Genomic DNA, 115343 nt, shown 5'->3' on the forward strand with positions numbered 1-115343 from the left:
CGGACAGCCCATGGCTGAACAAGCAGTACACTGTCTGGGGCCAGGTCATCGAAGGCATGGAAGCCATCGACAAGGTCAAGCGCGGTGAGCCTGTGAAGGATCCTGATTCCATCGTATCCATCCGGCTTGCTTCCGCAGCCTGAGCATAGGATAAGGACGTCGGGCCCGTCTCGCAGGCAACTGCGGGGCGGGTTTTGATATTTTCGAGAGCCCCAGAAATGCGTGTAGACCTGTTCGATTTCGACCTTCCTGAAGAAAATATTGCGCTTCGCCCGGCCAGTCCGCGCGACAGTGCACGCTTTCTCGTGGTCGATCCGAATGCAGACCTGATGGCCGATCACCGTGTTTTTGAACTGCCCTCATTCCTGAAGTCGGGCGATGCGCTTGTCTTCAATGATACGCGCGTGATTCCCGCGCAGCTGGAAGGCGTTCGGCTTCGCGAAGGGGCGCCTGAAACAGCGGTGTCTGCGACTTTGCATATGCGTGCCGACGCCAGCCGGTGGAAGGCTTTTGCGCGGCCCGGCAAGCGAATAAAGCAGGGTGACCGCATCCGCTTCGGATATGAGCGCGATAACGCCTGCGGCCTTGCATATCTGGAAGCGACCGTCGAGGAAAAAGGCGAGGAGGGCGAGATCACGCTTCTGTTCGACGTGAGCGGCCCGGTTCTGGATGAGGCCATCGCATCTGTCGGGCACATTCCGCTACCGCCTTATATCGCCGCCAAGCGCCCCGAAGACGAACAGGACCAGACCGACTATCAGACCATCTATGCCCGCGAAAAAGGTGCCGTGGCTGCGCCGACCGCAGGCCTGCATTTCACGCCCGATCTTTTCGCGGCACTGGACAAGGCCGGTATCGAGCGACACTTCGTGACCTTGCATGTCGGTGCTGGCACGTTCCTTCCCGTCAAGGCCGATGACACGGAGGAGCACAAGATGCACCTCGAAATCGGCTATGTTTCGGAGGAGACAGCGGCCCGACTGAATGCCGTCAAAGCCCGGGGCGGACGCATTGTCTGCGTGGGCACGACATCGCTGCGCCTGATTGAAAGTGCAGCTGGCGATGACGGGCAGATCATGCCCTGGTCCGGTCCAACCGGTATTTTCATCACGCCCGGCTACCGCTTCAAGGCGGTGGATGTGCTGATGACGAATTTTCACCTGCCGAAATCCACGCTGTTCATGCTGGTTTCGGCGTTCTGCGGACTGGAAACAATGCGCGCGGCCTATGCTCACGCCATCGCAACAGGCTACCGCTTCTATTCCTATGGCGACTCCAGCCTCCTTTTCCGGAAAAACTGATGCACGAGAACTTCACCTTTACCTTGAAAGCAACCAGTGGCGGCGCGCGCCTTGGCGAAGTCGCAATGCCGCGCGGCGTTATCCGCACACCGGCCTTCATGCCGGTCGGTACGGTCGGAACCGTCAAGGCCATGTATCTGGATCAGGTGCGGGAGCTGGGCGCTGATATTATTCTCGGCAATACCTATCACCTGATGCTGCGGCCCGGCCCGGAGCGCGTTCAACGCCTCGGCGGACTGCATGAATTGATCCGCTGGCCACACCCAATCCTCACCGACAGCGGCGGCTTTCAGGTCATGTCGCTTTCTGGACTGCGCAAGCTGGACGAAAAAGGTGTGACCTTCAAAAGCCACGTGGATGGCTCGCTGCACCACATGTCGCCGGAACGTTCGATCGAGATCCAGGGAATGCTCGATTCGGATATCCAGATGCAGCTGGATGAGTGCATAGCGCTGCCGGCCGAGCGCACGGAAATCGAGCGCGCCATGGAAATGTCGCTGCGTTGGGCAGAGCGTTGCCGTGTGGCCTTTGGCGAGCAGCCCGGCAAGGCCATGTTCGGCATCGTGCAGGGCGGCGACCAGCCGGATCTTCGCATACGTTCGGCAGAAGGCCTGAAGCAGATGGACCTCAAGGGTTATGCCGTGGGTGGTCTGGCTGTGGGAGAGCCGCAGGAGGTGATGCTCGGCATGCTCGACATCACTCTGCCGGTGCTGCCGACGGAAAAACCACGCTATCTCATGGGCGTGGGAACGCCTGACGACATTCTGAAGTCTGTCGCGCGCGGCATCGATATGTTCGACTGCGTCATGCCCACCCGCTCTGGACGCCACGGCCTTGCCTTTACCCGCCGCGGACGCGTGAACATCCGCAACGCCCGGCACGCCGAAGACATGCGGCCACTGGACGAGCAGTCCAATTGCCCGGCATCGCGCGATTATTCACGCGCCTATCTGCATCATCTTGCCCGTTCAAACGAGGCGCTGGGTGGTATGCTGCTTTCCTGGCATAATCTGGCTTATTATCAGGAATTGATGCAGGGTATCCGCAAATCCATCGAGGAAGGTCGGTTTGCGGATTTCTACGCCGAAACCATTGAGATGTGGGCAAAGGGCGATATCGATCCCATCTGACACCCCGGGGACTGAATGGATTTGCTGAACGCGCCTTATGTGCTTTTTCGTGATGACACGACCGGTTCGGTGACGTTGTTTGCCGAGCCGGAAGACATTATCGTCGCGAAGGAGCCCGAGCAGTTTTTCCCGGCCCTTGCCCGAATGGAAAAAGCGCGTTCGGAGGGGAAATATCTTGCCGGATATATGTCCTACGAGGCTGGGTATCTGTTCGAGAAAAAGCTCACGCCGCGCGTTGGTCCTGTGCGTGATGTGCCCTTGCTGAATTTCGGCGTGTTTGCAGCGCCCGCTCAGGAGACTGGACGAGCAACGCCTTCTGTTGCACCGAAAGGGGCAGGAAATTTCCTGAGCGACTTCAAGCCCGGCTGGACGCTGGAGGAATACCGAACGCGCTTTGCGAGGCTACATCAGCATCTGCGGCAGGGCGATTGCTACCAGGCCAATCTGACGATGCCCATCGAGGCGCGTTGGACCGGCGATATCCTTACAGCGTTCTGGTCGATGATTGAGCGGCAACCTGTGAAATATGGTGCGCTCGTCAATCTTGGCGGACCTGCAATCCTTTCCCGCTCGCCGGAACTGTTCTTCGCGCTTAGCGATGGCTGGATCGAAACACACCCTATGAAGGGTACGATCCGGCGAGGGGCGTCTCCGGCCCAGGATGCCGATCTCGTCGCGGGAATGTTGAGTGACGAAAAGACGCTCGCTGAAAACCGGATGATTGTCGACCTGTTGCGCAACGATGTTTCCCGCATCGCAGAAGTCGGCACGCTTGATGTGCCGAAGCTATTCGAAATCGAAACCTACCCGACCGTCCACCAGATGGTCAGCCACGTGCGTGCACGGCTGCTGCCGGATTTGACAATCGCGGATATTTTCTCTGCACTGTTCCCCTGCGGATCGGTGACCGGCGCACCGAAAATGCGAGCGATGGAAATTCTTCACGATCTCGAAACCGGACCACGCAACGTCTATTGCGGTGCCATCGGTATGATTTCACCTGATGGTGACATGCGCTTTTCCGTGGCTATCCGCACGATCACGCTATTTGAAGGCGGCAAGGCAACATTCAACGTTGGCGGAGGTATTGTCTTCGACTCGACGGCTGACGCGGAATATGACGAGTGCCTGTTAAAGGCGAAGTTCGCGACAGGCGATGTGCGTCTGGGGTAAAGAAAACGACATCTGTATCGGAAGGCGAGGCTGCCGCGTCATTTAATGGCGGCTCAAGGTACAGCAATCAGCTTTGATTGAGTGGATAAACAAGTTCCGCCACACCTGCCTGCGCCCTCAACATGCGGTCAGGAACCGCTGTCCCCCGGCGGATAACGCCGAGGGAAGTTTGATTGATCGATCAATCAATAAACGACGACGCCGCGGATGCTCTCACCGGAATGCATCATCTCAAAGCCCTTGTTGATGTCTTCAAGCGGCATCGTGTGGGTGATCATCGGGTCGATCTCGATCTTGCCGTCCATGTACCAGTCAACGATCTTGGGGACATCGGTCCGTCCACGCGCGCCGCCGAATGCCGTGCCCATCCAGGTGCGTCCGGTAACGAGCTGGAACGGGCGGGTCGATATTTCCTGCCCGGCACCTGCTACACCGATGACGACAGACTTGCCCCAACCGCGATGCGAGGATTCAAGCGCCTGACGCATGACCTTCGTATTGCCCGTGCAATCGAATGTGTAGTCCGCCCCACCAATCTGGTCAGCGCCGCGCTTCGTCAGATTAACGAGGTAGGGCACGATATCGTCGCCCGCATCCTTCGGGTTGACGAAGTGGGTCATGCCGAATTTTTCGCCCCATGCCTTCTTGTCGTTGTTGAGATCGACACCGATAATCATGTCGGCGCCCGCAAGACGAAGACCCTGAATGACGTTGAGGCCGATTCCACCCAGACCAAAGACAATGGCAGTGGAACCGATCTCGACCTTGGCGGTGTTGATGACCGCACCAATGCCGGTGGTTACGCCGCAACCGATGTAGCAAACCTTATCGAAAGGTGCATCCGGGTTGATCTTGGCGACAGCAATCTCAGGCAAAACGGTGTAATTCGCGAAGGTCGAGCAGCCCATGTAGTGATGGATCTTGTCCTTGCCGATGGAGAAGCGGCTGGTGCCATCTGGCATCACGCCCTGTCCCTGCGTGGAGCGGATGGCGGTGCACAGATTGGTCTTGCGCGACAGGCAGGACGGGCACTCACGGCACTCCGGCGTGTAGAGCGGAATGACATGGTCACCCTTTTTCACAGAGGTGACGCCGGGACCGACATCAACCACGATGCCTGCGCCTTCGTGGCCGAGAATGGCGGGGAACAGGCCTTCCGGGTCCGCACCCGAGAGGGTGAAATCATCCGTGTGGCAAAGACCGGTCGCCTTGATTTCGATCAGCACTTCGCCCGCACGCGGACCTTCGAGCTGGACTGTCATGATTTCCAGAGGCTTGCCTGCCTGCACAGCGACTGCGGCGCGAACGTCCATTTTTCGTCTCCATCTCTATATCAGTAATGTCGAAAGACTTTTGCCCCACCTCGGCGGCAGGGACAAGGGCAGTTCCCCGTAATCGTCAAACTTCCGGCACCTCGGTGATCCTTCGTGCGGCCCTGCGCTCCCGCCAGATAATGAAGAGGCCGGATGCCACGATAATCACGATACCGATCCACTTGGATGCTGTGGGGAAATCTGAAAACAGCATGTAGCCCAATATGGTGGCCGATATGATCTCGAAATACTGGAAAGGCGCCAGAAGGGAAACGGGCGCAAGACGAAACGCCTTGACGACGAGAAGGTGCATATAGCCGGAGATAGAGCCGAGCAGGATAAGAAGGACAAGCCCATGCCCCCAGCCGGGCAACGCCATCTCGAAGTTCTCATCACCTGCGGCGTGGCCGATCAAGAGTGTCACGCCCATGAACACGGCACCCGCGATGCCGGCCATGGTCTGCATGACCAGCGGACTGTCGCCATCGCCAAGCGCACGGTTGAGGAACAGGTAAAGCGTAAATAGGAATGCACAGGCAACCGGCAGAAGCGATGTCCAGCCAAACACCTTAAAGCTGGGTTGAATGACAATCATTGCGCCGACAAAGCCCACGGCAATCGCCGTCCAGCGCATCCAGCCGACTTTCTCGCCCAGAAAGAATGCCGACATCATGGTGAGCAGGAAAGGCTCAACGAAATAGATCGCAAAAACATCCGCGAGCGGCATGTATTTGACCGCAGCAAAGAAGGCGAGACTTGCCGCCGCATGCAGGACGCCACGCAGCAGGTTGAGCCATGGACGCTTGGCTGAAAGCAAAGCCCGTGGAGACATGATCATCAGCAAGGGCAGGGTGCACACAAGCTGAAAGAAAAACCGGTAGAAGGTGACCTGACCCGGTGACATCCCTTCCGACACCGCCATGTATTTCGCGATCGCGTCCATGACCGGCAGTACGATCATGCATCCGGCCATGATCAACATGCCCTTCAATGCACTTGCATTCGTGATTGTAGAGCTCAAACGATCACCTTTTGTTCTTGATGGCCAATCAATCAGATTCGTTGACCACTGGCAACATGAGGCTAGGCTGCTCTCGCCGATAACGAGGTCGTAACCGAGCGCTGGCGTCAGCGGCAGCTAAACCGATGCCGGGAGGACTATAGGCGTTGGCGTTTTACAAGGAGCGGCAAATCCGCTCCTCGCGGTCGACAGGTGAACGATCTTACCTTGACGTCATTTGTCTCTTGTGACGGCCATTTCACCGAAGATGCGCGCCATTTCCTTTTGGACATCGGCATCGGACGGTGCTGTTGCGACCGCCGGTGCGACAGGCTCGGGCACGATTTGCTGGCGCGCGGGCTCAAGGCTCACGGATGGTGCGCTGGCCGTATTGTTCTTCTCGATTTCCGCCTGAAGGAAACTCTCGAAATCGCTCGTCAGCTGGTCGCCAAACACGGCACCATTTTCATCGGGCGCGAGAGGCTCCGGCTTGGCAGCACTCGCTGTGGCGGTGACGGGCGTTTCTGTCCGAAACGTCGGCAGAACCCGCTCTCTTGCTGCGGCAAGAAAGTCCGCAGCGCTGCTCTCGTCAATCACCGGCTCCTTGATTGCAACAGGTTCAGGTGCCGCCGACGGGCTTGGAGGGGCCACTGCCGCAGGTTCACTCTGTTCTACGGAGACTGTCTGGACTGGTCTGGCCGTTTCTGCCTGAAGCGACGCGGCTGTGACCGCTGGCACGACTGGAGAAATATCAAGCGTGCTGGCTTCCTTGGAGAAAGACCTAGCGGGCGGCACAAGGGAGGCGGATGCCTGGGGTGCTCCCGGAGCAGGACGCACGGAGGCTTGCGCGGGAGCAGGAGGAGCGACGGGTTCCGTCCGAGGTCTTTGTGGTGGCGCAACGGGTGCGGCTTGCCTTGGCGCCATGGCCGGTGCAGGTACAGGAGGTGAAGATGCTGGAGCGGGAGCAGGAGCGGGAGCTGGTGATGGAGCCGAAGCTGGGGCCGGAGCTGCTACGGGTCTTGGCTCTGGCTGGGGCGCAGGGGCGGATGCGGTCATGGTGGGCGCTGGTCGCACCTCCTGATCACGATCCGGGGAAAGAGCCTTCACGCGGCCCGATGCAAGTGCCCGCTCGGACGACAGGGATTGCAGCATCGCTTCTTGGGGATCGCGCACATCTCTCAAAATGGGAATGGCGCCGATGCCACTTTCGATGACCACATCCGTCGGGCCACCAATCATGACGAGGTGTTCGACATTGTCACGACGCACGAGAACAAGCCTCCGCCGCGCATCGACAGCGGTCGCATCGAGAACCTGCAAGCGGGGCTGACGATTTTTTCCACCGCGAATGAAGGGCGAAGAGCCGCCACGTCTGCGAACGAGCCACAGAACAATCGCTAGAGCCAGAAGTGCCACGCCGACACCTACGACAGCAACAACCAGGTTGTTGCCGTAAGTGCCGATAAAATCGTCCATCATTTATCCAGTCCCTTTGGTATTTCCCGGGCAAATGATTGCCGCATCAGAATTTTTGAAAGAGTTTGCGGCGAAAAGACGATTTTTTTGCGCCAAGCACAAGTTTTATCGACACCAGGCCACCAATTTGACCCCAGCTTTCACATTCCCGCCCGTATCCACGTGGCAAAGGTGCCACGCAAGGCCTCATATCGTGCGAAATGCAGTGCATTCGCTGTGTATTGGCAAAGGTTTATGAGGGGCGGAGCTTTTTGATATTTCACCGAATTGCTACAAGAGATAGACAAAAGCGATTCCGTCCGGAGCATTTGTCTTCGGGTTTAGAAGAATTGCCAAAACTGCAAGGGTTAGAGCCTCGATGACCAAGGTCAGCCAAGCCAGCGAAAATGATTTCCCCTTGGTGGACAGGCGCGCCCGATCCGGCACGCTCTTGCGCATACTTTTGCTAGCCCTCGTTCTCGTTGCCGCAGCCGTCGGATTCGTCTTCTTCAAGAATTCGCTCGAAAATGAAGTCGTCCTTGGCATACTCGGCGTTCTCGCAATGCTGGGGATTTTCTTTCTCGTCTCGTCCGCCATCGGCTTCATCGAGGTCATGCCGCAATCGCAGTCCGATGGCATGGCCCGCCGCTTCCTGTCGTCCCATCCGGACGGTACGCTGATTACGGATCCAAAGGGACGCCTGGTCTACGCAAACGCAACCTATTGCCAGATGACCGGCGCCAAGAAGGCAACGGATATACAGAGCCTCGAAACGCTTCTGTCGCGTGACCGGGAGTCGACGGAAGCTCTCTACCGGCTCATCAACGGATTGCGCGAAGGCAAGGACGGCTACGAAGAATTTCGTCTCTTGAAGCCTTTGAGTGCCAATACGTCTCAATCCGGACCGCACTGGTACCGCCTGAAGGCTCGCCTTCTCAAGGACGCCAATAATAACGATCTTCACGTCTTCCAGATTGCCGACATAACGACCGAGCGCGAAGATCAGGAGCGGTTTTTCCGCGAATTGCAGAACGCAATCGACTATCTCGATCACGCCCCTGCGGGCTTCTTCTCGGCAGGCAAGCGAGGCGAGGTTGTCTACCTGAACGCTACGCTTTCGGAATGGCTGGGAATCGATCTCGCACAGTTCTCACCCGGTTCGCTTACCGTGTCGGATCTCGTTGCAGGTGAGGGCATGGCTCTCATCGAATCGGTACAGCCCCATGCGGGGACTAATCGAACGGAAATGCTCGATCTCGACATGCGCCGGGTCAATGGCCAGAGCATGCCTGCAAGGCTCGTGCATCAGGTAACGGCAACACGCGATGGCGCGCCGGGGGAAAGCCGCACAATCGTTCTCATGCGCTCAAAGGGTAAGGCGAACGCCGAATCCGCATCTGCCATGCGCTTCACCCGCTTCTTCAACAATACGCCGATGGCGATTGCGTCGCTGGACGGCGAACGTCGTATTTTGCGGACCAATGCGCCGTTCCTCAAGCTGTTTTCAGGCGTCGTCGGCAGGGACGATATCGACGGCGGCGTGGTACTTGATGCCGTGCTTCTGGATAGCGACAAGCCGAAGCTTCTTGAGGCCATCGATGCTGCCAAGGACCGGCAGGGCGACATTGCCCCCTTCGACAGCCGCCACCCGACGGACGAGACGCGACACTTCCGTTTCTATGTCCATGCCGTCATCGATCAGGATGACGAGGCACCGGAGGAAGTCGCAATTGTCTACGCAATCGAGGTGACCGAGCAGAAGGCGCTCGAGACCCAGATGGCGCAGACGCAGAAGATGAATGCCGTGGGAACGCTCGCAGGCGGTATTGCGCACGACTTCAACAACGTGCTTACGGCCATCCTTCTATCTTCCGATCACCTTCTGCTGCAGGCACGTCCGGCGGATGCCAGCTTTGCCGATCTGATGGAAATCAAGCGCAACGCCAACCGCGCGGCGGTGCTCGTGCGCCAGCTTCTGGCCTTCTCGCGCAAGCAGACGATGCGGCCGGCCGTGTTGAACCTGACGGACGTCATCGGCGATCTGCGAATGCTGGTCGATCGCCTTATCTCCGGAACGAATGTGAAACTCGAGGTCGATTATGGCCGCGATCTATGGCCGGTCAAAACAGATCTTTCGCAGTTCGAACAGGTTCTCATCAATCTGTGCGTCAATGCGCGTGATGCGATGCCGCAGGGCGGCAAGATCAAGATTATCACGCGCAACATGCCCGCCGATGAGGTTGTTGCGCTCGGCCGTTCCGATCTTCCTTCCGAAGATCTGGTCATGATTGAGGTTGCCGATACGGGCACAGGTATTCCGCCCGAAATCATGGACAAGATTTTCGAGCCCTTCTTCACGACAAAGGAAGTCGGCAAGGGAACCGGTCTTGGCCTTTCGATGGTCTACGGCATCGTCAAGCAGTCGGGCGGCTATATCTACCCGGACTCTGAAGTTGGCCGGGGGACGGCTTTTCGCATATTCCTGCCGCGCCACATCATCGAAGTCGCACCGCCGCTGGAAGGCGAGGCCGCGCAGGCTGCCTCCGATGCTGCCGCTGCAAAAGAAGTGGCGAAAGAAGAACCGCTAGACCTGACCGGAAAATCCGCCGTCGTTCTTCTCGTCGAAGATGAGGAAGCCGTTCGTCGCGGTGGAAAGCGTATGCTGGAGACCCGTGGATACACCGTCCACGAGGCTGGTTCCGGTACGGAGGCGCTGGAGGTGCTGGAGGAACTCGAAGGTAAGGTCGACATCGTCGTATCCGATGTCGTCATGCCTGAGATGGATGGACCTTCTCTGCTGCGGGAGCTTCGCAAGACCTATCCAGACATGAAGTTCATTTTCGTGTCCGGCTATGCGGAAGATGCCTTTGCCAAAAATCTTCCCGCCGATGCCAAGTTCGGCTTCTTGCCGAAGCCTTTTTCACTGAAGCAGCTTGCCGTCGCCGTGCGGGAAATGCTGGATGATGAAAATTGATAGGCTCTTCTTGAACGACTGAATTTCACTGTTCAGAATGTTCTGGTAACCTCCCGGGCGTATCATCGGCGGAATGGTGAATTCTCCTTTTCGGTAGAGGCGCAAAATTTCCAGGGACCTGATCAGCAGGATTAGAGTTGCGAAAACGCTGGATGAAGTCGGCGTGGTCCTATCCGACATTCAGGCGTCCTTTGGCTTTCGCTGCTATTATGTCCTCGACATGTCGCGTCTTGAGGAGGCAGAGCCGGTGTCGGCGCTGTTCCCATTCAATATAGACGCATCGCTCATCTTCATGCTGGAAGAGGGTCTTTCCGGCTTTGCCACGCGGCTCTTGATGCAGAAGCCAGGAACTCTTGGCCCGCTGCGCTGGGATATGGAAGAACTGGAGGAGCAATGTGTATTGGCAACCGCGGTTGTGGCCGCGTTCCGCGCGCATTCGCACATCAGAGGCGTCAGCTTTCCGGCTTTGGGCATTTCCGGTGCGCCGCGCCTTATCGGTTTTGCGGGTGACAGGCCGCATCTGGATGTGGACGAGGTCGAGCGACTCAATGTCTTCATGGTTCATGCGCATGAGCAGCTTGCTCTCATTGGGCACGCCCGCACCGAGGCGCTGCAGCCCCTGACGGATCTGGAGCGGCAGATTCTCCTGATGGCCGCCGAGGGTGAAAGTCTGGAGGCTATTGGCGCAAAGGTCGCGCTTTCCAGCAGAACGATCAAATACATCATGGACTCGATCTGCAGAAAAATGGAGGTCGCCAATATCGAACATGCTGTTGCGGTATCGCTGCGGAGACGACTGGACCTCTAGGCTTACCGCCAATGCCGGGGGAAGGTTTTCTCCCACACTTTTGGTGCTCGCGAACGGATTAGTGATTGCAGTGCGTTGCAGGGGGCTTAAAATCACTGACGAACGACCTAAATAAAGGTGAGCGAAATTCCTGCTCGCAACCCTGAAAGACCGGTGCGAGTGCGATCTGGAGAATGATGAAAGATGATCGCTAAGTCGATCTACATGCAGGGCGAGGGTGAAGGGGAAGACGGCGGTGCGAACCGCGGAACGTCTGTTATTACCCGCACCAAACCAAAGACAAAAAAGCCCAATCTCTACCGTGTTCTTTTGCTGAACGACGACTATACTCCCATGGAATTCGTCATTCACATTCTGGAGCGTTTTTTCCAGAAGGACAGGGAAGGGGCAACCCGCATCATGTTGCATGTACACCAGCACGGTGTCGGCGAATGCGGGGTGTTTACATATGAGGTCGCAGAGACAAAAGTAAGTCAGGTCATGGATTTCGCCCGACAGCACCAGCATCCGCTGCAATGCGTCATGGAAAAGAAATGAGGATCGCAACGTGCCAACTTTTTCCCCCAGTCTAGAGAAGGCGCTGCATCAGGCATTGACCTTTGCAAATGAGCGTCACCACGAATATGCGACGCTTGAGCATCTGTTGCTGGCCCTGATCGAAGATGCAGATGCGGCCGCAGTCATGGGCGCGTGCAACGTCGATCTCGACGCCTTGCGCAAGACTGTTGTCGATTACGTCGACAACGAACTGTCAAACCTTGTCACAGGCTACGACGAGGATTCTAAACCAACCTCGGGTTTCCAGCGCGTCATCCAGAGAGCGGTCATTCATGTTCAGTCTTCCGGTCGTGAAGAAGTAACGGGCGCCAACGTCCTCGTTGCCATCTTCGCCGAACGGGAGAGCCATGCCGCCTATTTCCTGCAGGAGCAGGAGATGACACGGTACGACGCCGTCAACTATATCTCCCACGGCATTGGCAAGCGTCCCGGTACATCCCAGACACGCACACCGCGTGGCGCAGATGAGCCGGAGAATGAGGCCAAGCCCGCTCGTAATGGCTCGGAAGAAGACAGTTCCGCGCCCAAGAAGCAGCAGGAGGCGCTGAAGGCCTATTGCGTCAATCTGAATGAGAAGGCCAAGGGCGGCAAGATCGATCCATTGATCGGTCGTCATGCCGAGGTCAACCGTACCATTCAGGTTCTTTGCCGTCGCTCCAAGAACAACCCGCTTTACGTGGGTGATCCGGGTGTTGGCAAAACCGCTATCGCTGAAGGTCTCGCAAAGCGGATCGTTGAGGGCAAGGTTCCGGAAGCGTTGAAGAACGACACGATCTTCTCGCTTGATATGGGCACGCTTCTGGCTGGTACGCGCTATCGCGGCGATTTCGAAGAGCGCCTCAAGCAGGTCGTCAAGGAGCTGGAAGATTTTCCGGGCGCTGTTCTGTTCATCGATGAAATTCATACGGTGATCGGCGCTGGTGCGACGTCCGGCGGCGCCATGGATGCTTCGAACCTCTTGAAGCCTGCCTTGTCGTCAGGCGCGATCCGTTGCATCGGCTCGACCACCTACAAGGAATATCGCCAGTTCTTCGAAAAGGACCGGGCACTCGTCCGCCGTTTCCAGAAGATCGACGTCAACGAGCCTTCGATCGAAGACGCAATCGAAATCATGAAGGGCCTCAAGCCCTATTATGAAAACTACCACCACCTGCGTTACTCGAACGAAGCGATCAAAGCGGCGGTTGAGCTTTCTGCGCGTTATATCTCTGACCGCAAGCTGCCGGACAAGGCTATCGACGTCATCGATGAGACCGGTGCAGCCCAGATGTTGCTGCCCGCTTCGAAGCGCCGCAAGCTGATCACGGAAAAAGAAATCGAAGTGACGATTGCGACGATGGCACGTATTCCTGCCAAGACGGTTTCCAAGGATGACGAGATGGTTCTCGCCAATCTTGAAAAGGAACTGCGCTCGGTCGTTTATGGTCAGGACATTGCCATCGAGGCCCTGTCTACCGCGATCAAGCTGGCACGTGCCGGCCTTCGTGAGCCGAACAAGCCGATTGGTTCCTATGTCTTTTCCGGCCCCACGGGCGTCGGCAAGACAGAGGTTGCCAAGCAGCTTGCTGCCTCGCTCGGCGTGGAAATGCTGCGTTTCGACATGTCGGAATACATGGAACGCCACACCGTCTCGCGTCTGCTCGGTGCACCTCCCGGCTATGTCGGCTTCGACCAAGGCGGTCTTCTGACCGATGGCGTCGATCAGCATCCGCATTGCGTGGTGCTGCTGGACGAGATCGAGAAGGCGCATCCTGACATCTACAACATTCTGTTGCAGGTCATGGATCACGGCTCGCTGACGGACCACAATGGCAAGAAGATCGACTTCCGCAACGTCATTCTCATCATGACGACCAATGCGGGCGCGTCGGAAATGGCAAAATCGGCAATCGGTTTCGGCTCTTCCAAGCGCACCGGCGAAGACGAAGAGGCACTCAACCGCCTGTTCACACCGGAATTCCGCAACCGTCTGGATGCGATCATTCCATTCTCGCCGCTTCCAACCGCCGTCATTCACAAGGTGGTCCAGAAGTTCGTCATGCAGCTTGAAACCCAGCTGTCCGAGCGCAATGTCACCTTCGATCTGCACGAGGACGCAATCGCGTGGCTCGCAGAGAAGGGCTACGACGAGAAAATGGGAGCGCGTCCGCTTGGTCGCGTCATTCAGGAGCACATCAAGAAGCCGCTGGCCAATGAGATCCTGTTTGGCAAACTCAAGAAGGGCGGCGTCGTCAGCGTCACCATAGGCAAGAAGGACGATGGCACCGAAAGTCTCAAGCTTGACGTTATGCCGGAAACGGCGCCCGTAAAGCCCAAGCCGGAGGCTGAACTCAAGGCCGCCAAGTCGCCCGGCAAGTCCAAGGGAAAGACGAAGACGGCAAAGGTTGAAGAGGCCGAAGTCGTTGTGGTGGAAGCCACGAAGACCGAAGAGGATGCCAAGCCCCGTCGCAAGACAAACACGGTGCCAAAGGTGCCTAAAAAGAAGTAAGTCTTCTGCCGCGCAGTCAGTATGTGCCGGGCCAAGTGCCCGGCACATTGTTATGTCGATACCGGATTGAGATATGCCCCCAGAACACGCAGTGGAGCCCCATTACCTTTGGTTCGTCAGGGGCATGAGGGGCATCTTTTCTTTGCCTGCACTCATTCTCATGACGTCATTCATCGGTTTCAGTGCGTTTGCGCTGGAATCGGGTATCACTCGCAGCGAAGCCGTGTTCATGACGCTCTCCATCTGGGCCTTGCCCGCCAAGATGATTTTGATTGGCGCGATGACGAGCGGTGCGGGGCTCGCGACCTGTTTTCTGGTGGTCACCCTGTCATCAATCCGGATGATGCCCATGGTCGCTTCTATTGTGCCGGAAATGCGCACGGCGAAGACCCCCACATGGCTTCTTCTGTTCCTGTCACACTTCGTGGCCATTACCGCATGGGTGTTCGCCACCCAGAACTTGAGCAAAGTGCCACGCGAGGCACGCGTCGCCTGGTTTGCGGGCTTTGGAATGACCCTGACTGCGGTCAGCGCGACGATTGTTGCAGTCTGTTACGGCGTCGTGGCCGCTTTTCCACCCATCATCGCTGGCATTCTGTTTTTTCTGACGCCCGTCTATTTCGTTTCGTCAATATGGGCCTCGGCCAAGCAGAGCGTAGTCAAGATCGCTTTCGTGGTCGGCATTATCGCAGGCCCGCTTTTCGCAGTCATAGAACCGGAATTCGACATCCTCTATGCGGGCCTTGGCGGAGGCACCTTGGCCTATCTCTTCGATCGTTTCTGGCTTCGCCGTGAGAAGGCGTCTGCAGGCGAGGGCGAGGCATGATGGCCGACAACTGGTGGGCACCCTATCTCTTCATCGCCATGGCCGGCTGGATCGCGACCGATATCTGGCGCTGGCTCGGCGTACTCGCCGGCAACCGTTTGAAGGAAGGGTCGGAAACTCTCAACTGGGTCAGGGCAGTTGCCACGGCTCTGGTCATGGCTGTCACAGCCAAGCTGATCGTCTTTCCCACCGGTACACTGGCGGATACACCGATGTGGTTGCGGATAGGCGCCGCGCTGATTGGCTTCGTTGTATTTCTTGCAAGTGGACAGAAAGTCTTCATAGGCGTAGCTGCGCCCTTGCTAATACTCGCAATGGGCATGGGATACTTAATGTATTATTGAGTATTTCCTGAGACCGTAGAGATGCTTTTTGAGCGTCACCCGGTCCGAATCGATAACGTCGATGATATTATTGCCGATAGAGAAACTGATATTTACGATAATAACCGCACTACTCGTTTTCGATGTTTTCTGGATTTATCAAAAGTCAATTTACCTTGATGTAGGCGGATATTTTTTCAGCGCCGTGATGGGGTTGATACCGTTGGCCCTCGGGCAGTTCTATCGGCTGAGGGGGAGGGAAGCTGGTCTTGGAGATGTACTGACCGCATCAGGTCTCTACATCCTCTTCACCATCGCGGCCTCTGTCTTCAACTACATGTTTCTACCAATCAGCTTCGAACCAATCGACGAAATGCTCATGCGTGCCGATAACGCCTTGGGCTACAGCTGGCCAGACATTGTGACGTGGATTTCTCAATACCCGCTGGTGGGTACGGCTCTGCATTACGTCTATCTAACGTCACTGCCGCAACTGCTTGTCACGATCATCGTTCTGGGATTTACAGGCAAACGGCGAGCACTGCATTGGTTTCTTCTCACGGGAAGCATTGGCGCCTTGCTGAGCATCTGCTTCTGGATTTTCTTTCCAACCTTCGGCGCAAAAGCGTACCACGATTTAACGCCCGAAGTCATCGCCGCCATTCCTCTGGCCGTGGATCCGGCCTACGGGCAAGAGCTTATGCGCCTGGGGCGGGAGGGTGTCGCCTATCTTTCACCGAGGAATATTCTTGGGCTAATCGGCTTCCCGTCATTTCATATCTTCATGGCGCTGATGTCAGTCTTCTTCGTTCCAAGGAACACGTTCTTCATCGCTGTTTTCGGCACACTGAATGCGCTGATGTTACCGGCAGTCTTGATACAGGGTGGCCACCACCTCGTGGATATTTTCGGGGGCACGATCTGCTTTGCAATCACGCTCCCGATATCGCGGTATGTTGTTGAGAGGCTGGACGACAAGAAAATGCCCGCCAATCTGAAATCGAACGGCGCAGAGCTCGCCGCCGATTGAGCCTTGGGGCGGGCCGCCCTTGAGAGCACCTTAGAGTGCGGCTTTGATCTTTTCCGCCTGTGACTTCAAAAGGTCAGTATCCGCCATTGCACCGCTGTGCGGCTTCAGCGGTTCACCATCCTTGCGTGGAACGATGTGGAAGTGAAGGTGAAATACGGTCTGGCCTGCGGCTGCCTCGTTGAACTGCGCGATGTAGACACCATCCGCATCAAAAGCTTCCTTGGCGGCGACAGCCAGTTTTTGAACGACAGCAATCGTTTTGGCCAACACAGCAGGATCAGCATCCAGCAGATTGCGCGAACCGGCCTTAGGAACGACCAGCAGATGGCCCGGCGCCTGCGGCATGACATCCATGAATGCCAGAGTGTCGTCGTCCTCGTACACCTTCACCGATGGGATCTCGCCGCGCAGGATTTTAGCGAAGATGTTGTTTGTGTCGTAGGTCATGAAATGCCTCCTCGTCTGAAAACTCGCTTAATCGTCCGCCTCAGGGCGCTCGCCCTTTCGAAACGGGCTGTGCTCATCAAGATAATCGCCGATCTGCTCTACTTCATCGCGTTCCCGCTCCAAGTAGTCGGCGATGGCGCGGCGCAAGCCCGGATGTGTGATGAAATGCGCCGAATGGGTCGTCACAGGTGTGTATCCACGGGCAAGCTTGTGCTCCCCCTGTGCGCCAGCTTCAACGCGCTTCAGGCCCTTTGAAAGAGCGAAATCGATGGCCTGATGATAGCAGACCTCGAAATGAAGAAAGGGGTGATCCTCGATGCAGCCCCAGTGCCTGCCGTAGATGGCCTCTCCACCGATAAAGTTGATGGCCCCGGCAATATACCGCCCCTCGCGCCGCGCCATGACGAGGAGAATATCCTCGGCCATGCGCTCGCCAATCAAGGAATAAAAGGCGCGGGTGAGATAAGGACGGCCCCATTTGCGGCTGCCTGTATCCATATAGAATCGGTAGAACTGGTCCCAGATATCCTCGGTCAGATCGCGACCGGTCAGCCAGTCGATCTCGATCCCGTTTTCCAGCGCCGCGCGGCGTTCTTTTTTCAGGCCCTTGCGCTTGCGCGACGAGAGCGCATCCAGAAAATCCGCGTGATCCCGATATCCGTTATTTATGAAATGGAACTGCTGGTCGGCACGGGCGAGAAATCCCTCATCCGCCAACGCCTCCATATCGTCGTCGGTGGCAAAGGTAACATGCGACGAGGATACGCCGATCTTTTCCGTAACCTGCCTAAGCCCGGAGGCCAGAACCTGACGGAAAGCTGCATCATCGATGCCATTGGTCAACAGCCGCGGACCGGTTGCGGGCGTAAAGGGCACGGCACATTGCAGCTTTGGATAATAATTGCCGCCTGCACGCTCAAGCGCATCGGCCCAGCCGTGGTCAAAGACGTATTCGCCCTGGCTATGGCTTTTGAGATAGGCCGGAATGGCACCGGTCAGCCGTCCATCACCATTTTCGAGAAGCAGGTGATGACCACGCCAGCCGGTCTTGGATGTAGCAGATCCAGACTCTTCAAGTGATGAGAGAAAAGCATGAGAAATGAACGGATTATAGATTTCTTTTCGCGTGTTTTTTGAAGTTCCGGAAAGCATGTTCCAGCTTTCCGGATCAATGTCCTTGAAGGACTTTTCTACGCGAATGGAATATTCATCGCTCATGCGCCGGCTGGTACGCTTTCTCTTGGGTCGAAACCTTCGAACGTCATCTGGTCTGCATATTTATAGGTGGTCGCACGGCCGATTTCATCCCTTACCGTCCATGTAATGACAGGAATACCGAGTTTTCTTTGTGCCTCGATAAAGCTGTTCGGCAAATGTGCCCAGGCATAGGAGATGAAATCGAGGCCGATCTGCATGGCCTCGTCGTGCTTGAAAAAGTCCTCGGGCTGTGCGCCTTCCGCCGTCAATCCGATGGGCCAGGGCGAACCTGCCGCCTTCAGGTCTCGCAAAAGGTGATGATCGAAACTCATCAGGGCAACGTCGCCTTCATAACCCTCAAGCGTTTCCAGCACGGCCTCTGCAAAACCGTCATCGACACCTTCGCCATCCCGACCCTTCAGCTCAAGCACAAGCGGCACCTTGCCGCCGCAAAGGGTAAGCAGCTGCTTGAGCGTCGGAATACGATCCTTCGTCTGGCCGACCGACAAAAGGCCCAGCTCGCCCGCCGTCTTTTCCCGCACATCCCCCTTGATGCCTGTCAGCCGGGACATCTCGTGGTCGTGGAACACGACAGGCACGCTATCCGCAGCCAGCTGCAGGTCGCATTCAATGGCAAAGCCCGCTTCGATAGCGCGGGAGAAAGCCGTCAGGGTGTTTTCCCAAACGGCCTTGTTCTGATCGTGATAACCGCGATGGGCGACGGGGTTCGCGGTCAGCCAGGACAGCTTCAGTGTCATAGCTCGATTTCCACGATGGCATCGATTTCAACGGCGGCATTAAAGGGCAGGGATGCCATGCCAACCGCTGCACGCGCGTGCTTGCCTGCATCGCCGAGCACATTGGCGATCAGGTTCGATGCGCCATTGATGACGAGATGCTGCTCTGTGAACTCAGGTACGGAGGCGACGAAGCCGTTCAGCTTCAGCACACGGCGCACCTTTGAGAGGTCACCGCCGAGGGCGGCTTTGACCTGAGCGAGGATGTTGACGGCACAGAGTTCAGCAGCGCGCTGTGCCGTTGCCACATCCACATCGCGCCCGACATGGCCTGTCACCGCAATCTTGCCGGATTCCATCGGCAATTGACCCGAAATGTAGAGCAGATTGCCGCTGATGGTGAAGGGAACATAGTTTGCAGCGGGTGCTGCAGCAGCGGGCAGGGTGTAGCCCAGGTCTTTCAGGCGAGCTTCGATGGCATCCGACATTTTCGTCTCCGCTTTTGTTGTAAATCTTTCAAAAATCCGGCAGACAGATCATGATGTCCAAAAGCCGGGCTGTTGCTTGTACAATATGAGCGGTGAGTCCAACAGGAGATATTGAATGTTTGTCAGGAACCTTGCTGCTGCTTTTGCTTCCGGCGTCGTTTTCGTCTTGCCGGGTGCCGCAAGTGCCGTGCCTGCCTCAGTTCCCAATCTCATTTCCCACAGGGCTGTCTACGATCTGGAATTGAAGGATGCCTCCGACCGTTCCGGCATCGAGGGAATGACGGGCCGCATGGTCTACGAGTTCACCGGTTCCTCCTGCAAGGGCTACAAAACCGACTTTCGGTTCGTAACCCAGATCACCACCGGCGACACCGTAAGGCTGACCGACCAGCAGACGACGACCTTCGAAGATGTCGACTCCAAGAAGTTTACGTTCGAAACCAAGTCTTTCACCGACGACAAGCTGGACAAGGAAGTCACCGGTTCTGCGGAAGACGCAAACGGTGCCATGACGATCGATCTGAAAAAGCCGGACCCAAGGAAAATCGATCTCGCCGCAGGCGAGTTTCCCACCGAGCATATGTATCAGGTCATTGAGAACGCAAAGCTTGGAAAGCGCATCTTCGAATCCCGCGTTTTCGATGGCTCCGATGATGGCGACGAAAGCCTGATCACCTCAACGCTTGTCGGCAAGCAGCAGGCGCCCGCCGATGGCGACGTGGATGCAGGCAAGGCGGGTGACTTCGCCAAGACACCGTTCTGGCCTGTGACGATTGCCTATTACAATGACAAGAGCGGTACCGATTCGCTGCCAATCTACCGCATGTCGTTCAAGCTTTACGAAAACGGAATCACGCGCGATCTGACCATGGATTATGGCGACTTCGTCCTGACCGGCAAACTCGCCAAACTCGATATTCTTCAGCCGGAAAGCTGTGAAAACAAGCCGATGCGCTAAAAGGGACCTCGCGGCATTTCGTAATTTTTCGCATAATTGCTTGCTTTTCCTTGGCGCAGGCTGTATGCGGCTCACCATTCCACACGCGAAGCTTGGGATGTTCCGGGAGAAATCCGGATCGTTCCGCCCGGTGGTGCCGCCTTAAAACGGTGCTGTTTGCTTCGCGGGGGTTCAACCGGAAAAGGATAACTAGGCATGGCATTGCCCGATTTCTCTATGCGTCAGCTTCTGGAAGCTGGCGTTCACTTTGGTCACCAGACACACCGCTGGAACCCAAAGATGAAGCCGTACATCTTCGGCGACCGCAGCAACATCCACATCATCGACCTGGCACAGACAGTGCCTTTGCTGTCGCGCGCCCTTCAGGTCGTGTCTGACACGGTTGCCCGTGGCGGTCGCGTTCTGTTCGTCGGCACGAAGCGTCAGGCTTCTGAAATCATCGCAGACAGCGCGAAGCGCTCCGCTCAGTATTACGTCAACTCGCGTTGGCTCGGCGGCATGATGACCAACTGGAAGACGATTTCGAACTCGATCCAGCGCCTGCGCAAGGTCGACGAAATCCTCAACTCCGACGCTTCCGGCTACTCCAAGAAGGAGCGCCTGAACCTTGAGCGCGAACGCGAAAAGCTTGAAAAGGCTCTCGGCGGTATCCGCGATATGGGCGGCGTTCCGGACCTGATGTTCATCATCGACACCAACAAGGAAAAGATTGCGATTGAAGAAGCCAAGCGTCTTGGCATTCCAGTCGTTGCAATCATCGACAGCAACTGCGACCCGGACCAGATCGACTACCCGATCCCAGGTAACGACGACGCATCGCGCGCAATCTCGCTCTATTGCGATCTGATTGCTCGTGCAGCCATCGACGGTATCGCTCGTCAGCAGGGCGCTTCGGGCCGCGACATCGGCGCTTCCGAAGAAGCTCCGATCGAGCCTGCACTGCAGGACGAGGCTGGCGCCTGATCGTTGGCCACCGGGCGGCATTGAAGATGCCGCCTTCTCTATCAGGATCTGACAAGGCCGTTCTGGACTCAAACAAGTTCGACGGCCTTGTTTGTTTAAATCGCGCCAGCCGCATGGCATGGGCGCGATTTTGAAACTTCGTGGTGGCTGTTTCATCAGCCTGTCACAGTTCCGGGTACATTCGTTCCCAAATTCCGATTTCGGTCGGGCAGCAATCGCGCCGTGACCGACGAACCGACAAGAGGCACACAATGAGCGAAATCACAGCCGCAATGGTAAAGGAACTGCGCGAGAAGTCCGGCGCAGGCATGATGGATTGCAAAAAGGCGCTGGCTGAAACCGGCGGCGACATGGAAGCTGCAATCGACTGGCTGCGCGCCAAGGGTATCGCAAAGGCTGACAAGAAGTCCGGCCGTACGGCTGCCGAAGGTCTCGTTGGTATCGCTTCTGCCGGCCACAAGGCTGTTGTTGTTGAAATCAACTCCGAAACCGACTTCGTCGCTCGTAACGATGCCTTCCAGGATATCGTTCGCGGCGTTGCTTCCGTTGCCCTGACCACGGATGGCTCGGTTGACGCTGTTGCAGCGGCAACCTATCCGGCAACCGGCAAGACCGTTGCAGACACCATCAAGGACGCAATCGCGACCATCGGTGAAAACATGACGCTGCGTCGCTCTGCTCTGCTCGAAGTCGAGCACGGCGTTGTTGCGACCTACGTTCACAACGCTGCTGGCGACGGCATCGGCAAGCTCGGCGTTCTCGTTGCGCTGAAGTCCGAAGGCGACAAGGCTGTTCTGACATCCATCGGCCGTCAGGTTGCCATGCACATTGCTGCGACCAACCCACTTGCTATCCGCGCTGAAGAAGTTGACGCTGCCGTTGCAGAACGCGAGCGCAACGTATTCATCGAGCAGGCCCGCGAATCCGGCAAGCCAGAAGCCATCATCGAAAAGATGGTTGATGGCCGTATGCGCAAGTTCTTTGAAGAAGTTGCTCTTCTGTCGCAGGCTTTCGTCATCAACCCTGACATCACGGTTGGCGACGCTGTCAAGGAAGCCGAAAAGGAAGCTGGCGCCAAGATCGAAGTCGTCGGCATGGCTCGCCTGCTGCTCGGCGAAGGCATCGAAAAGGAAGAAAGCGACTTCGCTGCCGAAGTTGCTGCGGTCGCCAAGGGCTGATCTCTTCATCCCGTTTGGGAAAACTACGGGGCATCGCGTGACAACGCGGTGCCCTTCGTGTATCCGCGTTCCGGTATATCTCGCAATGCGTGCCAATCCTGCGGATTTGGCAGGCTTGCGATTTCTCTCTAGTTTTCGCGTGTCGTCATTGCGAACGGCCACGTGCCTTTGCGTGACATGCTTTAAGGAGTCATGATGTCTTCCAAGCCGCTTTATAAACGTGTTTTGCTCAAGGCGTCGGGCGAAGCCCTCATGGGCGATCAGGGTTTCGGGATCGACGTCGCCGTCGCTGACCGCATCGCCTCCGACATTGCCGAAGCACGGGCAATGGGCGTCGAGGTTGGCGTCGTTGTCGGTGGCGGCAACATTTTCCGTGGCGTTGCGGTAGCCTCAAAGGGCGGTGACCGCGTTACCGGCGACCACATGGGCATGCTGGCGACCGTCATCAATGCTCTGGCGCTGGCGACATCGCTGCGCAAGCTGGACATCGACACCGTCGTCCTCTCGGCCATTGCCATGCCGGAAATCTGTGAGAGCTTCTCGCAGCGCGCAACCCTGTCGCATCTGGCGCAGGGGCGGGTGGTGATTTTTGCTGGCGGCACAGGAAATCCATTCTTTACAACCGACTCTGCGGCGGCACTGCGCGCGGCCGAAATGGGCGCTGAAGCAATCTTCAAGGGCACCCAGGTGGACGGCATCTATTCCGCCGATCCCAAGAAAGATCCTCACGCCACCCGCTTTGATGAGCTGACGCATTCCGAAGTTCTGGGCAAGGGCCTTGCCGTGATGGACGTGGCCGCTGTTGCCCTGGCACGTGAGAACCACATTCCGATCATCGTTTTCTCGATCCACGAAAAGGGCGGCTTTGCGGCAATATTGACCGGTGGCGGTCGCAAGACCATCGTGCACGACAAGTAATTGACGGGGCGTTCATCCCGCGCTGTGACAGTGGCCGTAACGGCCAAATTGATGGAGTATGAAAATGAGTGGTATTGACCTCAACGATATCAAGCGCCGCATGGATGGTGCTATCAATGCGTTCAAGAGCGACATCGCCTCGCTGCGCACGGGCCGCGCGTCCGCCAACATTCTGGACCCGGTTACAGTCGACGCCTATGGTTCGCGCGTGCCGCTTTCGCAGGTCGCCAACATTACCGTGCCTGAAGCGCGTATGCTGGGCGTGAACATCTGGGACAAATCGATGGTAGGCGCGGTCGATCGTGCGATCCGCGAGTCCAACCTCGGCCTGAACCCCATCGTCGATGGCCAGAACCTTCGCATCCCTCTGCCTGAGCTTAACGAAGAGCGCCGCAAGTCGCTGGTGAAGGTCGCTCACGATTATGCGGAGAAGGCTAAGGTTGCCATCCGTCACGTTCGCCGCGATGGTATGGACGGCCTGAAAAAAGCCGAAAAGGATGGCGACATCGGCCAGGATGAGAGCCGAGCACAGTCCGACAAGGTTCAGAAAATGACGGACGACACGATTTCAGATATTGATCGCTTGCTTGCAGAGAAGGAAAAGGAAATCATGCAGGTATAACTGGCGGTCGCTCTGCTGTAAGGTTTTCATCATTGTCACGCGCTGCTTAAAACTGGATCGAGATGTCCGACATTACACGTTCCTCATTACCCGAGCATGTTGCCATCATCATGGATGGCAACGGGCGTTGGGCCAAGCAGCGCGGTCTTCCCCGCATCATGGGCCACAGACGTGGCGTCGAAGCCGTGCGCACGACCGTCAGGGCTGCGGGTGAGTGCGGCCTGAAATATCTTACCCTCTTTGCTTTTTCCTCCGAGAACTGGCGCAGGCCGGAATCAGAGGTGAGTGATCTGCTGGGCCTTCTCAAGGCCTTCATCCGTCGCGATCTGGCGGATCTGCACAAGGAAAACGTGCGGGTACGTATCATCGGTGACCGGGAAGGTCTGAAAGAGGACATCAGGAACCTGCTGCTCGAAGCCGAGCAGATGACACGCGACAACACCGCGCTTACCCTGATCATCGCTTTCAATTACGGATCTCGTGATGAAATTGCGCGCGCAGCCGCTTCTTTGGCCAGGGATGTGGCCGAGGGGAAGCTGGACGCTAGCGCGATCACGCCGGACGCGATCACAGTCAGACTGGATACGAACGGTATTCCAGATCCTGACCTGATCATCCGTACAAGCGGTGAAGAACGCCTCTCGAATTTCCTTCTTTGGCAAGCCGCCTATTCCGAGTTTATTTTTATCCCCGACTACTGGCCTGACTTTTCGCGCGATACATTTTTTGCAGCGATTGATCAGTACATGGCTCGCGATCGCAGATTTGGCGGTCTTTCCGGCCAAGTCGCTCTGGCAGGCGTCTGATGAGCCGCGAATTAAAGCTGCGGATCATTTCCGCCATTGTGCTTGCGGCAGTTATACTGGCGGCTACCTGGTATGGTGGCATGATGTTCCGCGTCGTTGCAGGCCTGCTTGCGCTGCTCATCTATTACGAATGGAGCACCATCACCAAGCTGGCGGACAGCAACCCGACAGGTTACGCGTGGGGTTGGTTTGCCGTCGCTGTCATGAGTGGAAACACCATCTTCGGGGAATCTTCGCTTGATCTGCCGCTTCTGTCCGGTTTTGCAATCACCGCAGCACTTTTCCCGGTCCTTCGTGGAAAGAACTGGTGGCTCGTCGGCGGCATCATCTATGCAGGGCTGAGTGGCATTTCTCTTGCGGCAATCCGCAGCGAAGAATTGACCGGCTTTGTTGCCACGGTGTTTATCTTCGCGATTGTCTGGGCAACGGACATTCTCGCCTATTTTGTCGGTCGTGCTGTCGGCGGTCCCAAGCTTGCTCCATCCATTTCGCCAGGTAAAACCTGGTCGGGTGCTGCCGGAGGCACGTTTTTCGGCGTGATTGCGGGTTCAACGGTGGCTGTGATCTATCATGGGCGCATCAGCATCGTCATCATCGTCCTCGCTCTCGTGCTGTCCGTTTTCAGCCAGATCGGCGACCTTTTTGAGTCCTTCATCAAACGGCGTTTCAAGGTGAAGGATTCGAGCAATCTCATCCCGGGCCATGGCGGCGTTATGGACCGGGTTGACGGTCTTGTTTTTGCCTGCTTTACCGTATTCCTCATTGCTGTCGTTCACGCGGCGATAACGGGTGATGTGCCAGGGTCTGGCGGCGGTATCGTGCCGGGGTTCTGACACAAGCGAAAGGCTGGGAAATTATGGATATGGTAACGGCAACGGTTGGGTTCTTGACCGGTTACATCGTGCCGTTCGTTCTCGTACTTTCTCTGCTCGTTTTCGTCCACGAGATGGGCCATTATCTTGTAGGTCGCTGGTGCGGCATTCGATCTACAGCTTTTTCGATCGGCTTTGGTCCGGAACTCATCGGCTTTACCGACAAGCACGGCACTCGCTGGAAGATTTCCGCGATCCCGCTCGGTGGCTACGTCAAGTTCTTCGGGGATGAGGATGTATCCAGCAAGCCTGATAGCGATGGCCTTGCTGGCCTGTCGCTGGAGGAGCGGGCCCAGACGCTTGCCGGTGCAAAGCTGTGGAAAAGAGCAGCGACCGTCGCAGCCGGCCCGATTGCCAATTTTCTCCTTGCGATCCTGATCTTTGCGGCCTTGTTCGGCACCTATGGCCGCATGATCTCAGACCCGATCGTTGCTGAGGTGCGTGAAAACAGTGCGGCGCAGACAGCTGGTATCGTGCCGGGCGACCGTCTCGTTTCCATCGATGGCGAAGCCGTCAAGACATTCGACGATGTTCGACGTTACGTGGCAGTTCGCCCAGGAACGCCGATTACAGTCACGGTGGAGCGGAACGGGCAGGAGCTCTCCTTGCCGATGGTGCCGACCCGCACCGAGACGACGGACCAGTTCGGTAACAAGATGGAGCTGGGGATCATCGGTATTGTCACCGACCAGACACGCGGCAACTTCCGCCATGTGACCTATTCTCCTACCGAGGCGCTGGTTGAGGGCGTCCGCGAGACCGGCCATGTCGTGACAGGGACGTTTGCCTATATCGGCAATCTCGTCACTGGACGCATGAATGCGGACCAGCTAGGCGGGCCGGTGAGGGTAGCACAGGCGTCAGGACAGATGGCTAGCCTCGGATTTGGTGCGGTTATACAACTTGCGGCCTTGCTTTCTGTCTCGATTGGCCTTCTCAATCTCATGCCGGTCCCGATTCTGGACGGGGGACATCTTGTGTTCTACGCTATTGAAGCGGTGAGGGGCAGGCCGTTGGGCGCAGGGGCACAGGAAGTTGCTTTCCGGATCGGATTGGCGATGATTTTCAGTTTGATGGTTTTTGCGACGTGGAATGATATCAGCAGCTTGATCGGCTAAAGAGGGGTTTTAAGCTGTTTTTTTAAGAGGGCGTTTACCTTGTTTTGAAGCCAAAGTGGCGATTGAGCCACGGTGCTTCGCGAAGTAAACAGAAATTAACGGTCGGGCTTGCTTGTAGAGGAAAAGCAGGTAAAACGACGCAGATGGCCGGAGTCGGGTTTTGCCCGCTGAGGGACAACGGGAAAAGGTAAGATTAGAAAATGAAGGCTGGTTCAAGATTTTTGAACGCGGTGTCGGCGGTTGCGCTGTCTGCTGGTGTTTCTTCGGTTGCGGCTCTGGGAGTGGTTGCTTCTTCCAGCGTGGCATATGCGGCGGTGATCAGCAGGATCGATGTTCGTGGCGCTGAGCGCTCCGGCGCGGATGCTGTACGTTCCAATATCACCATTGCTCCAGGTCGTAACTTTTCCAACGCTGATATCGATGAATCGGTAAAGCGCCTTTATGCGACCGGTTACTTTTCCAATGTCAGCATGAATGTTTCCGGCAGCACCCTGGTCGTGACGGTTAGTGAAAACAACCTCGTCAATCAGGTCGTGTTCAACGGCAACCGCAAGATCAAGGACGACAAGCTCCAGGGCATCGTCCAGACACAGTCTCTCGGCCCATACGATCAGACAATCGTTACGTCCGATATCGCCCGCATCAAGGAAGCATACGCAGCCATCGGCCGTAGCGACATTCAGGTAACAACTCAGGTCGTTCCTGTTGGTCAGGGACGTGTGAACCTCGCTTTCGTCATCAACGAAGGTGAGCGCACGAAGATTGCGCGTATCGATTTCGTCGGCAACAATGCCTACAGCGATGGCCGCCTTGCCGCTGTCATCAACACGAAGAAATCCAACATGCTGTCGTTCCTGACACGCAAGGATGTCTACAATGAGGACAAGCTGCGCGCTGATGAAGAAGCGCTGCGCCAGTTCTACTATAATCGCGGTTATGCCGACTTCCGCGTGACCGGCTCGAATGCCGTTCTCGACGAGGCAACCAACGAATACACGATCACGATCAATGTTGACGAAGGTCAGCGTTACGCATTTGGCAACGTGGGTGTTGAGTCCACAGTGCCTGGCGTCGATGGCAACGAGCTGCAGACTCTGGTCGATACGCGTCCTGGCTCCAACTACAGCGCCAAGGAAGTTCAGCAGAGCATGGAAGCGATTTCCAAGCGCGTAGCTGCCGAGGGCTATCCATTTGCTCGCGTAACGCCACGTGGCGACCGTGACATGAACGGCAACACGATTGGCGTCACCTACATCGTTGATCAGGGCGAGCGCGCATATGTCGAGCGCATCGAAATTCGCGGTAACACCCGTACGCGTGACTATGTCATCCGTCGCGAATTCGACATCAGCGAAGGCGATGCATTCAACCAGACGATCATTACAGCCGCCAAGCGTCGCCTTGAGGCACTCGGCTACTTCTCCAAGGTAAACATCGGCACATCGCAAGGCAGCGCGCCTGACCGCGTCGTGATCGTTGTTGACGTGGAAGATCAGGCAACCGGTTCGTTCGGTATCGGCGCCGGCTACTCTCAGAACGACGGTGCGCTGCTTGAAGCCTCCATCGAAGAAAAGAACTTCCTCGGTCGCGGCCAGTACATCCGTATCGCTGCTGGCGCAGGCCAGGACGATGCACGCAGCTACAACCTGTCCTTCACCGAGCCTTACTTCCTCGGCTATCGCCTTGCTGCTGGTTTCGACCTGTTCAAGAGCCAGAGCTCGAGCGAAGACTACTATGACTACGACGAGCAGGGCTTTGCGCTTCGCGTAACTGCGCCAATCACCGAAAATCTCGCGACGACGTTCAAGTACACGTACAAGCAGATTAAATACGATGGCGAAGGCGATTATCAGGCAAACCTGGCTCAGCCATATGTCGATCTTATCGATCAGAATAATGGTAAGTGGGTTCAGTCGAGCATTTCGAATACGTTGGCTTACAACACGCTTGACGACCGCAACATGCCGCGTGATGGCTGGCAGGCTGCATTGACAAACGAGTTTGCAGGGCTTGGCGGCGACTCTGAATACTACAAGATCTATGCGAAGGCTCGCTACTATCATACGCTTTCTGACGAATACGATATCATCGGTTCGTTGACGGGGCAGGCTGGTTATGTGGTTCCTACTGGCGACAACCTGCTTGTGTTTGATCAGTTCAAGATCGGTGGCCGCGTGATCCGTGGTTTCGAGAATGATGGCATTGGTCCACGTATCGGTGACGATTCGATCGGTGGCACGACCTACTTCGCTGCTTCTGCTGAAGTGACTGCTCCTATGCCAGGCGTTCCTGAAGACTTTGGTCTTCGCCTTGCCGGCTTCGTGGATGCTGGCACGCTGTATGGTAATAAGGTTGCCAACAGCAGTGGAGTGCAGGATGACAGCTCGATCCGTGCATCGGCCGGTATCGGCATCATGTGGGCATCGCCATTTGGTCCTCTGCGCGTAGACTACGCAGTGCCCTTCATGAAGGAAGACTACGACGAAGTGCAGAATTTCCGGTTTGGCATGTCCAACACTTTCTGATATCGGCAGTCCAGAACTGCAAGTTTGAACGTTCTGGAGTATCCGTTTGATGGAGTATAACGCCTTTTTTCCGCCCCATGATGGTATGCGATTGAAAGATATCGCGGACCGCCTTGGGGCGGAACTGTCTGATGAGACCGCTGGTGATCGCCTTGTGCGATCAATTGCCCCCGTTTATCGCGCAAAGTCAGATCAGCTCTGCTACATTCTTTCGCGGAAGAACCGTGAGGAATTGCTGACCTGCGAGGCGGCGGCGATCATTTGCGATGAGGCGCTCAAGGGCTTGGTGCCTACGCATATTCCTGCCCTCATTTCAAAAAATCCTCACACGGTGTTCGCGCAAGCCGGAGCGCTTCTTCACGAATCTGCGATGAAGCCATCTGCCATTCTCGATGGCGCGTCAGAGATTTCGTCGGCTGCCCATATCGACCCATCTGCGAAGCTTGAAGCGGGCGTTGTGGTGGAACCGCTTGCGGTCATCGGCGCAAACGCTCATATCGGTGCGGGTTCACGCATCGGCCCGGGCGCTATCATTGGTGCGAATGTGCAGATAGGGCGCGATTGCACGATTGCTGGTGGCGCCAGCATTCTGTCAGCATTGGTCGGCAATGGCGTTATCATCCACAACGGTGCGCGTATCGGGCAGGATGGTTTCGGTTACGCGCCCGGCCCACGCGGCATGATCAAGATTGTTCAGATCGGCCGGGTCATCATTCAGGACCATGTTGAAATTGGTGCAAACACCACAGTCGACCGTGGCACAATGGATGACACCGTTATCGGTGAAGGCACGAAGATCGACAATCAGGTGCAGATCGGACACAACGTCCGCATCGGGCGTCACTGCGGCATTGTCAGCAAGGTCGGGATTGCAGGTAGCACGCGCATTGGCGATGGCGTGATGATTGGCGGTGCCTGCGGGATCAATGGCCACATCACCATTGGGGACGGCGCACAGATCGCCGCTATGAGCGGCGTTGTCGCGGATGTGCCTGCGGGCGCGAAATACGGTGGCGTTCCCGCGAGACCGTTGAAACATTTCCTGCGTGACATGGCTGAGTTGCTTGCGCGCGCAGAAGAGCGAGACAAGAAGACAGGAGAGAAGAATGTCTGAAGAGACAAAGACGACGCTTGGCGCGGCTGACATCCTAGAGGTGATGAAGCTGCTGCCGCATCGTTATCCGTTTTTGCTGATCGACAAGATCATCGATATCGACGCCGACAATTCCGCAACCGGTATCAAGAACGTCACCGTCAACGAACCGCATTTCACAGGTCATTTCCCTGATCGCCCCATCATGCCGGGCGTTCTCATCGTGGAAGCGATGGCGCAGACAGCCGGTGCGATCTGTGCGCGCAAGCAGGGTGATGGCGGTCATCTCGTCTATTTCATGACCATTGACAATGCCCGTTTCCGCAAGCCGGTCATTCCGGGCGACAGGCTGGAAATCTACGTCGTCAAGCAGCGTCAGCGCGGCAATGTCTGGAAATTCCACTGCGATGCCAAGGTGGACGGTGTTCTGGTTGCCGAAGCAGACATCGGTGCCATGATGATCCCTGAGGATCAGCAATGAGCACAATCGCGGCCTCGGCCCAGATACATCCGATGTCATTCATCGAGGACGGCGCCGTTATCGGTGAGAATGTCGTCGTCGGTCCGTTTTGCCACGTCGGGCCAAAAGTCACTTTGCATGATGGTGTAAAGCTGGTCAGCCATGTGGTTGTTCTGGGATGCACCACCGTGGGCAAGGGAACGCAGATCTGGCCATCTGCGGTCATCGGTGGTGACTCGCAGAGCGCGCATCACAGTGCGGTCGATACGACGCTTGTGATAGGCGAGAATTGCACCATTCGTGAAGGCGTCACCATGAACACCGGCACGGTGGAACATGGCGGCACGACGATCGTCGGAAACAACAACCTGTTTCTGGCTTACGCACATGTGGCGCATGACTGCCGCCTGGGCAACAACATCATCCTCTCCAACAATGTCATGCTGGCGGGCCATGTGACGATTGAGGACCGCGCCATTCTTGGAGGCGGCTCGGCTGTTCACCAGTTCACACGCGTCGGCCGACAGGCCTTTATCGGCGGCCTTTCCGCTGTCAGCTACGATGTCATTCCCTATGGCATGTTGAATGGAAATCCGGGAATCCTGAGCGGGTTGAATATTGTTGGCATGACCCGCGCTGGCATAGAGCGCGCTGAGATGCACAAGGTTCGCCGCGCTTACAAGCAGATCTTCGAAAGCGAAGGCAATGTGCGTGCAAACGCTGCCTCCATTCGTGAGAGCTATCTGGATTGCCCACAGGCACTCGAAATCATCGATTTTATCGCCGCCGCAAATGAACGGGCGATTTCATCGCCTAATCGAGGCAAGTAATCCGTGTCACGGGGTGCGGGGCGACTGGCCATCATCGCGGGCAGCGGATTTCTCCCTTACTATGTAGCGGAGGCTGCCCGGCAGGCCGGTGAAACGCCCTTCATCATTCGCCTGAAGGATGACACAAATCTCGACTGGTCGGGATTTGAGAGCATTACCATCAGTGTCGGCGACGTCGCATCTTTGGGAAAAGCGCTTGCGGCGCAACGGATTGACCGCGTCGTGCTGTCCGGCGGCGTATCGCGGCGGCCAGAATGGCGCGAGATCCGCCCCAACCTCAAGATGATTGCCAAAATGCCGTCGATTATTCGCACCCTGCTGTCGGGGGGCGATGATACGGTTCTGCAAATGGTCATCGGCTTGATTGAAGCACAGGGAGCGCGGGTCATTGGCGCCCACGAGATAGCACCTGGGCTTCTGGCATCGACCGGCGCTTTCGGCACGCTTGCGCCCGGCGAGGATGATCGGAGGGACATCGACAGGGCCTCCAAGGCGGCGCTGGCGCTCGGCGCTCTGGATGTGGGGCAGGGCGCTGTCAGCGTCGGTGGACGCATTGTTGCTCTGGAAGGCGTGGAGGGGACCGATGGGATGCTCGCCCGCGTGGCTGCATTGCGTGCCGAAGGCAGAATTTCCAGCCGCCGAAAAGGCGTTCTCGTTAAATTATGCAAGCCGCAACAGGACATTCGTGCTGATTTGCCAACCATTGGCCCTTCGACCATAGAAAATGCGTCAAAGGCAGGGTTGGCTGGTATAGCGGTAGAGGCGGGCAGGGCGTTTGTCCTGGATCGAGAAGCCATGCTGAGGGCTGCAGATGAAGCCGGGCTTTTCGTCTGCGGCATCGATCTTGGCGTAACGGGAGGTTGATGTGGCGGAAGGCGTTCTGAAACTGGCCGTAATTGCCGGAGAGGTCTCTGGAGACCTTCTGGGTGCCGACCTCGTTAAAGCCCTCAAACTGCAATATCTCGGGCGGATAGAGTTGATGGGTGTTGGAGGTGAAGCTCTGACAGCCGAGGGCCTGAACTCACTTTTCGATTATTCCGAGCTTTCGATCATGGGTTTTACCCAGGTCATCAAGAAGCTGCCGCAGCTTTTGGCGAGGATCCGGGAAACTGCGGATGCCATCATCGCGGGCAGGCCGGATGTACTCTTGATTATCGACAGTCCGGATTTCACGCACCGTGTTGCCAAACGCGTCCGCAAGGCGTTGCCGGATCTGACAGTCATAAACTACGTCTGCCCCAGCGTATGGGCATGGAAGGAAAAGCGTGCGCCTGCAATGCTTTCCTATGTCGACCATGTGCTTGCCCTCTTGCCCTTCGAACCGGATGCCATGCAGCGTCTTGGCGGACCTCCCACAACCTTTGTCGGACACCGCCTGAGCGTGGACGCAAACGTTTTGGCGGCAAGGGAACAGCGTGCCGCGCGCGCGCTCCCGCAGACGGGCGAACAACGCACCATTCTTCTGCTTCCCGGTTCTCGCTCAACGGAAACAACGCGTTTGATGGAGCCCTTCAGGGACACCGCTGCGGCATTTGTCGAGCGAAATGGCCCTACACGCTTCGTACTTCCAACTGTTCCTCGGCAGGAGGCGCGCATTCGTGAACTCGCGGCGTCATGGCCCGAGCATATCCGTCCGCAGATCGGTACGGATGCGGCATTCAAGTGGCGATCTTTTGCTGAAGCGGACGCGGCAATCGCAGCTTCCGGTACCGTCATTCTCGAACTCGCGCTCGCCAACGTACCGGTCGTGTCCGTCTACAAAACCGACTGGATTTTCACCATGCTGAGCAAGCGTGTGAAAACCTGGACAGGTGCATTACCCAATCTCATTGCCGATTACGTGATTGTGCCTGAATATTTCAATGAAGTGGTCAGGGCAGGGTCCATGCTGCGGTGGATCGAGCGCCTGTCGTCCGATACGCTGCAACGGCGCGCTATGCTTGAAGGCTTCGCCTGCGTTCAGGATCGCCTGCGCACGCCGCGCCCCCCGGGCGAAACTGGCGCGGAAATTCTGCTTGCGGTTTACCAGCAGAAGTCAGTGCGCGGCGGCCACCCGATAAACGGCACAGCATAAAATCTAATCGCTGACGAAATTCGCCGCTGGCTAAAAATTAATCAGCCCGCTTTGTGCGACCTATTTCTATGCATGATTTGATTGGCATTGCAGCCAGTCGGTAAAGTGGCACGCAAGTTGCGTATCACTCTTGTATGCAAGATAGACATACATTCGAAACCGATCAAAGCGCGATAGAATCAGCCATAGTGTCCGGCATCCTGTCTGCGCGCATTCGCCCGGGCACGCGCCTTGGTGAAAATCAGCTTGCTGAAATCTACGGAGTTTCGCGCACCAAGATTCGCGAAGCGATGATGCGGCTTGTGACCCGCGGCGTGGTTCGGTCAAGCCCGCGACGAGGCTGGTTTGTGGTAGAACCTTCGGCTGAGGAGGCCTTGCGGGTCTACAAAGCCCGCCGTGTCATTGAATGCGGCCTTTTGCGCAACATGACCGTGCTTCCGCCAGAAGGGCGACAGATCCTCATTGATCATCTGAACGAAGAAAAGGAGGCAATGGCGGTGGCTGACCGCCAGAGGCTGACATGCCTCATGGGCGATTTCCACATTCGCATTGCCGAAATCGCCGGAAACGACATCATCATTGATCTCTTGCGTGATCTGACCGCACGCACAATCCTGATTTGCATGCTCTATCAGTCAGATTTTCACGCTGCCCAATCCCACGAAGGCCACTGCCGCATTTTTGAAGCCATGGATGCGGGTAATTTTCTCAGAGCATCGGAGCTTGCCGTGACGCATCTGGATGAGGTCGAGACCGGCCTCGACCTGACACGGCAGCAAGATCGCCACTCGGACCTTCGTAACTCCCTTTCACTTCCGCCACTTCATGCAACTTCATAGGAGATTTAAGATGTTCAATAGACGTGCATTTTTCGCTGCCATCACTCTCGTCCTCGGCGGAGGTTTTTCCGCACCGGTTCTGGCAGATGCCATGACCGATATCACTTCACGCGGCGCCATCCGTGTTGCCGTTCCGCAGGACTTCCCGCCCTTCGGTAGCGTTGGCGTGGACATGGCACCGCGTGGTTACGATATTGATGTTGCCACTCTGATCGCAGAGAAAATGGGGGTGAAGGTAGAATTGGTGCCGGTGACCAGTGCCAACCGCATTCCCTATCTGCAGACCAACAAGGTTGACCTTGTCATTTCCAGCCTGGGCAAAAACCCTGATCGTGAAAAGGTCATCGACTTCTCTTCTGCCTATGCCCCATTCTTCAACGGTGTTTTTGCACCTGATAGCGTCAAGATCGAAAAGGCAGAAGACCTCGCAGGAAAGACAATCGGCGTCACGCGCGGAGCGGTGGAAGATCTTGAGCTGACCAAGATCGCGCCTTCAGATACGACCATCAAGCGGTACGAAGACAATAACGGCACCATCTCGGCCTTCCTTTCCGGCCAGGTCGAAACAGTGGCGACAGGCAACGTGGTTGCAGCGGCTATCCTGGAAAAGAACCCGCCAAAGCGGCCGGAACTCAAGTTCCTCATCAAGAACTCACCGTGCTTCATTGGCCTGAACAAGGAGCAGCCAGCTCTTCTGGAAAAGGTCAATGCAATCATTGCTGCCGCCAAGGCTGATGGAAGCCTCAATGCGATTGCCCAGAAATGGCTGAAAACCGACCTGCCAAAGGATATTTAAACGCATTTTGAATTCGCGTCCCGCGATGTGGCGGGACGCGGTCCCTTGGTTTTTCAGGGAAGGGAACCATTGTGAATTACACTTTCGAGTTCGGCTGGCTTCTCGAATATTATCCGGCCATCGTGAAGGGCGTGCTCATCACGCTTCAACTGATTGCAGTCGGCGGCGTTCTTGGCATTGCGCTCGGCATTTTCTGCGCTTGGGTGCGCGCCCTAGGGCCGACATGGCTGCGGCCGCCCGTTGCGCTTTATGTGGAACTGATCCGCAACACGCCCTTTCTGATCCAGCTTTTTTTCATCTTTTTTGGCCTGCCATCACTGGGTCTGCAGCTGACGGAACTCACCGCGGCCAATATTGCAATGGTCGTCAACCTCGGCGCTTATAGTTGTGAGATTATCCGCGCTGGCATTCAGGCAACGCCAAAGGGACAGTTCGAGGCGGGGGCGAGCCTCGCCATGAGCCGGTTCGAAACCTTCCGCCACGTGGTGCTCGTGCCCTCACTGCAACGCATCTGGCCCGCACTGTCGTCACAGGTGGTCATTGTCATGCTTGGCTCGTCGGTGGTGTCCCAGATTGCGGCGGAGGATTTGACCTTTGCTGCCAACTACATCCAGTCAAGGACATTCCGCGCCTTTGAAGCCTATATGGTCTCAACCGTGATCTATCTGGGGCTGGCCATTCTGCTGCGTCAGATTTTGCTCGTCATCGGCGGCTTCGTTTTTCCAAGAAGGAGCGCTAGATGATCGAGTTTTCGACCTGGGATATTCTGCGCAACCTGCTGCTGGCAACCCGCTGGACGGTGCTGCTGTCACTCGTCTCCTTCATTGGCGGCGCCGCTGTTGGTCTTCTTCTGCTGTTCATGCGCATTTCAAAAAAGAAATCGCTACGGACTTTTTCCAAATATTATGTCGAGCTGTTTCAAGGCACGCCGCTTTTGATGCAGCTGTTCATCGCCTTTTTTGGTCTGGGGCTTCTTGGGATCGACGTGCCTTCGTGGCTCGCCGCAGGTTTGACGCTCATCTTGTGGGCAGCAGCCTTCCTGACGGAGATATGGCGCGGCTGTGTCGAGGCGGTTTCCAAGGGGCAGTGGGAGGCATCTGCAAGCCTCGGCATGGGGCGGTTGCAGCAGATGCGATATGTCATTCTGCCACAGGCCATGCGCGTTGCAATTCCGCCCACCGTCGGCTTTGCCGTGCAGATCATAAAGGGCACTGCCGTAACTTCGATCATCGGCTTCGTGGAGCTTTCCAAGGCGGGGACCGTCGTTACCAACGCAACCTTCCAACCCTTCACTGTCTATGGCCTCGTTGCCCTCATTTATTTCGCGCTCTGCTGGCCGTTGTCGAAAAGCAGCCAGATTCTCGAAAGGAAGCTTAATGTCGCTCATCGAAATCACTGAAGTCCGTAAGAGCTATGGCACGAACGAGGTGCTGAAAGGCATCAACCTCGATATCGAGCCGGGTGAGGTCATTGCGATCATCGGCAAGAGCGGCTCGGGAAAATCGACCCTGCTGCGTTGCATCAACGGCTTGGAGACCATTTCAGCCGGTGCCATCTCCGTGGCTGGCGCGCAGTTTCTAGACGACGAACTTCACCTGAAAGCGCTCCGGCTGAAAGTCGGGATGATCTTCCAGCAATTCAATCTCTTCCCGCACCTGACGGTCGGCGGCAACGTCATGCTCTCGCAAACAGTCGTCAAGAAAACGCCGAAGGCCGAGGCAGAAATGCTGGCGCGCAAGATGCTCGAACGCGTCGGCCTTGCTCATAAATTCGATGCTTACCCTGACGAACTCTCCGGCGGGCAGCAGCAACGTGTGGCGATTGCCCGCGCACTCGCCATGCAGCCAACGGCGCTTCTCTGCGACGAAATCACCTCAGCGCTCGACCCGGAACTGGTGGCCGAAGTGTTGGCGGTGGTGCGGGAACTCGCGGCAGAAGGCATGACATTGGTCATGGTAACGCATGAAATGAAATTCGCCCGCGACGTCTGCTCACGCGTGGTCTTCATGCACGAAGGTAAAGTCCACGAAATCGGCCCGCCGGAAGAGGTGTTTTCATCGCCGAAGACGCCGGAGCTAAAGCAATTCTTAGGCGTTGCGGCGCATTGAGGTCTGGCTAACGTGATCCAGGAATGCCTCGCGGAGTCAACCAACCGCAACATCAAACGTGGATAGATGCTTCGGACTGCCCGGCACCATGATCTCAATGAGGGGCATAAAAAAAGCCGGGCATCGACCCGGCTTTTCCTATTGTGCGATGGCGACAAGCTTAACGCTTGGACACCGGTGTATAGTCGCGCTTTGCAGCACCGGTGTAGAGCTGGCGTGGGCGGCCGATGCGCTGCTGCGGGTCTTCGATCATTTCGTTCCACTGCGCGATCCAGCCGACGGTGCGGGCGAGAGCGAAGAGAACGGTGAACATGGTTGTGGGGAAGCCGAGCGCCTTCAGCGTAATGCCGGAATAGAAGTCGACATTCGGGTAGAGCTTCTTTTCGACGAAATAAGGGTCGGAAAGCGCGATCTTTTCCAGCTCCAGGGCAACCTGCATGATCGGATCGTCCTGGTTGCCGGTGGCTTCCAGCACTTCGTACATGGTCTTCTGCATGATCTTGGCGCGCGGATCGTAGTTCTTATAGACGCGGTGGCCAAAGCCCATCAGACGGAACGGATCGTTCTTGTCCTTGGCGCGGGCAATGTACTCAGGAATGCGGTCAACGGAGCCGATTTCATTGAGCATGTTGAGCGCAGCTTCGTTAGCACCGCCGTGAGCAGGGCCCCAGAGGCAGGCAATGCCAGCTGCGATACATGCGAACGGGTTAGCACCCGAAGAGCCAGCAAGACGAACAGTCGAGGTCGACGCGTTCTGCTCATGGTCGGCATGGAGGATGAAGATGCGGTCCATTGCGCGGGCCAGTACCGGATCGACCTTGTAGTCTTCGCAGGGTACGGCAAAGCACATGTTGAGGAAGTTGGATGCGTAATCCAGATCGTTCTTCGGGTAAACGAATGGCTGGCCGATGTGGTACTTATAGGCCATGGCGGCAATCGTCGGCATCTTGGCGATCATGCGCAGCGAAGCGACCATGCGCTGATGCGGATCGGTAATGTCGGTGGAGTCGTGATAGAAAGCAGACAGCGCGCCGACCGTACCGCACATGACGGCCATCGGGTGAGCGTCGCGGCGATAGCCGGTGAAGAAGCGGCTCATCTGCTCATGCACCATGGTGTGGCGCGTAACGCGTGTGTCGAAATCCTTCTTCTGTGCGGTTGTTGGCAGTTCGCCGTAGAGCAGCAGATAGCAGGTTTCAAGGAAATCGCCCTGTTCGGCCAGCTGTTCGATAGGGTAGCCGCGGTGCAGCAAAACGCCTTCGTCGCCGTCGATGTAGGTGATCTTGGATTCGCACGATGCAGTTGATGTAAAGCCGGGATCGTAGGTAAAGGTGCCGGTGTGCTTGTAAAGCGTTCCGATATCAACGACCTTGGGACCGATCGTGCCTTCTCGTACAGGAAGATCGACTTTGGTGTCGCCGAGGGTCACTGTCGCGCTATTTTCCGTCATACCATACCTCCGAAATATGCAGGCGATGCGGGGTGACGCATCAGCCAGTTAAGCGTCAGCGATTTAGCTATATGATCCTTGCGACAAAGCCAAGCTATCGAACGAGCAAATTGTGCATTGCGACACGGCAATATCCCAAAATGAAGCATTTCTACGGCAAAGTGTTTCATTCTAGGTCAATGCTTCCTTAATCGCGCAAGATGTTGCAATATGCCTTCCAGGGTTGCAAACTAGAACCCTTGCGGCAAGGGGCGCCGGGGGTTGAACCAGAGAGAAGAGAACAAGCTTTTCCGTAACCGGGAAACGGACTTCGTTGCGCAAACGGAGCTCGATGCCTTGCTGTTGCCGCTGCATGTCTCGCGAGGCGCACTGGTGGGGCAGGGGCCGGTCACTCCCCAAAAGGACAGTTTGCAGACCAGGTTTAGACACTGGTGTTTGCGGTGCATCGAAGAGGAGCGCGCATATCGCGGGGGATTTCTTTTCGTCCCCGTTCTTATTGCCGCTGGCGCCGCATTCTGGTTCTGCCTGCCAGCCACCCCACCTTCTCTGCCGCTCTTGATCGCAACTCTTTGCGTCATGATATCAGCTGCCGCCCTATACCACAGGCCGGGTGCCACCTCCATTTTTCTGAAAACCGTTGCACTGCTTCTGCTGGGCATGGTCCTTGCCGATTGGGACACCCAGCGCAGCGCCACAATCATTCTCGATACGCCCGTCACGACACTGGTCAAAGGCACGGTGGAGCGGCGTGAACTGGATGCGCGCGGAAACTGGCGCTACGTCTTGGCACTGACATCGACGTCAAACCCAACAGTGTCTCGTCCGCCCGATCGAGTGTCAGTCGTGGCCCGCAGCCGCCATCAGGCGGCTGAAATCGGCGAAACGATTACGGGCAAGGCGCGCCTCTCGCCACCATCCGGCCCTGCCTTGCCAGGGCTGAATGATTTTGCCTTCGCCTCATTCTTCGAGGGAATCGGCGCAACTGGCTTTTTCTACGGGCCGCCGCAACGCGTCAGCGCAGATCCATATGCTGTGCCTGCATCGGGCCCAGCCAAGATTGCGGGAGAATGGCTTTATGAATTACGCAGTGATATCGCCCAGCGCATTCGGTACCTCATACCGGGTGATGCGGGAGCGTTTGCTGCGTCCATCGTGACCGATGAGCGGCGGGCCATCTCAAGCGAGACCATGGAGGCACTGCGGGTTTCCGGCCTCGCTCATATCGTCGCAATCTCCGGACTGAACATGGCGCTGGCTGCCGGCATATTCTTTGTCGGAATGCGCACGGTGTTCAGCCTCTTTCCGGGATTTTCCCAACGTTGGCCGGTCAAGAAGATATCCGCCTTTGCGGCACTTCTCATGACGTTTGCCTATTACCTTATATCCGGCTTTGCCGTTTCAGCGGAAAGAGCATGGTTGATGATGTCGATCATGCTGATTGCGGTTCTGGTCGACCGGCCGTCCATCAGCCTTCGAAATGTGGCGCTCTCCGCATTGATAATCGTGGTGCTTTCCCCGCAAGAGGTGATGGGGCCAAGTTTCCAGATGTCCTTCGCCGCGACGCTCGCGCTCGTGTCCGCCTACTCGTTCTGGAGCCGGTGGCGAAACAAGGAGGACGGCCTCTCGATAACCAATCCCCCATGGTGGCTGACGCTGACAACGAAATCGGCGGCGGTTGTCGGAGGCGTCGCTTTGACATCCTTTATCGGCGGCCTTTCGACTGCGGTCTACTCGATTGAACATTTCCACCGCATCACAACCTATGGCCTTGCCGCGAACCTTGCTGCAATGCCGGTCATGTCGCTTATTGTCATGCCTTTCGGGCTCGCTGGAATGCTGCTCATGCCTTTCGGCCTGGATGGCCCATTCCTGAAGATAATGGGCTATGGCATGGAGATTGTCATCGAGATTGCCAAGACGGTTTCGAGCTGGGGTGGGGACGCAACCATCGGCCGGCAACATCCCTGGTTTCTCACCATTTCAACAATTGGATTTCTGCTTCTTTCGCTCCTTCGAACACGACTGGCACTGATCGGCCTGCCATTCATCGCGGCGGGGCTCATCATGCTTGGAACCGAACGCTGGAGCGCTAAGCCCGACCTGTTGATTTTCGAGGACGGTTCGCTCATTGCGCTTTTATCCAATGACGCGGTTGCGACGACAAAGGCCCGCGCGTCGGGCTTCATCTATGATCAATGGGAGAGGGCGGTTCCACTGACGATGGAACATGTTGCTCCGCATCTGCTAGACACGGAGAGGCAGGCGGATGGAGACACCCAGGAGCTTGAAAACCAGCAAGCGTCTCGCGCTGGCTTGAGCGAAGCGGACAAAACGCAGGCGCTGGCTGAAATGAAGACAGCGCTTGCCGGCACGCAACGCTTTACATGCCGCAAGGACCTATGGTGCGCATTGAAATCCCAAAAAGGCGTTCGCATTGCGGTCCTATCCAACACATTGTTGACGGGAGCCGCCTGTGATCTCGCTGACATCGTGGTAACAAGCCGGGGAGTGCCGTTTCCAGCCTGCCGATCAGGTGCGCTGCTCATTACAGGCGATACGTTGCGGCGCACCGGCTCGATGGAAATCTGGTTTGGCGGGGAGGGAGCCCCCCGCTACAGCGCCAAAGCGGCGTTGGACGGCATCGAGCGACCATGGACCGCTCACCGCAGCTACCAGTGGCGCAGCAAAACCTATGACGCCACCTTGCCAGAGCATATCGCTGCATTGCTTTCAGCTGAGCGATGAAAGCTGTGAACGACACCTGCCGCTTACGAATTCCCTGACAGACGAAGATCAGCCAATATCTCTCCGACTGCTTTCGCCTCTTCCTCATGATCGCCGTCGCGCCATGTCTCCAGAAGCGCCGCCTCTTGCCACTCCTGCATTGCAGGCAGTGAGAGAAGACGGTCCTTGTACTCCGTGGACTCCGCAGAAAGCACTGTTCCGTACGTCTGAAAGCGGAAAGCGACCGGGCAGAAAAATGCATCCACGGCCGTGAACGTGCTACCCGCCAGGAATGGGCCACCAAAGGACTTCAGACCCTGCTGCCAGAGAGCGTCGATACGCGCGATGTCCTTTTGCAGCGATGCGCTCATGGAAGCTGGGCGAATGCGAAGGCCGACACTCATGGGATGCTCGTTGCGCAGCGCCTGGAAACCCGAGTGCATTTCCGCAGCAGCTGATCGAGACCAGGCGCGAGCGGCAGCATTGTCTGCCCACCCACCGCTATGTCGTTCAGCCAGATATTCTGCAATGGCGAGCGAATCCCATACGGTGAGATCACCGTCAACAAGGCAGGGAACTTTGGCAGTGGGCGAAAACGCTGAGAAGTCCTTCGCTGAATTGCCGAAAGGAAATAGGCTTTCTTTGAAACCGATGTCCAGCGTCCGCATCAACACCCATGGACGCAACGACCAGGAGGAGTAATTCTTGTTGGCTATATAAAGATCGTACATATCGCTGCCCTCCGTTACGAACTCCCGTGCTAGCTGAGACGAGCCATTTGATACAGACCGTTTCGAAGATAGGCCTCTTCAAAATATTTGATGTGTCATGCAGGAGGGAGCGCGACGCTGGACAGCATGATTGCCTGCCAGTCGACTGCTAGAATGGCTAAACCGGTAAGAGCAATGCCCAGCTTCAGGCTCGCAAGGTGACGAACTTCCAAGCGCAACCTGAAACTAGTGAGCCAGCTACATATAAGGACGCAAAAACCGGCGCTTCTGGTGTCCAAGACCTGTTGATATCGGACAGGAGTTCGATGTCCGCGTATCTTTTCTCTAGACAGGCACTGCAAAGGGCAGCGGCCAAGGCGACCGCTACCTCCACGCATAAGAAAAGTCACCGGTCAGTGATAGCGGCGAATAAGGCCGACGAGCTTGCCCTGAATTTTGACGCGGTCCGGTCCAAAAATCCGGGTCTCATAGGCAGGGTTCGCAGCCTCAAGCGCGATCGACGCGCCCTTGCGACGAAAGCGCTTCAATGTGGCTTCTTCATCATCCACCAATGCAACAATGATATCTCCCGGATTTGCCGTGCTGACATCGCGGATAATGACCGTGTCGCCATCAAAAATCCCGGCTTCGATCATCGAATCGCCTTTGACTTCAAGCGCGTAATGTTCGCCCGCACCAATCATGTCGATTGGCACAACGACGTCATGCGTGTTGTTCTGAATGGCCGAAATGGGAACACCCGCGGCGATGCGGCCCATGACAGGGACGCTGACCGAGTTCGAATCATTCGACGCGACCGGCAGGGGTGCTGGCTCAGCCGGTTTGGTTTTGCCAAGGCTACCTTCGATGACGCTCGGCGAGAAGCCACGTTGAGGCTTGCTGGCAGGCGTGTAGGACTCAGGCAGCTTGATGACTTCAAGCGCACGCGCCCGATTCGGTAGCCGACGAATAAAGCCTCGCTCTTCGAGCGCGGTGATCAGGCGGTGGATTCCTGATTTCGATGCCAGATCAAGTGCGTCCTTCATCTCATCGAAGGAAGGCGGCACGCCAGACTCTTTCATTCTCTCATGAATGAACAGTAGCAATTCCTGCTGTTTGCGCGTGAGCATGGAGTAACACCCTTAGAGATTCGAGGCGAAGATTCGCGAAACAAATACAGAACGAACACTATATGTTCCATATGTGTTCTGCAATCCCTTAAAAATCAGTGTGCTTGTGACAATTTACATCCATTATCTTGCCCGGCCATAAAACATGCGGCTTGCAACAGTGGAATGCCCATGCCGACGAAGCGGAAGGACCCCTCATGGCGCGTGAAATCGATCATATCGTAATGCCCGTTGCAGACCTCGGCCAAGCACGGGCGCGTCTCTTGGCGCTGGGCTTTACGGTTGCTGCAGATGCAAGGCACCCCTTCGGCACCAAAAATGCCTGTGTCTTTCTCAAAGAGGGGCAGTATCTCGAACCCCTGGCAATCGGAGACGCCGCGCAATATTCCAGGGCTTGCGCAGAAGGCAACGCCTTTGTTCGACGCGATGAAGTCTTTCGAAAGCGATACGGGCAGCAGGGGTTTTCCGCAGTCGCCGGAAAAACGCACGACGCAGATGCTGATCATCATAGCTTCGTTGAGGCTGGACTTTCCGGCGGCGACGCATTTTCGTTCAGTCGACCGGTAACATTGCCGGACGGAAGCCGATCTGAAGCGAGCTTTCGCCTGGCTTTTGCGGCGGAAAAGGATGACGGAAATCTGTTCCTTTTCACCTGTGAGCGTGTCAACGCTTTTTCCGCAAAACGGTCCTACCTCACAGCTCACAAAAATGGAGCGACTGGCCTGCGCGAAATAACCCTGCGCTCAGACCGACCGGACGCCTTTGCGCCATTGGTGGACGCAGCTTTTGGTGTGTCGGCAGCAGCCGACTCAACGGGAAACCTCAGCTTTCTTACGCCCGGCGCGGTCATCCGCATCGCGCATGCGCAGACGGTTGCAGAAGAGTTTGATGGGGCCGAGCAGGAGAGCATCACTGGCCTTTTCGGTGCCGCAGTCGTCTTTTCCGTCGCTGATCTCGCCGTGACAGAGTCGTTTCTTGCTGCTAATGGCGTGGAATACACGCGCAAAGGCTCTCGACTGCTGGTTCAGCGAGCGCCCGGTCAAGGCGCGATATTTGCCTTCGAGGAGTGAAGATGAGCGTCCAGAACAATCTTAATGTGGTCGTCGGTGAAGGTGCCGGTCAGGTTACGTTCAGCAACACGAAGCGATTCTCGCTCATTGCCGGGCCATGCCAGATGGAAAGCCGCGACCATGCCTTCATGATTGCGGAAACGATGGCGGAGCTGTGCGGACGGCTCGGCATCGGGTTGGTGTACAAATCATCTTTCGACAAGGCAAACCGCACATCACTTTCCGGCCAGCGCGGCATCGGCATCGACAAGGCGCTCGAAGTTTTTGCAGAACTCAAGGCACAGTTCGGTTTCCCGGTGCTGACGGATATTCACACCGAAGAGCAATGCGGCATCGTGTCACCGGTTGTCGACATCCTGCAAATCCCGGCATTTCTCAGCCGCCAGACGGATCTTCTCGTTGCGGCAGCAAAGACTGGCCGGGTCATCAACGTGAAGAAGGGTCAGTTCCTGGCGCCGTGGGACATGAAAAACGTTCTGGCGAAGCTCAATGACAGCGGCAATCCGAACGTCCTTCTGTGCGAACGCGGAGCATCCTTTGGCTACAACACGCTTGTGTCGGACATGCGTTCGCTTCCAATCATGGCATCGCTTGGCGCGCCGGTCGTCTTCGATGCGACTCATTCCGTGCAGCAGCCGGGCGGGCAGGGTGGCTCGAGCGGCGGCCAGCGGGAGTTTGTGGAAACCCTGGCGCGGGCGGCTATCGCTGTCGGCGTTGCCGGTCTTTTCGTTGAAACGCACGAAGATCCAGACAACGCACCGTCTGACGGGCCAAACATGGTGCACCTGAAAGACATGCCAAAGCTTTTGGAAAAGCTGCTGGCTTTCGATGACCTTGCCAAGGCAGCCTGACGGCTTTTGGCCTTAATCGATTTTTATGAAAAGTCGGCCTCTGGAGACGGGGGCCGTCATTGTAAATTCTTCTGCGTCGTCTAACAGCGGCAGAAGAATTCAAATTGAGTCGCTAACCAGTCGCTCTGTTTATCGCTCACCTGTCGGAAAAGCGCTTCACAGTCTTCGGGATGCGCTCTAAGACAGGCAGCGGAAAATCCTGTTCCAGTCCCAAGGGAGAGATCATGACAGCCATTACCGATATCATCGCACGCGAGATTCTCGACAGCCGCGGCAATCCTACCGTTGAAGTCGATGTCTATCTGGAAGACGGCTCTTTCGGTCGTGCGGCAGTTCCATCGGGCGCATCGACAGGCGCGCACGAAGCCGTAGAACTGCGTGATGGCGGAAAGCGCTATCTCGGTAAGGGCGTTGAAAAGGCCGTCGAAGCCGTCAATACGGAAATCTTCGACGCGCTGGGCGGTTTCGACGCAGAAAGCCAGATCCACATCGACCAGACGCTGATTGCGCTCGATGGCACACCGAACAAGTCTCGCCTCGGCGCCAACGCCATTCTCGGCGTTTCGCTGGCCGTTGCCAAAGCTGCTGCCGAAACAACCGGCCTGCCGCTTTATCGTTATGTCGGTGGCCCGAACGCCCACCTCCTGCCAGTGCCGATGATGAACATCATCAACGGGGGCGCACACGCTGATAACCCGATCGACTTCCAGGAATTCATGATCATGCCGGTTGGCGCGGAAAGCATCCGTGACGCCGTTCGCATCGGTGCTGAAATCTTCCACGTTCTCAAAAAGGAACTGGCAGCACAGGGCCACAACACCAATGTGGGTGACGAAGGTGGTTTCGCTCCTGGCCTCAAGAGCGCACCGGAAGCCCTCGACTTCATCATGAAGTCTGTCGAAAAAGCCGGTTACAAGCCAGGCGACGATGTAGCGCTTGCGCTGGACTGCGCATCCACCGAGTTCTTCAAGAACGGCAAGTACGAGATGGAAGGCGAGGGCCGCACGCTCGAACCGGAAGCCATGGCGGACTACCTCGCTGAACTCGCTGGCAAATATCCGATCATCTCCATCGAAGACGGCATGGCCGAAGACGACTGGGACGGCTGGAAGTACCTCACCGACAAGATCGGCTCCAAGGTTCAGCTCGTCGGCGACGACCTTTTCGTAACGAACTCCGCACGTCTGCGCGATGGCATCAAGATGGGCGTTGCAAACTCCATCCTCGTCAAGGTCAACCAGATCGGCTCGCTGACGGAAACGCTGGATGCCGTCGAAACTGCTCACAAGGCAGGCTACACGGCGGTCATGTCTCACCGCTCCGGCGAAACAGAAGATTCCACGATTGCAGATCTCTCGGTTGCGACAAACTGCGGACAGATCAAGACGGGTTCGCTTTCCCGCTCTGACCGCCTCGCCAAGTACAACCAGTTGATCCGCATCGAAGAAATGCTGGGTCCGCAGGCTGCCTATGCCGGACGTTCGATCCTGCGCGGCTGATAGCTGATCACGAATTTGGAAAGGCCAGCGGTGACGCTGGCCTTTTTTATTTGCCGAACTTCGGCGCGCGGAAGGACCATACCGGTTGGCTGAGGCTTTGCAGAACCGTCGGTGACTTTCCTTCGATTCGGCCCAGTAGCGCCTTGGCGAGTTCACGCCCGGCAAGCTTTATGTCTTCATTCATCGTGTGGATTTCCGGGCGCAACCAGTTCAGGAAGTCGGCCGATTGTTTGGATACCACGTCGATATCCTTGCCGATGCTTTTGCCCGCCTCTTCCACACCGGCAACAAAGGCAATGGTCGATGTGCCGCTGATCGACACCAAACCATCCGGAAAATCGCTGCCGCTCATCAGCGCCCGGCTGGTTTCCTTGATCTGGTCCAGCGGCGTATCATTGCTGATGATACCGTTCAGTGGAAATTCCGTGAGGCCAAATTCCCGCAGACCACGGTCGAAGCCTCGACGTGCAAAGTCGTGATAAGAAAACTGCCTTGCCGGCAAAAGCACCGCGATGCGCTTGCGTCCGCACTGTGCCAGACGCTTCACCGCTTCGTAGGTGTAGGCTTCGTTGTCGAAGTCATGATAGGGATGCTCGATGCCCATGTCGGTGCGCCCGTGGGCGGCAAATGGCATATTCCGCTCCGTCATGAAACGAACGCGCGGATCGTCCGGCTGCATTTTTGAAATGATGACACCATCCGCCGATCCGGTATCGAGGATATAGCGGATCGGAATCATTGGATCTTTGGCATGTGTGTGTGGCGTCACCACGAGGTGATATTGCGTAGCGGACAGCACTTCCGTGATTCCGAACACCATCTGCGTGGTAAAACCCATCAGCTCTTCATCGACACTGAGAACGAGCGCGATGACATTGGTCTTGCCTGTTCGCAGACGAACACCGGCGCGGTTGGGCTGATACCCTATCTGCTGCGCAACCTGTCGCACACGCTCTTTGGTGTCGGCGCCGATATCCGGAGCGTCCTTCAAGGCACGAGACACGGTGGTGATTCCGAGCCCTGTCATATAGGCGATGGTTTTTAGGGTAGGGCGCTCATAGCCTGCCAGTGGCTGGCCGCTCGTTCCGGAATTCATGCCATCGTTCATTTCGACACTCACAAAAATATCATTTCTTATGGTAGATCGCTTTTTCGTCGATGCAAAGTGCCGAGCAGCCATCCTGCGGCCCGCTCGCTACGTTTTACCGCAACGATACAGATTTGGTCGGTGGACTCGATGTCGTATCTGCGCCGCGAAAAACTTGGCTCAATTGCCCTCATCTGCCGCAACAAACACCGCTTTCCGGTGTTAGGCGCTCAGTGTGCTGACACTGGCACGTGACCCGCGCCGCCATTTCCGGTAACGTTGCCGTTGGGAAGGTGACTGGAAAGATCGGGAAACGGTGGAAGATTTGCCGCAGTTTAATGATCGAACAACCACCTGAGGAAACGGAACTGTAGGGCAGGACATGACAGCATCATTTGCGAACGAAACGTTCACAGACCTTCGCGGCGAGTGGACGCTCACTTCCGTCGAAGGGGACCACAGCACGACCATCGAAATTCCGGGAGACGTCCACACGGCGCTCCGTCAGGCGGGCATCATCCCAGACCCTTATTTCGGGCGCAATGAGATCGACGTTCAGTGGGTGGCGCATCGGGATTGGGTTATCGAACGCCATTTCCATATCGATGATGCTGACGCCGAGTGGTATCTCGACGTCGAATATCTCGACACCGTTGCCGTTATTTTCATAAACGACGTGCCTGTGCTGTCTGCGGACAATTGCTTTCGTCGTTATCGGCCTGATGTTTCCAAGGCGCTTCAGCCGGGAGACAACTCCATCCGCATCCACTTCCATTCCAGCATCAAGGCCGGCGCGGACAGGCAGACAGCCCAGCCGTTCTACGTTCCCTATCATCCCGGAAACTCTCCCATCCCGCATGGTAATATGCTGCGCAAGCCGCAATGCCATTTCGGCTGGGACTGGAACATCGCCATTGCTCCGCTTGGCCTATACGGAACCATCGCGCTGAGGCGGCTCGACACGGCACGGATTGAACATGTCTCCACCTCGCAGCACCATCTGGACGGCGGCGTGGAACTGCATGTCGAGGTCACGCTTCATGCCGCCTATGCTGCAAGCGTTCCCGTCCATCTTTCCCTGGATGGAGAAAGGCTGAGACTTGATTGCGGGCTCAACGCCGGCGAGACGGTGTTGCGGCATGTGTTCTTCGTTGAGAAACCGAACTTGTGGTGGCCAGCCGGAAGCGGTGAACAATCGCTCTCTACGCTGACGGTCGAGCTTCCTGACGAGATCGTCACCAAGCAGATCGGCTTTCGAACCATTGAGCTTCTGACCGACAATGATGAAGCGGGCAGTCGATTTGCATTTCGCGTCAATGGGCGGGAAATCTTCTGCCGCGGCGCAAACTGGATACCTGCCGATGCGCTGCATTCGCTTTCCAGCCGGGAAAAGACTGAGGATCTTCTGTCTTCGGCTGTTGAAGCCCACATGAACATGATCAGGGTTTGGGGAGGCGGTTTTTACGAAGCGGACTGGTTCTACGATCTCTGCGACCGGCTCGGTTTGATGGTCTGGCAGGATTTCATGTTTGCCTGCAATCTATACCCTTGCACGGACGACTTTCTGGACAATGTCGAGCATGAGGTTGCCTATCAGGTCAAACGCCTGTCTTCGCATCCATCTATCGCCCTGTGGTGTGGAGACAATGAGCTTGTCGGTGCATTGAACTGGTTCGAGGAATCCAGAAACAACCGAGACCGCTACCTCGTCGCCTATGATCGGTTGAACAGGACTATCGAAAATGCCCTAAAGGCTGCTGCTCCAGGGGCCCTCTGGTGGCCCTCCAGCCCGGCCTCCGGATATCTGGATTATGGAGATGCGTGGCACGCAGATGGCTCCGGCGACATGCACTATTGGTCGGTCTGGCACGAGAACAAATCATTCGACAACTATCGCAGCGTCAAACCACGCTTTTGCTCCGAATTCGGTTTTCAGTCCTACACCTCCATGCCTGTCATCAAGACATATGCGGACGAGAAGGACATGAACATTTCTTCGCCAGTCATCGAGCTGCACCAGAAGAATGCCGGTGGTAACGAGCGGATTGCGGGCACCATGTTCCGCTATTTCCGCTTTCCCAAAGACTTCGAGAGTTTCGTCTATATCAGCCAGGTGCAGCAGGCGCTGGCCATAAAGACTGCCGTCGAGTATTGGCGCTCGCTCAAGCCGCACTGCATGGGAACGCTTTACTGGCAGCTGAACGACACATGGCCTGTGGCCTCTTGGTCAAGCCTCGACTATGGCGGCAGCTGGAAGGCACTTCACTATGCCGCGCGCCGCTTTTTCCAGCCGGTCACGGTTTCAGCCATTCCCAGCGAGGAGGGCAGCACCATGCGGTTCGCGATGGTCAACGATATGGCAGAGGAGGTGGATATCGACATGAACATCTTCGCACTGTCCACCGATGGTACACGCACACCGTTGAAGTCCGCCAGTGGCACCTGCGGCCCGGACGCGGCAACCGACATGACGGAAATCGACCTTTCCCAGCTTGCGGAGGGCACCCTGCTATCGTGGAATTTCATAGCCTCGAACGGCATGACCGGCGAGGGGCATCACGTGCCGGAAACGTACAAGGCGCTTGAGCTGCAGCCATCCGGCCTGGAACAACACGTCAAGGCATTGTCAGACGGGCAGTTCGAGATCGAGATATCGGCAAGAGGGCTCGCTCTGTTTGTCATGATCGAGGCGGATATTCCCGGGCGTTACTCGGATAACCTTTTCGATCTGGCGGCCGGCGAAACACGACGCATCGTATTTTCGGCGCGAGACAAGGATTTCCCCTTGCACCCCACATTCAAAATCTTCGATCTCTTCTCGTCTCAGTCGCAAGGTTGAACAAGGCGGGATATCTCAATAGGGTCTACCAACAACACATCGACCGCCGTCGCATTCGCCGACGGCACAATCCACACTGGGAGGAACAAGATGGCCTGGCAACCGGCTGAAAACCGTTACGCGTCCATGAAGTACAATCACTGCGGAACATCGGGCCTGAAGCTTCCGGCAATATCGCTGGGCCTCTGGCACAATTTCGGCAACGACTTCTCACACAAGACGAAGCAGGACATCTGCCGCAAAGCATTTGATCTGGGTATCACTCATTTCGATCTCGCCAACAACTACGGACCACCTCCGGGCAGCGCAGAGACCGCTTTCGGCGAGATATTGCGGACGGATTTTGCAGGCTATCGCGATGAACTCGTGATTTCCTCAAAGGCCGGTTACAACATGTGGCCCGGCCCGTATGGCGAATGGGGTAGCCGCAAATACCTGATCTCATCCTGCGACCAGAGCCTCAAGCGCATGGGCCTGGACTACGTTGACATCTTCTATTCCCACCGGTTTGATCCCGACACGCCGCTGGAAGAAACCTGCGGTGCGCTTGACCACATCGTCCGCTCGGGCCGAGCGCTCTATGTTGGCATCTCCTCCTACAATTCACAGCGCACACGCGAGGCTGCCGCCATTCTCAAGGCACTCGGCACCCCCTGCATCATTCACCAGCCAAGCTATTCAATGATCAATCGCTGGATCGAAGAAGACGGGCTGGTCGATACGCTGGAAGAGCTTGGTATTGGCTCAATCGTTTTCTCACCCCTGGCGCAGGGCATGTTGACCACGAAATATCTGGGCGGTGTGCCGGAAGCCAGCCGCGCCAGCCAGGGCAAGTCGCTGAACCCCGCGTTTCTCAATGAACGCAACATCGAAAACATCAGGGGCCTGAATGCGATCGCGGAACGGCGCGGGCAAACGCTTGCGCAGATGGCAATTGCATGGGTTCTGCGTGGCGGACGCATCACCACCGCACTGATAGGCGCGAGCCGCCCAGAGCAGGTGGAAGATTGCGTGAAAGCGCTGGAGAAGCCTGATTTCACGGCAGAGGAACTGGTGGAAATCGACCGCTTTGCCAAGGACGCCGACATCAATCTTTGGGCAAAATCTGCCGAGCTCAAGTGATCAAAACCTGGCCGCCTCGACTTTCGGGGCGGCTATTTTGCCGGCTGAAATCTGATCATAAACTTTAAGTGATGCGCCTAAGCGCAAGCGAACATTACTGATTTTTAATATGCGGTTCACTTTCCATTCATTGTCGTGACGATAGGTTCTAGTCATCACTTCAGGAAAGGACATACCGATGAAAAAGTTTCTATCCGTTCTTCTCGCTGCCACAGTGCTGGCCGCTCCCATGGCACAGGCACAGGGCCGCCATGACGACCGCCCGGGCCGTCATGTTACGGTTGAGAAAACAATCACCAAGAAAAAGGTGATCGTGAATAAACATCGTTGGGATCGCGGCCAGCGCCTATCTGCGAAAGATCGTCGCCACTTTATAGATCGGCGTGATTACCGTCGCCATAACCTGAGAGAACCGCGTCGCGGCGAGCGTTGGGTCCGCGTTGATAATCAGTATCTTCTGATCAATGCCGTAAGCGGTCTCATTATCGGTCTCTCCACCGCGCGTTAAACGAGCTGTCGACTTCTCCTGTGGCCGTGGATCAACTCCATGGCCACAATCGTTTTCACGGGCGATTTCGTCGGTAATGGCTTCACACCGGAACTTAGATTGCGTTCTCTGGTTCCTCATGCCGCCCGACGCCCCCAGTCCGGGAAGGGATCTTCCAGTGAGCGCCAGGCCTTCGGAGTAAAGGCGGATGCCTCAATCAGACAAGCGTCCAGTGCGGCGCGAATATCCGCCTCGCGCATTGGATCAGCGCCGATAAAGACAATCTCCTGCCGGCGATCTCCCCAGACCTCATCCATGTAAGGCGCCAACATGCGCTCGAACCCAGGGTCCTCCGGCCAGTGCTGCTTCGGGACGGATGACCACCAAAGCCCCATCTTGCCCGTCTTGACCAAGGCTCCGGCCTGGCTGATCTCACCCACATGGTCCGGCCGCGTTGCAATCCAGAAAAACCCCTTGGCACGTATGACGCCGGGCCAATCGCGATTGATGAAGGCGTTGAAGCGGGCGGGATCGAACGGACGTTTCGCGCGGTAGACGAAGGAGCTGATGCCATATTCCTCGGTTTCGGGCACATGGTCCTTGAAACCGTGCAACTCCTTGAACCAGAGAGGATGGGTTTCCGCCTTGGCGAAGTCGAAAAGCCCGGTGCCGAGAACAGCCTTGGTCTCGACCTTTCCAAAATCCGCTTCGATAAGCCGCGCATCTGGATTAAGCGCAGCAATGATCTTGCGTGCCGCATCCTGCTGTTCATCCGTCGCGGCGGAGACCTTGTTCAGAATGACGATATCGGCAAACTCGATCTGCTCAACGAGAAGATCGACCAGCGTCCTCTCATCACCTTCGCCTGCCGTTTCACCGCGATCCGAAAGAAAATCCGTGGATCCGTAGTCTTTGAGCAGATTGGCGCAATCGACAACCGTCACCATCGTATCCAGCCGCGCGACATCGGAAAGGCTATGGCCGTTCTCATCCCGAAAGTCGAATGTTGCGGCGACGGGGAGGGGTTCTGCAATTCCGGTGGACTCGATCAGGAGATAGTCGAACCTGTCCTGCTCTGCCAGCTGGCGAACTTCGTTGAGAAGATCATCCCGCAACGTGCAACAGATGCAGCCGTTGGTCATTTCGACAAGCTGTTCCTGCGTTCTGGATAGATTGGCACCGCCATCCCTGACCAACGCCGCATCAATATTCACTTCACTCATGTCGTTGACGATAACCGCCACCCTCAGGCCATCCCGATTGCTCAGAATATGGTTGAGGACAGTCGTCTTTCCGGCGCCCAAAAAACCCGACAAAACTGTGACTGGGAGTTTCCGCATCACATCGCGCTCCAAATATGTTATACCATTACATATATGTAGAAAATGAAAGGCGGCACGGGCCACCCTTCATCCTTCTCCGAACCTTAAGACAGGCAGTTCTTTAGTGAGTTTGCGACACCGCGCATCAGCTTGAAATAGAGATCTGGGCCCGCCTCAAGCGTCGCAGCTTCCGGATCGAGCGTACCGGATTTCGCCTTCGTGCCCTCAATGACAACATTGACGAGCTTGGGCTCGAACTGGGGTTCTGCAAATACGCAGGTCGCATTCAGTTCCTGAACCTTGGCATGGATCTTCTTGATGCGGTCTGCGCCGGGTGGGTTTTCAGGGCTGACGGTGATCGAACCGGCCGTCTTAACGCCATAGCGGTGCTCGAAATACTGATAAGCGTCATGGAAAACAATGAACGGCTTGTCCTTGATGGGGGCAACCGTTTCCTTGATCTCCTTATCCAAGGAATCCAGATTTTCGACCAGCTTCTTGGTGTTGTCCTGATAGGACTTCGCGTTGGCCGGATCTGCCGTCATCAAGGTCTTTTCGATTTCGATAGCCATAGCCTTTGCATTGGTGGGATCGAGCCACAGATGCATATCGAATTCGCCTTCGTCATGGTCGTGACCTCCAGCGTGCTCATGCTCATGTTCATGCTTGTGTTCGCCCTTGTGGCCTTCGCCGTCCTTGGCTTCTTCCCCGTGATCATGGTCTCCATGTTCGCCGTGGTCATGAGCCTCGAAAGGTCCGCCTTCACGGAAGGGCAGCTTTTCGATGCCGCTCGCATTGTCCAGTTCCACGACGGTCGCCTTGCCAGCCAGCGAGTGCAGGGGCTTTTCCAGGAATTTTTCAAGGCCATCACCAACCCAGAAAACGACATCTGCATTTTCAATTGCCCGGGCATTGGAAGGCTTGAGGCTATAGGTGTGGGGAGATGCGCCGCCATCGACAATCAATTGCGGATCGGCCACGCCCTGCATGATTGCGGCCACAAGCGAATGGATCGGCTTGATCGACACAACCACGTTCGGGGCTGCCATGGCATTCGATGATGCGATTGCTGCGGCAGAAGCCAGAAGAAGCGTAGCGATAGTTTTCATGCGGTATGCTCCACTTGAGAAAGTATGTTATGTTATTACATATGTTGCGTAACGCTATAACGTATGCGATAGCCATAGGCAACACCGACAATTGGAAAAACAAATGCTTTATTCAGCGCCCGCACGTGATGGGCATCTCGTCTCTCTTTCCAATGCGGGCATTCGCCGCAATGGCCGTTGGCTGGTGCGTGGTGTGGAATTCTCCGTCAGCCGCGGCGAAATCGTGACGCTGATCGGACCAAACGGTTCCGGCAAATCCACCAGTGCGAAAATGGCAACGGGCGTGCTGAAACCGGACGAGGGCCGAGTTTCGCAAATTCCCGGCCTCAAGGTGGGTTACGTGCCGCAGAAGCTCTCTGTCGACTGGACGATGCCTTTGACTGTCCGAAGATTGATGACGCTGACCGGTGCGCTGCCGCCGCACGAAATCGACGCCGCACTTGATGCCACCGGCATCACTCACCTTGCCAAGGCAGAAGTACAGCATCTGTCCGGCGGCGAGTTTCAGCGCGCGCTACTGGCCCGCGCCATCGCCCGCAAGCCGGACCTTCTCGTTCTCGATGAACCGGTCCAAGGCGTCGATTTCTCAGGTGAAATTGCCCTCTATGATCTGATCAAGACGATCCGCAATTCAACGGGCTGCGGCATTCTGCTGATCTCGCACGATCTGCATGTGGTGATGGCCGAGACCGACACGGTCATCTGCCTGAACGGGCATATTTGTTGCCGCGGAACACCGCAGGCTGTCAGCCAGAGCCCGGAATATATGAAGCTCTTCGGTGGAGCGGGCGCGCGGGGCCTTGCGGTTTACAGCCATCACCATGACCACACCCATTTGCCGGACGGTCGCGTGCAGCACGCGGATGGCTCGGTCACAGATCATTGTCATCCAGACGACGGCCACCATCACGACGCACATGGGCACGATGACGATGAGATGGATGGTTGCGGCTGTGGTCAGCACGATCACGATCACACCCATGATCACGGCCACCATGCCCACGGAGCCAAACATGTTTGACGATTTCTTCGTAAGAGCGATGGTGGCCGGAATAGGCGTGGCGCTCATGGCTGGCCCGCTGGGCTGTTTCGTCGTCTGGCGGCGCATGGCTTATTTCGGCGATACGATGGCCCATTCGGCGCTGCTGGGTGTCGCGCTATCACTGCTGTTTCAATTGAACCTGATCATCAGCGTTTTTCTGGTCGCAACGGTCGTGTCCTTGCTTCTGCTCTTCCTGCAGCGTCGTCAGGCTCTGTCGGCAGACGCCCTGCTTGGCATTCTCTCGCATTCTGCGCTGGCCTTCGGCCTTGTGATCGTGGCTTTCATGACCTGGGTCCGCATCGACCTCGTGGCATTTCTCTTTGGCGATATTCTCGCCGTTACGCCGTCGGACATTTACCTCATCTGGGGCGGCGGCGTGGTGGTGCTGGTTGCGATTGCCTTGCTTTGGAAGCCCTTGCTCGCGTCAACCGTCAATGCGGAACTGGCGGAAGCAGAGGGAATGCGTCCCGAGCGTTCCAAATTGTTGTTCATGCTGCTGATGGCACTTGTGATTGCCATTGCCATGAAGATTGTCGGCATCATGCTCATCACGTCGCTGCTCATCATTCCGGCGGCCACGGCGCGCCGCTTTTCGGCAACGCCGGAAATCATGGCTGTGCTAGCGTCGCTTATTGGCGCGGTCGCCGTGGCAGGCGGGCTTATGGGCTCGTTGCATTACGATACGCCGTCCGGCCCATCCATCGTCGTTGCCGCAGTTATGCTTTTCATCGTGAGTCTTTTGCCTTCGCCCAAGCTTGGACGCAGCGCAGAGCAAGGAGGTCGTCCATGACAACTCAAAATCTCACCAAGAACCAGTCTCTCGTTTACGATGCCCTCACGAGATCGCAGGCGCCGCTTAGTGCCTATGTCATACTCGACAAGCTGCGGGATGCCGGTTTTCGTGCGCCGCTGCAGGTCTACAGGGCGCTGGAAAAGCTGATCGAGTTCGGCCTCGTCCACCGGCTGGAAAGCCTAAATGCATTTGTCGCCTGCTCACACACGCAGACGGATTGCTGCACGCATCACCACGGCACGGTTGCCTTCGCAATCTGCAATGCCTGTGGTCAGGTAACGGAGTTTCACGATCACCAGATCGACCACCGCCTGGGAGATTGGGTCAAGAACCAGAAATTCAAGGCAGAAAAGACGACAATCGAGATCAGAGGTCTCTGCGAGGCCTGCGCCGCCTGACCATAGTCAGACTTGCTGCAGGTCTTTCGCAAAGCGTTGCCAGTTGCGGATATAGCTCTGCGCCGACGCCTTCAACGCCTCTACCGCTTTATCATCCAGCGTGCGTATGGCCCGCGCGGGCGACCCGACGATCAGCGAATTATCAGGAAATTCCTTTCCTTCGGTGATCAGCGCATTGGCACCCACTAGACAGTTATTACCGATTTTTGCGCCGTTCAGCACCGTGGCACCCATGCCGATCAAGGAATTGTCGCCAATGGTACAGCCATGGATAATCGCATGGTGACCGATCGTGCAGCCTTCTCCGATCGTCGCTGGAAAGCCGAGATCGGAATGGATCATCACACCATCCTGAATGTTGCTACCACCGCCCACCGTGATGGGCTCGTTATCACCGCGCAAGGTGGCACCAAACCAGACGCCGACATCCTCACCAAGGATAACAGAACCGATGACATTGGCATCGGGCGCCACCCAGAAACGATCCGGGGCAGGGGTCTGCGGCACCCTGTCAGCAAGGCGGTAAATCGGCATCTCGCACCTCCTCTCACGCAACCCTTACGGACAGGGTGCCAACACCTTCGACCCCGCAATCGATGCGATCGCCGCGCACGATTGGTCCGACGCCCGCAGGTGTACCTGTCATGATGACATCACCAGCGGCAAGCGTGAACATCTTGGAAAGTTCGGCGATGATTTCAGCCGTCTTCCAGATCATCTGGGCCAGATCGCCGGTTTGTTTGCGCTCGCCATTCACATCAAGCCAGACATCGCCTTTCGCCGGGTGACCGATTTTCGATGCCGGGACGATTGGTGAAACAGGAGCGGAAAATTCGAATGCCTTTGCGCTTTCCCAGGATCGACCCATCTTCTTGAGCGCATCCTGCATATCGCGCCGCGTCATATCGATCCCGACCGCGTAACCCCAGACGTGATCGAGGGCATCGTCAATGGAGATATCGGAGCCGCCGCTTTTCAGCGCGACCACGCATTCAACCTCATAATGCACATTTGACGACAAGGCCGGATAGGGAAAATCCTTACCCGCAGGCAGAAGGTTGTCGGGGTTTTTCTGGAAAAAGAACGGCGGCTCGCGGGATGGATCGTGGCCCATCTCAATTGCATGATCGGCATAATTGCGGCCAACGCAATAGACGCGCCGAACAGGAAATGTTTCGGCAGTACCCTCCACCGGCAGCAAAGTTGTCGGCGGAACGGGAATAACGGTCGCAGTCATAGGCGTGGCTCCTCATTTTCAGGCCCTGTTTGTCCCGCGATTCTGCCCCGATTTCCAGTTTAAAATCCCGCCCCTTAGAAAACTGGCTTTATGAGCAACATTGGGTTAGAAGCCCACGCAAGAAAAGGTTTCTCGATCCATGTATGAAAAAGCACTCGCCAACGGCAGCAAGATCTTCGCAGTCGCCCCGATGATCGACTGGACGGATACGCATTGCCGTTTTCTGCATCGGCAGCTTTCCGCCCACGCGCTTCTCTATACGGAGATGATCGTGGCGGATGCGATCATTCATGGTCAGAGAGACAGGCTGCTTGGTTACCACGCTGAAGAACATCCCTTGGCGTTGCAGCTCGGCGGATCGGATCCGGCCAAGCTTGCCGAGGCCGTAAGGATTGCGGCTGATTATGGCTATGACGAAATCAACCTCAATGTCGGCTGCCCTTCTGACCGGGTGCAATCCGGGACGTTCGGCGCGTGCCTCATGCGGGAGCCCCAAACTGTTGCGCGATGCGTGGAGGCCATGAACGCGGTGGCGGCAGTGCCTGTGACGGTAAAATGCCGCATCGGCGTAGATGATCAGGACCCAAAGACCGTGTTGCCGGATTTCATTGACCAGGTTGTTTCGGCAGGCGCGCAGGCGATCTGGATCCATGCCCGCAAGGCCTGGCTGCAGGGACTATCCCCCAAAGAAAACCGCGATATCCCACCATTAGACTACAGCCTTGCCTACCGAATAAAGCAGGATCATCCCGATGTCTTCATTGGAATCAATGGAGGAATTACCGATCTCGATCAGGCCGATGACCATCTGAAACATATGGATGGCGTGATGATTGGCCGTGCGGCTTACCACAACACATCCATTCTCGCCGATGTCGACAGCCGGATATACGGCGAAACGGCGGTTGAACCGGACTGGCTCGGCGTACGGGACAAGATGATGGCCTATGCCGAAAATTATGTCGCTAAGGGCGGCCGCCTGAACCACGTTACCCGCCATATGGTTGGGTTGTTCCAGGGACTGCCTGGCGCCCGCCGGTTCCGTCAAATTCTCTCGAGCGACGCTACGCGCCCGGGCGCAGGGCCGGAAGTCATCGCGGCAGCTTTTGCCGCCATCAATTTCGAAAACTCACCAGAGACTGTCGCAGTCTGAACGTCTTTTCAGGGCCGAAAACTGGCCGATCTTGACTGCGGCTTGTTTCAAACAACCGATATCTGCTTCCTGCTGCTGAGACCGCACGGCACAGACACAAAGTGACCAGACTGTCTCGCATGAGACCAACTGCGCTGTTTCGCAGCACCACCGCGCGCGTTGGTTTGGATTGGCTGATTACGTCGCAAGCGACGTCATATCGGTTCTCCGTTGAACCGGTTCACTCAGACCATGCTCTGCAACAGTTGGGCGCCCCGCGGTGCATTGACCTTGCCACCGCTGATGAAGAAGGCGAAAACATCGCGGGCCTTCTTCTCAATCTTCCTCTCCGGTGCAATCAAAGACAGATCGTGGGGGACACCACCTTTCGCATAGGTTTCGAGACGCTTGCTCCACGCTTCAACATCCTTTTGGGGGTAGCAAGTCTCGATGTCATCCTCGCCTTTTTGCAGACGGCAATAGACGAAATCCGCCGTCACATCCGGCAGCATTGGATAGTCGTGGTGATCCGCGCAGACGACAGCGACCTTGTGGCGCGCAAGAAGCTCTATAAATTCAGGTACTTGGAAACTCGGGTTCCGAACCTCCACGACGTGCTGAAGCGTTATCCCATCCTGTTTTTCCGGCAAGAGTTCGAGAAAGGCCGAGAAATCATCCGGCTCGAACTTCTTAGTTGGAGCAAACTGCCACAAGATAGGCCCGAGGTGGTCACCAAGCTCGGTCAGCCCTTGCGTTAGAAATTTGGCGACGGATTCTCCCGCTTCTGCAAGCACTTTGCGGTTCGTAACAAAGCGGCTGGCTTTAAGCGAGAATATGAATCCGTCAGGGACTTCGGATGCCCATTTCGCGAATGTCGCAGGCTTCTGGCTTCCGTAATAGGTGCCGTTCACTTCAATCGCCGCAAGATGACTGCTGGCATGTTCTAACTGCCGCCTCTTGGGAAGCTTGTCGGGATAGAACGTGCCCTCCCAGGGCTCAAAGGTCCAACCGCCGATGCCGGTCCGGATCGTGCCTGCTTTACTCATCTCATTCCCCATCCCTTAGCAATGACTTGCGTCCAGCCTCACTCAGCCGCCTGAACCTTCTTGTCCGGACGACGCTCCAGCAACTCCTTGAGGAATTGGCCGGTATAGGAACGCTTTTCCTTGACGATCTGCTCCGGCGTACCCGTCGCGACGATTTCGCCACCACCCGTTCCGCCTTCGGGACCGATATCGATCACCCAGTCTGCCGTCTTGATGACTTCGAGATTATGCTCGATGACGACGACCGAATTTCCCTGATTTACCAGCTCATGCAGCATTTCAAGCAGCTTGTTCACGTCGTGGAAGTGAAGGCCTGTCGTCGGCTCGTCGAGAATATAAAGTGTGCGACCGGTTGAGCGCTTCGACAATTCCTTGGCAAGCTTGACGCGCTGGGCCTCGCCGCCCGAAAGCGTATTCGCCTGCTGCCCGACCTTAATGTAGCCGAGACCAACGTCGAACAGCGACTGCAACTTGTCGCGAACGGCCGGAACGGCAGAGAAGAACTCGACCCCTTCCTCAACCGTCATATCCAGCACGTCGGCGATCGACTTGCTCTTGAATGTCACATCCAGTGTCTCGCGGTTATAGCGCTTCCCATGGCAAACGTCGCAGGTCACATAGACATCCGGCAGGAAGTGCATCTCGATCTTGATGACGCCATCGCCCTGGCACGCCTCGCAGCGTCCACCCTTGACGTTGAAAGAGAAGCGACCGGGCGCGTAGCCTCTTGCCTTGGCTTCCGGCAGGCCCGCAAACCAGTCGCGAATAGGCGTGAATGCGCCAGTGTACGTCGCAGGGTTGGAACGGGGAGTACGACCGATCGGTGACTGGTCGATATCGATGACCTTATCGATGAATTCGAAGCCGTCGATCCGATCATGGTCTGCCGGTATCTCGCGGGCACCCATGACGCGGCGCGCTGCAGATTTGTAAAGCGTTTCGATGAGGAAAGTGGATTTGCCTCCGCCCGATACGCCGGTAACGGCTGTGAAAACACCAAGCGGGACTGACGCGGTCACATTCTTGAGGTTGTTACCCCGAGCACCGACGACCTTGATTTCCTTGCCCTTCTTCGCCTTGCGGCGCTCGCTTGGTACGGCAACACCCAGCTCACCGGAAAGGTATTTGCCTGTGAGCGACTTGGGATTCGCCATCACCTCCTGCGGCGTCCCCTCAGCAATAACCTCACCGCCGTGAATGCCGGCAGCCGGACCAATATCGACAACGTAATCAGCCGTAAGAATGGCGTCTTCATCATGTTCCACCACGATAACCGTATTGCCGATGTCTCGCAGGTGCTTCAGCGTATCAAGCAGCCGGGCATTGTCACGCTGGTGGAGGCCAATGGACGGTTCGTCCAGGACATAGAGAACGCCAGTCAGGCCCGAGCCGATCTGAGACGCCAGGCGAATACGCTGGCTTTCGCCGCCAGACAACGTCCCGGAATTTCGCGATAGGCTGAGATAATCCAGCCCGACATCATTGAGAAAGCGGAGGCGTTCACGGATCTCCTTGAGGATACGAACAGCGATTTCATTCTGTTTTGCGTTAAGGAATTCAGGCAACGCCTCGAACCAGTCACGGGCGATCCGTATCGACATTTCCGTAACCTGACCGATATGCAGCGTGTTGATCTTGACTGCAAGAGCCTCAGGCTTGAGGCGATAACCGGCACATGCGGGGCAGGGTGCCGCCGACATGTAACGCTCGATCTCCTCACGTGCCCAGGCACTGTCGGTTTCCTTCCAGCGGCGTTCCAGATTGGGAACGATGCCCTCGAAGTTCTTCACCGTCTTGTATGACCGCGCACCATCCTGATACTCGAATTCTATCTTGTCATCTGTGCCGTGCAGGATAGCCTTCTTTGCGGCGTCCGAGAGGTCATTCCAGCGGCTCGAAAGCTTGAAGCCGAAGGCTTTGCCAAGCGCTTCCAGCGTCTGGTTATAATAGGGCGACGATGATTTTGCCCAAGGCGCGACTGCGCCATCTTTGAGCGTGCGTGCGGGCTCCGGCACGATGAGCGCCACATCGACCTTCTGCTGGGAACCAAGCCCGTCACAGGTCGGGCAGGCACCGAATGGATTGTTGAAGGAAAACAGCCGCGGCTCGATTTCCGGAATGGTGAAACCGGAAACGGGGCAGGCGAATTTTTCGGAAAACAGCACCCGCTCGTGTGTCTCGTTCAGCGATTTGTTAGCGGAGCCGCCGGCCGATGTTTCCCCGGCAGGTAGGGGCTTGTCGGCAAATTCCGCGACTGCAAGGCCATCTGCCAGTTTCAAACAGGTCTCGAGGCTGTCGGCCAGACGCGCTGCCATATCCGGTCGCACGACTGCGCGGTCGACGACGACATCGATATCGTGCTTGTATTTCTTGTCGAGAGCGGGAACATCAGCAATTTCGTAGAACTGCCCGTCTACCTTGACGCGCTGGAAGCCTTTCTTCATCAGCTCCGCCAGCTCTTTCTTGTACTCACCCTTTCGGCCACGCACCATGGGCGCGAGAATGTAAAGACGTGTCCCTTCCTCAAAGGCGAGGATGCGATCCACCATCTGGCTGATGGTCTGGCTTTCGATGGGCAACCCCGTCGCGGGCGAATAGGGAACGCCGACGCGCGCAAAGAGCAGGCGCATATAATCGTATATTTCGGTAACCGTGCCCACCGTCGAGCGTGGATTGCGCGACGTCGTCTTCTGCTCGATGGAAATCGCCGGGGAAAGACCTTCGATCTGGTCAACGTCCGGCTTCTGCATCATCTCCAGAAACTGCCGCGCATAGGCAGAGAGACTTTCCACATATCGCCGCTGGCCCTCAGCATAGATCGTATCGAACGCAAGCGACGACTTTCCCGAGCCGGACAGCCCCGTCATGACGATAAGCTTGTTGCGTGGCAAATCCAGATCGATACCCTTGAGATTGTGCTCGCGGGCGCCGCGGATCGAAATCGTCTTTAATTCACTCATGAGGAGGCTCGGAATTACTCGTTGGGAGGCGTTGGGCTCTTATGTAATGACGGTGAACGGCGTGTCGAGGTATATCGCGCTTTTCTTGTCTGCATTTCGCTGCGCTTGACTCATCAGTTGCTGTTTAATAGAACAAAATAGGAACGATTAGCAAGTGGGCATGTTGTGAAGAACATTCCTTGTGGATTGTCGTTCCATTTTCTGCCCATGGCGGCACACCATGGTCTATGGTGCTCAAAATTTTGAACCGGAGAATGCTGGCTGGAAAGGCCAGTGGACAGGATAAGAAGATGGCTGGCAGCGTAAACAAGGTAATTCTGATCGGGAACGTCGGTGCAGATCCGGAAATTCGCCGCACGCAGGACGGTCGGCCGATTGCCAACCTGCGCATCGCCACGTCCGAAAGCTGGCGCGACCGCAACTCCGGCGAGCGCAAAGAAAAGACGGAATGGCATTCTGTCGTCGTTTTCAACGAAGGTCTTTGCAAGGTCATCGAGCAATACGTAAAGAAGGGCGCCAAGCTTTACATCGAAGGTGCACTTCAGACCCGCAAATGGCAGGACCAGACCGGTGCTGACCGTTACTCGACGGAAATCGTGCTGCAGGGCTTCAACTCCACACTGACAATGCTTGATGGTCGCGGCGAAGGTGGCGGTGGCGGTGCAAGCCGTGGCGGCGACGACTTCGGTGGCGGCTCCTATGGCGGTGGGAATTACGGCGGCGGCAACGACCAGCCATCGTCCTCCCGCGGCGGCTCATCGCGTGGCGGCCAGCCAGCAGGCAACTTCTCCAACGATATGGATGACGATATCCCGTTCTGATTTTTCAGAACATCAATTTGAGAGGCAAGCATGACAGAACCGGCGACATCTAGCAGTCAACCCGCTACCTGGCGCATCGTGCTTGCCTTCATTTTGGATTTCTTCACCGCCTTCTGGGTCTTCGGCTTCCTGGTGGCCACCTTGTTTGGAGGGCGGACGGAAAATGGCTTCGAGCTTAACGGGATGCCCGCTTTGCTAGCCTTCGTCCTAATGGTTGCCTACTTCCTGGTCTTCAACAAATTTCTCGGTGGCACCATCTGGAAGCGGATTTTGAAAGCTAAGCGATAGGCACGGCCTGATCAGAAGGATTGCGAAGGGCATGTGATGCGCTTCGCAGCTCCATTCAGCGGTTTACCGGCTTTCAGCCCGGCGAAAGAGAATTGGCGATCATCGATTGCCTGACGTTCCGGCGTAGCTCCATCGCCCGATCTGTCCTTAGTCTTGGCTTTCCGCCTTATCGGCCAGCATTCCCACCATCACATCCGACTGTGAGATGATGCCTGCGAGCTTGTTGTTGTCATCAACGACCGGCAGGTAATGCAGGCCCTGTTCGGCGAGAATGATGATGGCCTCTTCTATCGGCGTCGTCGGTGACACGGTTTTTACCGGCGATGTCATGATGTCCTTGACGGTACCATTCGGGGCGCTGCGTCCAGATGAGATCAGCTTTACGCGCTGAAGAAGACCGATGGTAGGGCGGCCGCTGTTCCAGCTTGCCTTGTCGAGCAGATCCGTCTGGGTGACTATGCCGACGACTTCTGCGCTGTCGTTTGTTACCGGCAAGGCCTTGAAATGGTGGCTTCGCATCAACTCATGGGCGGTTTTCAGCGCATCATCAGGGGCAACACCCACTACATCGCGGGACATGATGCTGGCGCAATGGAGATGCGTGGCGCGGCGGCGGTAGGAGCGTAGTTCCGTTCGACGTAGAATGGTCTCCAGATCGTCACGGTCGATATCCAGAACCTGATCGAAATCCTTCAAGACATCATCCAGGTCAGCGGACGAAAATCCAATGCGCTCTATGGGCGCCGGGTCTTTTGTACCGTGGCCTGCGGCTTGAGCTCGCATGGCATGAGGATAGCGCCGGCCAGAGAGATTGTTGAAAATGACGGCCACGGCCAGAAGTGCCAGCGAATTTCCCGCCACGGGCCAGAGCACGAAACCATAGCCGAGTTGATGGATGGCGGGCCCGCCCAGAACCGCCGTCAGCGCCACCGCACCGCTTGGCGGATGCAGGCAACGAAGCGCCATCATGGCCGCGATAGCGATGCTGATGGCAAGCGCTGCAGCAACGAAGGGATCGGTCACCAGCATCGCAACCGTCACACCCACGACAGCCGAGAGAATATTGCCGCAGAGTATCGACCAGGGCTGCGCAAGCGGGCTGGAGGGCACGGCAAACAGCAGCACGGCGGATGCGCCCATAGGGGCGATGAGAGCCGGCAGAGCAGCGCTGTTGCCAACAGTCACATGCCCGATAAACCCCGTAATGAAAATGCCGATCAACGCGCCTGAGGCGGAGCGAATCCGTTCTCTGTAACTGACCGGCATCGCTTCGGGCACAATCAGGCGCAACAGATTTCGCATGGGGCAAACTCTCGATTCTCGGCGGGAATTTGCCTTCTAGCAGAAAAGCGTCTGCTGTCCCTATTCCGTCAGGATGCCATGGCGGATTTCACACCATCAACCACGAACTGAACCGATAGCGCTGCGAGAAGAACGCCAAGAAGGCGGGTGAGGATGGCGCGTCCCGTATTGCCGAGAAAACGATCAAGCCGATCTGCGGCCAGTAGCGCTGCAAAAACCAGCAGCATACTGAAAGCCAGAAGCAGAATGAAAATGATCTTCTCGAATGTGTTCTGCATCGAGCCTGAGATCAGAACGGTCGCCGATATCGCGCCCGGCCCGGCAATCAACGGCAGGGCCAGCGGAAAGACGGCGATATTCTGGATATGATCAAGCGTGATCGCCATCTCGGAGGTCTTTTCCTTCCGCTCCTGGCGTTTCTCGAAAATCATTTCAAAGGAAATCCAGAACAGCAACAGACCACCCGAAATCCGGAATGCGCCGAGGGAAATACCAAGCACATTGAGGATGGAAGCACCGAATAGCGCAAACAGCGCCAGGATGCCAAAGGCGATGATCGAGCCGCGAAGCGCGACCTGACCGCGCTGGGCCCGCGTCATGCCAGCCGTGAGGGCCAGGAAGACCGGCGCAAGGCCCGGCGGGTCGAGCGTTACCAGCATGGTGGTCAGTGCATTGACCAGGAGTTCTGTGCTTGCCATGTTTTTCCCATTTATGGGCAGCGCGCCGATGAAACCTAGGTCGGGTCCGCAGCCTGTTTTCGTTCGATGGTAGGTAAGTCGTGACGCGTTTGAAACCCCGATTTGGCGGATTTTGCCGCAGGGAGGGAGAAAACTGTGTATCGTCTTGCAAATGACGCAAAAGACTGTTCAAAACTGCTCTGGAAATTGGCGCTTTCGTGCTGTTTCCGCTATAAAAATCCATCCGATTCTTAACATAGAATGTGATCCGATTTGACTGACCAGAGCCCCCCAGGCGGCGGAAAGCTTCCGCCAGGCATAGAGCCGATTTCCATCATGGAGGAAATGCAGCGGTCGTATCTCGATTACGCCATGAGCGTTATCGTCAGCCGCGCGCTTCCAGACGTTCGTGACGGACTGAAACCAGTTCATCGCCGTATTCTCTATGGCATGTCCGAGCTTGGCATCGACTGGAACAAGAAATACGTAAAGTGCGCCCGTGTCACCGGGGACGTGATGGGTAAATATCACCCGCACGGCAACTCCGCGATTTACGACGCGCTGGCTCGTATGGCGCAGGACTGGTCCTTGCGGCTGCCATTGATCGACGGGCAGGGCAACTTCGGCTCCATCGATGGCGACCCACCGGCGGCTGAACGTTACACAGAGTGCCGTCTGGAAAAGGCCGCGCATTCGCTGCTCGATGACCTCGACAAGGAAACCGTCGACTTCCGCGACAACTACGACGGCACTCTGTCCGAGCCGGTCGTTGTTCCCGCCAAGTTCCCGAACCTGTTGGTCAACGGCGCGGGCGGTATTGCCGTCGGCATGGCCACGAATATTCCGCCGCACAATCTTTCCGAAGTCGTCGAGGGCTGCATTGCGCTGATCGACAATCCGGAAATCGAGCTGCCGGAAATCATGCAGATCATTCCCGGACCGGATTTCCCGACGGGTGCCTTCATTCTGGGTCGCTCCGGCATTCGCTCCGCATACGAAACGGGCCGTGGCTCCGTCATCATGCGCGGCCGTGCCACCATCGAACCGATGCGCGGCGACCGCGAACAGATCATCATCACGGAAGTTCCCTTCCAGGTGAACAAGTCCTCGATGATCGAGAAGATGGCCGAACTGGTCAAGGACAAGCGTATCGAAGGCATTTCCGACCTTCGCGACGAGTCCGATCGCCAGGGATACCGCGTCGTCGTTGAGTTGAAGCGTGATGCCAATGCCGAAGTCATTCTGAACCAGCTTTATCGCTACACGCCATTGCAGACCTCGTTCGGCTGCAACATGGTGGCGCTGAATGGCGGCAAGCCGGAACAGATGACGCTGCTGGACATGCTGCGCGCCTTCGTTTCCTTCCGCGAAGAAGTCGTCAGCCGCCGCACCAAGTACCTGCTGCGCAAGGCGCGTGATCGCGCGCATGTGTTGGTTGGTCTCGCAATCGCCGTTGCCAATATCGACGAAGTCATTCGCGTCATTCGTCAGGCACCGGACCCGGCAACCGCGCGTGAGCAGCTGATGACTCGCCGTTGGCCGGCTGAAGATGTGGAAAGCCTGATCCTGCTGATCGACGATCCGCGTCACCGCATCAACGAAGACGGCACCTATAACCTCTCGGAAGAGCAGGCGCGCGCCATTCTCGAATTGCGTCTGGCCCGCCTGACAGCGCTTGGCCGCGATGAAATCAGTGACGAACTGAACAAGATCGGCGCCGAGATCAGCGAATATCTCGACATTCTGTCGTCGCGCATCCGCATCCAGCAGATCGTCAAGGACGAGCTTGCTGCGATCAAGGACGAATTCGGCACGCCACGTCGAAGCGAGATCATGGAAGGCGGCCCTGACATGGACGATGAGGATCTCATCGCCCGCGAAGACATGGTCGTTACCGTTTCGCACCTTGGCTATATCAAGCGCGTTCCGCTGACGACCTATAAGGCGCAGCGTCGTGGCGGCAAGGGCCGCTCCGGCATGGCAACCCGCGACGAGGATTTTGTGAACCGGCTTTTCGTGGCCAATACGCACACACCGGTCCTCTTCTTCTCCTCGCGCGGCATTGTCTACAAGGAAAAGGTCTGGCGTCTGCCAATCGGCACACCTCAGTCCAAGGGCAAGGCACTGATCAACATGCTTCCTCTGGAGGCGGGTGAACGCATCACCACCATCATGCCGCTGCCAGAAGACGAGACAACGTGGGAAACGCTGGACGTGATGTTCTCCACAACACGTGGGACCGTGCGTCGTAACAAGCTTTCCGATTTCGTACAGGTCAACCGGAACGGCAAGATCGCGATGAAGCTGGACGAGGAGGGCGATGAAATCCTCTCCGTCGAAACCTGCACCGATCGCGATGATGTACTGCTGACGACTGCGCTTGGGCAGTGCATCCGCTTCTCCGTCGATGATGTTCGCGTCTTTGCTGGCCGTAATTCGGTTGGCGTGCGCGGTATCAACATGGGCGAGGGCGACCGCATCATCTCCATGACCATTGTTGGCAGCAGCGATGCCCAGCCATGGGAGCGTGCAGCCTACCTCAAGCGTTCGGCAGCAGAACGCCGCGCCGCCGGCGTTGACGAAGAAGATATCACGCTGGTTGGCGAAGAGGTTGCGGAAGAGGGTGAACTCAGCGACGAGCGCTACAAGGAGCTCAAGGCCCGCGAACAGTTCGTCCTTACCGTTTCCCAGAAGGGCTTCGGCAAGCGGTCTTCCTCTTACGACTTCCGTACATCTGGACGCGGCGGCAAGGGCATTCGCGCCACCGATACGTCCAAGACGGCAGAAATCGGAGAGCTGGTTGCAGCCTTCCCGGTTGAGGATAACGATCAGATCATGCTCGTTTCCGATGGTGGCCAGCTGATCCGTGTGCCCGTGAACGGCATTCGCATCGCCAGCCGCGCCACGAAGGGTGTGACGATCTTCTCCACCGCCAAGGACGAAAAGGTCGTGTCGGTCGAGCGCATCAACGAGCCGGAAGGTGAGGAAGAAGTCGAAGCGATTGGCGAAGCGGAAGCCGACGGCCTGATCGCTGAAGCGAATGACGACGCTGCACCTGAGGGTGATAGCTGATAGCAAGAGAAGGCGGCGGAAAGATCATCCGCCGCTTTTTTTGGGGACTGATGCCGCCGGTTAGACCGGGAAAAATGACAAGAAAAAGCCCTGCAAAACACATGTTTCGCAGGGCTTTTTTATGGGATGTACTCGCTTAGCGCAGACGCATATGGATAGCGCTTTGCCCTGAGCGGGATGCGATATGAAGATGAATCTTCGCAACGGGTTGGTTGCTGCGCCAGGCGCGGGCGCCATGGCAAAGCAGGAGATTGACCAAGTCGCGCGTCTTGTGGCGTGATCTGTTCAGCCCCAAGTCCGCAATTCTCATTGCTGCTTCATGGATCGGATGCAGCACGGAAAGACTCTGTTGTCTGCCTTTGCCTGCTGCAATGTCCGAATAGTTTTCGTTGATCGCCATCTGGAAAGCCTCGTTACACAATACAATTCGAGGAAAGGAACCGGCCATGAATTTGAATCAGCATCACCGGCTCCCGAAACGTCTTCCGCTTACTGGAGCGATGCCCAGCAGCTGATGCCTTTCTTTTTGAGAACATTACAAGCGTTCACCGCCTGGTTCTGGTCACCGAAGCCGCCGAAACGGGCACGATACATCTGGGCGCCATCCTTGTTGAAAGCGACCGTGAAAGGTTTTGCCGTGCGGAGCAGACTGCCGCCCTTGTCCTGTGCGGACTGGAGCAGATTGCGGGCAGACCCTTCGTCAGGAGAGGCGCCAATCTGAATGACCCATCCAGCATTTGCGGAGGTAGATGGGGCAGGAGCCGTCGACGCCGTCACGATGTTATCGACCTTCGTCGAATTCGTCACGAGAGAGCGGTCCGGCTTCATGTTGACCGGTGCGGCTGGCGTAGGACGAACGGCTTGCTTGTTGCGGGTAGCCATGTCCATTGCCGCAACAGCAGCATTTGCAGGGGCTGGCGCAAAGGCGGAAACTGGAGTCTCATCTGCGTAACGGGCCTGCGGAACCGGACCGGCATTTGGAAGGCCGCTGGCAGCAGGAGCCGCTGCAACAACCGCGACTGGCTCTTCGATCGGCGCGGAAGGCGTTGCTGCGATAAGGTTGCTTTCGCCACCACGCGACGCCTTCGGAAGATATTCCGCCACGAGCTTGCGCATCGTTGCATCCCGAGCGGCACTGGAACGTCCACCAAGCACGACGGCAACGATCGAGCGGCCATCGAGCTGCGCGGATGTCGCCAGATTGCTTCCGGCTGCACGGGTATAACCGGTCTTGATACCATCAACACCGCGAACAGTTCCGACAAGCCTGTTGTGGTTGCCGATGACCTGCTTGCCGAATGTAAACGTGCGGGTATTGAAGTACCCATAATATTGCGGGAAATGCTGGCGCAGAGCGACACTGAGGCGAGCCTGGTCGCGAGCGGTGGTCATCTGTGCCGTATTGGGCAGACCATGCGCATTGCGATAGGTGGTGCGCGTCATTCCCAGAGCGCGAGCCTTGGCAGTCATGATGCGACCGAAACGCTCTTCCGACCCACCAATATACTCACCGAGTGCCGTAGCGACATCGTTTGCGGAGCGAGTCACCAGAGCGAGAATCGCCTGCTCGACAGTAATACTGTTGCCCGGCCGAACTCCAAGCTTCGAAGGAGGCTCCTTGGCAGCATTCGCGGAAATCGGAACACGCGAATCGAGCGCGAAGCGACCAGCATTCAAGGCCTCAAACGTCAGATACAGCGTCATCATCTTGGTCAGCGAGGCTGGATAGCGCAAACCATCGGGATCTTCACTATAAAGAACCTTGCCGGTTTTCGCATCCACGACGATGCCCGCATATTTGGGGTCAGCCTTCGCAATCTGCGTGGTGGCGGTCGTTGCCGTCGCCATAGCCATCGCAAACATGAAAACCTTCACGAAAGACTTGGCGCTTACCGCACGCCCTAGTACCTCAGATAGTTTTTTCAACACGGTTGAACTCATTAATCGCATGCCACTGTTCCGTCCGACACGCCCCGCCAGACTTTTCAACTGCCAACTTTAGAGCGATGGCGTTACCAAGTGGTTTATGAATGGTATCTGAAGCCGATAAAATGCTGGGCGTGTCTGAAAACAAGACGGTGTGAACCGGGCAACAGAAAGGCAATATCTATTGAACTGCCGACGTGCTGTTGCTACCTGTCCCGAAACCAAAGGACGGACCATGGCTTCTCGCGATCGATATTCCCGGAAACTAGAATGCTCCAAATGCGGCCACAGTGGCTTTGCCGAGGCATCCGAGATCGATGAGAAGAGCCATTCGGATGTCGATTTTCGTATAGATGAAATGCCAGCTGGCTTTCGGGCGGAACGGCCATCGGGCAATCCCGCCGAATACATGATACGCTGTGCGCAGTGTGGAAACATCTTTCGTTTTCAGCAGAAAGCCGCCTATGCCCCTGGCGGAGAACCTCGATACCAAAACAGGTAACGCTGCAATCGAAGGTGTTTGTACAATGACCGACGAGCGTCATACAGAAGTTCAAAGACGACGCAAACCGCTGTGGCCCTGGCTTTTGCTTCTTATCTTCACGCTGGTCGCCATCTATTCGTGGAATAGAGCCAACGAGATATTCGACGAATTCTCCAGAAACCTGCCGCCCGCGATTGTCGAGCTTTTTCGCGACCTGATGAACGAGCGGCGCAATGCACAGCCCGGACTAGACGTTCACACCTATATCTATCTGCGCTCCTAGCCTTCGAAGGCTCCGGAAACAAAAAAGCCCCGCATGTCGAAGCGGGGCAGGTTGGTCGCTCGGGGAAAAACGGGCAAGGCCCTTGAGCGATGCGGCGATACTAATACGAGCTTTGCCAAGCCAGTAGTGCACTTCACGCCAGTGCGGTACGCTTGTCGAAATAATCGCGTCAGTAGCTTTGACGTAATTTGCAAAAAGAAACCCGCTCATGGCGGGTCATAGTCGAGAGGGGAACCGAGACTTAGTCTCGGTCGCATAACTGGTGAAATGCAAATCGGTTGCGTGTCGACTAAGAAAAAATTTCTGCGCATTAGCTAAGAAAAAAAGGCCCCACCACAGAGGCGGGGCTAAGATGTTGCCTGATTGGCTTTCAGGACTTGGGAGCTCCTCCCGTGGAGGAAGCAATTGACGCATAGCTACTATAACCTTGACGCGAAAGGTCAGTGTCCCGGCTAACGGTACGCTCATCGACAAAAGACCAAAACCGGGGGGAGACGGTGGTAACGCAGGCCTTTTGCGTTCAGCACTTGTTCATCAATTGCGTGCCATTTTACTGGCATATTGAGGCGTTACCGCACAATGGTTCGGCTCACATGGAGAAGCCCGCAATGAAAAAGATTCTTCTCACAGCGCTTGCCGGTGTCATCGCGAGCGGCGCAGTTCTAGCCAGCGTTCAGACCGCATCGGCACAATATTACGATGGTCCCTATCGTTATGATCGCCGCGGTCCACCGCCGCCACCCTATCGCGATCCGCCTCGCCGACATCGTGACCATGATGGCCGGGTTATCGCTGGCGGCATTGCTGCAGGCGTTCTTGGCGGCATCATAGGCGGCGCCTTGGCCAGGGACAGCGGCCCACGCTATGTCGAGCCACCACCACCGCCACCGCGCTGCTGGTTTGAGGACCGCCAGGTCCGCAACGCCTATGACGGCGGTTGGCACATGGAAAGCATCCGCGTCTGCCGCTAAGGCTGTCGGCAGCAAGCCAATATAGAATTCGAAAGCCGGCCATCAGGTCGGCTTTTTCTTTTGAAAATCCGCCATTTTCAACATTCACAGCAATGCCGCATTATTCAGTGAAAACTCAGCAACAATTCATTTCAACAAAAGGAATAAAGACATGCGCACTGCATCTCATGACGTTTTTGGAGAGCCTCAAGACGTATTGCACCTTGCAGAGACCCCGACGCCAGAACCGGGCAAAGGCCAGGTCCTTATCCGCATGATACTTTCGCCGATACATAATCATGACATCTGGACCGTGCGCGGAAGCTATGGCTACAAGCCGCCATTGCCGGGTGCAGTCGGCGGCAGCGAAGCGGTGGGCACGGTTGAGTCAGTGGGCGAGGGCGTAGACAGCGCGCTGATTGGGAAGCGCGTTACAGCCGCCGGCGTGCACGGTGCCTGGGCCGAGTTCTTCCTCGCTCCTGCTGCAGGCCTCGTGCCCGTGCCAGACGCAATATCCGATGAAGCCGCAGCCCAACTTATCGCCATGCCATTCAGCGCCATGGCGCTACTCGAATTTCTCGGCGTCAAACCGAATCAATGGATCATCCAGAACACGGCCAATGGTGCAGTTGGAAAAGCTGTCGCCATGCTTGCACAGGCGCGGGGCATTCATGTTATCAACCTGGTCCGGCGCGATGAAGGTGTAAAGGAGCTCGAAGAGCTCGGTATCAAGAACGCCGTTTCCACCGCTCAGAACAATTGGCGGGAGACCGTGCGGACGCTCACCGGGGAACAGCCCATCAAAGCGGGTGTTGATTCCATCGGTGGCTCTGCCAGCAAGGACATTGTCGAGCTATTGGGAGAGGACGGCTTGCTGGTATCCTTTGGCAGCATGACGGGCGAACCCATGCAGATCCCCTCCGGACCGGTCATATTCAAGCAGCTCACCATCAAGGGGTTCTGGGGCAGCACAGTCATCGGCACCATGGAGCCGGACACACGCCGCCGCCTGATCGGCGAATTGATCCAGCATGTCGCCAGCGGCACCATCATTCTTCCGGTGGAGGGCGTATATGGCCTTGCCGACATTTCCCAGGCGGTCAAGGCATCGCTAGCTTCAGGTAAGTCCGGCAAGGTATTGCTGAAGCCATAAATGTCGCAGTCGAAGCTTGCTTCGGGTTAAATGCCCAAGGCGCATCCTCGGCGCGCGAAAGCGTCGAGGAGGGCGTATATTGATTGCCAGTCTATTGATCGTGCTGATTGCCGTCTTGCATATTTATATATTGGTCCTGCAGACGGCTCTCTGGACAAAACCCGCAGGGCGCAGGGCTTTCGGTCTTACGGAAGAATTTGCAAAGTCCAGCAAGGTCTTGGCCGCCAATCAGGGGCTCTATAATGGATTTCTCGCCGCAGGTCTCTTATTCGGCGTGATGCAAGGCGAGGAGGGATACCTGTTTTCAGTGTTCTTCCTGACCTGCATCCTTGTCGCGGGGCTGTTTGGTGCCGCGACGGCCAGCAGAAAGATCCTGTTCGTTCAATCCGTGCCAGCGGCCCTTGCTCTCGCCGCCGTTTTTGCCGGCATATAACCTTACTTCGGCGCCGCCGCATGAAGACGGGCGACGATATAGTCATAGCTCTCCATGACATGAACCCGCTCATTTCCAGCCCGCAGCACCAGCGTGCCCTGGGAAAGCGGAGAAATCTGCGTGACATGATCAAAATTGATAGCCAGCTTCTGATTGTTACTCACCGCCGTCACTTCAATCCACATACTGCAAACGCCTTTCAAGAATCACGATTTTAAGCGCACCTTATAAAGGGCGGCACTGGACTCACAACTGCTTTTGACGAGATCCCAACTTACCTATCGATCCGACCGTAAAACGCACGTGACCCGCTTTGCCACAACGAAAGCAGCCGTTTACTATCAATGATTGTGGTGGCAACGCGCCAACGGGACGCCATAATTTCAGCAGTCTGAACATGCTGGCGGATGGGGTGGGATTCGAACCCACGGTACGGTCTCCCGCACGCCGGTTTTCAAGACCGGTTCCTTAAACCACTCGGACACCCATCCGTTTCCAGCGAGGCTTTACAACTGTTTGCGTCGTTCCGTCAATCCATCTGAAGGCGCAATGCGCAAGGTCTCCACAGGCTGGGCGTCAACCAATGGTTAACCACGTTGCGTACAATTTTATCGAAATCGCATGTGCCATTCGCAATTTCGCCATGTTGCGGGCAAGATTAAGGGCCTGTTAGGTGCTTCGGTGTCAGGGGCATATCCATCGAGGCGAGAGAGGGATTGTCGAAAGACGATCCAGCAGCAGCACGGGGCATAGGATTTGAATTCCACGTTTATGAAAGTTGGTGTGAGCGCCAGATGGCTCGGCCTTGCCGTTCTCTGTGCAGCGACAGCATCCTGTTCGACGACGTCGAAAACTGAGACCAAGCCGAAGCGCAGCAAGGAATATTTTTCCGAGTCCGAGTATGGCGTAAAGGCAAGCCCGCGTGTGGCTGATGGTGCAAACATTCCTAAGGGCGGCGGTCGTTTCCTCGTCGGGAATGCCTACACCGTCAAAGGCCGCCGTTACTTCCCCAAGGAAGAACAGAACTACGACAAATCCGGTCTGGCATCCTGGTACGGTTCCGCATTCCATGGGCGTTTGACGGCCAATGGTGAGGCCTATGACAAGGAACACCTGTCAGCTGCCCATCCTACATTTCCGCTTCCCAGCTACGCTCGCGTCACCAATGTCGAGAACGGCTCTTCCGTCATCGTTCGCGTCAACGACCGCGGGCCTTTCCACGAGGGTCGCCTTATCGACGTGTCCAGCAAGACGGCCGATCTTTTGGACATGAAGCGAACGGGCACTGCCAGTGTGCGCGTTCAATATGTCGGGCGTGCTCCGCTCGATGGGCATGACATGCCTTATCTGATGGCATCCTACGTGCCGAAGGGCGCGCGTGGACCGGGCATCAACCCCGAGGGGCAGATCGCAACAGGCGTCATGGTTGCTTCCGCTTCGCCTAACAATATTCCTATTCCGCAGAGCCCCGCCTATGGCGGCTCCGCGCAGATGGCACTGGTCGGCTCCAAGAAGAGCCAGGCACTGCAGGCCATGCCGTTGGTCAATGGACCAGCCCCAGTCATGGGACAGGGTGCTGAGCAGTTCGTTATCCTGCCGGAAATCGGTCCATTCATCACCGAACGGCCGGAGGGCAACTATCTTCGCGCGCCAGCACCCTCGGCACGATTTGCCTCTGCCTATTCTGAGGATGCACCTGTTTCAAAGTCGGCAAGCGCATTTGACGCCGTTCTCGTCAAACGTGGTGAACTGACGGAACAGTCGATCCTGTCATTCGTGAAAAACAAGCAGGGCAAGGCTCGCTGAGCTTTGCCCTTTTTCGAAGTGTTGCGCATACTATGCCAGCCTGCGTCATGATTCTGGAGAGGCGTGTCGCCGGGGCGGCAACGTCGATCAAACCAGGTCACGCAGGCTTAACAACTTATGACGGCGGGCAACGTCCTGATGCGCGAAACAATCAAACGATATCTTAGATCTGCTGTTCTTGCTGCCGTTTGTCTGAACATTGGTGCAGTGGCTGCGAATGCGCAGACGGCCCCGGTCGTTACCAAGGCGCAGCAGGCCTACATGATCGATGCAGAGACGGGCACGGTCCTTCTTTCGGTCAATGAGAACACCCCGTTTCCGCCCGCATCCCTTGCCAAACTCATGACGGTGGAGCTCGTTGTCAGCGCGCTTTCGAAGGGTGAGGTAAGCCCTGAAACCAGCTATCCGGTTTCCGAATATGCCTGGCGTACCGGCGGCGCGCCGTCACGCACTTCCACCATGTTTGCAGCGCTGAAATCCTCGGTCAGCATCAATGACCTGCTGACGGGCATCATCGTACAGAACGCCAATGACGGCTGCCTGATTGTGGCTGAGGGGATGGCGGGATCCGACGGCGCATTTGCCAAGAGGATGACGGCTCGGGCGAAAGAGCTCGGCATGGCCAACAGTTCCTTCGCAAACTCAACCGGATTGCCCGATCAGGTCAGCCAGACCACCGCAAAAGACATGGTGGTTCTCGCCAGCCACATTCATCGCAGCTTCGGCGATCGCTACGGCCTGTTCAGCAAGCCAGACTTCGAATGGAACCGGATTTTCCAGCGAAACAAGAACTCGCTTCTTGGCAATGGTATAGACGGGATGGGCCTTGGCTTTGCCGAGGGCCAAGGCTTCTCCACGGTGGTTTCGGCAGAACGTGACAGCAGGCGCATCTATCTCGCGCTCGCAGGCCTGCCGGATGACAAGACCAGACAGGAAGAGGCGCGACGCGTCGTTGAATGGGGTCTGACGGCTTTTGAAAAGCGCAATCTCTTCAAGGATCGAGAGGCCGTCGGGACAATTGCCGTGTATGGCGGGGCGGTGTCATCCATCGATCTTGCCGTGCATGAGGACGTCAGCGTGCTGGTGCCGATCAACAATCCCGAAAGACTTTCGGGTCGCATCGTCTATAACTGGCCGCTCAACGCCCCGCTTGAAGCTGATCACAAGGCCGCAACGCTGAGAATATTTTCTGGAGAGAAGCTTCTGCGTGAGGTACCGCTTTACACGCAGCAGGCCGTCGCCAAGGGCACACTCACTCAGAACGCGACTGGCGCATTGAAAGAACTGCTGTTTTTCTGGCTGTAGTCTTCATGGTTTCGCAACCGGGCGATATGCGTTAAATACAAATCGGCACAGAGTGCTTTAGTCAGGAAGAAACATTGCCCGAAAATACCGGATTGTTCATTAGCTTCGAAGGTGGAGAGGGCGCAGGCAAATCCACCCAGATTCGTGTTCTTGCCGAGACCTTGCGTGCGCGTGGGCTTGAAGTCGTCGTGACGCGGGAGCCGGGCGGATCTCCCGGCGCGGAGGCAGTTCGGCATGTTCTTCTCTCGGGCGCTGCCGAACCCTTCGGCGTGCGAATGGAAGCAATGCTGTTTGCCGCCGCGCGCAATGACCATGTCGAAGAGGTCATACGTCCGGCGTTGCAGAGAGGCGCGGTTGTCCTGTGTGACCGCTTCCTTGATTCTTCTCGCGTCTATCAGGGCACAACGGGCAATCTTGAGCCGGAATTCATCGAGACACTTCAACGCATCGCAATTGACGGGACGATGCCGGACCTGACCCTGATCTTCGACATTGCCGCCACGGCAGGACTGGCGAGAGCGCGCAAACGTGCCGATATTGGCGCGACACCCGATCGCTTCGAAAAGGAAGAGCTGGAAACGCATGAAAAGCGCCGCGAAGCCTATCTCGACATAGCACTCAACGAGCCGCGCCGCTGTCGTATCGTCAATGCCGAACAGCCGCAGGAAAAGGTGGCGGAAGACGTGCTGTCCTTCGTTGAGCCAATGGTTTCCAAATTGTCCGCCATTTCGGACGTAGCGGAATGAGCGAGACACCGGGCGTGCTGGATGGCGCAATAGCGCCGCAGGAAAACACCAGATTGTTCGGCCACGAAGAGGCCGAGCTTTTTCTCGCGCAGTCTTATCGCTCGGGTAAAGGCCACCATGCCATTTTGATCGAGGGGCCGGAAGGCATCGGCAAGGCAACGCTGGCCTTTCGCTTTGCCAACCATGTCCTGTCTCACCCGGAGCCATCGGAAGCGCCGGAGCGGCTGGCGGACCCCGATATGGACTCTGTCGTCAGCCGCCAGATTTCGTCCGGTGCCTCGCACAATCTGCTGCATTTGACGCGACCAGTCGATGAGAAAACCGGCAAGGTCAAGTCGGCTATTACGGTGGACGAAGTACGCAGGGCAGGGCATTTCTTTTCGCAAACATCTGGCACCGGCAACTGGCGCATCGTTATCATCGACCCGGCCGACGACCTTAACCGCAATGCGGCAAACGCGATCCTTAAGATTCTGGAAGAGCCGCCGAAGCGGGCGCTGTTCCTCGTGCTTTCCCATGCGCCGGGAAAGCTGCTGCCCACAATTCGCTCACGCTGTATGCCCCTGCGTCTTGCTCCCTTGGGCAATGACGACATGGAAAAGGCACTTCAGCATCTGGGCCTTTCCATGTCTGCGGAAAAGCGCGATACGCTTCTGGAAGCATCCAAGGGCAGCGTTTCCCAGGCGCTGAAACTGCTCAATTACGGCGGCTCGGATATTATCGATGTCTTCGGCGAGGTCATGACGGCGACCGGGCCTTCAGCCCGCAAGCAGATGCACAAGCTGGCCGATGTTCTGGCGCAAAAAGACGGTGATATCGTGCTCGGCTTCTTCATGGAACATGCGACCGAAGCGCTGATGGAGCGGGCGAGGGCGGCGGCCATGGCTGGAGACCTCAGCACCGCAGAGCGCCACGCCCGCCTGTCGTCATCCTTGACGGAGCGCATCACAATTGCTCAGGCCTATAATCTCGACAAGAAGCAGATGGTGCTTTCCATCCTTGAAGACATGCGCTCGGCCTGAAGCCGGACAATTTTACGGCTTTCGCTTTCGCTTGTGCGAACAATAGGCTAAGAGCGGTCTATCTCAAAAACAGTCCGTAAAAATCGATCGAGCGTCATGACAGACAAGACACCTTTCTACATCACAACAGCGATTTCCTACCCAAATGGCAAGCCGCATATCGGCCATGCCTATGAACTGATCGCGACGGATGCCATGGCGCGGTTTCAGCGTCTGGACGGAAAGGACGTCTTCTTTCTGACCGGCACGGACGAGCATGGCCAGAAGATGCAGCAAACGGCGCGCGCCGAGGGCATCACGCCTGAAGAACTGGCACAGCGCAACTCCGATCAGTTCCGCGAAATGGGCAAGCTGCTCAATGCCTCCAATGACGATTTCATCCGTACAACGGAAGAGCGTCACCATGAGACGTCGCGCAACATCTGGAAATTGATGGCGCAGAAGGGCGACATCTATAAGGACAGCTATGCTGGCTGGTATTCCGTGCGCGACGAAGCCTATTGCGCCGAGGACGAGACGGAAGTCCGCGCCGATGGCGTTCGCTATGGACCCCAGGGGTCGCCGGTCGAATGGGTCGAGGAAGAAAGCTACTTCTTCAAACTCTCCGAGTATCAGGACAAGCTGTTGAAGCTCTATGAGGATCAGCCGGATTTCATCGGTCCCGCAGAGCGACGCAACGAGATCATCTCCTTCGTCAAATCCGGGCTCAAGGACCTCTCGGTATCGCGCACCACGTTTGATTGGGGCATCAAGGTACCGGATGATCCAAAGCACGTGATGTATGTCTGGGTCGACGCACTGACCAACTACATCACCGCGACCGGCTATATCGAAGACAAGAACGGCGCTCGCGCGAAGTACTGGCCTGCCGACGTTCATATCATCGGCAAGGATATCATCCGCTTCCACGCCGTATACTGGCCTGCATTCCTCATGAGCGCCGGCCTGCCGCTGCCAAAGCGCGTCTATGCCCATGGCTTTTTGCTCAACAAGGGCGAGAAGATGTCGAAGTCGGTTGGCAACGTTGTCGATCCCGTCAATCTGGTCAACCATTTTGGTCTGGATCAGGTGCGCTACTTCTTCCTGCGCGAAGTGTCTTTCGGACAGGATGGCAGCTACAGCGAAGAGGGCATCGCCACGCGCATCAATGCAGATCTGGCAAATGGTATCGGCAATCTCGCCAGCCGCTCCTTGTCGATGATCGTCAAGAACTGCGACGGACAGGTGCCGACACCCGGCGCCTTTACCGATGAAGACAAGGCGATGCTGGCCGCGGCTGACGCCCTGCAGGCAACATGCCGCGAAGAAATGAACCGGCAGATGATCCACAAGGCGCTGGCCGCCATTATCGCCGTTGTTTCCGAAACGGACCGCTATTTCGCGGGCCAGGAACCCTGGGCTCTGAAAAAGACCGACCCGGAGCGCATGGGCACAGTCCTGTACGTGACGGCAGAGGTGGTTCGCCAGATCGGCATTCTGCTGCAGCCCTTCATGCCCGGCTCCTGTGAAAAGCTGCTGGACCTCGTTGCCGCACCTGCCGACAAGCGCGACTTCGCAGCCTTGGGTGAGGGTGGGCGTCTCGTTCCGGGCACTCCGCTTGAGGCACCAAAGCCGGTGTTTCCGCGCTATGTGGCGCCAGAGGCTTAACGCAGATGCTGATCGATACCCATTGCCATCTGGACTTCGCCGATTTCGATGCGGAGCGCGACGATATCATCGCACGCGCTCACGCATCCGGCGTCAGCCAGATGGTGACGATCTCCACCCGCGTCGCCCGGCTGCCGGAATTGCTGAAGATCGCGGAGAAATACCCGTCGGTCTTTTGTTCCGTTGGCACGCATCCCAACAATGCCGACGAAGAACTCGACATTACCGCTGAATATCTGGTCCGGCTTGCCAACAGCCATGAAAAGATCGTGGCGATCGGCGAGGCGGGGCTGGACTATTTCTACGACACGCAGAAGCCGGAAGACCAGAAAACCGGCCTGCGACGCCACATCGAGGCAGCGCGCATCACCCAACTTCCGCTCGTCATCCACAGCCGCAGCGCTGATGACGACATGATTGCGATTTTGCGGGAAGAAAGCGGGAAGGGTGCTTTCCCCTTCATCCTGCATTGCTTTTCAGCGGGCCCGGCGTTGGCGCAAGCCGGGGTAGAACTCGGCGGTTACGTGTCGTTTTCCGGCATTCTCACATTCCCGAAGTCTCAGGACATTCGCGACATCGCAGCCACCATCCCCGTGGACCGGTTGCTGGTGGAAACGGACGCGCCCTATCTCGCACCGAAGCGCTGGCGCGGCAAACGCAATGAACCCTCCTATGTCGTCAACACGGCAGAAGTCCTGGCAGAAGTCCATGGCATCTCCTACGAGCAAATGGCTGAACTGACCACCCAGAATGCATTTCGCTGCTTCTCCAAGATGACGAAGGTGTAGCTGTGGCAGGCTTTCGGCGGAGGTTCACGATACTCGGTTGTGGTTCTTCTCCCGGAGTGCCGCGCATCAACGGGGACTGGGGCGATTGCAATCCCGACAATCCCAAGAACCAGCGCACCCGTGCCGCATTCATGGTTGAGCAGATTGCGCCGGATGGCGGTACCACCACCGTCGTCATCGACACAGGGCCTGATCTACGCACGCAGCTGATTGCCGCAAGGGTCACGCATATCGACGCTGTGCTCTACACCCACGCTCACGCCGATCACCTACATGGCATAGACGATCTGCGCGGCTTCTTCATCTCGACACGCAAGCGAATCCCCATCTATGCCGACGTAGCGACGATGCAGCGCATTCGCGATGGCTTTCCCTACTGCCTCGAAACGCCGCCGGGCAGCAATTATCCGCCAATCGTCGAGCCTCATCTGATCGAGGACCTGGACACGCCAATCACCATTACGGGTGAAGGCGGGGCGATCTCTTTCGCGCCGCACATGCAGCAGCATGGCGACACGCACTCACTCGGATTTCGCATCGGCTCCGTCGCTTATTGCACCGATGTCAGCGACTTTCCGGCGGACTCCGTTTTAAAGTTGAGCGGGCTTGACGTGATGGTCATCGATACGCTGCAATATCGCTATCATCCAAGCCATCTCTCCATGGAGCAAGCGCTGGAGTGGATTGGAAAACTTCGCCCCCGCCGCGCCATCCTAACCCACATGCATACGCCTCTCGATTATGACATAGTCATGCGCGAAACACCTGAGCACGTGGAACCGGGCTACGACCAGATGCAGTTTGAACTTGAAGTCTCGGGCGACCTGACGGTTTGAACTGAAAACAGCAGCGCACCAACGGCCTATATTTGCTGGAGTGGCGACCAGAGGCACAGCAATTCGCCGGAGGAATCAACATGTCGTCCAAGCCTTTCCGTGCTCCCAGTATGGCAAGCTTCTTCGACAATCTTCGCTCCAGCAGACTGCGCGCCGTGTTCCGGCGCGGCGAAGTTGCACTTGTCGTTCTCGCCATCTTCGTCGGCGCCGCAGCCGGTCTTTTCGTTGCTCTGATTGGCGCTATAACGACGGCGCTCCATGTCCTTGTCTTTGGCGTCGAGCGGTTGAGCAGCAGTGATCTTTCCGGCTACATTGTCCTGGTAGGCCCGCTCGCTGGCGGCATCATTCTGGGCGTCATGATCTTCGTGATCTCAAAGACACGCAAAAAACCGATGATCGACCCGATCGAAGCCAACGCTTTGCACGGTGGTCGCTTATCACTCACGGATAGTGTCATCGTCTGCGTACAGAACATCATCTCGAACGGCTTCGGGGCATCGGTTGGCCTGGAAGCCGGCTATACGCAGGTGGCCAGCGGCATCGCATCCAAGCTCGGCCTGAACCTGAAGCTGAGGCGAGGGGACATGCGCATACTCGTCGGTTGTGGTGCCGCCGGAGCTATTGCAGCAGCCTTCAATGCTCCGTTGACGGGTGCGTTCTACGCCATTGAACTGATTATAGGCACTTACACGATCGTCACGCTGGCGCCGCTGGTCGTATCCGCCTTGGTCGCAACGATCGTCACCGGACTTTTATCGCAGCATGGGCTCAGCATCGATATTGCTGGCTCAAACACCGTTACGCCGCCCGATTACGTTCCGGCAATTTTCCTCGGTGCTGTCTGCGCCGGCATCGGCATCATTCTCATGCAGGCGGTTTCATTTATTGAAGAGACAGCCAGGAAAAGCCGCATACCCATCTGGCTAAGACCGGCCATGGGTGGGATTGTTGTTGGAGCATTGGCGCTGATTTCGCCGCAGGTTCTTTCCAGCGGGCACGGCGCGCTCCACATCAACCTCAATGCAGATATGACGATTGCGGGCCTCGCGGGACTTTTCCTTCTCAAAGCTTCCGCCAGCGCGATTTCCATCGGCTCCAGTTTCCGCGGAGGCCTGTTCTTCGCGTCGCTGTTCATGGGCTCTCTGCTGGGCAAGATTTTCGCGATTTGCGCACCTTATATCGGTTACGGCGACACGCAGCCCGTCGTCTATGCCGTCATCGGCATGAGCGCCTTTGCCGCTGCCATCATTGGCGGGCCTTTGACCATGACATTCCTGGCGCTGGAATTGACCGGCGACTTCCAGATCACTGTTCTCGTCCTCGCTGCCGTGATGACCACTTCGCTGGTGGTACGCACCACCTTCGGCTATTCCTTCGCGACCTGGCGTTTTCATCTTCGGGGCGAAAGCATCCGCAGCGCGCACGACATTGGCTGGATCCGTGATCTGACAGTTGGCAAGATGATGCGCGCCGACATTCGCAAAGAGCGCGTCAGCATCGGCCTTGCGGCCTTCAAGGAGAAATACCCGCTTGGCTCAACCCAACGCGTGATCATGACACACGACGACGGACGTTACGCCGGGATCATCCTGGTACCGGAAATCTACGCCGACCCGATGGAGCGAGACTCCAAGACAATCAGCCTTGAGAGCTATCTGCGATACAAGAGCGATGTTCTTCTGCCAACAATGAACGCCCGCCAGGCCGCAGCAGCCTTCGACGCCACGGAAAGCGAAGCACTGGCCGTCGTCAACGACAAAATCGAAAACAGACCAGTGGGCCAACTCACAGAAAGCCACACGCTCAGGCGCTACAGCGAAGAACTAGAAATCCGTCGTAGGGAAACCTCGGGAGAAATATAGAACATGAGAAATTCGCTATAAGGCATTGATTTAATGTTTCTATCGATTGCCAAAGATATAGCAATCCTGACAACCACATCGATCAAAAAGTTCCATAATCTATCTTATGCGATAATTGGCTTTGGGTGCGTTTCGTCCACATCACAGTGTCGCCTCTTGCCGTACTGATCAAATCGACAGTGAGCAGCCAAATGTCGACGTCAAACTGGTAGACCGTTGAATCATTGCAGATCTGCGGCCCGCTCGCTCATCCGCTCTTCAATTAGATTTCGCACTTCCTCTATAGGTATTGGGCGTCGCGCCGGTAAGTCGGGCGAATATTTTGCGGAATGCTGCCGGATCCGCGTAGCCAACCGTCCAGGCAATGCTCTCCACGGAATTGTTCGTCGTCTCAAGCAGTTGCCGCGCTTTCATGATACGGACATTTTGAAGGTACTCTGTCACCTTCAATCCCGTTGCGCGAAAGAAGCGCCGCTGGAGTGTTCGCTCGGAAAGATTGACGCTGTCTGCCAAGGCGGCGATGGACTTTTGTAGCTCGGGTGCCGCATGGAACTGGTGCTGAAGATGAACCACATCAGCGTCCCCATGGTCGAAGCGAGGTATGAAAGTCTTGTAACGGCTCTGGCTGCGACGAGGCGGATCGACGATGAGGAAGCGGGCAGTCTCGAGCATTACCGCCTGCCCTAAAAGTTTTTCGACGATGAGAAGACCCAGATCAGCCCAAGCAAGGATTCCGCCCGCGGTGATCACATCGCCATCGTCAATGATCATATGTTCAGAAGCAACACTGATGTTCGGAAACTGCTCTGCCAGCCTGTCTGCAAAGGCCCAATGGGTCGTTGCCCGCCTGCCGTCGATCAATCCGGTTTCCGCCAGAACAAAAGCGCCCGCGCAGACGGAGCAGACGATGGCACCCTTTGCGTGATGCGTTGATATCCACTCGGATGCTGGCGCCATTCTCTCCATTTTCTCGGGCATGATGATGCTGGGTGGAGAAATGATGTAGTCGAGTACATGAGGTTTGTCTGAATGAGAATCCCATGTACAGTGAACACCACCCTCCTCCAGCGTCCAGTGACTGACTCTCAACGAAGGTCGATTGGCGGCGGTAAGCATATCCGGGTACCACTCGCAAGCAATACGAAACAGGTCTGTAAGCCCGTAGATCGCAGCGAGTTGGCATCCGGGGTAGATCAGAAGGCCAATCTCGATCAGTTTTTGTTCGTTCTTACGCATTGTCGCTTTTGCCACCGATAAAGTCATTTCTGCCACGTGGCAGCATTAGGTCACCGCGTTAGTTTGCTCAAGTCAAAAGCAACTCCCAAGGCGCAAGGAACAGACGAAGATGGCATCTTTTCAAGACGACTTCTCGGTGTCGAGACGCAACCTGTTAATTGGAAGCGCGGCCATTGCGAGCCTGAACCTCACCTCGCTCGCCTTCGCGCAACCACAAATCCAATCAACTTCAATAGGAGATCATACCATGAGCAGCGCATTCGTAACGACCAAGGACGGCACTGAAATCTTCTACAAAGACTGGGGTCCAAAGGACGCACAGCCGATCGTCTTCCATCATGGCTGGCCGCTGTCTTCGGACGATTGGGATGCGCAGATGCTGTTCTTCCTTTCCAAGGGCTACCGTGTGGTAGCGCATGACCGACGCGGTCATGGCCGTTCTGCCCAGGTTTCGGAAGGTCACGACATGGACCACTACGCTTCCGACGCCTTCGCGGTCGTTGAAGCGCTGGACCTGAAGAACGCCGTTCACATCGGTCACTCCACCGGCGGCGGTGAAGTTGCGCGCTACGTGGCCAAGCATGGCGAGCCTGCCGGTCGCGTTGCCAAGGCGGTTCTCGTTTCTGCCGTTCCGCCAATCATGGTCAAGACCGCCTCCAATCCGGAAGGCCTGCCCATGGAAGTCTTCGATGGCTTCCGCTCCGCACTTGCTGCCAACCGCGCACAGTTCTTCCGCGATGTTCCGGCTGGTCCTTTCTATGGCTTCAATCGCGATGGCGCGACAGTGCATGAAGGCGTGATCCAGAACTGGTGGCGTCAGGGCATGATGGGTGGCGCGAAGGCCCATTATGACGGCATCAAGGCTTTCTCCGAAACGGACCAGACGGAAGACCTGAAAAACATCAGCGTTCCGACACTGGTTCTGCACGGCGAAGACGACCAGATCGTCCCGATCGCTGACTCGGCCCACAAGTCGGTCAAGCTGTTGAAGAACGGCACGCTGAAGACCTACCCTGGTTTCTCGCATGGTATGCTGACGGTCAATGCCGATGTGCTGAATGCTGATCTGCTCGCCTTCATCAAGGGCTAACGCCACTGCCCGCGACCGGTGTGTTTTAACACCGGTCGCGCCTTCTCGTGAGAGCTCATGCCTATTTGACGGCCGAGTTTCCACCATCTGCGAATAATGCAGAACCGGCGACAAAGCTTGCCATTGGGCTGGCAAGAAACAGCGCGGCTTTCGCGATTTCTTCCGGTTGCGCAATGCGTTTCATGGCATGAAGGCCGGCGGCCCACTCCTTCTGCGCGTGATCGCCAGCCATCGCAGTATCCGATCCGCCGGGCAGCAGGGCATTGGCCCTGATCCCACTGCTCGCATAGTCCGCAGTGATGCCCTTTACCAGCCCCATCAATCCCGCCTTCGAAGCCGCATAGGCACCCATTGCCGGAAGACCGACACTGGTTCCCACAAAACTGGATGTGAATATGATGGAGCCGCCGCCCCTTTCGAGCATCGCGGGGATCTGGCTTCGGCTCGCCATGAAAGCTGACGTCAGGTTTGTGGCAAGCGTCTCCTGCCATTCTGACACGGAAACGTCCGCAAGTGGTTTCAATGGTCCAACCATTCCAGCATTGTTGAAAGCGATATCCAGACCGCCGAACATTTGCAGCGCTTCAGAGGTGAGTTCGTCATGCGTCTCCGCACGACTGACGTCACCAGCCAGGATATGAGCTCTGCCGCCTTGACCGCGTATCGTATCAGCGACTTTTTCCAAACCCGGACCGCCTCTGGCGTTGAGAACGACGGCAGCACCTTCGCCAGCAAACAGCAACGCTGCCGCGCGACCTATCCCGGATGATGCGCCTGTGATGATGGCTACCTTGTCTTGCAACATTCCCATGATTTGCTCCTTGCGTGGAGCTTAGCCATAGCCGACTGGGCAAGGCGGCGACCACCCGTTTCTTGCCGTGACATTCGGTGTGAGTGAGAGCGCGGCAGCGACGTCAAGCGCCGCCCTGCCCTGTCGACAGCCACCTGACGCTAATCGATGACCGTTGATGCCGAACAGGTCGTCTTCTTGAGATCTCGCTCGATTTCAATCAGTCGCTGCTTGCGCCAAAGCCCGCCACCGTAGCCGGTCAGAGAACCGTCGGCCCCGATGACGCGATGACAAGGGATCATGATGGCTATTTGATTTGCGCCGTTGGCACGGGCCACGGCGCGTGTGGCAGCAGGATGCCCGATCTGGCGGGCAATGTCTGAGTAGCTTCGGGTTTCGCCTGCAGGTATCTGCCGCAGGGCATCCCAAACGTGCTGGGTAAAAGCGCTTGCCGGTGCCGCGAGTGGCGTTAGAAACCTGGCAGAGCGGGCAGCGAAGTACTCGGCAAGCTCTGCCGCAGCCTGCTCCGAAGGAGGCATGGTGCCAATACCGATGCCCTCTTTAGAGTTTCGCTCAAGCTTTCTCAGCTCGGCGGGCAGCCCCTTTCGATCCACGAATTCCAGAAGATGAAGGTGGTTTCGGCTACTGACGGCGATCATGTCGCCAAGCGGCGTTGGAATCCATGTTGCCCGCAGCAGCTTATCGGATTGCAGCTCCGCTGGCGATTTCCCAAGCAGACGAGCAAATGCGGCACGAAACGCGCTGGCAGAGTCAAAGCTGGCCTCATGCTGCGCGGTAATCACCTTTCCGCCCAGAGCCAGCGTCTCAAAGCCCTCTCGTATGCGGCGTTGGCGAGCCATTTCGAGAAACGTCATCCCGAATTGCCGCTTGAAGCTTCGTCGCACCGTTGAGAGGTCATAACCGAGCTTTGCCACGTGGTCCTCGGACCACCGCAGATAAGGACGCTTGTCCAGTTCCTGCAGCAGGGCGGCAATTGCAGGATCTGCAAGCGCGGCGGCCTGAAGCGGATGGCAGCGCTTGCAAGGGCGGAAACCAGCCTCGATGCACTGGCCGATCGTGGGATAGAACGTGCAGTTCTCGCGCTTCGGCTTACGTGCAGGGCACGTCAACCGGCAAAAAACGCCGGTTGTCGAGACGCAAACAAAGGCTTGGCCGTCGAAACTTTCGTTTCTGGCAAGCAGGGCGGCGTAAAGTGTATCAGGGTCAGGAAGATCAAACAGCATGTGGAAATCCTAGAATCGCTTGCAGCAGATTGCCGCCGTTTTTCAGGCGTCTATTTTTTTCTTCGTGACCACCCGTTTCCTGTCACTTCAGTGCAAAGGCCTGAGAAAATTGCCCCATCCGCTCTGAAGTCACACCCCGCCTCATCGTAACAAGCCTGGTCCGAACATCAATGATCTGTGGGCATTGACGCCCGCCAGGCTTCCGTCGCCTACAGCCAGAGCAACCGATGCCATGGGACGGGCGGCGTCGCCGCAGGCGAAGATGCCGGGCGCGCTTGTTGCCTTCATTGCATCGGTCTTGATCGTCGAGCCCAAAGGTCCGTGCTCCATATCGAGGCCGAGCTGTTGTGGGATCGATGTTGCAATTTCGAACGGTGCAAGCGCAAACAGACCGGCAAAGGGTAAAATGCGACCGTCGCCGAGTTGCACATCGGCGTGGCCCCTAATCGCCTCCACTGGCGTTGTATCAATGGTAACACCACGAGCTGCAAGGGCTGCGACCTGATCCGAATTCGGTTCAAATGCCCCGTTGACGAGCAAGGTTGTCGGCCCCCAATCAGGAAGCATCAAGGCGTGGTGCAGGGAAAGCTCCGAGCCGGCGACAACACCGATCTCGCCCTGGTTCAATTCATAGCCGTGGCAATAGGGGCAATGAAACACGCTCTTTCCCCATCGCTCGCTCAAGCCGGAAATGCCGGGAAGAATGTCCCTCACCCCGAGAGCGAGCACCAGACGACGGGAGATGAATTTATCTGTCCCAACAGTTACTTCGAAAGAAAACGATTCTGCATCGGAATTTTCGCGGCGCTGTGCGGTCTCTGCGCGCCCCGCCAACCATTCCACCGTGCTGTACCGCGTGACCTGTTCGCGAGCTTTCGCGGCAATCGCTGCGGGATCCGCGCCATCTTGCGTAATGAACCCATGTGAGTGTGAAGCAAAGCGATTGCGCCTTTTGCCTTCGTCAATGATCAGCACCTTTCGACGGGCACGCCCCAACTGCATCGCCGCAGAGAGCCCCCCGTAGCTGCCGCCTATTATGATGACGTCGTAAATATTCTCGCTCATGACACACTCCTTTTTCTCGCAACATCATAAGTGTCGTGATTTTTGATGTCAACGCTTCACGACACTTCGATTGTAACTTGAAAATTGATTGTGCTAGAGTGCCTCCACCAGGTGCGATGAGGAAAACAACATGCGGCAGGACAGTCGGCTTTCACGGATGCTTCACGTCCTTATTCATATGGGCCGTCATGACGGGGCGATGACCTCCGAGATGATCGCTCATATGCTGGATGCCAATCCCGTGGTGATCAGGCGGACGATGGCGGGTTTGCGGGACAGAGGTTATGTCAGCTCCGTTAAGGGTCACGGCGGAGGCTGGACACTGGCACGCCCCCTTAGCGAGCTCACTCTTCTCGATGTCTACCAAGCCGTTGGCGAGCCATCGATCTTTGCCGTCGGACCCGCCTATGACATGCCCGGATGCCCTATCGAGCAGGCAGTCAACGGGACGTTGAAGGGCGTCTTCAATGAGGCAGAAGAGCTTTTGCGCCGAAGATTTGCAAGCGTCACGCTGTCTGACATTGCCGAGGCATTTCCCGAGCACGGACAGCACGATGGTGACTGCCAGCGGCAGGATAAAAGCACGTTGGGATGAAGAGGCTTTGCCACAACTTTCATTTGATATAGGCACGGTCGTATTTGGATGACGCAAGCGGCCTGCCACATGAAATTTCGAGAAAGCCTTATTCTCTATGCATCTTTGACCTCGCTGACAGCGCTCAGTATCGACGCTCTTTTGCCGGGTCTGCGCGCAATCGGAGAGGAGTTCGGCGCCACGCCGCTTCTTTCGACGCAGCATGTCATTTCGCTTTTCATCTTCGGCATGGCATTTGGTGAACTGGTACTCGGGCCTTTGTCAGACGCGATCGGAAGAAAGCGCGCCCTCCTGCTTGGGCTCGGGCTCTACGCAATCGGCCCGATCATAGCACTCTCATCCCAATCTCTGGAAATGGTTGTTCTGGGGCGGTTCTTACAGGGTGCCGGTGTCTCAGGTCCGAAGATCGCGACACGCGCCATGATCCGCGATCAGTTCGACGGCAGCGCGATGGCGCGCGTCATGTCACTCATGTTTACGCTCTTTATTCTGGTGCCTATGATTGCCCCTGCTCTTGCCATGGGGCTGATTTCCGTCGCTGGCTGGCGCAGCATCTTCGTCGCTTATCTGTTGATTGCGCTGATCCTCGGTCTTTGGCTGGCCATCCGCCATCCGGAAACTCTTCCCGCGAACCGGCGCATTCCTGTACGCCCTCGCCTTCTCCTGACCAACGGCTTTAGAATAGTTGCCAATGCCCGCGTGATGTTGCTGACCGTGGCGACCGGCCTCGTTTTCGGCGCTCAGCTGCTCTATCTCAGCACAGCTGCGGATATTTTCCACGATGCCTATGGCGTCACAGAGAGCCTGCCCCTGTATTTTGCTGGCCTTGCCATCTCCATGGCACTGGCATTCTTTCTCAATTCAAGACTGGTCCAACGCTTCGGCATGGAGGCCATGGCACGCGCGGCCTTCATCGGCTTTGCTGGTTCAGCCGTGTCGATGATGTCGGCCTGCCTTTTGCTCGATAACGAACTGCCCTTCCCGGCCTTTCTTGCAACGCTCTTCGTCACTTTCTTTGCGACCGGACTGCTTTTTGGCAATCTCAATGCGCTGGCCATGCAGTCTCTGGGCGAAATTGCAGGCTTTGGCGCGTCCATCATCGCATCAGGATCAAGCCTCGTTTCGACAGTCTTTGCTCTCGTATTCGGCCGTTTCTATGATGGAACTTCACTCTATCTTGCGGCGGGCTTCGTCGTCGCCAGCATTTGCTCGCTGGTTCTTGCGGAGATCGGCCTGCGAAGCGACCCCTCGCCTGTACGTGCCGCACAGCCTGCTCATAATTAGCGCTTGGGAATTTCCGGCAGCCCTTCTAAAAGACATTCAACGCCTGATCTTCAGAAGAAACACTGATGCCGCAAATCTATGTCGATGCCGATGCATGTCCGGTAAAGCCGGAAATATTGAAAGTTGCCGAACGCCACGGGCTGGAGGTGACATTCGTCGCCAATTCCGGGCTTCGACCGTCCCGCGACCCCATGGTCAAGAACGTTATCGTTTCCAGCTCTTTTGACGCTGCCGATGACTGGATCGCAGAGCGTGCCGGACCGGAAGACATCGTCATTACGGCGGATGTACCGCTGGCGGGTCGTTGCGTTGCCAACGGCGCTCAGGTCACCGGGCCAACGGGTCGTGTCTTCGACAAGAGCAATATCGGTATGGCAACGGCGATGCGCGATCTGGGTGCCCATTTGCGCGAAACCGGGGAAAGCAAGGGCTATAACGCCGCTTTTTCACCGAAGGACCGCTCGCAATTTCTCGAAACGCTTGACCGCATGTGCCGCCGCATCAAGAAGTAGCGCGTACGGAGACCACGTCGATGACAAAGCCGCAGTCCAAAGCCAGAAATTACGCCAGGCACAGACCTTTCCTGATTGCGGCCGGGCTGAGCCTTGCCACGCTGGCGGCTCTCCTCGTTCTCAGCCCCTCAATCGCCATCGAGGGTGCAGCCATTGTCTTCTTCGTGACCTATCTCGCGATTTTCTCTTCTCACGTGCCTCGCCTAACAGCCGCGCATTTGAAAGCACATGCGGACAGTGACGATCTGCCAGCAGTTGCCATCATCGCCATTACATTTTTTGCGGTCGCCGTCTCCGTCGCGTCGCTGTTCGTTGCCCTCAACCACACGGCGGGAGAAACCGTGTGGTCCCTGACACTTGCGTTTCTCTCAGTCTTTCTGGGCTGGCTGACCATTCACACCATGACGGCCGTCCACTACGCCCACCTGTTCTGGCGCCCTTCGGCAAGTGCCGGAAAAACCGAACCTCGCGGCGGCATGGACTTTCCCGAGACAGACAATCCCGGCATCCACGAGTTCCTTTATTTCTCCGTTGTCATCGGCATGACGGCCCAGACATCGGATGTCGCCGTTACCAGAACATCGATGCGCAAGGTCGTTCTCCTGCATTCCATCGTTTCTTTCTTCTTCAACACCGTGCTTGTGGCTGCGGCGGTCAACGCTGCCGTTTCGCTGGCGGGCTGAACTCATTCTCTACATAAGGAATACGCCATGAAAATCATCTCCCAAAACTCTGCGTTCGGCGGCATGCAGGGCGTGTTTTCACATGAATCCGAGACCACGAATTGCGAGATGACGTTTGCGGTTTATGTTCCGCCAAAGGCCATTCAGGAGCCCTGCCCCGTGCTCTGGTATCTTTCGGGCCTGACATGCACCCACGCCAACGTGATGGACAAGGGTGAGTATCGCCGCATGGCGTCGGAGCTTGGCTTGATCGTGGTTTGCCCGGATACGAGCCCGCGTGGCAATGACGTGCCGGATGAGCTGACCAACTGGCAGATGGGCAAGGGCGCGGGCTTCTACCTCAACGCAACCGAAACACCCTGGTCCAGACATTACCAGATGTACGACTACATCACCGAGGAACTGCCAACTCTGATTGGAGAACAGTTCCGCGTCGATATGAGCCGGCAGGGTATTTTCGGCCATTCCATGGGCGGCCACGGCGCCATGACGATTGCGCTGAAAAATCCTGATCGCTTCAAAAGCTGCTCAGCCTTCGCCCCCATCGTCGCGCCCTCCTCCGCCGACTGGTCGGAGCCCGCTTTCGAGAAATATCTGGGAGCCGACAAGACGACGTGGCGGCAATATGATGCTTGCGCGCTGGTAGAGGATGGCGCGCGCTTCCCTGAATTCCTCATAGATCAGGGCAAGGCCGACAACTTCCTGGAAAATGGGCTTCGCCCCTGGTTGTTTGAGGAAGCGGTCAAGGAAACGGACATCTCGCTGACCTTGCGGATGCACGAACGCTATGACCACTCCTACTATTTCATTTCCACATTCATGGACGACCACCTGAAATGGCACGCGGAGCGTCTGGGCTGAGACACGCTTTCAGACGTCAATCGGGCTTGCGGTATTCCAGCCGCAGGCCCTTGGCTGTGCGGTTGGCAAAGCCGGTCCAATAGCTGTGCTCCGGCTTGAAGCTGCCATCCTTATTTGCCGCCCATACACCCTTGTCGGAATTCTCAACCAGGTCAAGAAACGGAGCCTTGCTCTGGTCATTCTTGAGCTTGAGATCGAACCACGCGGTTGCGAAATGCTGCGCGATATTGTTCATCCGCACTGTGTCCCACACCGGGTCGGCGTAATGTTCAAAGGGGGCAAAACCGAGCTTCTCGCTCATCTGCCAGCTTTCGACAGGTGCGGGCATGGGCGCTGCCGCGTTGTGGTTGGCATCGGCAAATGTCAAAAGATAGCGGTCGACGGGCATGTTACCTTCGAAGATGCGTCTTATGCCCCTGGAGTAGTCAGAAACATCGTCGGCGCTGCCCGCCATGAAGAAGATCGGCACCTTAACTTCCGAGAGGCCTTTATCGTCCCACATGTCGCGCTGCATTCCCCAGGGCGCGATTGAGATGATGGCCTTGAAACGGGGATCGAACAGATCCGCATGATCCTTGCTTCCCGCCGCGTGAATGGCAAGGGCGCGCTGCTTTGCACTCCAGTCCGCCGCGATTGCCTTTTCGGAAACGCCAGCGCCAGCGGTGACGACAGCGCCGTAGCCACCCATGGAATATCCTATCAGTCCCGTATGCGACACATCGACAAGACCGGAAAGGAAGCTGGCCTTGTCATCGCCCAGCCGCGCCATTTCCTGCAACACGAAGCGCTGGTCGAGCGGCCGGTTGACCAATGTGCTGCCGAATGCGCCCTGATCGTTGTATGTGCTATCGGTATGATCGATGGACGCTACGACATAGCCTTTGCTGGCAAGGTTCTCCGCAAGCGGCGTCAACAGATAACGATTGCCGGGATAACCATGTGAAACGATGATGAGCGGAAATGTCTTGCCGTCCTGTTTCAGGGGTTCGGCATCTCGTTGCGCCCGCCCCTCAATGGAAACCTCGGTTTTTCCATCCCGCAAGAAGACATGATAGTCATCTCCCTGCCCGGCCTTGCTGGCCGGATACCAGACTTCCAAAGCGAGCTTGCGATCATATCGCGGAAATGGTTTGCCGGGCTCAATGTTAACGACATCGACCTGATCCGCATTCACGGCGGTAATCGTGCGTACGCCAACCGGATAATTGCCGTAGGCCGCCAGAGCGGGTGCATCTGGCCTGATACGATCGACACGGTTTTCGGTAGCCTGCACACTAAAAGGCATGACAAGCAGAAGTGCCAAACCAACGACGCCGGTGTATTTCATCATATGCTCCCAAGGTCACGAACGCGCTCCCTAACTCAAGTATATGACGGTCTATTAAAATCGCCCCGGAAACAAGGCTGTTGCAAGCGGGGCCGGACGGTTGAGGCGAAACTCCGTGATGACGCGCTCTGCGATGCCGGTGGCCAGTTCGTGATCGATGAGGGATTTATCGATACCCAGAATGGATGCGGTAAAGGCTGCCTGCGCAATGACTTCACCCGTCTGCACCGCAGCCGCACGAACAACGACGCGGGCAGATGCGCGCTCCCCAAGAATGAAGGATCCCCTGGATACGTTCATGACACGAATGGTCAGCACCACGCGCGGACGCCCTCGGTCCCGGGTTGTGGAGCGAATGGCGTTCGAAATCTGGTATTGGATGGATTGCATCAGCTCGCCGGAAACGTCTGGCCGCGCGGCGACGAAAGCACCACGCACGTCAAACAGCAGCTTGTCGCTGTCGCTCACTTCAGGCTCCAGCCTGAAAGACATGAGCGCAAAAGACGCCAGCAAAACAATGCCAAGGCGCTTGAGCGAGTGATGCATGGATAGACGCTCCCCTAACGTCAGGTTCAGCGTCCACCATCCACGATTACGGTTAGAAAAGCGTTAAGAGGCTACACGCCTGCGTCTCTGGAAGCCTTGAGGACATCAACCGCAGCGCGCATTTCAACCAGCCGCTTTGCGCGCCTGACCTGCGCTTCTTCGTCCTCGCCCCATTGTTCGGCAGTCCAGTCCTCGTCCAGATGCGCCAGCGCCCATCCTTCTTCAAGGCTGCGTTCGCCTTCTGCAAGCGCAAGCGCCAGAATGGCTGATCCCGTCAGCGTCGTCATCGTGTGGAGAGCCGCAAGCTCGATCGGCGTGTCGTATTTGCGCAGGGTCACCGCAAAGGCCGCAATTGCTTCGCGGGGCTGTTCCTGATGCATCACGCCTTCGACCAGAATGAAGCGCGCTCCAAGCTTATGCGATGCCCAATCGATGACAGGGTCCCAATGCTCCGCCTGACGCGCGACCAGCGCCTCGGGCTCGCCAGCGCGATAACAGAGAAGATCGCTGGACGAGAAGCGCAGTATGTCCTCGAACACCGCCTGCGTATCGGCGGCAATGCCGTCGATAGCTGTGTTGATGTGGCGCGAGACCGGCATCAGGTTCGGATCTATGACGTCGACCTGCGCGTCCCATTCATCGCGCAGCAACTGGGCAAGTGCTCGCGTCGGCACGACCATGGCGCTCTTTGCGGGCGTACGCATGGCTTTACCGTCGAGAAGAACATTGAATGCACCCTCTTCCGTCTCGCCTACCGTGACCTCCTTGTAGAAACGCTTCGGCAAAGGTTTCTGCATCTGGATTTGGGAACGGCGGATGGGATCCGGGTGGCTCAGACCTTCCGTCAGATCATTCAACAGGTCGCGCATGATACGTCCTTCTCAGCCCGGAATATGTCCGGGAATTTCGCTTGGATGATGGACAATGGCATCGGCTCCGGCCTTCCAGAGATCATCCACCGAGGCATAGCCCCAGGCCACGCCAATTGCCGTGGCACCGGCTGCCTTTGCCATCTGCATATCGTAAATCGCATCGCCGATAACAATGGTGTCGGCGGGCAACATTCCGGTTTCGTCACAGCATTCCGTCACCATGCCCGGATGCGGCTTGGAAGGGCAATCATCTGCAGTCCGAGATATGATGAAATGCTTGCGAAAGCCGTGCGTATCCATGATGAGGTTGAGACCACGCCGGGACTTGCCCGTAACCGCGCCCATCAATATTTCCTGGCGCTGGGCGAGTTTCGAAATCATCGCACTGATGCCATCGAACAGAGGCTCTTCGAAACCTGGCTCTGCCCTCGTCTCGGCGAAGATAGCCTTGTAATGCGCGGTCATCGCGGTCGCCTCGTCATCGACATGAGGCTTGCCCTGCATACGCGCAATGGCGATATCGAGCGTCAGGCCTATGATCGATTTCGTCAGCGCCACATCAGGGCGGTCGAAACCGAAATGCACGAAGGTCCGCGCCATGACCTCATGAATGAGGCCCACGCTGTCGACCAGCGTGCCATCGCAATCGAAAAGAACCAGCTTCATTCGTCGTCCCTGTCGCCATCGGCCACGTCAAGACCCAGCAGGTTCCAGCTTTGCACCATGTGCGGCGGCAAGGGTGCCGTCACCCGCAGGCGTCCACCGGAGGGATGCGGAATGTCGATACGACGAGCGTGCAGGTGCAGCCGCTTCTGGATGCCGCCCGGGAAGTCCCAGTTCGGATCTTCAATATAATATTTGGGGTCGCCGATAATGGGGTGACCCATGTGCAACGCATGAACGCGCAGCTGGTGGGTTCGGCCCGTATAGGGCTCCATCTCCAGCCACGCGAGGTTCTGCGCGGCAGTATCGATCACGCGGTAGTACGAAACAGCGTGGTCCGCGCCCTCTTCGCCATGTTTGGCAATGCGCATCCGGTCGCCATCCGGCGTCTGTTCCTTGACCAACCAGGATGAGATCTTGTCGCTGTGCTTGCGCGGCACGCCCTTGACCAGCGACCAGTAGGTCTTCTTTGTATCGCGTTCACGGAAGGCTGCTGTCAGCTTCTGTGCGGCACCTCTGGTGCGGGCGACGACAAGCACGCCGGACGTATCACGGTCGATACGGTGAACCAGCCGCGGCTTCTCACCCTTGGAACTGGTCCATGCCTCAAGGAGCCCATCGATATGACGGTTGACGCCGGAACCACCCTGAACCGCAATGCCCGCAGGCTTGTTGAAGACAAAGACTTTTTCATCTTCGTGCAGCAACATACGCTTCAAGAGCTCGACATCGTCGGAATTCTTGAGGTCGCTGGAGCTGATGGGGCCGCCCTTGACCTTGGCGTCAACATCGAGCGGCGGCACACGTACAGTCTGTCCCGCTTCAACGCGCGCATCGGTTTTCACCCGGCCACCATCGACGCGAACCTGACCGGAACGCAACAGCTTCTGAAGCGGACCAAAGCCAAGACCAGGGTAGTGGATCTTGAACCAGCGATCGAGGCGCATCCCGGCTTCTTCGGCTTCGACCTTGATGTGCTCGATACCTGCCATGGCAATTCCAGTCTTTCTTTTCTCGTGCCCGCATCGTCAGCGTGCGGTATTTTCCGTTGCCTTTAGAACAAAGCGCGGCCTAAGGCCAGCCCGGCGAAGATTGCCGCAAAAGAAACGAACAGACTTGCCGCAAGATAAACCGCCGCTAGCCCCAGATCTCCGCGCTCGAACAGAACGACAGCATCCAGCGTGAATGAAGACCATGTGGTGAAACCACCGAGGATACCGGTGACGATAAAGACCCTCATTTCCGCGGAAGCGTCGAAACGGCGCGCGATCATCTCCACCATCAACCCTATCAGAAAAGCGCCTGCGACATTGACGGTCAAGGTACCCCAGGGAAAATTGGGGCCGCCAAGGCGCAAACCCCAGATACCCACGAGATAGCGGGCGACGGAACCGATTGCGCCGCCCAGGGCAACAAGCGCGATGTTGAGCATGAAGAATCTCCAGAAGCGGTATGTTTGTTGTTTCTACGACAAACGGTGAAAAAGAGAAATTCCCGCAGCCCACTCACGCGGAAAAGCGGCCCCAATAACTCATTAAATTTCTCATAAAATGCACTCGCAGGATTTAATCGGGGCAAAAGCCGGGGGTGATACGCTTGATCAATTGAAGACCAGGAGGGTGATCGCATGGTGCAAGTCTTGACAGTTTCGGCGACCACCGCCGGCTATGTCGCCGACTCCATCAAGGCGATCCAGCGCCCGTCCAGAAAGACAGAAGTCGAGCAGGCCGCCCGCGAACTGGCCGTCAAAACGGGCAACGTGGATGATTCCGACGTCGGACAGCCGCCGATCGTCGTCCAGCAAAACGCGCTCTCGCTTCATTTCCTCACAGCGGGCCAACAGCAGAACCCGCAAGCGACCCTTGAAGAGGTCATCGAGGCCTATGAGGACAACAAGGAACGCCAGGAAATCCCGCAACAAGATCCGGATTGAAAAGTGACCGGGCCTGAATGTCAGCCCCGGTCGCTCTTTCATCAATTGTGGTGATGATGCTCCTGCTCACCCTTAGCAGACCCGACATCCATCATCACATCGACCTTACCGGCCTTCTCGAACGTCAACGTGACCGGCACCTTGTCTCCTTCGGCGAACGGCTTGCTGACATTGAAGAACATGAAGTGCAGACCGCCCGGCGTCAGTTCCACCGTCTTGCCTGCGGGAATGGCGATGCCTGCATCCAGCTTGCGCATCTTCATGACATCGTTGACCATGGCCATTTCGTGAATTTCAGCGCGGCCAGCGAGTGGCGAGGCCACGGCCACCAGCCGGTCATCAGACGTTCCATCATTCTTGATCGTGACAAAGCCGCCGCCAACAGGCTGTCCCGGCAGCATGGCCTTGGATGCAGCACCTGAAACTTCCAGTGCTCCGACCTTCACGACGTCAGCCGTATGATCAGCAGCACCATGATCGTGCCCGGCAGCTCCCGCCTTTTTAGCGACAACCTTGATGGTCGGTGCGGGGTTGTCCAGAGAGTGCGGATCCTGACCTGCCTCGGCAATCTGATCCCATCTGACGCTCCCCTTGGCGCCGCATAGCTGCGTTACCTTGAATGGCAACGCAGTTCCGGCATCCACTCCGGCAACCTTCCCCTGGATATTGAAGGTGTCGTAAAAGGCGTCGGGCAAATCGCCATCCTTCCAGCGTATTTCCACCGGACCGCTTTTCACGTCCTTTCCGTGGTTGCTGTAGGTCTTCTTGTAGTCGGCGGAAATGATTTCCAGCTCCCAGCCCGGCTTCGGCTGCGGCTTGGCCGCGATGAACCCCTCAGGCAGCTCGACGCGCACCTCGGTGGTTGCCAGCCCGCCTTCGCAGCCATGCGGCACCTGAAGCGCTGCAACAATGGTGCTGTCCTGCTCGGCTGTGGGATTGACGAAGCTGGTATGTGCAAGTGCTGGAATGGAGAAGGTTACTGCGGCAAGCGCGCCAAGGGCGGTGACTTTGCGAATGGTCATGTCTTGATCCTTTAGATGGCGGCTCTCAAAGGCAGCGCCAATCGTGCATTTTTTTAGAAAACCCTGTCGGGCTAGTGTCTGGGATCAAGCGAAAGAGGGAGGCGCACGCGCACGCGGTCTTGGATCATCGACATGACGCGCGGCGGCGACCACAAGATTGGGCCGGTTCAGGAGCCAGGCGAATTGCGTCCTCACCCATGAATTTGCATCAGGGGCTGGCAGCAGGATCGAGGATGCCAGAAGGCAGGCCTCACAAAACAGCGAGGGCATGTCGGAATGGTTTGCCCTGCCCAGTTCATGTGCCGTCTGCACACCTGCATGCCCCTCGCAAATCTCCGCAAAACTTCCATCCGGAAGGCGGTAGGATTCGTCCAGGACTACCGTTGTGGCGGCAATTGCGACGGCGGGCTTATGAGCAAAACCAAGCGACAGCATCAGCGTGGCGCATAATATGCGCAGCAGCTTTATCGATGGTGCCGGTTTTTTGCTCATGAAACCTCTCATGCCACGAAGCGATATCGCGCTTTTTGCTGTAAATCAAAGTGCAATTGCGAGAGTGCGGAACCGGTCCGTCAAAAGACACGTTGTTTGCCTGGTCAAAGACAGCAAGGAGGCCGTTTCCATGCCCGCAAAATCCAAGTCCCAACAGAAAGCCGCCGGTGCCGCACTTGCCGCCAAGCGTGGCGACATGCCAAAATCACGTTTACAAGGTGCTTCAAAAAGCATGGCTAAGTCCATGACAAAAAAAGAACTTGAAGACATGGCATCAACAAAGCGCAAGAAGCTGCCGGAAAAGAAAGACAGTTAAAGCCCACATTGCCTAACCAATGTCGTGCGCGCTGCGGCTCAATTACCTGATGGCGCAAGCTGAACAAAAAACTGTTTGGCTGCGTCATTTGGTCCTTGCCAAGAAAGTGGCTTAGCAGATAATGAGCTTCCATCCCGTTGGGAGAAACCGCTTGAATGCGGTGCCGAAGGAGCAACCGCCCCGGAAACTCTCAGGCAAAAGGACCAACGGATGGGACGGAACTCTGGAGAGAAGCCACCTGCATAAGGACGGCTCGCCGAAGGGATAACAATCTCAGGCGAAAAGGACAGAGGGGGCTCTTGAACCCGGCACTCTTAACTGTGTCATGACATGAGCCCGCGCGAAATCGCGCTACCCTGGAGGCGTTCTTGGCCGATACCGCCGCGCTACAAGTCACCCCGCTTCATTCCCTTCATATGTCGCTTGGCGCCCGCATGGTCCCCTTTGCGGGCTACGATATGCCCGTGCAGTATCCTGCAGGCGTGATGAAAGAGCACTTGCACACCCGCGCGTCCGCTGGCCTGTTCGACGTTTCCCACATGGGGCAAGTGATCCTGAAGGCAAAGTCCGGCAAGTTGGAAGATGCTGCGCTCGCCTTGGAAAAGTTGGTGCCGGTCGATATTCTGGGCCTGAAGGAAGGCCGCCAGCGTTACGGCTTCTTCACCGATGAAACCGGCGGCATCCTCGACGACCTCATGATTACCAACCGCGGCGACCATTTGTTCGTCGTGGTCAATGCGGCCTGCAAGGACGCTGATCTCAGCCATATGAAAGCGCACCTGTCGGACACGTGCGACGTAACGCTGCTTGATGACCGCGCCCTCATCGCTCTTCAGGGCCCGCGTGCGGAAGCTGTTCTTGCCGAATTGTGGGCGGGCGTCTCAGGCATGAAGTTCATGGATGTACGCGAAGTGCCGTTGCTGGACGTGCCCTGCATCGTCTCCCGGTCTGGATATTCCGGCGAAGACGGTTTTGAAATTTCCATTCCATCCGACAAGGCCGAAGTCATCGCCCGCGCCTTGCTGGAGCACCCTGACTGTGAGCCGATCGGCCTTGGTGCCCGCGACAGCCTGCGCCTCGAAGCTGGCCTCTGCCTCTACGGCAACGATATCGACACGACGACGTCCCCCATCGAGGCATCGCTGCAATGGGCAATCCAGAAAGCCCGCCGGACGGGTGGCGATCGCGCAGGCGGCTTTCCCGGTGCCGAACGTATCTTGGGTGAACTGACCAACGGAACCTCCCGTCGTCGCGTGGGTCTGAAGCCGGAAGGCAAGGCCCCGGTGCGCGGGCACGCAAAGCTGTTTGCGGATGCCGAAGGCAAAACGGAACTGGGTGAAGTCACCTCGGGTGGCTTCGGTCCAACCGTCGAAGGCCCGGTTGCCATGGGCTACGTTCCACAGGACTTTGCCGCACCCGGCACAGAGATTTTCGCAGAAGTGCGCGGCAAGTACCTGCCGGTGACCGTCGCCGCCCTGCCCTTCATCACCCCCACATACAAACGCTAATCCGCGGAGATTCCCATGCTGAAATTTACTCAAGAACATGAGTGGCTGAAGATTGAAGGCGACGTCGCCACTGTCGGCATTACCAGCCACGCAGCAGAACAGCTTGGCGACCTCGTCTTCGTTGAACTGCCGGAAGTCGGCTCGACCTTCTCCAAGGATGGCGATGCTGCAACGGTGGAAAGCGTGAAGGCTGCCTCCGACGTGTATTGTCCTCTGGATGGCGAAGTTGTCGAGATCAACCAGGCCATCGTTGACGATCCGTCGCTGGTCAACTCCGATCCGCAGGGAGCCGGCTGGTTTTTCAAGCTGAAGCTGTCCAATGCAGCCGATGCCGACGCGCTTCTGGACGAAGCCGCCTATAAGGAGCTTATCGCGTAATGACGACTCCCACAGAGTTCCATTTCACCGACTACCAGCCCTACGACTTCGCAAACCGTCGTCACATCGGGCCTTCTCCGTCGGAAATGACGGATATGCTCAAGGTCATCGGCTATAACAGCCTCGATGGCCTTATTGACGCAACCGTGCCGTCCTCCATTCGCCAGAAGACGCCGCTTGCCTGGGGCGCGGCGCTGACAGAGCGTGAGGCCCTTGATCGCCTTCGCGAAACAGCAAACAAGAACAAGGTTTTGACCTCGCTCATCGGTCAGGGCTATTACGGCACTATCACGCCACCAGTCATCCAGCGCAACATTTTGGAAAATCCTGCCTGGTACACGGCCTATACGCCCTATCAGCCGGAAATCTCGCAGGGTCGCCTCGAAGCGCTCCTGAACTTCCAGACCATGATTACCGATCTGACGGGCCTGGATGTCGCCAATGCATCGCTTCTGGATGAGGCGACCGCCGCTGCGGAAGCCATGGCGATGTGCCAACGCGTCGCCAAGTCCAAGGCAACCGCCTTCTTCGTGGATGAAAATTGTCATCCTCAGACGATTGCTCTTATCGAGACGCGTGCTGAGCCGCTCGGCTGGAAGGTCATTGTCGGCAATCCCTTCACCGATCTCGATCCTGTCGACGTCTTCGGCGCCATCTTCCAGTATCCGGGCACCCATGGCCATGTCAGCGATTTCTCGGGCCTGATTGCCCGTCTGCACCAGACAGGTGCCATTGCTGCCGTGGCCGCAGATCTTCTGGCTTTGACGCTCTTGAAGTCTCCTGGTGAAATGGGTGCAGATATCGCCATCGGCTCGTCCCAGCGCTTCGGCGTTCCGGTCGGCTACGGCGGTCCGCACGCCGCCTATATGTCGGTCAAGGACACCCATAAGCGCAACATGCCCGGCCGTCTCGTCGGCGTGTCGGTCGATGCACGTGGCAACCGTGCTTACCGCCTGTCGCTGCAGACTCGCGAACAGCATATCCGCCGCGAAAAGGCCACATCCAACATCTGCACCGCGCAGGTGCTGCTGGCGGTCATGGCGTCCATGTACGGCGTTTTCCACGGACCGCAGGGCATCAAGGCCATTGCCCAGCAGACCCACCAGAAGGCCGTCCTCATGGCCAAGGGTCTTGAAAAGCTCGGCTACAAAATCGAACCTGAAACCTTCTTCGACACCATCACGGTCGATGTCGGCCACATGCAGGCTCTCATCTTGCGGGCAGCCGTGGCTGAAGGTGTAAACCTTCGCAAGGTTGGCTCCACCAAGATCGGCATGAGCCTTGACGAGCGTACACGGCCTGCCACACTGGAAGCAGTGTGGCGTGCATTCGGCGGAAACTTCTCGATTTCAGATTTCGAGCCGGAATATAGACTGCCGAAAAATCTATTGCGTACAAGTGCTTACATGACGCACCCGATCTTCCACATGAACCGCGCCGAAAGCGAGATGACCCGCTATATCCGTCGTCTTTCGGACCGCGATCTGGCGCTTGACCGCTCCATGATCCCGCTAGGTTCATGCACCATGAAGCTGAATGCGACGGCTGAAATGCTGCCCATTACCTGGCCGGAGTTTTCCGACATCCACCCCTTCGTGCCAGCCGATCAGGCGCTGGGCTACAAGGAAATGATCGATGACCTCTCGGCCAAGCTTTGCCAGGTCACCGGTTATGACGCCTTCTCCATGCAGCCCAATTCAGGCGCACAGGGCGAGTATGCGGGGCTTCTGACCATCCGCAACTACCACCTTGCCCGTGGCGATGCCCATCGCGACGTGTGCCTCATCCCAACCTCGGCGCATGGCACCAACCCTGCCTCGGCGCAGATGGTGGGTATGCGTGTCGTTCCTGTTCGCGCCATGGAAAACGGCGATATCGATATCGAGGATTTCCGTGCAAAAGCAAAGCAGTACGCGGAAAACCTCTCGTGCTGCATGATCACCTATCCGTCCACTCACGGCGTGTTTGAAGAAACCGTGCGCGAGATCTGCGATATCACGCACACGCATGGCGGACAGGTCTATCTTGATGGCGCCAACATGAACGCCATGGTCGGTCTTTCCCGTCCCGGCGACATCGGCTCGGACGTTTCCCACCTCAACCTGCACAAGACCTTCTGCATTCCGCATGGCGGCGGTGGTCCCGGCATGGGCCCGATTGGCGTCAAGGCACATCTTGCCCCATACCTGCCCGGCCATCCGGCCAGCGACGGACGCACAGGCGCGGTTTCCGCCGCACCCTTCGGGTCGCCCTCGATCCTGCCGATCTCCTGGAGCTACTGCCTGATGATGGGTGGCGAAGGACTGACGCAGGCAACCAAGGTCGCGATCCTGAATGCGAATTACATCGCCGCCCGCCTGAAGGGCGCCTATGACGTTCTCTACAAGTCTCAGGCCGGACGCGTGGCGCATGAATGCATCATCGACACACGGCCGCTGAACGAAAGCTGTGGCGTAACGGTGGATGACGTAGCCAAGCGTCTGATCGACTGCGGTTTCCACGCACCCACCATGAGCTGGCCGGTTGCGGGAACGCTGATGGTTGAGCCAACGGAATCCGAAACCAAGGCCGAACTCGACCGCTTCTGCGATGCGCTTCTCGCCATTCGCGAGGAAGCACGCGACATCGAGGAAGGCCGCTCGGACAAGCTCAACAATCCCTTGAAGAACGCCCCACACACTGTCGAAGATCTCGTCGGTGAATGGGACCGTCCGTATTCTCGGGAAAAGGGCTGCTTCCCACCGGGCGCTTTCCGCATCGACAAATACTGGTCGCCCGTCAACCGCATCGATAACGTCTATGGTGACCGCAACCTCGTCTGCACCTGCCCGCCGATGAGCGAATACGCGGAAGCCGCAGAGTAAAGCCAAAATAAAACTGGCCCGCCATTGGCGGGCCAGTTGCTATTACCGGTGCGGTTAGCGGGTCAGATTGATGTCTGCGGTCACCACCGTCGGACCACCTGCCCCGTCCTTGTCGGTCGTGCGCAATCGCAGTCCGCTGTTACCAACCTTCGTAATCGTCATGGCAGCCTCACGGTCTCCGTTGATGTCCCGCGTCCAGCGAATGGCGAGGTTGATGGAGTTGCCGTTGCGGCTGCCCGACAGAGCCGATGGACGGCCGGACGGTCCGACATAGTTTCCGCGGTAGCGCGCGCCATTGGCACTGAGGTCAGCCGAAATCGCCCGCCGCACCACGACCAGTCCCCGGCATGTTCCGTTCATGCGCAAGGATGGACCAGAAGCGGCGGAATCGAACGTACAGTTCACCTTGATGGGGCGCGCACCGATGCGGGTTGTAACGGTACCCGTGCCTTTCCAGCTGCCTTTCAATGTAGACAGAAACTGGGCCTCGTCGGCCATGGCAGGAGGCGCTACAAGCGCCGTCGCGAGTGCAATGATGGATATCAGTCTGCGATTCATGCGCGTGTTCCTTGTTGTGAGGTCCGAACGCCCTGCAGTCTCGAATGTTCCGCAACGGTGAAAGTTATAGGGGCTAGCAACCTAAATCGGGCAGGCGCGTTTTTCGGCAGCCCGCCCCACCTGTCTCCCGGAGATCCTCAGTGACAACAATCACCAAACCTGTCCATGCGGCCGGTCGCCCCGCTGAGGGATCACCTCAGCGAGGGATTTCGGACCGCTCGCTTTTTGCTCTGGCACTGCTCAATTTCTTCCTCGCAGACGCGCGAGACGGCCTTGGACCATTCCTCGACGCCTTCCTCGCGACCAATGGCTGGTCAGCCATGCAGCTTGGCCTCATCGCCACCGTCGGCGGGTTGGTCGGTCTGGTTGCGACGCCTCTATGCGGTGCGCTGGTGGATGGCTCAAGCTGGAAGCGGGCATTGATCGCGCTGCCGGTGGTGCTGGTGACGATCGGCGCACTGATCACTCTCATCTTCACCAATGAGGTGGTGGTCTGGACGGGGCAGATCATGACCGCCGTTGTCGGCGCGGTCATCGGACCTGCACTGGCAGGCCTTACGCTCGGCCTTGTTGGCGAAAAGATGTTTTCCGGGCAGATATCCCGCAACGAGTTCTGGAATCATGGCGGCAACTTCGTGTCGCTGTTTGCGACCTATTTTGCGGTGACTGCATTCGGTATCAATGGCGTCATCGGACTGATGATCGTCACCGCGCTTGGTGCCCTCGCAGCCATCTCCGCAATCGATCCCGACCGGATCGATCACAAGGTGGCCCGCGGTCTTGCCCAGGACAAGGGCGAGCCTGGCCCTTCCGGCTTCAAGGTATTGGTGAAAGAGCGCGGACTGATCTTCCTCTCGATCATCCTGCTGATCTTTCATTTCGGCAACGCACCGATGGGACGACTGCTCGCGCAGGACTTTGCCATAGAACTCAATACGCCGTTTCGCACGACAGCCATCATCACCGGCGTTGCCCAGTTCGCCATGATCTTCGTCGCGGCTCTCGCGCCATGGCTCATTCGTCGCTTCGGGCTATCTTCCGTTTTCATTCTGGCCTTGATGGCACTGCCCATACGTGGTGTCCTCGCCGCCTCCTTCGACAGCTTCTGGGTCATCTACCCCGTCCAGCTCCTGGATGGCATCGGCGCTGGTCTTCTGGGAATTGCCACGCCGGTTGCGGTGGAACGCATATTGAAAGGCACCGGCCGATTCAATGTCGGGCTAGCAAGCGTCATGACCGTTCAGGGCATTGGCGCATCTCTCAGCAATGGCGTGGCCGGCTGGCTGACCACCAAGGGCGGCTATGCGCTATCGCATCTCGTGGGAGGCGGCATTGCTGCCATTGCCATCGTTATGTTCCTGATCTACCGGCACGAGATTGCGCCAAAGCAGGCCACAGACGGCTGAAACAAAAAGGAGGCCTTGCGGCCTCCCAATTTCTGTCTGCGGTGAACGATCAACCGACGAATGCGCGCTCGATGACGAATTCGGCTGGCTTGTTGTTTGCACCTTCGGTTAGTCCGGCTTTTTCAAGCAGCGCTTTCGTATCCTTGAGCATGGCCGATGAACCGCAAATCATGCCGCGATCGACAGCAGGATCAAAAGCTGGAACGCCAAGGTCCGCAAACATCTTGCCGTTTTCGATAAGATCGGTGATGCGGCCCGTAAACGCGTAATCCTGCCGGGTAACAGTCGCGTAATGCTTCAGCTTGTCGCCCACAAGCTCGCTCAGGAACTCATGGTTCTTGATTTCGTCAACAAGATCGAAGCCATATTTCAGTTCGGCAACATCCCGGCATGTATGCGTCAGGATGACTTCCTCGAACTTCTCATAGGTTTCCGGGTCGCGGATCAGGCTTGCGAAAGGCGCGATCCCTGTGCCGGTCGAGAACATGTAGAGACGCTTGCCGGGGGTCAGCGCGTCAAGCACGAGAGTTCCTGTCGGCTTCTTGCGCATGAGCACCGTGTCACCGGGCTTTATCTGCTGCAGATGCGACGTCAGCGGGCCATCGGGCACCTTGATGGAGAAGAACTCAAGCTCTTCGTCCCAGGAAGGGCTGGCAATGGAATAGGCGCGATAGATCGGCTTGTCGCCAACCATCAGGCCAATCATCGCAAATTCACCCGAACGGAAGCGGAAACCCGCGGGGCGTGTCATACGAAAACGGAACAGGTGATCGGTGTAGTGCTCCACGGAAAGCACTGTTTCGGCATAGACGCCGTCAGGGATTTTCACCGCAAATTCTTCCGTCTTGGCTGGAGCGTTCATTCTCTATCCGTCCATTTTCACATTCTGTGCCATATTGAGCAGATGGGAGATATACCATCCGAACCGGGTTTTGAAGGCACAGGAAAATCATTGTAGCCATGCGCGCGGAAATATGTACTCAAAACTCATATTTCCGCACAATGTCGCATATCGCCGCATGGCGATCAGCTCACACCGCAGCGCGGCGACGCCAGCTATATCCCTCGCCCGCAGGCGCTGCCTTGGCAGCAGGCTGATAATGCTCGTCAATCCCGGGAAGCCGGTTCTGTGAGAGCCGACGGATCGCTGTCTCATTGGTCACGGCAAAGCTGTCGAAGCCCGTCCGCAACATCAGCGGCACCTGGTCAATCAGGACATCTCCCACGGCGCGCAATTCGCCCGCATAATTCAGCCGCGTGCGCAGCAGCGACGCATGGCTGAACCCACGGCCATCGTTGAATGCCGGGAAGCTGACCGCAACCAGACCAACGCGGTCGATGAAAGGACGCAGCCGCTCGACATCATCGGCTGGCTTGATGAGAACACCAAGGCCGACATCATTGCTTTCTTCTGCGCGGGCAACAAACGCATCCAGGTCAAGAATGGCCTTTTGCCCGTCCTGCGCCTTGACTTCCTCGGTTTCAACGATCCATGGATCATCGCCCACGAAGCCGCTCTCGTTCCAAATCTTGGTCATGATACAGGTCCTTACGCGGCTGCGGCAGTTGCCGGATAGAGCGCTTCCTTGAAGGGCTGCGCGCCAACGCGGCGATAGGCTTGAAGGAAGGTCTCTTCTTTGGAAAGACGCAAGCCGAGATAGGTATCGACAATGGTTTCCACCGCGTCCGTCACCTTCTCCGGCTCAAACCCACGCCCGATGATTTCGCCGATGGACGAGTTCTCATCGCCTGATCCGCCAAGCGTGATCTGGTAGAGTTCCGCGCCCTTCTTCTCCACACCCAGAAGCCCGATATGGCCGACATGGTGGTGACCGCAGGCGTTGATGCAGCCGGATATCTTTATCTTCAACTCGCCGATTTCCGCCTGCCGTTCAGGCGATCCAAAGCGGTTGGAGATTTCCTGCGAAACCGGAATGGAGCGCGCATTGGCAAGCGCGCAGTAATCCAGCCCGGGACAGGCAATGATATCGGTTATCAGTCCTGCGTTGGCGGTAGCGAGGCCAGCGCCCTGCAGCGCACGGTAGACCGGCTCCAGATCAGCCAGCGCAACATGCGGCAGGATGATATTCTGCTCATGGCTGATGCGCAGCTCATCCATCGCATACTCCTCGGCAATATCGGCAACGATCTCCATCTGCTCGTCGGTCGCATCACCCGGAATGCCACCGATGGGTTTCAGCGAAACCGTGACCATGCCGTAATCGGGGTGCTTGTGCGGCTGCACGTTCTGGTCCACCCAGCGCGCGAACTCGGCATCCGCCTTTTTCCAGCGCGCAACGCTCTCCCAACCTTCCGGACGCTCTTTCAGCGAAGGCATCGCGAAATAGGATGTGATTGCGGCGATGTCGGCATCCGGCAGCTTCAACTCGCCGTTTTTCAACTGGGCGAATTCGGCTTCCACCTGCCGCGCCAGTTCTTCAGCACCGGTTTCGTGCACGAGAATCTTGATGCGCGCCTTGTACTTGTTGTCGCGGCGACCATGCAGATTGTAAACGCGCATGATGGCAGTCGTGTAGGACAAGAGGTCTTCTTCCGGCAGGAAGTCCTTGATCTTTTTGGCGATCATTGGCGTTCTGCCCTGCCCGCCCCCGACGTAAACGGCAAAGCCGATCTCGCCATTGTCATTCTTCTTCAGATGCAGCCCGATGTCGTGGACCTGAATGGCGGCGCGGTCGCGCTCGGCACCCGTCACGGCAATCTTGAACTTGCGCGGCAGGAAGGAGAATTCCGGATGGACGGAAGACCACTGGCGCAATATCTCGGCGTAAGGACGCGGATCGGCAACCTCGTCAGCTGCCGCACCGGCAAAATGGTCTGCCGTCACGTTGCGGATACAGTTGCCCGATGTCTGAAGTGCGTGCATCTCGACGCTAGCAAGCTCGGCCAGAATGTCCGGCGTATCGGAAAGCCGCGGCCAGTTGTACTGGATGTTCTGCCGCGTGGTGAAATGGCCGTATCCACGGTCATATTTGCGCGCGATATGGGCAAGCATCCGCATCTGCTTCGAATTGAGCGTGCCATAGGGAATGGCGACACGCAGCATGTAGGCGTGAAGCTGAAGATAGACACCGTTCATCAGGCGCAGCGGCTTGAACGCGTCCTCGGCGAGTTCACCGGACAGGCGCCGTTCCACCTGATCACGGAACTGCTCAACGCGGCCCTGAACGAAAGCGTGGTCGAACTCATCGTAGCGATACATGATATTCCTCAGACTGCGATAAAAGCTGCGTCCGCTGGCTTGAAGCCATCGGCATAATGCATGGTTGGGCCCGCCGCGCGAATGCGTTCGCGCAGCCTGATTGGCCAGAGCTGGCCGTTTTCTTCGGACACATCGACGATGTTCACATCCACCACCTTGTTGGCAGAGAAATCGCGCTTGCCGATTTCTTCCAGCGAAGCTTCTGCCTCGGCATGGCGTGCAACCAGGGCCGACTGAAGATCTTCCGACCACTGGCCGCTTGCGTCGAGCCAGACGGCGATGCCATCGCTCAGACGATTGGCCGTCAAAACCTTGTCAACCATTTGCATACTCCTGTTTCAGGTCAGATGGCGCCCCTGCGAGGGACAGCGCTTCCGACCGGCCTAAATTCGCGCCTGCGACGGCATCTCCGATGATGACCATGACCGGGCCGGTCAATTCATCGCGATGCTCAAGGGCAGGCAAGTCCCTCAAGGTGCCGTGCATGAGACGGCGATATGAGCGGCTGGCATTCTCAATAACCGCAACCGTCGTGTCGGCGTTCAATCCGGCACTCATCAATCGGGTCGCAACCGAGGCAGCCACGGACCGCCCCATATAGACGGCGATCGTTGCGCCAGACACGGCAAGGCGCGCCCAGTCGGGCAGGATGTCACCCGCCAGATCGTGTCCGGTCGTGAAAATCAGCGAGGATGCAACGCCGCGCAATGTCAGCGGAAGCTCGAAATCTGCTGCCGCAGCAAAGGCGGAGGTGATACCCGGCACGATTTCATAACCGATACCCGCTTCCCGAAGTGCCGCCATCTCTTCTGCCGCACGTCCGTAGACCAATGGGTCGCCAGACTTCAGACGCACGACGCGTTTGCCCTCTTGTCCCAGCGACACCAGAAGCTTGTTGATGTCGGACTGGGACTTGGAATGACAGCCCTTGCGCTTGCCGACTGACAGCCGCTCCGCGTCGCGGCGGCCCATATTGACGATCTCCAGCGGCACCAGCGCGTCATAGACGATGACATCCGCCTGCATCAGGACGCGCTGCGCCCGCAACGTTAGCAGATCCTCGGCACCAGGACCTGCACCGACAAGCCAGACATAGCCTTCCGGCCGTTCAGGCGTGGCAAGAAGTTGCGCTGCCGCCTTATGGGCCGCTTCGATATCATTCAGAGCAACAGCATCGGCAACGCTGCCAGAAAAGAAACGACGCCAGAAATTGCGGCGCAAGGCCCCTTTGGTAATATTCTGTTCCGCTGCATCCCGATACTCGACAGCCAGACGCGCAAGCCGCCCAAGCGACGGCGCCAGCATCTGGTCGATACGCGCGCGAACAATCTGGCCAAGCACGGGCCCCGCCCCTTCCGTGCAAATGGCAACGGAAAGCGGCGCACGCGCCACAAGGCCGGGCGTATAAAAATCACAATAACCGGGCTGGTCAACGGCGTTTGCCGGGATAGACCGTGCCCTTGCGGCGTCCACGATCTCGCGATCAAGAGCTTCGTCGCCCGTCGCCGCAAATACCAGCACCATCCCGTCCAGCAGATCGGCAGAGAACGGTATGGCGTGATGCTTTACCTTGCCCTGCCCCAGCAGCGCGGCATAATCGTCTTGCGGTGCATCCGAGAAAGCAAGAATATCGGCGCTCGTATTGAGCAGCAGGCGCACCTTCGCAAAGGCCTCATCGCCATTGCCAAAAACGGCCACAGGCTTTCCCTCTACCTTGAAAAAGGCAGGAAAAGTCGCAAGCCGATGGTCAGCTTTATCTGAGTGGTCTTGCAGCATTCCCATAATATGTCCGATCAAGCATGAGGAATGAAGGTACAGAAATTCGCTTGCCATATTGCAGTAGATTTTTATTTCTCGGCAAGCGCTGATTTGGAGGAAAACAAACCGCGGTGACGTATTCGTCACGCTGTTGTAATTCCACACATATTCTTCAAATATTGTTTATTTTATCAGCAGTTTCGGCAATAAACCGTCCAACAAACAGGCATCACCGAAGTGGAAAGAAAATTTGGCTGAGAACACAATAGCATCGCGATTGCTTGACGTCATCGAGAACGATATTCTGCCCCTCACCACGCAGGGCGTTGCACAGGGCAACAAGGTTTTCGGAGCGGCGATCCTGCGCAAATCCGATCTGTCGCTGGTGCTGGCTGAAACCAACAACGAGCTGGAAAACCCGCTCTGGCATGGAGAGGTCCATGCGCTGAAGCGTTTCTACGAACTGGGAGAGAAGCCCGCCACGCGCGACCTCATTTTCCTGTCCACCCATGAACCCTGCACCATGTGCATGTCGGCGATAACCTGGGCAGGCTTCGACAATTTCTATTCCTTCTTCAGCCATGAAGATTCCCGTGATGCTTTCGCCATTCCGCACGACCTGAAGATCCTCAAGGAGGTTTTCCGACTTGAGCCGGGCGGCTATCGCCGCAACAACGCGTTCTGGAATTCCTTCTTTATCGCCGATTTGGTGGAAACCGAGAATGAGCCGCTCAAATCCGGACTTCTGGCACAGACTGCCCGAATAAAGGCCGCCTATAATGCGCTTTCCAGCACCTATCAGTCATCCAAAGACGATAACGCCATTCCCTTGAACTGACCGGCAACAGAAAGCACGACAATATGGAAGCCTCGAAGGATATCTCTCGCCTCATCGAGATCATGGAAGCGTTGCGGCAGCCGGAAACAGGCTGCCCGTGGGACATTGTCCAGACGTTTGAAACCATCAAGCTTTACACCATCGAGGAAGCCTATGAGGTGGCGGATGCGATAGAGCGCAAGGATATGGATGATCTGTGCGAGGAACTTGGCGACCTGTTGCTGCAGGTCGTGTTTCATTCGCGCATTGCCGAGGAAGAGGGAAAATTTTCGTTCGGAGACGTCGTTCATGCCGTGACCGCGAAGATGATCCGTCGCCACCCCCATGTCTTTGCCGCTTCTGATGCCGACACGCCCGAAACCGTGAAGGTGCAATGGGATGAGATCAAGGCTCAGGAAAAGCGCGACCGTGCAATGCGGCGTGCCGCAGGCGGCATCAGCGAGGATTTCAAGGCCGGGTTTCTGGGCTCGGTCCACCGCACGCAACCGGCGCTGACGGAAGCGTTGAAACTGCAGGAACAGGCGGCGCGTGTTGGCTTCGATTGGTCCGAACCTGAACCGATCCTCGACAAGATCGAGGAGGAAATCAGGGAATTGCGCGAGGCCATGGCGGGCGGCAACCCTGCAAAGGTGAAAGACGAGTTGGGTGACCTGATCTTCGCACTCGTCAATATCGGCCGCCACGTGAAGGCTGATCCGGAAAATGCCCTTCGCGGAACCAACACGAAGTTCCGCCGCCGCTTTCGTCACATCGAAACATCGCTCGCGCAATCAGACGAAACACTGGAAGGCGCGACGCTTGAGAGAATGGAAGATCTTTGGCAGGCCGCAAAGGCCATTGAAGGGCAGCTAGGCGATTGAGGTTACTTGCGCCTTAACCTGCGTGGCGAACCCTGGTCGTTGCCGAGGAATCTGCCGAAAAATCTTCGGGACGGTACAAGGTAAGCCTGTCTCGCCCGGAGGCCTTGGAAGCATACAGCGCCATATCCGCCAGCTTCATCAAAGCATGTGGCGTGCAGTGCTTTTCTTCGCAAACCGCCAGGCCCATGCTCAAGGTGGCCACGACCTTCTGGTCTTCTATGGGATGTCGTATGGCGCTTACGGACTGTCGAGCCCTGTCAGCCAGTGACACCGCGTCTTCCAGCCCCGTTGCGGGCATGAAGAGGATGAATTCTTCGCCGCCAAACCGCGCAAAACTGTCATTTGGCCGTATCCGCTGCGATAATTCCCTTGCAACACGCACAAGCACCTCATCGCCAGCCAGATGACCAAAGCCATCATTGATGCGTTTGAAATGATCGATGTCGATCATCACGATCGCATCGCCCTGCCGCATCTGCTCCGGAAGGCGCAGAGAGAACGAGCGCCGGTTGGGTACACCGGTCAGAACATCGAGATCGGCAAGCCGCCTCAGCCCCTCTTCCGCCCGCTCCTTTACCAGAGCCAGAACAAACACGGCGATTGCG

At 56.9% G+C, this 115343-nt stretch carries 111 protein-coding genes, 1 tRNA gene and 1 riboswitch (2 of these 113 running past the window's edge); of the genes, 70 read left to right on the forward strand and 42 right to left on the reverse strand.

The features are described 5' to 3' along the window. The 4 genes from QRN85_RS12260 to QRN85_RS12275 all read left to right on the forward strand — a co-directional run. Positions 1 to 143, forward strand: partial view of a peptidylprolyl isomerase gene (locus QRN85_RS12260; RefSeq protein WP_062589734.1) — the end only. It extends 367 nt beyond the left edge of the window; the window shows 143 of its 510 coding nt (coding positions 368-510); its start codon lies off the left edge, out of view; its stop codon occupies positions 141 to 143. Positions 144 to 218: 75 nt separating this feature from the next. Beyond that, positions 219 to 1301, forward strand: coding sequence for a tRNA preQ1(34) S-adenosylmethionine ribosyltransferase-isomerase QueA (queA, locus tag QRN85_RS12265; protein ID WP_284758270.1), 1083 nt, complete (start codon positions 219 to 221; stop codon positions 1299 to 1301). Further along, entirely contained in the window at positions 1301 to 2431 is a 1131-nt protein-coding gene (gene tgt, locus QRN85_RS12270) for a tRNA guanosine(34) transglycosylase Tgt (protein WP_284758273.1), read from the forward strand. The genes queA and tgt overlap by 1 nt, the downstream gene beginning before the upstream one ends. 21 nt (positions 2432 to 2452) lie before the next feature. Further along, complete coding sequence (locus QRN85_RS12275) at positions 2453 to 3604, forward strand: aminodeoxychorismate synthase component I (protein ID WP_284758859.1); 1152 nt, start codon at positions 2453 to 2455, stop codon at positions 3602 to 3604. 185 nt (positions 3605 to 3789) lie between these two features. Here QRN85_RS12275 and QRN85_RS12280 read toward each other — a convergent pair whose 3' ends face one another. The 3 genes from QRN85_RS12280 to QRN85_RS12290 form a co-directional block, all read right to left on the reverse strand. Further along, entirely contained in the window at positions 3790 to 4917 is a 1128-nt protein-coding gene (locus QRN85_RS12280; protein WP_062589731.1) for an S-(hydroxymethyl)glutathione dehydrogenase/class III alcohol dehydrogenase, read from the reverse strand. An 85-nt stretch (positions 4918 to 5002) separates the two neighbouring features. Continuing rightward, positions 5003 to 5899 (reverse strand): DMT family transporter, encoded by an 897-nt coding sequence (locus QRN85_RS12285; protein ID WP_284758861.1) that lies wholly within the window; start codon positions 5897 to 5899, stop codon positions 5003 to 5005. Between the two features lie 252 nt (positions 5900 to 6151). Then, entirely contained in the window at positions 6152 to 7396 is a 1245-nt protein-coding gene (locus tag QRN85_RS12290; protein ID WP_284758275.1) for a flagellar biosynthetic protein FliO, read from the reverse strand. A gap of 355 nt (positions 7397 to 7751) precedes the next feature. On the opposite strand from QRN85_RS12290, the gene cckA reads away from it, so the two are divergent. The 7 genes from cckA to QRN85_RS12325 all read left to right on the forward strand — a co-directional run bounded on the left by cckA (position 7752) and on the right by QRN85_RS12325 (position 16379). Further along, positions 7752 to 10346, forward strand: coding sequence for a cell cycle histidine kinase CckA (cckA, locus tag QRN85_RS12295; protein WP_062589728.1), 2595 nt, complete (start codon positions 7752 to 7754; stop codon positions 10344 to 10346). 163 nt (positions 10347 to 10509) lie between these two features. Further along, positions 10510 to 11154: a helix-turn-helix transcriptional regulator gene (locus QRN85_RS12300; protein ID WP_062589727.1), complete on the forward strand. Its 645-nt coding sequence runs from the start codon at positions 10510 to 10512 to the stop codon at positions 11152 to 11154. 183 nt (positions 11155 to 11337) lie between these two features. Further along, on the forward strand, positions 11338 to 11691 hold the full coding sequence (clpS, locus tag QRN85_RS12305; protein ID WP_062589726.1) for an ATP-dependent Clp protease adapter ClpS: 354 nt from the start codon (positions 11338 to 11340) through the stop codon (positions 11689 to 11691). A gap of 10 nt (positions 11692 to 11701) precedes the next feature. Continuing rightward, positions 11702 to 14200, forward strand: a complete 2499-nt coding sequence (gene clpA, locus QRN85_RS12310; protein ID WP_112963510.1) for an ATP-dependent Clp protease ATP-binding subunit ClpA — start codon at positions 11702 to 11704, stop codon at positions 14198 to 14200. A 73-nt stretch (positions 14201 to 14273) separates the two neighbouring features. Continuing rightward, positions 14274 to 15026 (forward strand): AzlC family ABC transporter permease, encoded by a 753-nt coding sequence (locus QRN85_RS12315; protein ID WP_113093285.1) that lies wholly within the window; start codon positions 14274 to 14276, stop codon positions 15024 to 15026. Next, entirely contained in the window at positions 15023 to 15370 is a 348-nt protein-coding gene (locus tag QRN85_RS12320) for an AzlD domain-containing protein (RefSeq protein ID WP_284758280.1), read from the forward strand. The genes QRN85_RS12315 and QRN85_RS12320 overlap by 4 nt, the downstream gene beginning before the upstream one ends. Before the next feature lie 61 nt (positions 15371 to 15431). After that, positions 15432 to 16379 (forward strand): phosphatase PAP2 family protein, encoded by a 948-nt coding sequence (locus tag QRN85_RS12325; protein WP_284758282.1) that lies wholly within the window; start codon positions 15432 to 15434, stop codon positions 16377 to 16379. Between the two features lie 30 nt (positions 16380 to 16409). Here QRN85_RS12325 and QRN85_RS12330 read toward each other — a convergent pair whose 3' ends face one another. Genes QRN85_RS12330 through QRN85_RS12345 form a run of 4 tightly spaced genes read right to left on the reverse strand, consistent with a single transcriptional unit; the run spans position 16410 to position 19248 of the window. After that, the gene (locus tag QRN85_RS12330) at positions 16410 to 16826 is read right to left on the reverse strand and encodes an HIT family protein (protein ID WP_062589721.1); all 417 of its coding nucleotides are present in this window, start codon (positions 16824 to 16826) and stop codon (positions 16410 to 16412) included. A 27-nt stretch (positions 16827 to 16853) separates the two neighbouring features. After that, complete coding sequence (locus QRN85_RS12335; protein WP_284758284.1) at positions 16854 to 18044, reverse strand: GNAT family N-acetyltransferase; 1191 nt, start codon at positions 18042 to 18044, stop codon at positions 16854 to 16856. Beyond that, entirely contained in the window at positions 18041 to 18781 is a 741-nt protein-coding gene (locus tag QRN85_RS12340; RefSeq protein WP_284758286.1) for a glycerophosphodiester phosphodiesterase, read from the reverse strand. Before QRN85_RS12340 ends, QRN85_RS12335 begins: the two co-directional genes overlap by 4 nt. Continuing rightward, entirely contained in the window at positions 18778 to 19248 is a 471-nt protein-coding gene (locus QRN85_RS12345; protein WP_062589714.1) for a RidA family protein, read from the reverse strand. The genes QRN85_RS12340 and QRN85_RS12345 overlap by 4 nt, the downstream gene beginning before the upstream one ends. Before the next feature lie 115 nt (positions 19249 to 19363). Between QRN85_RS12345 and QRN85_RS12350 the strand changes: the two genes are divergently transcribed. The 19 genes from QRN85_RS12350 (at position 19364) to QRN85_RS12440 (ending at position 37408) form a co-directional block, all read left to right on the forward strand. Next, a complete protein-coding gene (locus tag QRN85_RS12350; protein WP_284758288.1) occupies positions 19364 to 20206 on the forward strand; it encodes a cell envelope integrity EipB family protein in 843 nt (280 codons plus the stop codon). Between the two features lie 195 nt (positions 20207 to 20401). After that, positions 20402 to 21169: a 30S ribosomal protein S2 gene (gene rpsB, locus QRN85_RS12355; protein WP_062589711.1), complete on the forward strand. Its 768-nt coding sequence runs from the start codon at positions 20402 to 20404 to the stop codon at positions 21167 to 21169. Positions 21170 to 21420: 251 nt separating this feature from the next. Then, the gene (tsf, locus tag QRN85_RS12360) at positions 21421 to 22347 is read left to right on the forward strand and encodes a translation elongation factor Ts (protein WP_062589709.1); all 927 of its coding nucleotides are present in this window, start codon (positions 21421 to 21423) and stop codon (positions 22345 to 22347) included. 195 nt (positions 22348 to 22542) lie between these two features. After that, entirely contained in the window at positions 22543 to 23265 is a 723-nt protein-coding gene (gene pyrH / locus QRN85_RS12365) for a UMP kinase (protein ID WP_062589909.1), read from the forward strand. A 64-nt stretch (positions 23266 to 23329) separates the two neighbouring features. After that, positions 23330 to 23887 carry a ribosome recycling factor gene (gene frr / locus QRN85_RS12370; RefSeq protein ID WP_062589707.1) on the forward strand — a complete coding sequence of 186 codons (558 nt, stop codon included), beginning with the start codon at positions 23330 to 23332 and terminating at the stop codon, positions 23885 to 23887. 62 nt (positions 23888 to 23949) lie between these two features. Beyond that, entirely contained in the window at positions 23950 to 24693 is a 744-nt protein-coding gene (locus QRN85_RS12375) for an isoprenyl transferase (RefSeq protein WP_113098658.1), read from the forward strand. Next, positions 24693 to 25526, forward strand: coding sequence for a phosphatidate cytidylyltransferase (locus QRN85_RS12380; RefSeq protein WP_284758293.1), 834 nt, complete (start codon positions 24693 to 24695; stop codon positions 25524 to 25526). Before QRN85_RS12375 ends, QRN85_RS12380 begins: the two co-directional genes overlap by 1 nt. Positions 25527 to 25549: 23 nt before the next feature. Continuing rightward, a complete protein-coding gene (rseP, locus tag QRN85_RS12385; RefSeq protein ID WP_062589701.1) occupies positions 25550 to 26683 on the forward strand; it encodes an RIP metalloprotease RseP in 1134 nt (377 codons plus the stop codon). A gap of 200 nt (positions 26684 to 26883) precedes the next feature. After that, a complete protein-coding gene (gene bamA, locus QRN85_RS12390; RefSeq protein WP_062589698.1) occupies positions 26884 to 29208 on the forward strand; it encodes an outer membrane protein assembly factor BamA in 2325 nt (774 codons plus the stop codon). Positions 29209 to 29257: 49 nt separating this feature from the next. After that, positions 29258 to 30322, forward strand: a complete 1065-nt coding sequence (lpxD, locus tag QRN85_RS12395) for a UDP-3-O-(3-hydroxymyristoyl)glucosamine N-acyltransferase (protein WP_284758295.1) — start codon at positions 29258 to 29260, stop codon at positions 30320 to 30322. Continuing rightward, positions 30315 to 30782: a 3-hydroxyacyl-ACP dehydratase FabZ gene (fabZ, locus tag QRN85_RS12400; RefSeq protein WP_062589693.1), complete on the forward strand. Its 468-nt coding sequence runs from the start codon at positions 30315 to 30317 to the stop codon at positions 30780 to 30782. Before lpxD ends, fabZ begins: the two co-directional genes overlap by 8 nt. Next, entirely contained in the window at positions 30779 to 31591 is an 813-nt protein-coding gene (lpxA, locus tag QRN85_RS12405) for an acyl-ACP--UDP-N-acetylglucosamine O-acyltransferase (RefSeq protein WP_112963518.1), read from the forward strand. The genes fabZ and lpxA overlap by 4 nt, the downstream gene beginning before the upstream one ends. Before the next feature lie 3 nt (positions 31592 to 31594). After that, complete coding sequence (locus QRN85_RS12410; RefSeq protein WP_062589689.1) at positions 31595 to 32455, forward strand: LpxI family protein; 861 nt, start codon at positions 31595 to 31597, stop codon at positions 32453 to 32455. Position 32456: 1 nt separating this feature from the next. Next, complete coding sequence (gene lpxB, locus QRN85_RS12415) at positions 32457 to 33665, forward strand: lipid-A-disaccharide synthase (RefSeq protein ID WP_284758299.1); 1209 nt, start codon at positions 32457 to 32459, stop codon at positions 33663 to 33665. A gap of 134 nt (positions 33666 to 33799) precedes the next feature. Beyond that, positions 33800 to 34504, forward strand: a complete 705-nt coding sequence (locus QRN85_RS12420) for a GntR family transcriptional regulator (RefSeq protein ID WP_284758301.1) — start codon at positions 33800 to 33802, stop codon at positions 34502 to 34504. 10 nt (positions 34505 to 34514) lie between these two features. Continuing rightward, a complete protein-coding gene (locus tag QRN85_RS12425) occupies positions 34515 to 35300 on the forward strand; it encodes a transporter substrate-binding domain-containing protein (protein ID WP_284758303.1) in 786 nt (261 codons plus the stop codon). Positions 35301 to 35371: 71 nt separating this feature from the next. After that, entirely contained in the window at positions 35372 to 36043 is a 672-nt protein-coding gene (locus tag QRN85_RS12430; RefSeq protein ID WP_112963523.1) for an amino acid ABC transporter permease, read from the forward strand. Beyond that, complete coding sequence (locus QRN85_RS12435) at positions 36040 to 36699, forward strand: amino acid ABC transporter permease (protein WP_062589678.1); 660 nt, start codon at positions 36040 to 36042, stop codon at positions 36697 to 36699. The genes QRN85_RS12430 and QRN85_RS12435 overlap by 4 nt, the downstream gene beginning before the upstream one ends. Then, complete coding sequence (locus QRN85_RS12440) at positions 36677 to 37408, forward strand: amino acid ABC transporter ATP-binding protein (RefSeq protein ID WP_062589677.1); 732 nt, start codon at positions 36677 to 36679, stop codon at positions 37406 to 37408. The genes QRN85_RS12435 and QRN85_RS12440 overlap by 23 nt, the downstream gene beginning before the upstream one ends. Positions 37409 to 37568: 160 nt before the next feature. On the opposite strand, the gene gltA is transcribed toward QRN85_RS12440, so the two are convergent. Beyond that, a complete protein-coding gene (gltA, locus tag QRN85_RS12445) occupies positions 37569 to 38858 on the reverse strand; it encodes a citrate synthase (RefSeq protein WP_062589675.1) in 1290 nt (429 codons plus the stop codon). Positions 38859 to 39119: 261 nt separating this feature from the next. On the opposite strand from gltA, the gene QRN85_RS12450 reads away from it, so the two are divergent. Further along, positions 39120 to 41603, forward strand: coding sequence for a ComEC/Rec2 family competence protein (locus QRN85_RS12450; protein ID WP_284758306.1), 2484 nt, complete (start codon positions 39120 to 39122; stop codon positions 41601 to 41603). A 23-nt stretch (positions 41604 to 41626) separates the two neighbouring features. On the opposite strand, the gene QRN85_RS12455 is transcribed toward QRN85_RS12450, so the two are convergent. Then, on the reverse strand, positions 41627 to 42313 hold the full coding sequence (locus QRN85_RS12455; RefSeq protein WP_284758307.1) for a glutathione S-transferase family protein: 687 nt from the start codon (positions 42311 to 42313) through the stop codon (positions 41627 to 41629). A gap of 392 nt (positions 42314 to 42705) precedes the next feature. Next, positions 42706 to 43422 carry a transcriptional repressor LexA gene (lexA, locus tag QRN85_RS12460; protein ID WP_112963525.1) on the reverse strand — a complete coding sequence of 239 codons (717 nt, stop codon included), beginning with the start codon at positions 43420 to 43422 and terminating at the stop codon, positions 42706 to 42708. 197 nt (positions 43423 to 43619) lie between these two features. On the opposite strand from lexA, the gene QRN85_RS12465 reads away from it, so the two are divergent. The 3 genes from QRN85_RS12465 to eno all read left to right on the forward strand — a co-directional run bounded on the left by QRN85_RS12465 (position 43620) and on the right by eno (position 46842). Then, positions 43620 to 44492, forward strand: a complete 873-nt coding sequence (locus QRN85_RS12465) for a VOC family protein (RefSeq protein WP_284758308.1) — start codon at positions 43620 to 43622, stop codon at positions 44490 to 44492. A 2-nt stretch (positions 44493 to 44494) separates the two neighbouring features. Next, positions 44495 to 45343, forward strand: a complete 849-nt coding sequence (gene kdsA, locus QRN85_RS12470; protein WP_284758309.1) for a 3-deoxy-8-phosphooctulonate synthase — start codon at positions 44495 to 44497, stop codon at positions 45341 to 45343. Positions 45344 to 45567: 224 nt separating this feature from the next. Continuing rightward, on the forward strand, positions 45568 to 46842 hold the full coding sequence (eno, locus tag QRN85_RS12475; protein ID WP_112963528.1) for a phosphopyruvate hydratase: 1275 nt from the start codon (positions 45568 to 45570) through the stop codon (positions 46840 to 46842). A gap of 46 nt (positions 46843 to 46888) precedes the next feature. Here the strand turns inward: eno and QRN85_RS12480 are convergent, their stop codons facing one another. Beyond that, positions 46889 to 47950, reverse strand: a complete 1062-nt coding sequence (locus tag QRN85_RS12480; protein WP_162739355.1) for a LacI family transcriptional regulator — start codon at positions 47948 to 47950, stop codon at positions 46889 to 46891. A gap of 361 nt (positions 47951 to 48311) precedes the next feature. Between QRN85_RS12480 and QRN85_RS12485 the strand changes: the two genes are divergently transcribed. From QRN85_RS12485 to QRN85_RS12495, 3 genes are all read left to right on the forward strand, one after another. Continuing rightward, positions 48312 to 50768: a beta-mannosidase gene (locus QRN85_RS12485; RefSeq protein ID WP_284758310.1), complete on the forward strand. Its 2457-nt coding sequence runs from the start codon at positions 48312 to 48314 to the stop codon at positions 50766 to 50768. Positions 50769 to 50858: 90 nt separating this feature from the next. Beyond that, on the forward strand, positions 50859 to 51890 hold the full coding sequence (mgrA, locus tag QRN85_RS12490; protein ID WP_062589669.1) for an L-glyceraldehyde 3-phosphate reductase: 1032 nt from the start codon (positions 50859 to 50861) through the stop codon (positions 51888 to 51890). Positions 51891 to 52068: 178 nt separating this feature from the next. Continuing rightward, positions 52069 to 52398 (forward strand): RcnB family protein, encoded by a 330-nt coding sequence (locus tag QRN85_RS12495; RefSeq protein WP_113093301.1) that lies wholly within the window; start codon positions 52069 to 52071, stop codon positions 52396 to 52398. A gap of 116 nt (positions 52399 to 52514) precedes the next feature. Here QRN85_RS12495 and zigA read toward each other — a convergent pair whose 3' ends face one another. Beyond that, entirely contained in the window at positions 52515 to 53720 is a 1206-nt protein-coding gene (gene zigA, locus QRN85_RS12500; RefSeq protein WP_162927931.1) for a zinc metallochaperone GTPase ZigA, read from the reverse strand. 83 nt (positions 53721 to 53803) lie between these two features. After that, positions 53804 to 54808, reverse strand: a complete 1005-nt coding sequence (znuA, locus tag QRN85_RS12505) for a zinc ABC transporter substrate-binding protein ZnuA (protein ID WP_284758313.1) — start codon at positions 54806 to 54808, stop codon at positions 53804 to 53806. A gap of 103 nt (positions 54809 to 54911) precedes the next feature. On the opposite strand from znuA, the gene znuC reads away from it, so the two are divergent. From znuC to zur, 3 genes are read left to right on the forward strand one after another with little or no spacing between them, the layout of a single operon-like run. Further along, a complete protein-coding gene (znuC, locus tag QRN85_RS12510; RefSeq protein WP_284758314.1) occupies positions 54912 to 55829 on the forward strand; it encodes a zinc ABC transporter ATP-binding protein ZnuC in 918 nt (305 codons plus the stop codon). Continuing rightward, the gene (gene znuB, locus QRN85_RS12515) at positions 55822 to 56640 is read left to right on the forward strand and encodes a zinc ABC transporter permease subunit ZnuB (protein ID WP_113169563.1); all 819 of its coding nucleotides are present in this window, start codon (positions 55822 to 55824) and stop codon (positions 56638 to 56640) included. Before znuC ends, znuB begins: the two co-directional genes overlap by 8 nt. Further along, positions 56637 to 57041 carry a zinc uptake transcriptional repressor Zur gene (gene zur, locus QRN85_RS12520; protein WP_062589665.1) on the forward strand — a complete coding sequence of 135 codons (405 nt, stop codon included), beginning with the start codon at positions 56637 to 56639 and terminating at the stop codon, positions 57039 to 57041. The genes znuB and zur overlap by 4 nt, the downstream gene beginning before the upstream one ends. A 6-nt stretch (positions 57042 to 57047) precedes the next feature. Here the strand turns inward: zur and QRN85_RS12525 are convergent, their stop codons facing one another. Together QRN85_RS12525 and QRN85_RS12530 are read right to left on the reverse strand one after the other, a co-directional pair. After that, complete coding sequence (locus tag QRN85_RS12525; RefSeq protein ID WP_122068141.1) at positions 57048 to 57575, reverse strand: gamma carbonic anhydrase family protein; 528 nt, start codon at positions 57573 to 57575, stop codon at positions 57048 to 57050. A 13-nt stretch (positions 57576 to 57588) separates the two neighbouring features. After that, entirely contained in the window at positions 57589 to 58278 is a 690-nt protein-coding gene (locus tag QRN85_RS12530; RefSeq protein ID WP_122068139.1) for a fumarylacetoacetate hydrolase family protein, read from the reverse strand. A 139-nt stretch (positions 58279 to 58417) separates the two neighbouring features. Between QRN85_RS12530 and dusA the strand changes: the two genes are divergently transcribed. Continuing rightward, positions 58418 to 59431 (forward strand): tRNA dihydrouridine(20/20a) synthase DusA, encoded by a 1014-nt coding sequence (dusA, locus tag QRN85_RS12535; RefSeq protein WP_284758320.1) that lies wholly within the window; start codon positions 58418 to 58420, stop codon positions 59429 to 59431. Between the two features lie 224 nt (positions 59432 to 59655). On the opposite strand, the gene QRN85_RS12540 is transcribed toward dusA, so the two are convergent. Both QRN85_RS12540 and uvrA read right to left on the reverse strand, forming a co-directional pair. After that, positions 59656 to 60456 (reverse strand): DUF72 domain-containing protein, encoded by an 801-nt coding sequence (locus QRN85_RS12540; RefSeq protein WP_122068135.1) that lies wholly within the window; start codon positions 60454 to 60456, stop codon positions 59656 to 59658. A 38-nt stretch (positions 60457 to 60494) separates the two neighbouring features. Further along, complete coding sequence (gene uvrA, locus QRN85_RS12545) at positions 60495 to 63416, reverse strand: excinuclease ABC subunit UvrA (protein WP_112963540.1); 2922 nt, start codon at positions 63414 to 63416, stop codon at positions 60495 to 60497. Between the two features lie 290 nt (positions 63417 to 63706). Here uvrA and QRN85_RS12550 point away from each other — a divergent pair, with 290 nt between their 5' ends. Next, positions 63707 to 64237: a single-stranded DNA-binding protein gene (locus tag QRN85_RS12550; protein WP_062589902.1), complete on the forward strand. Its 531-nt coding sequence runs from the start codon at positions 63707 to 63709 to the stop codon at positions 64235 to 64237. A gap of 30 nt (positions 64238 to 64267) precedes the next feature. Further along, positions 64268 to 64525: a hypothetical protein gene (locus QRN85_RS12555; RefSeq protein ID WP_062589660.1), complete on the forward strand. Its 258-nt coding sequence runs from the start codon at positions 64268 to 64270 to the stop codon at positions 64523 to 64525. 147 nt (positions 64526 to 64672) lie between these two features. On the opposite strand, the gene QRN85_RS12560 is transcribed toward QRN85_RS12555, so the two are convergent. Next, positions 64673 to 65827 carry an HPP family protein gene (locus QRN85_RS12560; RefSeq protein ID WP_284758322.1) on the reverse strand — a complete coding sequence of 385 codons (1155 nt, stop codon included), beginning with the start codon at positions 65825 to 65827 and terminating at the stop codon, positions 64673 to 64675. Positions 65828 to 65895: 68 nt separating this feature from the next. Next, entirely contained in the window at positions 65896 to 66525 is a 630-nt protein-coding gene (locus QRN85_RS12565; RefSeq protein WP_062589658.1) for a MarC family protein, read from the reverse strand. 252 nt (positions 66526 to 66777) lie between these two features. Here QRN85_RS12565 and gyrA point away from each other — a divergent pair, with 252 nt between their 5' ends. Next, positions 66778 to 69576, forward strand: coding sequence for a DNA gyrase subunit A (gene gyrA, locus QRN85_RS12570; protein WP_113219508.1), 2799 nt, complete (start codon positions 66778 to 66780; stop codon positions 69574 to 69576). A 136-nt stretch (positions 69577 to 69712) separates the two neighbouring features. On the opposite strand, the gene QRN85_RS12575 is transcribed toward gyrA, so the two are convergent. Further along, a complete protein-coding gene (locus QRN85_RS12575; protein ID WP_062589901.1) occupies positions 69713 to 69976 on the reverse strand; it encodes a hypothetical protein in 264 nt (87 codons plus the stop codon). Positions 69977 to 70065: 89 nt separating this feature from the next. Beyond that, the gene (locus QRN85_RS12580; protein WP_502870767.1) at positions 70066 to 71439 is read right to left on the reverse strand and encodes an SPOR domain-containing protein; all 1374 of its coding nucleotides are present in this window, start codon (positions 71437 to 71439) and stop codon (positions 70066 to 70068) included. A 590-nt stretch (positions 71440 to 72029) separates the two neighbouring features. Between QRN85_RS12580 and QRN85_RS12585 the strand changes: the two genes are divergently transcribed. The 4 genes from QRN85_RS12585 to QRN85_RS12605 all read left to right on the forward strand — a co-directional run bounded on the left by QRN85_RS12585 (position 72030) and on the right by QRN85_RS12605 (position 74805). Beyond that, positions 72030 to 72269 (forward strand): hypothetical protein, encoded by a 240-nt coding sequence (locus tag QRN85_RS12585; protein WP_284758324.1) that lies wholly within the window; start codon positions 72030 to 72032, stop codon positions 72267 to 72269. A gap of 608 nt (positions 72270 to 72877) precedes the next feature. Continuing rightward, positions 72878 to 73240, forward strand: a complete 363-nt coding sequence (locus QRN85_RS12595; RefSeq protein WP_284758327.1) for a hypothetical protein — start codon at positions 72878 to 72880, stop codon at positions 73238 to 73240. 151 nt (positions 73241 to 73391) lie between these two features. After that, positions 73392 to 74372 (forward strand): zinc-binding dehydrogenase, encoded by a 981-nt coding sequence (locus QRN85_RS12600; protein ID WP_112963546.1) that lies wholly within the window; start codon positions 73392 to 73394, stop codon positions 74370 to 74372. A gap of 79 nt (positions 74373 to 74451) precedes the next feature. After that, entirely contained in the window at positions 74452 to 74805 is a 354-nt protein-coding gene (locus tag QRN85_RS12605) for a DUF1304 domain-containing protein (RefSeq protein WP_284758330.1), read from the forward strand. Between the two features lie 2 nt (positions 74806 to 74807). Here QRN85_RS12605 and QRN85_RS12610 read toward each other — a convergent pair whose 3' ends face one another. Both QRN85_RS12610 and QRN85_RS12615 read right to left on the reverse strand, forming a co-directional pair. Beyond that, entirely contained in the window at positions 74808 to 74990 is a 183-nt protein-coding gene (locus tag QRN85_RS12610) for a hypothetical protein (protein ID WP_112963547.1), read from the reverse strand. Positions 74991 to 75206: 216 nt separating this feature from the next. Next, positions 75207 to 75296, reverse strand: a tRNA-Ser gene (locus tag QRN85_RS12615). 265 nt (positions 75297 to 75561) lie between these two features. On the opposite strand from QRN85_RS12615, the gene QRN85_RS12620 reads away from it, so the two are divergent. The 8 genes from QRN85_RS12620 (at position 75562) to QRN85_RS12655 (ending at position 84817) form a co-directional block, all read left to right on the forward strand. Further along, positions 75562 to 76611 carry a septal ring lytic transglycosylase RlpA family protein gene (locus QRN85_RS12620; protein ID WP_284758333.1) on the forward strand — a complete coding sequence of 350 codons (1050 nt, stop codon included), beginning with the start codon at positions 75562 to 75564 and terminating at the stop codon, positions 76609 to 76611. A 138-nt stretch (positions 76612 to 76749) separates the two neighbouring features. Beyond that, entirely contained in the window at positions 76750 to 77916 is a 1167-nt protein-coding gene (locus QRN85_RS12625; protein ID WP_284758334.1) for a D-alanyl-D-alanine carboxypeptidase family protein, read from the forward strand. Between the two features lie 74 nt (positions 77917 to 77990). Then, positions 77991 to 78662: a dTMP kinase gene (tmk, locus tag QRN85_RS12630; RefSeq protein ID WP_284758336.1), complete on the forward strand. Its 672-nt coding sequence runs from the start codon at positions 77991 to 77993 to the stop codon at positions 78660 to 78662. Further along, positions 78659 to 79684: a DNA polymerase III subunit delta' gene (locus QRN85_RS12635; RefSeq protein WP_284758339.1), complete on the forward strand. Its 1026-nt coding sequence runs from the start codon at positions 78659 to 78661 to the stop codon at positions 79682 to 79684. Before tmk ends, QRN85_RS12635 begins: the two co-directional genes overlap by 4 nt. Before the next feature lie 96 nt (positions 79685 to 79780). Continuing rightward, complete coding sequence (gene metG / locus QRN85_RS12640; protein ID WP_113219503.1) at positions 79781 to 81331, forward strand: methionine--tRNA ligase; 1551 nt, start codon at positions 79781 to 79783, stop codon at positions 81329 to 81331. A gap of 5 nt (positions 81332 to 81336) precedes the next feature. Then, entirely contained in the window at positions 81337 to 82119 is a 783-nt protein-coding gene (locus QRN85_RS12645) for a TatD family hydrolase (RefSeq protein ID WP_284758342.1), read from the forward strand. 2 nt (positions 82120 to 82121) lie between these two features. Beyond that, on the forward strand, positions 82122 to 82955 hold the full coding sequence (locus QRN85_RS12650) for an MBL fold metallo-hydrolase (protein WP_284758343.1): 834 nt from the start codon (positions 82122 to 82124) through the stop codon (positions 82953 to 82955). 80 nt (positions 82956 to 83035) lie between these two features. Further along, a complete protein-coding gene (locus tag QRN85_RS12655) occupies positions 83036 to 84817 on the forward strand; it encodes a chloride channel protein (protein WP_112963554.1) in 1782 nt (593 codons plus the stop codon). A 258-nt stretch (positions 84818 to 85075) separates the two neighbouring features. Here QRN85_RS12655 and QRN85_RS12660 read toward each other — a convergent pair whose 3' ends face one another. Continuing rightward, a complete protein-coding gene (locus QRN85_RS12660; RefSeq protein WP_284758865.1) occupies positions 85076 to 86080 on the reverse strand; it encodes a GlxA family transcriptional regulator in 1005 nt (334 codons plus the stop codon). A gap of 220 nt (positions 86081 to 86300) precedes the next feature. Between QRN85_RS12660 and QRN85_RS12665 the strand changes: the two genes are divergently transcribed. After that, positions 86301 to 87143, forward strand: coding sequence for an alpha/beta fold hydrolase (locus QRN85_RS12665; RefSeq protein WP_062589644.1), 843 nt, complete (start codon positions 86301 to 86303; stop codon positions 87141 to 87143). 61 nt (positions 87144 to 87204) lie between these two features. Here QRN85_RS12665 and QRN85_RS12670 read toward each other — a convergent pair whose 3' ends face one another. The 3 genes from QRN85_RS12670 to QRN85_RS12680 form a co-directional block, all read right to left on the reverse strand. Beyond that, positions 87205 to 87954, reverse strand: a complete 750-nt coding sequence (locus tag QRN85_RS12670; protein WP_284758345.1) for an SDR family oxidoreductase — start codon at positions 87952 to 87954, stop codon at positions 87205 to 87207. A gap of 140 nt (positions 87955 to 88094) precedes the next feature. Continuing rightward, positions 88095 to 89177, reverse strand: a complete 1083-nt coding sequence (locus QRN85_RS12675; RefSeq protein ID WP_284758347.1) for a bifunctional transcriptional activator/DNA repair enzyme AdaA — start codon at positions 89175 to 89177, stop codon at positions 88095 to 88097. 141 nt (positions 89178 to 89318) lie between these two features. Further along, positions 89319 to 90242 carry an NAD(P)/FAD-dependent oxidoreductase gene (locus QRN85_RS12680; protein ID WP_284758349.1) on the reverse strand — a complete coding sequence of 308 codons (924 nt, stop codon included), beginning with the start codon at positions 90240 to 90242 and terminating at the stop codon, positions 89319 to 89321. A gap of 130 nt (positions 90243 to 90372) precedes the next feature. Between QRN85_RS12680 and QRN85_RS12685 the strand changes: the two genes are divergently transcribed. The 5 genes from QRN85_RS12685 (at position 90373) to fghA (ending at position 94177) form a co-directional block, all read left to right on the forward strand. Continuing rightward, positions 90373 to 90837, forward strand: a complete 465-nt coding sequence (locus QRN85_RS12685; protein ID WP_062589640.1) for an Rrf2 family transcriptional regulator — start codon at positions 90373 to 90375, stop codon at positions 90835 to 90837. A 69-nt stretch (positions 90838 to 90906) separates the two neighbouring features. After that, positions 90907 to 92121, forward strand: a complete 1215-nt coding sequence (locus QRN85_RS12690) for an MFS transporter (protein WP_284758351.1) — start codon at positions 90907 to 90909, stop codon at positions 92119 to 92121. A gap of 65 nt (positions 92122 to 92186) precedes the next feature. Beyond that, entirely contained in the window at positions 92187 to 92633 is a 447-nt protein-coding gene (locus QRN85_RS12695; protein ID WP_113093387.1) for a YaiI/YqxD family protein, read from the forward strand. Positions 92634 to 92653: 20 nt separating this feature from the next. Then, complete coding sequence (locus QRN85_RS12700) at positions 92654 to 93316, forward strand: DUF1345 domain-containing protein (protein WP_112963562.1); 663 nt, start codon at positions 92654 to 92656, stop codon at positions 93314 to 93316. Between the two features lie 27 nt (positions 93317 to 93343). After that, complete coding sequence (gene fghA / locus QRN85_RS12705; RefSeq protein ID WP_284758353.1) at positions 93344 to 94177, forward strand: S-formylglutathione hydrolase; 834 nt, start codon at positions 93344 to 93346, stop codon at positions 94175 to 94177. 16 nt (positions 94178 to 94193) lie between these two features. Here fghA and QRN85_RS12710 read toward each other — a convergent pair whose 3' ends face one another. The 6 genes from QRN85_RS12710 to crcB all read right to left on the reverse strand — a co-directional run bounded on the left by QRN85_RS12710 (position 94194) and on the right by crcB (position 99017). Continuing rightward, positions 94194 to 95504 carry an alpha/beta hydrolase family protein gene (locus QRN85_RS12710; RefSeq protein ID WP_284758354.1) on the reverse strand — a complete coding sequence of 437 codons (1311 nt, stop codon included), beginning with the start codon at positions 95502 to 95504 and terminating at the stop codon, positions 94194 to 94196. 54 nt (positions 95505 to 95558) lie between these two features. Next, positions 95559 to 96050 (reverse strand): hypothetical protein, encoded by a 492-nt coding sequence (locus QRN85_RS12715; protein WP_062589629.1) that lies wholly within the window; start codon positions 96048 to 96050, stop codon positions 95559 to 95561. Positions 96051 to 96121: 71 nt separating this feature from the next. After that, positions 96122 to 96919, reverse strand: a complete 798-nt coding sequence (locus QRN85_RS12720; RefSeq protein WP_284758356.1) for an ATP12 family chaperone protein — start codon at positions 96917 to 96919, stop codon at positions 96122 to 96124. A gap of 12 nt (positions 96920 to 96931) precedes the next feature. Continuing rightward, a complete protein-coding gene (locus QRN85_RS12725; RefSeq protein WP_284758357.1) occupies positions 96932 to 97588 on the reverse strand; it encodes an HAD family hydrolase in 657 nt (218 codons plus the stop codon). Then, the gene (locus tag QRN85_RS12730; RefSeq protein ID WP_113093392.1) at positions 97585 to 98577 is read right to left on the reverse strand and encodes an RluA family pseudouridine synthase; all 993 of its coding nucleotides are present in this window, start codon (positions 98575 to 98577) and stop codon (positions 97585 to 97587) included. The genes QRN85_RS12725 and QRN85_RS12730 overlap by 4 nt, the downstream gene beginning before the upstream one ends. 62 nt (positions 98578 to 98639) lie before the next feature. After that, positions 98640 to 99017 (reverse strand): fluoride efflux transporter CrcB, encoded by a 378-nt coding sequence (gene crcB, locus QRN85_RS12735; protein ID WP_062589621.1) that lies wholly within the window; start codon positions 99015 to 99017, stop codon positions 98640 to 98642. A 195-nt stretch (positions 99018 to 99212) separates the two neighbouring features. On the opposite strand from crcB, the gene QRN85_RS12740 reads away from it, so the two are divergent. Continuing rightward, a complete protein-coding gene (locus tag QRN85_RS12740; protein ID WP_062589619.1) occupies positions 99213 to 99518 on the forward strand; it encodes a hypothetical protein in 306 nt (101 codons plus the stop codon). A gap of 41 nt (positions 99519 to 99559) precedes the next feature. Here QRN85_RS12740 and QRN85_RS12745 read toward each other — a convergent pair whose 3' ends face one another. Next, positions 99560 to 100540 (reverse strand): copper chaperone PCu(A)C domain-containing protein, encoded by a 981-nt coding sequence (locus QRN85_RS12745; protein ID WP_284758359.1) that lies wholly within the window; start codon positions 100538 to 100540, stop codon positions 99560 to 99562. 84 nt (positions 100541 to 100624) lie between these two features. Then, positions 100625 to 101032 (reverse strand): hypothetical protein, encoded by a 408-nt coding sequence (locus tag QRN85_RS12750; RefSeq protein ID WP_284758361.1) that lies wholly within the window; start codon positions 101030 to 101032, stop codon positions 100625 to 100627. Positions 101033 to 101162: 130 nt separating this feature from the next. On the opposite strand from QRN85_RS12750, the gene QRN85_RS12755 reads away from it, so the two are divergent. From QRN85_RS12755 to gcvP, 4 genes are all read left to right on the forward strand, one after another. Next, entirely contained in the window at positions 101163 to 101348 is a 186-nt protein-coding gene (locus QRN85_RS12755) for a DUF3008 family protein (protein ID WP_284758363.1), read from the forward strand. 128 nt (positions 101349 to 101476) lie between these two features. Next, positions 101477 to 101564: riboswitch (glycine riboswitch) on the forward strand. Positions 101565 to 101716: 152 nt separating this feature from the next. Then, positions 101717 to 102856: a glycine cleavage system aminomethyltransferase GcvT gene (gcvT, locus tag QRN85_RS12760; protein ID WP_284758365.1), complete on the forward strand. Its 1140-nt coding sequence runs from the start codon at positions 101717 to 101719 to the stop codon at positions 102854 to 102856. Between the two features lie 15 nt (positions 102857 to 102871). Continuing rightward, positions 102872 to 103234: a glycine cleavage system protein GcvH gene (gene gcvH, locus QRN85_RS12765; RefSeq protein ID WP_113099485.1), complete on the forward strand. Its 363-nt coding sequence runs from the start codon at positions 102872 to 102874 to the stop codon at positions 103232 to 103234. Next, positions 103234 to 106098 (forward strand): aminomethyl-transferring glycine dehydrogenase, encoded by a 2865-nt coding sequence (gcvP, locus tag QRN85_RS12770; protein ID WP_284758370.1) that lies wholly within the window; start codon positions 103234 to 103236, stop codon positions 106096 to 106098. Before gcvH ends, gcvP begins: the two co-directional genes overlap by 1 nt. A 54-nt stretch (positions 106099 to 106152) precedes the next feature. Here the strand turns inward: gcvP and QRN85_RS12775 are convergent, their stop codons facing one another. Beyond that, entirely contained in the window at positions 106153 to 106656 is a 504-nt protein-coding gene (locus tag QRN85_RS12775) for a hypothetical protein (RefSeq protein ID WP_113093398.1), read from the reverse strand. A gap of 149 nt (positions 106657 to 106805) precedes the next feature. On the opposite strand from QRN85_RS12775, the gene QRN85_RS12780 reads away from it, so the two are divergent. Then, positions 106806 to 108062 carry an MFS transporter gene (locus tag QRN85_RS12780; protein ID WP_284758867.1) on the forward strand — a complete coding sequence of 419 codons (1257 nt, stop codon included), beginning with the start codon at positions 106806 to 106808 and terminating at the stop codon, positions 108060 to 108062. A 49-nt stretch (positions 108063 to 108111) separates the two neighbouring features. Here the strand turns inward: QRN85_RS12780 and QRN85_RS12785 are convergent, their stop codons facing one another. The 5 genes from QRN85_RS12785 to cysG form a co-directional block, all read right to left on the reverse strand. After that, positions 108112 to 108924 (reverse strand): ferredoxin--NADP reductase, encoded by an 813-nt coding sequence (locus QRN85_RS12785; protein WP_112963573.1) that lies wholly within the window; start codon positions 108922 to 108924, stop codon positions 108112 to 108114. 169 nt (positions 108925 to 109093) lie between these two features. Next, complete coding sequence (locus QRN85_RS12790) at positions 109094 to 109600, reverse strand: DUF934 domain-containing protein (RefSeq protein ID WP_113099489.1); 507 nt, start codon at positions 109598 to 109600, stop codon at positions 109094 to 109096. A gap of 11 nt (positions 109601 to 109611) precedes the next feature. Beyond that, complete coding sequence (locus tag QRN85_RS12795) at positions 109612 to 111282, reverse strand: nitrite/sulfite reductase (protein WP_284758374.1); 1671 nt, start codon at positions 111280 to 111282, stop codon at positions 109612 to 109614. An 8-nt stretch (positions 111283 to 111290) separates the two neighbouring features. Beyond that, positions 111291 to 111605, reverse strand: coding sequence for a DUF2849 domain-containing protein (locus QRN85_RS12800; RefSeq protein WP_062589610.1), 315 nt, complete (start codon positions 111603 to 111605; stop codon positions 111291 to 111293). After that, positions 111598 to 113058: a siroheme synthase CysG gene (gene cysG, locus QRN85_RS12805; protein WP_284758869.1), complete on the reverse strand. Its 1461-nt coding sequence runs from the start codon at positions 113056 to 113058 to the stop codon at positions 111598 to 111600. The genes QRN85_RS12800 and cysG overlap by 8 nt, the downstream gene beginning before the upstream one ends. Positions 113059 to 113290: 232 nt before the next feature. On the opposite strand from cysG, the gene QRN85_RS12810 reads away from it, so the two are divergent. Together QRN85_RS12810 and mazG are read left to right on the forward strand one after the other, a co-directional pair. Further along, positions 113291 to 113878 carry a deaminase gene (locus QRN85_RS12810; RefSeq protein ID WP_284758376.1) on the forward strand — a complete coding sequence of 196 codons (588 nt, stop codon included), beginning with the start codon at positions 113291 to 113293 and terminating at the stop codon, positions 113876 to 113878. A gap of 23 nt (positions 113879 to 113901) precedes the next feature. After that, positions 113902 to 114738, forward strand: coding sequence for a nucleoside triphosphate pyrophosphohydrolase (mazG, locus tag QRN85_RS12815; RefSeq protein WP_284758378.1), 837 nt, complete (start codon positions 113902 to 113904; stop codon positions 114736 to 114738). Positions 114739 to 114751: 13 nt separating this feature from the next. Here mazG and QRN85_RS12820 read toward each other — a convergent pair whose 3' ends face one another. Further along, a protein-coding gene (locus tag QRN85_RS12820; RefSeq protein WP_284758380.1) for a GGDEF domain-containing protein crosses the window boundary here: on the reverse strand, positions 114752 to 115343 show its 3' portion. It continues 596 nt past the right edge of the window; 592 of the gene's 1188 nt are visible here — the last part of the coding sequence; its start codon lies off the right edge, out of view; it ends in the stop codon at positions 114752 to 114754.

It is taken from the genome of Agrobacterium sp. fls2-241-TYG-188a, assembly GCF_030209845.1.

Excerpts from the sequence above, each read along its gene's own strand:
- queA (WP_284758270.1), top strand. The coding sequence starts at position 219 with ATGCGTGTAGACCTGTTCGATTTCGACCTTCCTGAAGAAAATATTGCG.
- tgt (WP_284758273.1), top strand. The coding sequence starts at position 1,301 with ATGCACGAGAACTTCACCTTTACCTTGAAAGCAACCAGTGGCGGCGCG.
- QRN85_RS12280 (WP_062589731.1), bottom strand. The coding sequence starts at position 4,917 with ATGGACGTTCGCGCCGCAGTCGCTGTGCAGGCAGGCAAGCCTCTGGAA.
- QRN85_RS12285 (WP_284758861.1), bottom strand. The coding sequence starts at position 5,899 with ATGTTGATCATGGCCGGATGCATGATCGTACTGCCGGTCATGGACGCG.
- QRN85_RS12290 (WP_284758275.1), bottom strand. The coding sequence starts at position 7,396 with ATGATGGACGATTTTATCGGCACTTACGGCAACAACCTGGTTGTTGCT.
- cckA (WP_062589728.1), top strand. The coding sequence starts at position 7,752 with ATGACCAAGGTCAGCCAAGCCAGCGAAAATGATTTCCCCTTGGTGGAC.
- clpS (WP_062589726.1), top strand. The coding sequence starts at position 11,338 with ATGATCGCTAAGTCGATCTACATGCAGGGCGAGGGTGAAGGGGAAGAC.
- QRN85_RS12315 (WP_113093285.1), top strand. The coding sequence starts at position 14,274 with ATGCCCCCAGAACACGCAGTGGAGCCCCATTACCTTTGGTTCGTCAGG.
- QRN85_RS12320 (WP_284758280.1), top strand. The coding sequence starts at position 15,023 with ATGATGGCCGACAACTGGTGGGCACCCTATCTCTTCATCGCCATGGCC.
- QRN85_RS12325 (WP_284758282.1), top strand. The coding sequence starts at position 15,432 with ATGATATTATTGCCGATAGAGAAACTGATATTTACGATAATAACCGCA.
- QRN85_RS12330 (WP_062589721.1), bottom strand. The coding sequence starts at position 16,826 with ATGACCTACGACACAAACAACATCTTCGCTAAAATCCTGCGCGGCGAG.
- QRN85_RS12335 (WP_284758284.1), bottom strand. The coding sequence starts at position 18,044 with ATGAGCGATGAATATTCCATTCGCGTAGAAAAGTCCTTCAAGGACATT.
- QRN85_RS12340 (WP_284758286.1), bottom strand. The coding sequence starts at position 18,781 with ATGACACTGAAGCTGTCCTGGCTGACCGCGAACCCCGTCGCCCATCGC.
- QRN85_RS12345 (WP_062589714.1), bottom strand. The coding sequence starts at position 19,248 with ATGTCGGATGCCATCGAAGCTCGCCTGAAAGACCTGGGCTACACCCTG.
- QRN85_RS12350 (WP_284758288.1), top strand. The coding sequence starts at position 19,364 with ATGTTTGTCAGGAACCTTGCTGCTGCTTTTGCTTCCGGCGTCGTTTTC.
- rpsB (WP_062589711.1), top strand. The coding sequence starts at position 20,402 with ATGGCATTGCCCGATTTCTCTATGCGTCAGCTTCTGGAAGCTGGCGTT.
- tsf (WP_062589709.1), top strand. The coding sequence starts at position 21,421 with ATGAGCGAAATCACAGCCGCAATGGTAAAGGAACTGCGCGAGAAGTCC.
- pyrH (WP_062589909.1), top strand. The coding sequence starts at position 22,543 with ATGTCTTCCAAGCCGCTTTATAAACGTGTTTTGCTCAAGGCGTCGGGC.
- frr (WP_062589707.1), top strand. The coding sequence starts at position 23,330 with ATGAGTGGTATTGACCTCAACGATATCAAGCGCCGCATGGATGGTGCT.
- QRN85_RS12375 (WP_113098658.1), top strand. The coding sequence starts at position 23,950 with ATGTCCGACATTACACGTTCCTCATTACCCGAGCATGTTGCCATCATC.
- QRN85_RS12380 (WP_284758293.1), top strand. The coding sequence starts at position 24,693 with ATGAGCCGCGAATTAAAGCTGCGGATCATTTCCGCCATTGTGCTTGCG.
- rseP (WP_062589701.1), top strand. The coding sequence starts at position 25,550 with ATGGATATGGTAACGGCAACGGTTGGGTTCTTGACCGGTTACATCGTG.
- bamA (WP_062589698.1), top strand. The coding sequence starts at position 26,884 with ATGAAGGCTGGTTCAAGATTTTTGAACGCGGTGTCGGCGGTTGCGCTG.
- lpxD (WP_284758295.1), top strand. The coding sequence starts at position 29,258 with ATGGAGTATAACGCCTTTTTTCCGCCCCATGATGGTATGCGATTGAAA.
- fabZ (WP_062589693.1), top strand. The coding sequence starts at position 30,315 with ATGTCTGAAGAGACAAAGACGACGCTTGGCGCGGCTGACATCCTAGAG.
- lpxA (WP_112963518.1), top strand. The coding sequence starts at position 30,779 with ATGAGCACAATCGCGGCCTCGGCCCAGATACATCCGATGTCATTCATC.
- QRN85_RS12420 (WP_284758301.1), top strand. The coding sequence starts at position 33,800 with ATGCAAGATAGACATACATTCGAAACCGATCAAAGCGCGATAGAATCA.
- QRN85_RS12425 (WP_284758303.1), top strand. The coding sequence starts at position 34,515 with ATGTTCAATAGACGTGCATTTTTCGCTGCCATCACTCTCGTCCTCGGC.
- QRN85_RS12435 (WP_062589678.1), top strand. The coding sequence starts at position 36,040 with ATGATCGAGTTTTCGACCTGGGATATTCTGCGCAACCTGCTGCTGGCA.
- QRN85_RS12440 (WP_062589677.1), top strand. The coding sequence starts at position 36,677 with ATGTCGCTCATCGAAATCACTGAAGTCCGTAAGAGCTATGGCACGAAC.
- gltA (WP_062589675.1), bottom strand. The coding sequence starts at position 38,858 with ATGACGGAAAATAGCGCGACAGTGACCCTCGGCGACACCAAAGTCGAT.
- QRN85_RS12455 (WP_284758307.1), bottom strand. The coding sequence starts at position 42,313 with ATGTACGATCTTTATATAGCCAACAAGAATTACTCCTCCTGGTCGTTG.
- lexA (WP_112963525.1), bottom strand. The coding sequence starts at position 43,422 with ATGCTCACGCGCAAACAGCAGGAATTGCTACTGTTCATTCATGAGAGA.
- QRN85_RS12465 (WP_284758308.1), top strand. The coding sequence starts at position 43,620 with ATGGCGCGTGAAATCGATCATATCGTAATGCCCGTTGCAGACCTCGGC.
- kdsA (WP_284758309.1), top strand. The coding sequence starts at position 44,495 with ATGAGCGTCCAGAACAATCTTAATGTGGTCGTCGGTGAAGGTGCCGGT.
- eno (WP_112963528.1), top strand. The coding sequence starts at position 45,568 with ATGACAGCCATTACCGATATCATCGCACGCGAGATTCTCGACAGCCGC.
- QRN85_RS12480 (WP_162739355.1), bottom strand. The coding sequence starts at position 47,950 with ATGAACGATGGCATGAATTCCGGAACGAGCGGCCAGCCACTGGCAGGC.
- QRN85_RS12485 (WP_284758310.1), top strand. The coding sequence starts at position 48,312 with ATGACAGCATCATTTGCGAACGAAACGTTCACAGACCTTCGCGGCGAG.
- mgrA (WP_062589669.1), top strand. The coding sequence starts at position 50,859 with ATGGCCTGGCAACCGGCTGAAAACCGTTACGCGTCCATGAAGTACAAT.
- QRN85_RS12495 (WP_113093301.1), top strand. The coding sequence starts at position 52,069 with ATGAAAAAGTTTCTATCCGTTCTTCTCGCTGCCACAGTGCTGGCCGCT.
- znuA (WP_284758313.1), bottom strand. The coding sequence starts at position 54,808 with ATGAAAACTATCGCTACGCTTCTTCTGGCTTCTGCCGCAGCAATCGCA.
- znuC (WP_284758314.1), top strand. The coding sequence starts at position 54,912 with ATGCTTTATTCAGCGCCCGCACGTGATGGGCATCTCGTCTCTCTTTCC.
- znuB (WP_113169563.1), top strand. The coding sequence starts at position 55,822 with ATGTTTGACGATTTCTTCGTAAGAGCGATGGTGGCCGGAATAGGCGTG.
- zur (WP_062589665.1), top strand. The coding sequence starts at position 56,637 with ATGACAACTCAAAATCTCACCAAGAACCAGTCTCTCGTTTACGATGCC.
- QRN85_RS12525 (WP_122068141.1), bottom strand. The coding sequence starts at position 57,575 with ATGCCGATTTACCGCCTTGCTGACAGGGTGCCGCAGACCCCTGCCCCG.
- QRN85_RS12530 (WP_122068139.1), bottom strand. The coding sequence starts at position 58,278 with ATGACTGCGACCGTTATTCCCGTTCCGCCGACAACTTTGCTGCCGGTG.
- dusA (WP_284758320.1), top strand. The coding sequence starts at position 58,418 with ATGTATGAAAAAGCACTCGCCAACGGCAGCAAGATCTTCGCAGTCGCC.
- QRN85_RS12540 (WP_122068135.1), bottom strand. The coding sequence starts at position 60,456 with ATGAGTAAAGCAGGCACGATCCGGACCGGCATCGGCGGTTGGACCTTT.
- uvrA (WP_112963540.1), bottom strand. The coding sequence starts at position 63,416 with ATGAGTGAATTAAAGACGATTTCGATCCGCGGCGCCCGCGAGCACAAT.
- QRN85_RS12550 (WP_062589902.1), top strand. The coding sequence starts at position 63,707 with ATGGCTGGCAGCGTAAACAAGGTAATTCTGATCGGGAACGTCGGTGCA.
- QRN85_RS12555 (WP_062589660.1), top strand. The coding sequence starts at position 64,268 with ATGACAGAACCGGCGACATCTAGCAGTCAACCCGCTACCTGGCGCATC.
- QRN85_RS12560 (WP_284758322.1), bottom strand. The coding sequence starts at position 65,827 with ATGCGAAATCTGTTGCGCCTGATTGTGCCCGAAGCGATGCCGGTCAGT.
- QRN85_RS12565 (WP_062589658.1), bottom strand. The coding sequence starts at position 66,525 with ATGGCAAGCACAGAACTCCTGGTCAATGCACTGACCACCATGCTGGTA.
- QRN85_RS12575 (WP_062589901.1), bottom strand. The coding sequence starts at position 69,976 with ATGGCGATCAACGAAAACTATTCGGACATTGCAGCAGGCAAAGGCAGA.
- QRN85_RS12580 (WP_502870767.1), bottom strand. The coding sequence starts at position 71,439 with ATGTTTGCGATGGCTATGGCGACGGCAACGACCGCCACCACGCAGATT.
- QRN85_RS12585 (WP_284758324.1), top strand. The coding sequence starts at position 72,030 with ATGACCGACGAGCGTCATACAGAAGTTCAAAGACGACGCAAACCGCTG.
- QRN85_RS12595 (WP_284758327.1), top strand. The coding sequence starts at position 72,878 with ATGAAAAAGATTCTTCTCACAGCGCTTGCCGGTGTCATCGCGAGCGGC.
- QRN85_RS12600 (WP_112963546.1), top strand. The coding sequence starts at position 73,392 with ATGCGCACTGCATCTCATGACGTTTTTGGAGAGCCTCAAGACGTATTG.
- QRN85_RS12610 (WP_112963547.1), bottom strand. The coding sequence starts at position 74,990 with ATGTGGATTGAAGTGACGGCGGTGAGTAACAATCAGAAGCTGGCTATC.
- QRN85_RS12625 (WP_284758334.1), top strand. The coding sequence starts at position 76,750 with ATGCGCGAAACAATCAAACGATATCTTAGATCTGCTGTTCTTGCTGCC.
- QRN85_RS12635 (WP_284758339.1), top strand. The coding sequence starts at position 78,659 with ATGAGCGAGACACCGGGCGTGCTGGATGGCGCAATAGCGCCGCAGGAA.
- metG (WP_113219503.1), top strand. The coding sequence starts at position 79,781 with ATGACAGACAAGACACCTTTCTACATCACAACAGCGATTTCCTACCCA.
- QRN85_RS12645 (WP_284758342.1), top strand. The coding sequence starts at position 81,337 with ATGCTGATCGATACCCATTGCCATCTGGACTTCGCCGATTTCGATGCG.
- QRN85_RS12655 (WP_112963554.1), top strand. The coding sequence starts at position 83,036 with ATGTCGTCCAAGCCTTTCCGTGCTCCCAGTATGGCAAGCTTCTTCGAC.
- QRN85_RS12660 (WP_284758865.1), bottom strand. The coding sequence starts at position 86,080 with ATGACTTTATCGGTGGCAAAAGCGACAATGCGTAAGAACGAACAAAAA.
- QRN85_RS12665 (WP_062589644.1), top strand. The coding sequence starts at position 86,301 with ATGAGCAGCGCATTCGTAACGACCAAGGACGGCACTGAAATCTTCTAC.
- QRN85_RS12670 (WP_284758345.1), bottom strand. The coding sequence starts at position 87,954 with ATGGGAATGTTGCAAGACAAGGTAGCCATCATCACAGGCGCATCATCC.
- QRN85_RS12675 (WP_284758347.1), bottom strand. The coding sequence starts at position 89,177 with ATGCTGTTTGATCTTCCTGACCCTGATACACTTTACGCCGCCCTGCTT.
- QRN85_RS12680 (WP_284758349.1), bottom strand. The coding sequence starts at position 90,242 with ATGAGCGAGAATATTTACGACGTCATCATAATAGGCGGCAGCTACGGG.
- QRN85_RS12685 (WP_062589640.1), top strand. The coding sequence starts at position 90,373 with ATGCGGCAGGACAGTCGGCTTTCACGGATGCTTCACGTCCTTATTCAT.
- QRN85_RS12690 (WP_284758351.1), top strand. The coding sequence starts at position 90,907 with ATGAAATTTCGAGAAAGCCTTATTCTCTATGCATCTTTGACCTCGCTG.
- QRN85_RS12695 (WP_113093387.1), top strand. The coding sequence starts at position 92,187 with ATGCCGCAAATCTATGTCGATGCCGATGCATGTCCGGTAAAGCCGGAA.
- QRN85_RS12700 (WP_112963562.1), top strand. The coding sequence starts at position 92,654 with ATGACAAAGCCGCAGTCCAAAGCCAGAAATTACGCCAGGCACAGACCT.
- fghA (WP_284758353.1), top strand. The coding sequence starts at position 93,344 with ATGAAAATCATCTCCCAAAACTCTGCGTTCGGCGGCATGCAGGGCGTG.
- QRN85_RS12710 (WP_284758354.1), bottom strand. The coding sequence starts at position 95,504 with ATGAAATACACCGGCGTCGTTGGTTTGGCACTTCTGCTTGTCATGCCT.
- QRN85_RS12715 (WP_062589629.1), bottom strand. The coding sequence starts at position 96,050 with ATGCATCACTCGCTCAAGCGCCTTGGCATTGTTTTGCTGGCGTCTTTT.
- QRN85_RS12720 (WP_284758356.1), bottom strand. The coding sequence starts at position 96,919 with ATGCGCGACCTGTTGAATGATCTGACGGAAGGTCTGAGCCACCCGGAT.
- QRN85_RS12725 (WP_284758357.1), bottom strand. The coding sequence starts at position 97,588 with ATGAAGCTGGTTCTTTTCGATTGCGATGGCACGCTGGTCGACAGCGTG.
- QRN85_RS12730 (WP_113093392.1), bottom strand. The coding sequence starts at position 98,577 with ATGGCAGGTATCGAGCACATCAAGGTCGAAGCCGAAGAAGCCGGGATG.
- crcB (WP_062589621.1), bottom strand. The coding sequence starts at position 99,017 with ATGCTCAACATCGCGCTTGTTGCCCTGGGCGGCGCAATCGGTTCCGTC.
- QRN85_RS12740 (WP_062589619.1), top strand. The coding sequence starts at position 99,213 with ATGGTGCAAGTCTTGACAGTTTCGGCGACCACCGCCGGCTATGTCGCC.
- QRN85_RS12745 (WP_284758359.1), bottom strand. The coding sequence starts at position 100,540 with ATGACCATTCGCAAAGTCACCGCCCTTGGCGCGCTTGCCGCAGTAACC.
- QRN85_RS12750 (WP_284758361.1), bottom strand. The coding sequence starts at position 101,032 with ATGAGCAAAAAACCGGCACCATCGATAAAGCTGCTGCGCATATTATGC.
- QRN85_RS12755 (WP_284758363.1), top strand. The coding sequence starts at position 101,163 with ATGCCCGCAAAATCCAAGTCCCAACAGAAAGCCGCCGGTGCCGCACTT.
- gcvH (WP_113099485.1), top strand. The coding sequence starts at position 102,872 with ATGCTGAAATTTACTCAAGAACATGAGTGGCTGAAGATTGAAGGCGAC.
- gcvP (WP_284758370.1), top strand. The coding sequence starts at position 103,234 with ATGACGACTCCCACAGAGTTCCATTTCACCGACTACCAGCCCTACGAC.
- QRN85_RS12775 (WP_113093398.1), bottom strand. The coding sequence starts at position 106,656 with ATGAATCGCAGACTGATATCCATCATTGCACTCGCGACGGCGCTTGTA.
- QRN85_RS12785 (WP_112963573.1), bottom strand. The coding sequence starts at position 108,924 with ATGAACGCTCCAGCCAAGACGGAAGAATTTGCGGTGAAAATCCCTGAC.
- QRN85_RS12790 (WP_113099489.1), bottom strand. The coding sequence starts at position 109,600 with ATGACCAAGATTTGGAACGAGAGCGGCTTCGTGGGCGATGATCCATGG.
- QRN85_RS12795 (WP_284758374.1), bottom strand. The coding sequence starts at position 111,282 with ATGTATCGCTACGATGAGTTCGACCACGCTTTCGTTCAGGGCCGCGTT.
- QRN85_RS12800 (WP_062589610.1), bottom strand. The coding sequence starts at position 111,605 with ATGGTTGACAAGGTTTTGACGGCCAATCGTCTGAGCGATGGCATCGCC.
- cysG (WP_284758869.1), bottom strand. The coding sequence starts at position 113,058 with ATGCTGCAAGACCACTCAGATAAAGCTGACCATCGGCTTGCGACTTTT.
- mazG (WP_284758378.1), top strand. The coding sequence starts at position 113,902 with ATGGAAGCCTCGAAGGATATCTCTCGCCTCATCGAGATCATGGAAGCG.